The following is a 115,343-nucleotide window of genomic DNA, read 5'->3' as shown; positions in this document are numbered from 1 at the left end:
TATGACGCGGAGGCGGCACCGCAACTGGTCGCGCGGTTGATCGACGAACAACTCGACATGGTCGTCGGGCAACGGGTAAGCGAGGCCGTACTGGCCTATCGGCGCGGTCACCGCTTCGGCAATGCCATGCTGACGGGCATGCTCGCCCGGCTGTTCGGCCGGAGTTTCACCGATATCCTGTCAGGGTACCGGGTGTTTTCGCGCCGGTTCGTAAAGAGTTTTCCGTCGCTGTCGGCCGGGTTTGAAATCGAGACCGAGATCAGCGTCCACGCGCTCGAACTTCGCATGCCGGTGGCGGAGATCGCCACGCGCTATTTCGCCCGTCCGGAGGGATCGGCCTCGAAGCTGTCGACCTATGGCGACGGCTTTCGCATCGCTCGTACCATCGCGACGCTCTACCGGATCGAGCGGCCCCTGTGGTTTTTCGGTGCGATCGGGCTGGCGCTGGCGGTGCTCGCCGTGATCCTCGCGGTACCGCTCGCGATCACCTATGCAAAGACCGGACTGGTGCCACGCTTTCCGACCGCGATCCTCGCGACCGGCCTCGTGATCCTGGCGTCGCTCTGCCTGTTCTCGGGGTTGATCCTCGATACCGTCGTACGCGGCAGGCGGGAGGTTCGACGGCTTGCCTATCTCGCGCACCGCGCACCGGGTGGCCGCTAACCATCTTTCCGGGTGCGCTGCGGCGGGGTAGCCTCTTGCGTCGCCTTCCGCGAGCGCCGATGTAGGGGGCGAATTCTACTCAGCGGGAACCCAATGCAGGATATTCACGACGGCCTCGTCCCTATCGTCATCGAACAGTCGAGCCGCGGCGAGCGCAGCTTTGACATCTATTCGCGCCTGTTGCGTGAACGCATCGTGTTCGTGACCGGCGGCGTCGAGGATCATATGGCCTCGCTGATCACCGCTCAGCTGCTGTTCCTCGAATCGGAAAATCCGAAGAAGGACATCTGGATGTACATCAATTCGCCGGGCGGCGTGGTGACGGCCGGTATGGCGATCCACGACACCATGCAGTATATCCGTCCACGCGTCGGCACGGTCTGCATCGGTCAGGCGGCGTCGATGGGCAGCTTCCTGCTGGCGTCGGGCGAACCCGGCATGCGTGTAGCGTTGACCAACGCGCGCATCATGATCCACCAGCCGTCGGGCGGCGCGCAGGGCATGGCGTCGGACATCGAAATCCAGGCCAAGGAAATCCTGCGTATTCGCCGTCGGATGAACGACCTTTACGCGAAATACACCGGGAAGCCGTTGGATGTGATCGAACGGGCGATGGACCGCGATACCTTCCTCGAAGCGGACGAGGCCAAGGCGTTTGGACTGGTCGATCAGGTATTCGACAAGCGTCCGGGCGCGCCCGAGGAAGGAAGCTCGGGAGCCTGAGGCGGTTCGGCCGACCGCGCATCAACCGGCGGCGCGGTCGGATAAACTTTTAAGGCATTGCCGGATATGAGCCTGTGTGTATCCTGACAGGCGGCAAGACGCGCCACGGCGGCGCGGGAGATGATTTGAATGACGAAGCTCAGCGGCGGCGACTCCAAGAGCACACTGTACTGCTCGTTCTGCGGCAAGTCGCAGCATGAGGTGCGTAAGCTGATCGCGGGTCCGACCGTGTTCATCTGCGACGAATGCGTCGAACTGTGCAACGACATCATCCGTGAGGAAACGAAGTCGGCTCTGGTCGCCAAGAAGGACGGCGGTGTCCCGACGCCGCAGGAAATCTGCAACGTGCTCGACGATTACGTCATCGGGCAGAAGCAGGCCAAGCGTGTCCTGTCGGTCGCGGTTCACAACCATTACAAGCGGTTGAACCATGGTCAGAAGGGTGCCGACGTCGAACTGGCGAAGTCGAACATCCTGCTGGTCGGCCCGACCGGTTGCGGAAAGACGTTGCTGGCGCAGACGCTGGCACGCATCCTCGACGTGCCGTTCACCATGGCGGACGCGACAACGCTGACCGAAGCCGGCTATGTCGGCGAGGATGTCGAGAACATCATCCTCAAGCTGCTGCAGGCGTCGGACTATAACGTCGAGCGGGCGCAGCGCGGGATCGTTTACATCGATGAAATCGACAAGATCAGCCGCAAGGCCGAAAACCCGTCGATTACGCGCGACGTGTCGGGCGAGGGCGTGCAGCAGGCGCTGCTCAAGCTGATGGAGGGCACGACCGCGTCGGTTCCGCCGCAGGGCGGGCGCAAGCATCCGCAGCAGGAGTTCCTGCAGGTCGATACGACGAACATCCTGTTCATCTGTGGCGGTGCGTTCGCGGGTCTCGAAAAGATCATCGCCGACCGTCTGCAGGGCAAATCGATCGGCTTCGGTGCCTATGTCGCGGCACCCGAAGAGCGCCGCACCGGCGAGGTGCTGCGCCAGACCGAGCCGGAGGATCTGCTCAAGTTCGGCCTTATCCCCGAATTCGTCGGCCGTTTGCCGGTGATCGCAACGCTGGAAGATCTCGACGTTGCGGCGCTGTTGAAGATCCTGACCGAACCGAAGAACGCGCTGGTTAAACAGTATCAGAAGCTGTTCGACATGGAGGGTGTGAAGCTCGGCTTCAACGACGAGGCGCTGGTCTCGGTGTCGAAGCGCGCGATCGAGCGCAAGACCGGTGCGCGCGGGCTGCGGTCGATCCTCGAAGGCATATTGCTCGACACGATGTTCGATCTGCCGTCGATGGATGGCGTCGATGAAGTCGTGATCGACAAGGACGTGATCGAGGGCCGCAAGGAACCGGTCCGCGTCTATGCCGAGAAGAAAAAAGCGGGCGACGCGGCGTAGGCTGCCCACCCTGTAGTGAAAGACGGGCGTCGGATAACCGGCGCCCGTTTCGTTTATGGGCTTTTGGCGGGCCTGGTCGTCCGGTATCGCCTGAGTCATGCCGATCGACCTCATCTGCCTCGATGCCGACGACACGCTGTGGCACAATATGCGGCATTTCGAGGAGGCGCATGCCGCCTTTGTCGCGATGCTTCGGCCCTTTGCGGACGGCGATGTGGCGATGAAAACCCTTGAGGCGTGCGAGGCGCGCAACCTGAAACTCTATGGCTATGGTGCCAAGGGGTTCACGCTGTCGATGATCGAAACCGCGCTCGAACTGGGCGGTCAGCGATTGCCGAGCGGGGTAATCGTCGACCTGCTTGCCGCCGGACGACGGCTGCTCGCCCATCCGGTCGAACTGCTGCACGGGATCGAGGCAACGCTCGATGCCCTGGCCGACCGTGGCCGACTGGTTTTGGTGACGAAAGGCGACCTGCTGCATCAGGAGGCGAAGCTGGCGGCGTCGGGGCTGGGCGACCGGTTTTCAGGGATCGAGATCGTCAGCGACAAGACGGTCGACACCTTTGCGCGGCTGTTCGATCGCTATGGTGTTCCGGCGGAGCGGGCGGTGATGGCCGGTGATTCGATGCGATCCGACGTCCTGCCCGCGCTGGCCGCCGGAGCGTGGGCGGCGTTCGTACCGCAGCCGCTGGCATGGACGCACGAAGCCGCACCGCCGCCATCTAATCACGACCGCTTCAAGCAACTGTCGGGTCTTGGCGACCTTCCCGCATGGATCGACACGATCGCTTCACGATAAACGATCCAACACAATGCGTTGCCTCTGCGGCTAACGGGTCACCGTGGTGACGTAACCTGCCGCGCGGCGAGTGCCAGCCCCGCGACGATCTGCAAGACGGCATAGGCGCGGCGGCGGTTCGGATGGTCGACAAACGGTCGCACCAGAAACTGCGCGCCGCCCGCACGCTCCTGCCATAGTTCGACATGGCGGCGCGGCTGCAACAAGCCCAGCATACCGTCGCCGATCATGAAGGTCGCCGCCATCTCGGCCGCGCGTTTTCCAAGCTGTTTCATGGCGTTGCAACGTTTGGCGGCGCAATCGGTGCCTGCATCCGTTCGACCGCGATCGATCGGCGTAGCAATCGCGCCATCGGATCGATCACGACGTGCGCATCGGCCGGCAGGATGATCGTGGCGCTGCCGTCGGCCATCGGCACGGTTCGTACGACGCCGTCGACCTCGACCTCGACCGGAAGGGGGAATGGGCCATCGCCCGGCACCTTCCACCGCAGCGCCAGACGATCGCCATCGCGGGTCTCGATCAGGTCGGGGAGGGTGCCCCGCCGCAGATAGGTGTCGAAGAACCAGCCGAGGTCGCGGCGGCTTTCCTGCGCCGCAGCGATCTCTAAATCGCGGGTGGTCGCAAACCGCGGCTGGAAATTGCCGGGCTTCGGATCGGGGCGCCCGTACACCAGCCGCCGGGTCGCGGCGAAAAAGGCCCGGTCACCGATCAGGTGGCGCAGCGTGTGGAGCATCCACGCGCCTTTGAAATAGACGTCGGTGCCGGGACCAGCCTTCCCCTCCATCTCGCGCGCGGTGCGGGGAACGCCCGACACGACGGGAACCTTGGCGGCGATCCGGTCGCGCTGGACCAGCATCATGGCAATGTAACGGGCATCGCCCTCCCGCCACTTCGCATAGAGCGGCTGCATGTAGGCGGCGAACGATTCGTGCAGCCAGAAATCGTCCCAGTCGGCCGCCGTCATCTGATTGCCGAACCATTCGTGACTGAATTCGTGCTGGAACAGCCAGTCGAAGCCCTCCGGTGCCGGCTTGTAGCCATTGCCATAGGCGTTGATCGTCTGATGCTCCATGCCGAGATACGGCGTCTCGACCACGCCGACCTTCTGATCGGCGAACGGGTAGGGGCCGATAACCTGTTCGAAGAAATCGAGTGTCGGGGCGAATTCGTCGAACAGCTTCGCGGCCGGGGCATCCTTGCCCACCAGGTGCCAGAAATGGAGCGGGATGACGTTGCCATAACGGCTGCGATAGGTACCGCTGATCTCGCGGTACGGCCCGACGCTGATCGTCAGCGCGTAGGGGTTCACCGATCCCGAATGCCAGTTCCACGTCGTGCGCCCGTCCGGTAGCCGGTCGATCCCGCGCAACACGCCATTGGCGGGCGCGGACAGGCCGGCGGGCACGGTGAAGTGCAGGTCCGCCGTCGCCGGCTCACCCGCCGGAAAATCGAGACAAGGCCACCACAGGTCGCAGCCGGTCAGCTGGGCGGTGGTGCCGAACCATGGCTTGCCCTGCCATTCGCTCCATACGAAGCCGTCGTCCCATGGCGCTCGTTTGGCGACGCGTGGTTGCCCGGCATAGCGGATGTCGATTGCCGCTCGTTGTCCGGTGGACAGCGGACGATCGATGACGATCTGCCCGCCGCCCTGCCGCCACGCCGCCTTGGGCAGGGCGGTCCCGCCGATCGCTACTGCCGACACGGTCAACGCATCGTCGAGGTCGATGATAATTCGCGGCGTCGCCGCCCGTGCATCGAGCGTAAGGACGGCCCGCCCGGACAGCGCGCGCCGTGCCGGCAGCGCTTCGATCGCGAGGTCGACATGCGCCAGCCGCAACGCAGCACGTTCCGGTGCGACCTGCCCTCCAGATCGAAGCGTCATCGGATGCACCGGCGGGATCGGTGGCAGTTTTGGGGCCGGCGATAGCGCCGCCGCGCCGGCAAGCAGGAGCGTCAGGGGAAAGGCCACCGATCAGCTTCCCATCGACCGGAGATTGATGGGGCGGTAAGTACCACCATATAGGTGGGTGGGTCCGGCAGTTCGGCCGGGTCGTGGAGTGTCCATGTCCGAGATTACCAATTCCGTTTCGTCCGAGCCGCTGAAGCTGCCGGTGCTGCCGCTGCGCGATATCGTTGTCTTTCCGCATATGATCGTGCCGCTGTTCGTCGGGCGCGACAAGTCGGTCGCCGCGTTGGAAGCGGCGATGGCGGGATCGAAGGAAATCTTCCTCGTGGCGCAACTCGACCCGGGTGAGGACGATCCGGCGCGCGAAGACCTGTACGATGTCGGTGTTTCGGCCGAAGTCATGCAGATGCTGAAGCTGCCCGACGGTACGGTACGGGTGCTGGTGTCGGGCAAGGCGCGCGCGACGCTGACCGAACTGGAAACGGTCGACAATTATCTGGTGGCGACCGTCGCTCCGGCCAAAGCGGGTGATACGACGCTGGAAGATGCCGATGCGGGCATGGACGAGCGCGTCACCGAAACCGTCGCCCAGCCGAGTGCCGAACTGAAGGCGCTGATGCGGTCGGTCGTCGACCAGTTCGAGAATTACGCCAAGCTCAACAAGAAGCTGCCCGCCGAAACCGCGGTGCAGCTTTCCGAGCTGGACGATGCCTCGCGCCTCGCCGATGCGGTCGCTGGCAACATCGCGGTCAAGGTCGCCGACAAGCAGGCTCTCTTGGTCGAGGCTGATCCGCAGAAGCGGCTGGAAATGGTGTTCGCCTTCATGGAAGGCGAACTGGGCGTATTACAGGTCGAAAAGAAGATCCGCAGCCGCGTGAAGCGGCAGATGGAGAAGACCCAGCGCGAATATTATCTGAACGAGCAGTTGAAGGCGATCCAGCGCGAACTCGGTAACGAGGGCGAGGATGGCGATGGCGACGAAATCGCCGAGCTGACCCAGAAGATCGCCACGCTGAAACTCAGCAAGGAAGCACGGACCAAGGCGACGTCGGAGCTGAAGAAGCTCAAGACGATGGCGCCGATGAGCGCCGAGGCGACCGTCGTGCGCAATTACCTCGACGTGCTGCTGGGCCTGCCATGGGGCAAGAAGTCCAAACTGAAGAAGGACATCGCGGTTGCGCAGACCGTCCTCGACGAGGATCATTACGCGCTGGAAAAGGTAAAGGACCGGATCGTCGAGTATCTGGCGGTGCAGGCGCGGACCAACAAGCTGAAGGGGCCGATCCTGTGTCTCGTCGGCCCGCCGGGCGTCGGCAAGACCAGCCTCGGCAAGTCGATCGCCAAGGCGACGGGGCGCGAATTCATTCGGCAGTCGCTGGGTGGCGTGCGCGACGAGGCCGAAATTCGCGGCCATCGCCGGACCTATATCGGCTCGCTGCCGGGCAAGATCGTCACCAATCTGCGCAAGGCCGGAGCGTCGAACCCGCTGTTCCTGCTCGACGAGATCGACAAGCTGGGCCAGGATTTCCGCGGCGATCCGGCATCGGCATTGCTCGAGGTGCTCGACCCCGAACAGAATGCGAAGTTCAACGACCACTATCTGGAGATCGACATCGATCTGTCGGACGTGATGTTCGTATGCACCGCCAACACGCTGAACCTGCCGCAGCCGTTGCTCGACCGGATGGAGATCATCCGGCTGGAGGGGTATACCGAGGACGAGAAGGTCGAGATCGCCGAACGGCATCTGGTCGCCAAGCAGGTCGATGCCCATGGCCTCAAAGCGGGCGAGTTCGAACTGACGCAGGAAGGGCTTCGCGACCTGATCCGCTATTACACCCGCGAAGCGGGCGTGCGGACGCTGGAGCGCGAGATCGCGAAGCTGGCTCGCAAGGCCTTGCGCCGTATCCTTGAGGGCAAGGCAACGTCGGTCACCGTCACGCCGGAAAACCTGTCGGAATTTGCCGGCGTTCGTAAGTATCGCTTCGGTGTTGGCGAGGAAGAGCATCAGATCGGTGCGGTCACCGGTCTCGCCTGGACCGAAGTCGGCGGCGAATTGCTGACGATCGAAAGCGTCACCGTGCCGGGCAAGGGGTCGGTCAAGACCACCGGCAAGCTCGGCGACGTGATGAAGGAATCGGTCGAGGCGGCGTGGAGCTACGTCAAGGCGCGCTCGCCAGGCTATGGCATCAAGCCGAGCCTGTTCCATCGCAAGGACGTGCATATCCATCTGCCCGAAGGTGCTGTTCCCAAGGACGGGCCGTCTGCCGGCATCGGGCTGGTCACCTCGATCGTGTCGACGCTGACCGGGGTGCCGGTGCGGCGCGAGGTGGCGATGACCGGCGAAGTGACGCTGCGCGGGCGCGTGTTGCCGATCGGCGGCTTGAAGGAAAAGCTGCTGGCGGCGATGCGCGGGGGTATTACTACCGTGCTGATTCCGATCGAGAACGAAAAGGATCTGGCGGAGATCCCGGCGAACGTCCGCAGCGGTTTGGAGATCATTCCGGTGTCGCATGTCGACGAAGTGCTGCGACTCGCCCTGACCGAACCGCTGACCGCGATCGATTGGACCGAGGCCGACGATCTGGCTGCGCAGCCGCCCGTACCGGTACCCGGTATCGCCGAATCGCGACCGCATTGATCCACGGGGGCGGGGCGGGTAACACCGTCCCGCCGGCGTCGCCCAACCGACGCATGGCAGCGATGTTACGCAATCCATTGGATTGCGCTGACTTTGCCAATTTGCTTTGACAGGTTTCGACGAAGCGGCCTTATTGCCGCGTTCGAGTTTGGTCATATTTTTCTGATACGAAGGGGGTTCCACGGGATGAACAAGCAGGAGCTGATCGGGCAGGTCGCCGACCATTCGGGGCTTACCCGCGGCGATGCGATGAAGGCGGTCGAAGCGGTATTCGACGTCATCTCGGCGGCGCTCAAGAAGGGCGACGAAGTACGCCTTGTCGGATTCGGCACGTTTTCGGTATCGAAGCGCAAGGCATCGACCGGCCGCAACCCACGCACCGGTGAACCGATGACGATCAAGGCGTCCTCGCAGCCGAAGTTCAAGGCCGGCAAGGGCCTGAAGGACTCGGTGAATTAAGTTCTGGACACCATGGCCGGACCCCTTTAGGGAGCCGGCCTCCGGCTTTCCGGGCGCGTAGCTCAGCGGTAGAGCACACCCTTCACACGGGTGGGGTCACAGGTTCAATCCCTGTCGCGCCCACCAGATCAACGGCCGTCCGGCATGTCGAACCTCTGTCCAGAGGCGATGTGCCGGGCGGCCGTTTCTGATTCGGGACGCTGCCGTCCCGATCCGGCGCACTGTCACAAAATCGAAACCGTACCGTCTTCGAACCTTCACCGGAATCGCATGGTGCCGTCATCCGCCGATCCTAACGGGCAAGCGTGGATCGGCCAGAGGGGGAGCCCTGGACGATCGCCGGGCCTCGCGCCCGCATAACGACAAACCAGGTTTCGGGAGTTCATCGGTGATGGCCAGCAGCAAGCGCTTCGGCTTTATTCTCATGGCGACGACGGCTTGTGCCGCGCTGGCCGGGTGCAGCGGAGCCGATGGCGTCGCCTCGCCGGGTGCCGGCAGCATCAACGTGACGGTTCCGGCACCGGCTCCCACGCCCACCCCAACCGCGTCGGCCACGCCAAGCGCGATCACCGCTGCGCAGTTCGCCGCGCAAACCACTGTCAACGGCATCACCGTGACGTCGGACGAACAGCTCGCGATCGTCAACGCCGGCACCAACAACAACGTCAACGGCGTCGGGTCGGTACTGAACGGCGTGTATCCGGTCGGCGCGACGTCGCTGACGACCGCAGCCGATCCGTCGACGATCAACAGCTTCTTCACCAGCACCAACTATGTCGGCGCGCTGAACGGTCCGACCGATACCGCGTTCCAGGGCTGGACCTGCAACTCGACCTCGGCCGAATTCGGTGGTTCGGGCGCGCGCTGCACCTCGGTGCCATCGATCGGTACCTATGCCGCTGCGACCTCGGTCTGTCCGACCGGCACGACCGACGATGGCACGAACAGCTCGACTAGCCCGACGCTGCGCTATTGCCGCCTGCCGCAGAACATCACCACCGATCTGTCGCTGCCGAAGATCGCGGGCGTCGTGTATCGCCTGCGCGGGCAGACCGAAGTTGGTCGCGACGAAGGTAGTGTTGGTGCCAATGGGGTGACGCTGACGATCGCTGCCGGTGCGGTGATCGCAGCCGATTCGTCGGAAAACACCAACGACCTGTTGCTGGTGAACCGCGGTTCGAAGATTTCGGCGATCGGTACGCGCGACGCACCGATCATCTTCACCTCGCAGCAGAACCTCGCAAACAACGGCGTGTCGGACGCGTCGCAGGGTCAGTGGGGCGGTATCATCCTGCTCGGCCGTGCGCCGACCGCCGTCTGCGCCACCGGCACCGGCCCGAATACTGCCGACGGTTCGTCGACGACGTGTCAGCAGGCGATCGAAGGCGTGACCGGCCGCTTCTACGGCGGGCCGAACGCCGCCGACAATTCGGGCCAGATGTCCTATGTCCAGATCCGCTATTCGGGCATCGCGATCAGCGACGGCAACGAATTGCAGGGCCTGACGCTGGGCGGTACCGGCAGCGGCACCGTGCTCGATCATATCCAGAGCCACAATTCGGCCGATGACGGCATCGAAATCTTCGGCGGTACGACCAACCTGAAGTACATCGCCATCACTGGCGCTGACGATGACGGCTTCGACATCGACAACGGCTATCGCGGCTTCATGCAGTTCATGATCGCGGCGCAGCGCGTGCTCGGCGCGACCGCCGACTCGTTCTCGACCGAAATCGACTCGAACAACGGCGAAGACCTGCTGCCGCGTACCTATAGCACCTACGCCAACTTCACCTTCATCCAGACGGCACTCGCGCCGGCGGCGATCCGTCAACGCGGCGGTTCGGACATGCGCTACGTTAACGGCGTGGTGAAGTCGGTCGGCAACGTCGCCTGCATCAACCTGATTGCTGGCGAAACCAGCGCGACGGACCGCTCGACGATCCGTGCGGCCGACACCACCAAGCAGGACGCCGGCCCGCCGGTCTTCTCGTCGGTCTACTTCGCCTGCCAGGGCCGTTGATCCGACCCATCGCGTAACCCGCGATGACACGCCGATGCCGGGGCGGGCCGATACGCCCGTCCCGGCATTCGCTCTTTGACGAATTACAAGGTGGATCAACGGTCATGCAGCACCGCCGCGCTTACGCAACACTCCTCCTCCTGACCTCGCAACTGGTTGCGCCGGCCGTGCTGGCACAGTCGACGACGCCGGCCGCCCCGGCGACCACGACGCCTCCGGTCGTCCAGACCGGCACCGAACCCGATACCGCGGCATCCGCGCCGCAGGACGGCACGACGACCGACGCTCCGGCCGAAGTCTCGTCACCCGGCTTCGACGAAGCCGCCGGCGAGGAAATTGTCGTCGTCGGCCGCAATATTCCGAACGTCGTGCGCGCCACGCCGCAAATCGTGTCGGTGCTGTCGGAAGCGGACATCGCCCGGACCGGCGACGGCGACATCGCCGGCGCACTGACCCGCGTGACCGGGCTGTCGGTCGTCGGTGGTGGTTTCGTCTATGTCCGTGGTCTCGGCGATCGCTATTCGTCGTCGCTGCTCAACGGTTCGCCGTTGCCCAGCCCCGAACCGCTGCGCCGGTCGGTTCCGCTCGACATCTTCCCGACGTCGATCGTCGGGTCGGCGCTGGTGCAGAAGACTTATTCGGTCAACTTTCCCGGTGAATTCGGCGGTGGTGTCATCAACCTGACGTCGAAGGCGATCCCGAAGAAGAACTTCCTGTCGATCGGCGGATCGGTCGCTGCCGATACCGTCACCACCAGCGAGCTCGGTTATGTCTATGCCGGCGGCAAGAGCGACTGGATCGGCTATGACGACGGGACGCGCGGCGTGCCGTCGTTCATCCGCAATGCGGACAAGGGATCGGGCCTGATCCCGGTCGCGCAGGTCGCGCAGCTCGACAATGCCCGGACCTCGCTGTTGCAGGCCAACAACCAGCTGCCGGCGAACCTGTCGGGCGAGATTTCCGGCGGGTCGGTGTTCGATGTCGGCAGCGATCGTCTGGGCGTCATCGCCTCGCTCGGCCTGTCGAATACGTTCCGGACGCGTGACGCAACCCAGCAAGACAGCGTCAGCGAAAATGGCACGGTCCGCAATGACTTCCATACCGTGCTGACCGACAACCGGATCGTCGCCAACGGGCTGGTCGGGTTGGGCTATGAGTTCAACGACAATACGCTGCGCTGGACCAACGTCTACATCCACGACACGCTGAAGCAGGGTCGTCTGGCGGCGTCGGACAATTACAACAACTTCAGCGGCTTGCGCGTTCAACAGAACACCAACTGGTTCGAACGCCAGCTGATCGAGAGCCAGCTGGTCGGCGAATTCAAGCTGACCGACGCGCTGAAGTTCGACGCCCGCGGTGCCTTCGCCAATTCGAAGCGTAATGCGCCGTACGAACGCCAGTTCGACTATCTGTGCTCGAACCGCACCACCAACGGCTATCCGATCACGGTCACCGATGCCCCGGTGTCGCGCGGCTTCAACTGCAACGGTGCCTATCAGGTGACGCAGCGCTTCTCGCCGTTTGCCAGCGTCGTGTTCAGCGAACTGAACGAAGACCTGTACACCGGACAGGCGGATCTCGCGTACAAGCTGCCGACCGATCGTCCGATGACCGTATCGACCGGCTATTTCTATTCGAACACCGACCGTTCGTCGCGCCGGTTGCAGTTCAACTATCAGACCAGCGACGGTGCCGGCACCGCCCCCGGTTTCCCGAACAATCTGTTGCGACCCGACTATCTGCTGTCGCCCGATTCGCTGTTCAACGCCTGTCCGCAGCGCGGTGCTGGTGCCTGCACGATCGAGCTGCAGTTCAATACCCAGGCCGGTGCCTATGCCTATGACGCCAGTCTCGAAATCCATGCCGGCTATGTGCAGGCCGAGGCGGAAGTGTCGGACGGGCTGCGCGCCGTGGCCGGTGTCCGGTACGAAACGGCGAACGAGCGGGTCACGCCGATCAATCTGACGCCGACGATCCTGAAGAATGCCTATTGGTTGCCGGCGGGCACGCTGACGTGGAACTTCGCGTCGGACATGCAGCTTCGCCTCAGTGGCGCGAAGACGATCTCGCGTCCGCAGTTCCGCGAATTGGCCCCGCAGCAGTTCCGCGATCCAGACTCGGATCGCCTGTTCTTCGGTAACCCGAACCTGCGCGATTCCAAGCTCTGGAACCTCGAGGGTCGCTACGAATGGTTCTTCGGTCGCGATCAACGCATTACCGCTGCAGGCTTCTACAAGCGTATCGACAACCCGATCGAACAGGCGGGCTTCTATCCCAGCCCCGACGCGACGTTGCAGACCGGCTTCACCTATCTGCCCAAGGCGACGCTCTATGGTGCCGAGGTCGAGGCGCTGAAATACGTGCCGCTGAGCGGTCTCGGCAATGTCTTTGCGACCCGCCGCCTGCTGCTGCTGGCGAACTATACCTACACCCAGTCGCAGATTACGGCGGACGGCACCTGCGTGCCCAACCCGGCGGCGGCGCTGGGATCGCCCGGTATCGGCGGCTGTCAGGCCGGCTTCGGTCGGGCGAACGCGCTGTTCCGCGACGGCGCGCCGCTGACCGGCCAGTCGGACCATCTGGTCAACGTCCAGCTGGGGGTCGAAGATACGGCGGCTCTGTCGCAGCTGACCTTGCTGTTCAACTATGCCAGCGACCGCGTGACCAATCGCGGTCCGTCGAACCTGTCAGGCAGCGGGTTCCAGCCCGATATCGTCGAGCGTCCGGGCATCCGCCTCGACCTCGTCGCACGGCAGGGCATCGAAGTCGCCGGCGCGCAGCTGGAAGTGAAGGCAGAGGCCCGCAACCTGACCGGTACGCGCTTCTCCGAAGGTCAGGATTTCGGCGGAAATCAGGTCTATATCAACCGCTACAATCTCGGCCGGATGTTCTCACTGGGAATCACCGCCCAGTTCTGATCCCGTTCGGAACGGATCGACGGGCCGTCGGCAGCGATGCCGGCGGCCCGTTCGCCTATCCCCACGGGCGCTCGCGAAACCATTTCGTCAGCACATATTTGCTACCGTCGCGGACCTTCATCCCGTGATGCAACGTCGCCGGATTGGGGCTGCCATCGGCGCGCAGGTTGTTCCACGCCAGCAATTTGCCGGTTTCGGGCTGGACGATCTTGTCGATCGCCTTGAACCGCGTTGCGCCGCCCGCGCCGGGTTCGTTCAGGTACAGCATCACCGTCCAGGTCCGGTTGCCGGCAACCGAGCAATATCGCGCGAAGTCGCCGCCGTGCGGGTCGAAATAGTCGGTATGCGCCTTGAACTCCTGTCCGACGGCATAGCGTTGCCCCTGCAACGGCTCGCCATGCGCGGGGTCGAGGCCGCAAAAGTCTAGGATCAGCGACTCGGCCGCCGCGACTACCGGATCGGTCGAATCGAGGTCGCAGGTTTCGCTGGTGCGGAAGGTCGGGTCACCATTCGCGTCGGCGATCGTCGACGGGCGGCGTTTGGCGTCGATCCGCTCGATCAACGCCTCGCACAGCTCGGCCGGGATCAGCGCGCGCCGGATGAACAGCGACAGCCTGGCGCTGGGCACGCGCTGCACGCCCGGGCGGGTCATGATATGCGCGACGACCGGCTCGCTCGGAAAGCCGGAGCCGAAATTCGGGTGGGCGGGGGCAGGGGCTGGGACCGTTTCCATGGTCTTTTTCCTGCCAGAAGGATTGTCGGCACGCCACTGCTTGACCGATGCGTGCGGCCCGGCTAATCGCGCCCTTCCACGGCGACCGTAGTTCAATTGGTTAGAGCGCCGGCTTGTGATGCCGGAAGTTGCGGGTTCAAGTCCCGTCGGTCGCCCCATCCCTTACAGCGCTGGAGCCGCCACCGTGCAAACCGATTGGGGCTATCCCGACTTCGACGATCACGAAGGCATCCACCTGTTCTCGGATCACCGGACCGGCTTGCGCTGCGTCATCGCGGTCCATTCGACCACGCTCGGACCGGCGGCGGGCGGTGTCCGCTTCTGGCGGTACGCCAGCAGCGAAGCGGCCGTTACCGACGCGCTCCGCTTGTCGCGCGGTATGAGCTTCAAGAATGCGATGGCCGGCCTGCCGATGGGCGGCGGTAAGGGCGTGGTTCTGGCGCCCGAGGGCGGGGCCAAGACCCCCGAATTGCTCGGCGCGTTCGGTCGAGCGGTCGAATCGCTCGGCGGTCGCTATGTGACGGCCGAGGATGTCGGCATGTCCGAAGCCGACATGATCACTATTTCCAGCGCCACCAAATATGTGTCGGGCCTGCCGGTCGCGGCGGGCAATGCCGGCGGCGATCCCGGCCCGTTCACCGCGATGGGCGTCTATCTCGGCGTGCGCGCAGCGGCGAAGCGGGCGCTCGGTACCGACGACATGCGCGGCGTGCGCGTGGCGGTACAGGGCGTCGGCTCGGTCGGTGGTGGCCTTGCCCGGCTGCTCGCGAAGGACGGCGCGGTGCTGACGCTGGCCGACGTCAACGAAGCGCGGGCGGAAGCGCTGGCCAGCGAACTGGGGGCCACGACCGCTGACCCGGCATCGGTCCTGACGCTGGAGGCCGACATCGTCAGCCCGAACGCACTCGGCGCGGTGCTGGACGAGGCCACGATCGCGGCGTTGCGGTGCAAGGCCGTGGCCGGCGGCGCGAACAACCAGCTGGCGACGGCAGGGGACGGCAAGCGCCTGCAAGAGCGCGGCATCCTTTATGCCCCGGACTATGTCATCAACGCCGGCGGCATCATCAACGTCGCGCTCGAATATCTGGGGCAGGGCGACCGTGCCGAGGTCGAAAGCCGCATCGCGCGCATTCCCGACCGGCTGGTCGAGGTGTGGGACGAAAGCGACGCGAGCGGACTGCCGCATTCGGACGTCGCCGATGCGATCGCCCGCCGATTGATCGGTCGCGGCTAGGCAGCGACGAACAGCGCCGCCCCGGATCGATGCCGGCGGCGGCGCTCTTTGCACGGACAGGACGTCAGGTCGGATCGTCGACCCGCCGCAGCCGCCGGATGCGCGGCTCGCGCTCGATGCTTGCCTGTTCGCGGATCATCTGGCGCAACTCGTCGCGCTTTTCGTGGATCGAGGCGATGACCGGTCCCATCGCGACGCCGAGATCGACGAGCACCGCTTCGGATAATTGCAGCGAGCTTTCGAGCGTTTCGGGCACGGCATCGCTCACCCCGGCAGCGTAGAGTTCGGCGGCATGCGCGGCGTCGCGGGCGCGGGCGAGGATCGTGAGGTTCGGCACCCACCCTCGCACGCGCCGCGTCAACCGCACGGTCAACACCGGATCATCCATCGTCAGTACCAGTGCGGTGGCCCGGCCCAGATCGAGCCGATCGACCAGTTCCGAGCGCGCGACGTCACCGAACAGGATCGGGTGCCCCTCGGCCCGCGCCAACGCGACATTGTCGATGTCCGAGTCAACGGCAATATAACGCTTGCCGTGCGTCTTGAGCATTTCCGCGACCAGACGACCGACCCGGCCGAACCCGATGATGACGACGCCCGATCCGGTCGGGTCGACCGGGGGCGATTCCTCGCTACCGGTCCGGCGTTCGATCCGCCGCGATGCGCGCTTGCCGAGCATCGCCAGCAGCGGCGTGATGGTCAGGCCGATCGCGGTGACCGTCTGCCAGAAGGCGGCGGTCGATGCCTGGATCAACTGCGCCTGCGTCGCCGCCGCCAGCACGATCAACGTCGTTTCGGACGGGCTGGCCATCAACAGCCCGGTTTCGGTCGCGGTGCCGGGGCGCACGCCGTTCAGCCGCAACAATATACTGGTGACCAGTGCCTTCACCACCACCACCCCGGCGATCGCACCGAGCAATTCGGGCCAATTCTCGACGATCGTCGCGATGTCGAGGCTCATGCCGATGGTAATCAGGAACACGCCGAGCGCCAGCCCCTTGAACGGCGCGGTGATGACCTCGACCTCGCTATGATATTCGGTCTCGGCGATCAGCAGTCCGGCGAGCAGCGCGCCGACGATGGGCGACAGGCCTGCGGCGGTGGTGACCAGACTGGCGACGATCACCACCAGCAGGCTGGCCGACAGGAACAATTCGGGACTTTTGGTCCGCGCTGCCTGTGCGAACAGCTTCGGCAGGATGAACCTTCCGGCAAGATACAGCGCCGCGACGCTGACCCCGCCCCATAGCGCCGTGTTGGCAAGGCCGACCCAACCCTCATCGGTTGCGGTCGGTGCCAACGCGCCCAATGCGAAGATGATCGGCACGAGCGCCAGATCCTCGAACAGCAACATCGCGAAGGCGGTGCGCCCGACCGGCCCGGTGGTGCCTGCCATCGGCAGCACCAGCGCGGTTGAGGAGAGGGCAAGGGCAAGGCCAAGGCCGATCGCACCGGTGCTCGCCTGCCCCATGACCATCAGCGCAAGGCCGATCAGCAGACCCGATCCCAGCAGCTCGGCGGCACCCAGCCCGAACACCTGCCGCCGCATCGCCCAAAGCCGTTTGAACGACAGTTCGAGACCGATCGAGAACAGCAGCAGGATGATGCCGAATTCGGCAAAGGGCTCGATCGAATGCCGGTCGGTAATCGTGATGTGATAGAGCCACGGCACCCGGTCGACCAACGCGCCCAGCCCGAACGGACCGACAAGAACGCCGACGAGGATGAACCCGATCACCGGATTGACGCGAAACCGGGCAAAGGCAGGAATGACGAGGCCGGCGGCCCCCAGAATGACCAGCGAATCGCTGAACGGCGTGGAATCAATCGGCAACGGCATGGGCGCATTGTTGCGGATGCGACACGGTGGCGGCAACCGCTAACGCACGAACGGCGCCCATCCGATGGGATGGACGCCGCTCATTCGACCGTCAGGTCGGCGTGGATCAGCCCTGCGAACCCATCGCCGATTCGAGGTTGACGCGAACCTGTTCGAAGAACTGTTCGGTGGTCATCCATGGCTGGTTCGGACCGATCAGGATCGCGAGATCCTTCGTCATATGCCCCGCCTCGACGGTCTCGATGCAGACGCGCTCCAGCGTTTCGGCGAACTTGGTGACTTCGGGCGTATCGTCGAACTTGCCGCGATACTTCAGGCCACCGGTCCACGCGAAGATCGACGCGATCGGGTTGGTCGAGGTCGCCTTGCCCTGCTGATGCTGGCGATAGTGACGCGTAACGGTGCCATGCGCCGCCTCGGCCTCGATCGTCTTGCCGTCTGGCGACATCAGGACCGAGGTCATGAGACCCAGCGAACCGAAGCCCTGCGCGACCTGATCCGACTGCACGTCGCCGTCATAGTTCTTGCAGGCCCAGACGAATTCGCCATGCCACTTGAGCGCCGAGGCGACCATGTCGTCGATCAGACGATGCTGATATTCGATGCCGGCGGTCTGGAACTTGTCCTTGAACTCTGCCGCGAACACCTCTTCGAAGATATCCTTGAAGCGGCCGTCATACGCCTTGAGGATCGTGTTCTTGGTGGACAGATACACCGGCCAGCCGCGGCCGAGGCCATAGTTCATCGACGCGCGCGCGAAATCGCGGATCGATTCGTCGAGATTGTACATGCCCATGGCGACGCCGGCGGCCGGGAAGTCGAACACCTCCTCCTCGATCACCTGACCGTCGGTGCCTTCCCACTTCATGGTCAGCTTGCCGGCACCGGGGACCTTGAAATCGGTCGCCTTATACTGGTCGCCGAACGCATGGCGGCCGACGACGATCGGCTTGGTCCAGCCGGGGATCAGGCGCGGGACGTTCGAAATGACGATCGGTTCGCGGAATACGACGCCGCCGAGGATATTGCGGATCGTGCCGTTGGGCGAACGCCACATCTTCTTCAGGCCGAATTCCTCGACGCGCTGTTCGTCGGGGGTGATCGTGGCGCACTTCACGCCGACGCCGTACTTCTGGATCGCCTTGGCGCTGTCGACGGTGATCTTGTCGTCGGTCTCGTCGCGCTTTTCGATGCCGAGATCGTAATAGTCGAGGTCGATTTCGAGGTAGGGCTGGATCAGCCGCTCGCGAATCCATGCCCAGATGATGCGGGTCATTTCGTCGCCGTCGATTTCCACGACCGGGGTTTTGACCTTGATCTTCGCCATGCGCCTGCTCTCGATGTCTGTTGCGATTGCCGCGGCCTTACGGGGTCGGTTGGCAAGGATCAACCGGGTCGGGAATGCGCGGCGGTTGTCAGCACGGCCCGCCTTGGGTACACCACGCTTCATGGCATCGCTCGAAAAGCCCGCGGTCGGCACCACGACCGTCAAGTGGCGCTGGCCCTCGGTTCATCCCGAAGGGCGCAAATACGTCCTCATCGCCGCCGCCGTCACCGCTTTCTTCGCTTTCATGGCGTGGGAGACGCTGGCCTGGCCGATGGCGCTGGTCACCTTGTGGGTCGCGGCCTTTTTCCGCGATCCGATCCGCACCACGCCGCAGGGCGAGGGGCTGATCGTCGCGCCTGCCGACGGGCTGGTGACGATGATCGAGCGCGTCGAACTGCCGCCGGAATTGCGCGGGCCGAACGGTCTCGGCGATCAGCCGCTGGTGCGCGTATCGATTTTCATGTCGGTGTTCGACGTCCATATCAACCGCACCCCGATTGCCGGAACGATCCGGCAGGTGGTCTATATTTCGGGCAAATTCCTGAATGCCGATCTCGACAAGGCGAGCGACGAGAATGAACGCCAGCATGTCGTGGTCGAGAGCCTCGACGGCCAGCGGGTGGGCTTCACCCAGATCGCGGGACTCGTCGCGCGGCGGATCGTCGGTTTCGTGAAATCGGGCGACTTCGTTGCCGCCGGGCAGCGGGTCGGACTGATCCGATTCGGCAGCCGGGTCGACGTGTTCCTGCCTGAAGGGATCGCGCCGCAGGTCGTGCTCGGCCAGCGCAGCGTCGCCGGGGAGACGGTCCTTGGTCGACCGGGCCTGCCCGCGCCCTCCGGGATTGCGCAGTAACGATGCGGCGCCCCCTGCCAGTCCGCGGTATTCCGCTGCGTGCCCTCGCTCCGAACGCGGTCACCGCGCTCGCTTTATGTTCCGGCCTGACCGGTATCCGGTTCGCCATCGGCGGCGAATGGGAACGCGCCGTGCTGATGGTGCTGCTGGCTGGCGTTCTCGACGGTATCGACGGCCGGGTCGCGCGCATGTTGCGCGGTGAGAGCCGGTTCGGAGCGGAATTGGATTCGCTGTCGGATGCGATCTCGTTCGGCGTATCGCCGGCGCTGATCATGTATCTATGGGCGTTGCTCAACGAACCGCGCGTCGGCTGGATCGTCTCGTTGATCTATGCTGTGTTCACTGCGCTGCGGCTTGCCAGGTTCAATGCGCGGATCGACGTCGCCGAACAGCCACATAAATCGGCGGGTTTCCTGACCGGCATTCCGGCGCCGGCCGGCGCGGGCCTTGCGATGTTGCCGCTCTATGCCTGGATCTGGAGCGGTGAGGCGATCTTTCGCTCGCCATGGATCGTGGCGCCATGGGTGGCATTCGTCGCGTTTTTAATGGTGTCGAGCCTCGCGACGTTCAGCTGGTCGTCGCTTAAACTTCGCCGCCACATCCGCTTTGAAGCGATCGTCGGACTGGTCGTGGTGGCCGCGGCACTGGTATCCGCCCCGTGGCAGACGTTGACGGTGGTATGCGTCGCCTATCTGGCGACGCTACCGTTCAGCATCCGCAGCTATGGCCGGATCAGGCGGCAGCGCGAAGCGGCTGCGGCGCGACCGTAACAGCGCGCTGCCGGATGACGCCGCGTCGCGACGTCAGGCGAACCGGCGGCAGCGGATCGATCGACCATTCCGGACCCTGGCGCAGCAGGCGCAGGATGCGATCGCTCGCCGGCAGGATGGTGGCGACGATCGTTCCCATGGCGATCATGAACGCGGCGGCGAACAAGGCGTAAGCAAACAGGGCCATCTCAAAACTCCCCGGAACAGATGCGATTCCAAAAAACCGCAATTTGTCGAACATCTCGGCCGGATCACGGTTCCATGATCCGCTTCTGGACCTGTAATGTTCTCATATCGTTCCAACGTCAAGACTTGATCGTTAGCACGTCCTGCGCTAAGGGCGCCGGTCTCAACCCCACATGGGAAGCGTACATACCGGTGCCCGAGCCTTTGGCTCGATAAGGGTTCCTGCTTCCCAGAGGATCAACCGGAAGGAATTATCCTATGGCGGCACCCGTCGTCACCATGCAGGCGCTGCTCGAGTCGGGCGCGCACTTCGGCCACCAGACCCACCGCTGGAACCCGAAAATGAAGCCGTACATCTTTGGCGATCGTAACGGCGTCCACATCCTCGACCTGTCGCAGACCGTGCCGCTGTTCGCGCGCGCGCTCGAATTCGTGTCGTCGACTGTCGCGTCGGGCGGCAAGGTCCTGTTCGTCGGCACCAAGCGTCAGGCGCAGGAGCCGATCGCCGAAGCCGCTCGCAAGTCGGGCCAGCATTTTGTCAACCATCGCTGGCTGGGCGGCATGCTCACCAACTGGAAGACGATCAGCAACTCGATCAAGCGTCTCAAGGCGCTCGAAGAGCAGCTGTCGGGCGACACGCACGGCCTGACCAAGAAGGAAGTGCTGAACCTGACCCGCGAGAAGGACAAGCTGGAGCTGTCGCTCGGCGGTATCCGCGATCTGGGCGGCATTCCCGACATCATGTTCGTCATTGATGCGAACAAGGAAGAACTGGCGATCAAGGAAGCCAACACGCTGGGTATCCCGGTCGTCGCGATCCTCGATTCGAACGTCTCGCCGGACGGCATCGCTTTCCCGGTGCCGGCGAACGACGACGCCAGCCGCGCGATCCGTCTGTACTGCGAAGCGATCGCGATCGCCGCGACTCGTGGCGGTCAGCAAGCGATGGCGCATTCGGGCCGCGATCTCGGCGCGATGGACGAGCCGCCGGCGGAAGAGGCGCTGAGCGTCGAGCAGTCGGAAGCTCCGGTCGAAGCGTAAGCTGTCACGGAACTGACGTGCGGGCGGGGCAGGGCGAAACACGCGCTGCCTCGCCCGCAAGCATATCGAACACCAAACAGGAGCCAGATCATGGCAGAAGTTACCGCCGCCGCCGTCAAGGAACTGCGTGAGCGCTCGGGCGCCGGCATGATGGATTGCAAGAAGGCGCTGACCGAAAACAACGGCGAGATGGAAGCCGCCGTCGATTGGCTGCGGACCAAGGGCCTTGCCGCCGTCGCCAAGAAGTCGAGCCGCACCGCCGCCGAAGGTCTGGTCGGCGTTGCCGTTGCCGGCACCAAGGGCGTTGCCATCGAGGTCAACAGCCAGACCGACTTCGTCGCGAAGAACGACCAGTTCCAGGGCTTCGTTCGTGACGTCGTCGCGATTGCGCTGGAAAAGGGCGACGATGTCGACGCGCTGAAGGGCCAGACGATGCCGAACGGCGGCACCGTCGAGGACGCACTGGTCGCCAACATCTCGACCATCGGCGAGAACCAGGTGCTGCGTCGCGCGAAGGCCGTCGAAGTTACCAAGGGCGCGGTGATCCCGTACGTCCACAACGCCGCCGCACCGGGCCTCGGCAAGATCGGCGTGCTCGTCGCGCTCGAATCGGACGCCGGTGTCGACGTGCTCGAGCCGCTCGGCAAGCAGATCGCGATGCACATTGCCGCCGCTTTCCCGCTGGCGCTCGACGAGAGCGGTCTGGATCAGGACATTCTGGAGCGTGAGCGTCAGATCGCGACCGAGAAGGCTGCCGACTCGGGCAAGCCGGCCGACATCATCGCCAAGATGGTCGAAGGTTCGGTGAAGAAGTTCGCCAAGGAAAATGCGCTGCTGAGCCAGCCGATCGTCATGGACGGCAAGACGCCGGTCGCCGACGTCGTCGCCAAGGCAGCGAAGGATGCCGGCACCGCGATCGTGCTGAAGGACTATGTCCGCTTCCAGCTCGGCGAAGGCATCGAGAAGGAAGAGAGCGACTTCGCCGCCGAAGTCGCCGCGACGGCAGGCCTCGCCCGCTAAATTCGCGCTTCCGTTTCACGGCCTTGCGGGCCGCGAGGATAGACCATCCTCGCGGCCCGTTTCGGTTCGACATAACGCCGCTTGGCTTTGCGGACGCTCACGGCTAGGGTCCGCCGCGCTCCCGATCGGCTATTTTCGCAGGTGTCATGTCCCGTCCCCGTTTCAACCGTATCCTCCTGAAACTCTCGGGCGAGGTCCTGATGGGATCGGGGCAGTTCGGCATCGATCCGGCGATGTGCGACCGCGTCGCGCGCGAGATCAAGGCGGCACGGGGCGAGGGCCATGAGGTGTGCGTCGTCGTCGGCGGCGGTAACATTTTCCGCGGCGTGGCGGGCGCCGCGCAGGGCTTCGAACGGGCGAGCGCCGATTATATGGGCATGCTCGCGACCGTGATGAACGCGCTGGCGATGCAGAACGCGCTCGAACAGATCGGCGTCGAGACGCGCGTTCAGTCGGCGATCCCGATGGCATCGGTGTGCGAACCCTATATCCGCCGTCGTGCCGTCCGCCATATGGAGAAGGGCCGCGTCGTGATCTTCGCCGCCGGCACCGGCAGCCCGTTCTTCACCACCGACACCACCGCCGCGCTGCGCGCCGCCGAAATGGGGTGCGAAGCGCTGTTCAAGGGTACCAGCGTCGACGGCGTGTATGATGCCGACCCGAAAAAGGTGCCGACGGCGACCCGGTACGATACGCTCGGCTTCGGTCGGGTGCTGGCCGACGACCTGAAGGTCATGGACGCATCGGCCGTGGCGCTGTGCCGCGACAACAATATCCCGATCGTCGTCTTCAACATCCGTGACGAAGGCAACCTTGCCGCCGTACTGGCGGGTGATGGTGTTTCGACGATCGTTCAGAACAACGCTTGATTCAAAAGGAAGTCGGTTATGGCCGCATATAACAAGGCCGATCTGGAACGTCGCATGGCCGGCGCGGTCGAGGCGCTGAAGGGCGACCTGAGCGGACTGCGTACCGGACGGGCGGCGGTATCGTTGCTCGATCCGGTCACTGTCGAGGTGTATGGCGCGCACATGCCGCTGAACCAGGTCGCGACCGTCTCGGCACCCGAACCGCGCATGTTGTCGGTGCAGGTATGGGACAAGTCGAATGTCGGCCCGGCCGACAAGGCGATCCGTTCGGCCGGCCTCGGCCTCAACCCGATCGTCGATGGTCAGACGCTGCGCCTGCCGATCCCGGACCTGACCGAGGAACGCCGCAAGGAACTGGCCAAGCTGGCCGGCAAATATGCCGAATCGGCGCGCATCGCGGTCCGCAACGTCCGGCGCGACGGCATGGAAAGCCTGAAGACCGATGAAAAGAAGGGCGTCTATTCGGAGGACGAGCGCAAGCGTCACGAAACCGAAGTCCAGAAGCTGACCGACGCGACCATCGCCGAGCTCGACGCGACGGCAAGCGCGAAGGAAAAGGAAATCCTCGGCAAGTGACGTCGTTCGCCGCTCGCACTTCGGTTCCGGCGGACGATCGCGCGGCACCGGGGGTGCCCCATACCGCCTCGATTCCCCGCCACGTCGCGATCATCATGGACGGCAATGGCCGCTGGGCAAAGGCCCGGCGCCTGCCGCGGATCGCCGGGCATCGGCAGGGTGTCGAGGCGGTGCGGAACATCGCGCGTGCGGCACGCGAGCAGGGCGTCGAGGCGCTGACCCTCTACGCCTTTTCCTCGGAGAACTGGCGCCGTCCCGAACAGGAGATTGGCGACCTGATGGGGTTGCTGCGCCATTTCCTGAAAAGCGAGATCGACGAACTGCATCGCGAGGGCGTGCGGCTAAGAATTCTTGGCAATTATCAGGCGTTGCAGCCCGATCTGGTCAAGCTGATCGAAGGGGCCGTTGTCCGCACCGCGACCAATACCGGCCCGATCCTCGCCATTGCGCTGAACTATGGCGCGCAGGCCGAATTGGTCGCGGCGGCCCGTCGCCTCGCCGAGCGGGTCGCTGCGGGCATGCCGGTGTCGGCGATCGACGAAGCGGCGATCGATCGCGAACTCGATACGCACGACCTGCCGCCGCTCGACCTCATGATCCGCACCTCGGGCGAACAGCGGCTGTCGAATTTCCTGCTGTGGCAGGCGGCCTATGCCGAACTGCTGTTCGTCGACACGCTGTGGCCGGACTTCGACGGTGCGGCACTGGCGGAGGCGATCGCCGCCTATGGCCGGCGGCAGCGCCGGTTCGGGGGCCTGTGACGCAGGGTCCCGTCGCCGATCCCGCAGCACGCCGCAAGTCCGACCTCGCCACCCGTACGTTCGCCAGTGTCGGGATGATCGCGGTCGCCGCGACCACGCTGTGGCTGGGCGGGTTCGCCTTCTGGCTGCTGGTCGCGATCGGCACCCTGTTCATGATGGCCGAATGGGCCGATCTGCATAACGTGTCGCGCCAGCATAAGCGACTCGCGCAACTGGCGCTGACGGTGCCGCTGGCGATCCTGTCGCCCCTGGCGGCGGGGGCGGGGTTCCTGGCGTTCGGGCTGATCATCGGCGCGGCGTTCTTCGTCGTCATCACCACCCGCCTGCCGAAGCTGGCGCGCGGTATCCTGTATTGCGGTTTTCCGGCGCTGGCCGTCGTGTTCCTGCGCGATCGACCCGACGGGCTGTTGCTCGCCTTCTGGGCGATGGCGCTGGTCTGGGCTTGCGACATCGGTGCCTATTTTGCGGGCCGGACGATCGGCGGACCGAAGCTGGCACCGACGATCAGCCCGAACAAGACATGGGCCGGGCTGATCGGCGGGGTCATCGCCGCGTCGGTATTGGGCGGCATGCTGCAATATGCCGGTCTACCGCTGCATCTGGTGCTGGCAACGCCGTTGCTGGCGGTGCTGGCGCAGGTGGGCGATCTCTATGAGAGCCAATTGAAGCGTATGGCCGGAGTCAAGGATTCGGGCAATGTCCTGCCCGGCCATGGCGGGGTGATGGACCGGCTCGACGGGCTGGTGCCGGTCGCGCCGGCCGCGGCGCTGATGCTATTGGCAGGACTGTATTTGGCATGAAGCGCGTCAGTATATTGGGAGCGACCGGATCGGTCGGCACGTCGACGCTCGACTTGATCGAGCGCGCACCCGGCGAGTTCGAGGTCGAGGCACTGACGGCGAACCGGGATGTCGGCAAGCTGGCGGCAGCGGCGCGGCGGGTGGGTGCGAAGCTGGCGGTGGTCGGCGACGAGGCTTGTCTGCCGGCACTGCGCGACGCGCTGGGCGATAGCGGGATCGAGGCAGCGGGCGGTCAGCAGGCGGTGATCGATGCCGCCGCCCGTGCCGTCGACTGGACGATGGCGGCGATCGTCGGCACCGCTGGTCTCAAACCGGTGATGGCGGCGCTCGCCCGTGGCGGCGCGGTGGCGCTCGCCAACAAGGAAGCACTGGTTTCGGCAGGCGACGTGATGATGGCCGCGGCTCGCCGGGCCGGCACCACGTTGCTGCCGGTCGACAGCGAACATAATGCCGTGTTCCAGTGCCTCGACGATTGTCCGCCCGAACGCATCCGCCGCATCATCCTGACCGCGAGCGGTGGGCCGTTCCGCGAACGCTCGCTCGCCGAGATGCAGGGCATCACGCCCGAACAGGCAGTGGCACATCCCAACTGGTCGATGGGTGCCAAGATCTCGGTCGATTCGGCGACGATGATGAACAAGGGTCTCGAACTGATCGAGGCCTATCACCTGTTCCCGGTCACGCCCGAGCAACTCGACGTGCTGGTCCATCGGCAGTCGGTCATCCACTCGATGGTCGAATATGTCGACGGGTCGACCCTGGCGCAGCTTGGATCGCCCGACATGCGGGTGCCGATCGCACATGCGCTGGCATGGCCCGATCGCATGGAAACGCCGTGCGAGCGTCTCGATCTGGCGCGGATCGGCCGGCTCGACTTCGAAGCGCCCGATCTGGAGCGTTTCCCGGCGTTGGCACTTGCGCGCTCCGCGTTGTCGGCGGGCGGCGGGCGGCCGGCGATCCTGAACGCCGCCAACGAGGTTGCGGTGGCCGCGTTTCTCGACCGACGGATCGGTTTCCTCGAAATTGCCGCAATCGTCGGCGATGTCTTGCAGCGCTTCGACCCGGCAGGGCCGCAGACGCTCGACGCCGTGTTGGCGATCGATGCCGAAGCGCGCGCATTGGCGCGGGAGCGTGTGAAGGATTGCGCGGCTTGATCGAATCCCCCGGGTTGCTGATTACCGTCGTCGCGTTCCTGCTGGTGCTGGGGCCGCTCGTGTTCCTGCACGAACTGGGGCATTATGCCGCAGGACGCTGGTTCGGCGTGAAGGTCGACGCCTTCGCCGTCGGTTTCGGGAAGGAAATCGCCGGCTTCACCGATCGTCACGGCACGCGCTGGAAATTCGGATGGTTGCCCTTGGGGGGCTATGTTCGCTTTGCCGGGGACATGAACCCCGCGTCGCAACCCGATGCCGAATGGCTGCAACTGCCCGCCGCCGAACGGGTGCGGACGTTTCAGGCAAAGCCGGTCTGGCAACGGGCGATCATCGTCGCGGCGGGACCGGCGGTGAACCTGTTGCTGGCAGTTGCGATCCTTGGCGGGTTCGCGGCGGCCTATGGCGTCGACCGGACCCCGGCGACGATCGGGTCGATCCTGCCGGGCAGTCCGGCGGAACGCGCGGGCCTGTATCCCGGCGATACCATCACGGCGCTGGGCGGTCGCTCGGTCGATACATATCGCGACATGCTGATGTTTACGGCCCTGCGCGCCGACGAAACCGTCCGGATCGATTTCGAACGCAACGGTGCGGTCCGCAGCGTCGATGCGACGATCGGAGCGGTGTCCGAACCCGACCGGTTCGGCAACGTCAACAAGCGGGGGCGGCTTGGTATCGGCCCGTCCTCGCCCGTCTTTATGCCGGTCGCCGTCTGGCAGGCCCCGGTCGAGGGCGTTCGGATGACTGGCGAAATCCTGCGTGGTACGGTGGACGGCATCATTCGGATCATCACCGGGCGCATCTCGGCAAAGGAAATGGGCGGGCCGCTCCGCATCGCCAAGGCGTCGGGCGAGCAATTCTCACTCGGCTGGCCGGCGTTGGTGACGTTCGTCGCGTTCGTTTCGATTAATCTTGGATTCATCAACTTGTTGCCAGTTCCGATGCTGGATGGCGGCCACCTGATGTTCTACGCGATCGAGGCAGTGAAGCGGGGGCCGGTCCGTCCGCAGACGATGGAATGGGCGTTTCGTGGTGGATTGGCCCTGTTGCTGGCGTTGATGATATTCGTCACGGTGAACGATCTGGGGACGTTCGGCGTGTGGCGGGGGCTGGCCGGCTTGATCGGCTGACGTGGTTAGGGCAGTGCGCGCACGTCCTGTGGTGAAAGTTCCTCCGATTGGGGTGGGTTTGGTGACGCTAAGCAAGTTTTCGATTCACGGCGTGCGCGGTGCCGCGCTGCTCGCGGGCACGATGCTCTCGAGCACGGCCTTCGCGCAGGCGCAGCGTGCGCCCGCCGCTGCCGCGCCGGTGGTGCGCGCGCCTGCCGTACAGGCCCCTGCCGTACCCGCCGCACCGGTCCGCACCATCCGCTCGCTCCGCGTCGAGGGATCGCAGCGCATCGAACCCGATACGGTGCTGTCCTATACCAAGTTGCGTATCGGCATCCCCTACACCCCCGAAACCCTCGATCAGGCGATCAAGGACCTGTATGCGTCGGACCTGCTCGCCGACGTGGCGATCGAAGGCGCCGAGACCGGCGACATCATCGTCCGGGTCCGCGAAAATCCGATCATCAACCGCGTGGTGCTGGAGGGCAACAAGCGGCTGAAGGACGACAAGATCACCAAGGAGATCAAGCTCGCGCCGCGGCAGATCTTCACCCGCACCGCCGTCCGCGCCGACGTCGCGCGCATCATCGAACTGTATCGCCGTCAGGGCCGCTTTGCCGCGCGGGTCGAACCGAAGATGGTCATGCTCGACCAGAACCGCGTCGACGTCATTTTCGAGGTGTCGGAAGGCGCGAAGTCCAAGGTCCGCCAGATCAACATCCTCGGCAACGAGGTGTTCAGCGACAGCCAGTTGCGCGGCGAGATGTACACCAAGGAGTCGCGGCCGTGGCGCATCTTCAGCTCGGCGACGAGCTATGACGAAGATCGCATGGCCGCCGATCAGCAGAAGCTGCGGCAATTCTACCTGACCGAAGGCTATGCCGATTTCCGCGTCATCTCGGCCGTCGCCGAACTGACGCCGGACAAGGAAGACTTCATCATCACCTATGTGGTGGAAGAAGGCGCGCGCTATAAGTTCGACGACGTAAAGGTCGAGAGCGCGATCCGCGACTTCGACAATGCGGCGCTGACCAAGACGCTGCCGATGAAGAAGGGCGATTGGTACAACGCGAAGCTGGTCGAGGACACGATCGACCAGCTGAGCGAATATGCCGGCCTGTTCGGCTATGCCTTCACCGATGTTCGCCCGGATTATGTGCCGGATCGCGAAAAGCATACAATGGCGATCACCTTCGTCCTGAACGAAGCGAACCGTACCTATGTCGAAAAGATCAACATCACCGGCAACACCCAGACGCAGGACCGCGTCATCCGCCGCGAATTCCGCGTGGCGGAGGGCGATGCCTTCAACGCCTTCCTGATCAAGCGGTCGCAGGATCGCATCAACTCGCTCGGCTATTTCCAGGACAAGTTCGAGATCGACCGCACCGAAGGCTCCTCGCCGGATCGCATCGTGCTGGGCGCGAACGTCGAGGAGAAGTCGACCGGCGAACTGACGCTGTCGGCAGGCTTCTCCAGCCTCGAACGTTTCATCATCCAGGCGTCGATCCGCCAGCGCAATTTCCGCGGCAAGGGGCAGGATCTTCAGGCGTCGGTCAATTATTCGACCTATCAGAAGTCGGTCGAGCTGGGCTTCACCGAACCCTATCTGTTCGACAAGAATATTGCGCTGGGCGGGACGCTGTTCCGGCGCGATCTGAACTCGTTCAATTTCCTCGGGACCGGCCGCAACTCGCTCTATTCGCAGGTTTCGACCGGCGGGCAGATCGTGGCCAGCGTCCCGCTGACCGAATTCTGGACGCTGTCGGGCCGCTATCAGCTGAGCCAGGACAATGTCGGGCTGGACCAGGGGACGTATTTCACCAACGGCGTTTGCGATCCGCTGAAGGCCGGTCGCTATCTGTGCGACTCGATCGGCAACCGGCTGACCAGCATGGTCGGCGGGAACCTTATCTTCGACAATCTCAACAACCGTCTGCGGCCGTCGCGCGGCCAGCGGCTGGTTACGGGACTCGACTTCGCGGGTCTGGGCGGTGACGTCCGGTTCGCGCGTATCCGCGGCGATTTCGACAAATACTGGAATGTCGGCGGCTTCATCCTCTCCGCAGGGGTCGAGGGCGGCTATATCCACTCGCTGCAAAAGCGCGCCGGTGAGGGCATCGATCCGGTTCGCATCGTCGATCGCTTCTACCTCGGCGAACCGCAGTTCCGTGGCTTCGATATCCGCGGCGTCGGCCCGCGCATCCAGCGCCAGCAATATACCGGTTCGGTTGCCGGCGGCGATCAGACGCTGGTGACCGCACGCGATCAGACGCTGAACGACCCGTTGGGCGGCAAGGCCTATTATCTCGGCAAGATCGAACTCGAACCGCCGCTGGGTTCGGGTATCGCCGAACTGGGTCTGCGGCCATCGATCTTCATTCAGGCAGGCGCGCTGTTCGGCGTTACCCGGCCGCGGCCGACGCTGGCATTCGAACAGGCGCGTAGTGCCGATGGCACGTTGCAGTTCAACAAGGACGGCTCGCCCTCGCTGTTGCCGTTCAGCTCGCCGATCAGGACGTCGGACGGGCTACAGGTCTACAACAACCAGTTCACCGACGGGTCCGGCCAGCCGGCGATCCGGCAGACGACCTGCTCGGTCGGCTATGCGACGACGGTCGGCGGTACCTGTCTGGGCGGCGAGCCGAACACGGTCGCGATCAACACCACGCAGCCGTTCCTCGAACAGTTCCTTGGCGATTCGGCCAAGCCGCGTCTGTCGATCGGTATCGGCGTGAACTGGAACTCGCCGTTCGGCCCGTTGCGGATCGATCTGGCCAAGGCGCTACTGAGCCAGCCGGGCGACGACAAGAAACTCATCACTTTCAACGTAGGAACTCAATTCTAATGCGTAGCCTCACCAAGGCGGCGATCGCCGCATTCGTTTTTGCCGCTCCGGCCGCCCCGGCGTTCGCGCAGGCGCTGCCCGACGCGAAGATCGCGGTCGTCGATTCCGAGCGGATTTTCCGCGACTGCACCGCGTGCAAGGCGGCGACGACCCAGCTCCAGTCGCAGCGTCAGCAGCTTCAGTCGCTCGCGACCTCGCTCGGCCAGCCGCTGCAGACCGAAGCGCAGTCGCTGCAGACCGCCGTCACCGCCGCCAAGGGCAACCCGGACGCCGCGCTCCAGACCCGCATCCGCACGTTCGAACAGCGTCAGCAGCAGGCGCAGCAGCAGATCAGCCAGCAGGAACAGCAGGTTCAGCGCAACATCGCCTATGTCCGTGAACAGATCGGCACCCGCCTCGGCCCGATCATCACCCAGATCGCGCAGCAGCGCGGTGCGACGCTGGCCGTCGACAAGGGCAACAGCTTCTACAACGCGCCGGCGACCGAAATCACCGACGCCGTGCTGACCACGCTCAATTCGCAGCTGCCCAGCGTCAGCGTGACCGCGCCGGCACAGGCCGCTCCGACCGCCCCCGCCGCTGGCACGCGTCCGGCCCCGGCAGGCCGCTGATCGTGGAAGGGGAGGCGACCTCGATCGGACCGTTCGACATCACCCGGGTGATGGCGGCGATCCCGCATCGCTATCCCATGCTGCTGGTCGACCGTGTCGTGGAACTGATCCCCGACCGGTCGATCACCGCGATCAAGGCGGTGACGATCAACGAAGGCTTTTTTCAGGGGCATTTCCCCGGCCGTCCGATCATGCCGGGCGTGCTGATCGTCGAGGCGCTGGCGCAGGCCGCCGGCATCCTCGCGGTCGAAAGCCTCGGTCTCGTCGGTTCGGGCAAGTTGGTCTATTTCATGTCGATCGACGGCGTGAAATTCCGCAAGCCGGTCGAACCGGGCGTTCTGCTGACGCTGGAAGCCGAATTCGTGCAGAAGCGTTCGCGGGTCTGCAAATTTGCGGGGAAGGCGCGCATCGACGGCGAACTCGCCGCCGAATGCGAATTCACCGCGATGATCGCCGACCCGCCCAAGGCGTAAGCCGGTGCGGATCATTGCTATTGTGGGCGCGTCCGTGTACGGGCGCGCCTTCCTATTTCCGGGCTGGTCGGAACCAGCCGCTTGTGGAGAAGACCGATGAAGAAAGAAACGCACCCCGACTATCACACCATCAAGGTCCAGATGACCGATGGCACCGTGTTCGAAACCCGTTCGACCTGGGGCAAGGAAGGCGATCTGATGACGCTGGACATCGATCCGCTGGCGCACCCGGCATGGACCGGCGGCCGTGGCCAGATGCTGGATTCGGGTGGTCAGGTCGCACGCTTCAACAAGCGTTTCGGCGGTCTCACGCTCGGCAAGAAGTAAGCTGGCGGCGCGGGCGACGCCCGCGCGCTGCACTTTATGGAAAGGCCGCGGTGGCGTCTGCTATCGCGGCCTTTTTATCGTCTGTTATGGTGTCGCGGAGGTGGGGTGCGCCGCCGCGACAGGGCAGGCTTACTTTCCCCGATTGTCCAGCGTCGCTGGCGCGATCTGTACGCTCGTCCGTGCAACGATGTCGGTCGCGCTGTTCGCCAGCAGCAACTGATACGCACCCCCAGCAATCTTCCAGCCGCGCGTCTGGCTGTCGAACGTCGCCAGCAGTCGCGGATCGACCGTCACGTCCATCGTCCGCGTTTCGCCGGGGGCCAGATCGACCTTCGCAAAGCCGCCCAGCCGCTTCGGCGCTTCCCAGCCGGCACCCGCGACGTATAGTTGCGCCAGCCCCTTGCCACGCACCTTGCCGGTGTTGGCGATGGTGAAGCGCGCCTGCACGCCCTTGCCGAACGGTTGGGCGGTCAGCCCGCCCAGCGTAAAGCTGGCGTAGGACAGGCCATAGCCGAACGGGAACAGCGGCTTGGCACCGGTCTTGTCGAACCACTTATAACCGACCGCAGCCCCTTCGATATTATAGTTGCCCATCGGGTGCGAATCACGGTCGAGCTTCGGATCGCCCTCGATCACCGGACGCGGCAGTTGCGTGAGCGATGCCGGGAAGGTCGCGGGCAGGTGGCCCGACGGGTTGACCTCTCCGGTGAGCACCCGGGCGATCGCGTCGCCCCCCGACGTCCCCGGATACCATGCCTCCAGCACGGCCCCGACCTTGCCCAGCCATGGCATCAGTACCGGCCCACCGGTTTCGAGCACGATTACGGTCTTGCGGTTGGCGCGCGCGACCGCGTCGATCAGTGCGTCCTGATTGTCGGGCAGGTTCAGGTTCGGGGCGTCGATCGATTCCCCGGTCCATTGTTCGCCGAACACGATCACGACGTCAGCCTTGCGCGCGGCGGCGGCAGCGGCCTTCACGTCCTTGCCGTCGAGATAGGTAATTTGCGCCCGGCTCCGTGCCTGCAATGCCTTCATCGGCGACGACGGGTGGTACAGCTTCGGCCCCGGAAAGCCGCCGGGATATTCGTCGGCGACGGCAAGGCCGTTGACCGGGCCGCCATGCGGATAGACCTGGCTCGATCCGCCGCCCGACAGCACGCCGACATCGGCATGGGCACCGATCAGCAGGATCGATTTCGCGGTGGCGGCAAGCGGCAACAACCCGGCGCTGTTCTTGAGCAGGACGATGCCTTCCTCGGCATCGGCGCGGGTGATGGCGGCATGGGCGGCATAATCGATCGTCGTCGCGCGGTCGCCGGCGACCGGCGTGTCGAACAGGCCGTTTTTGAACATCGCCCACAAGATACGGCGCGCCATGTCGGTCGCCCGTGCTTCGGGAACATAGCCGTTGTTCACCGCCTCCCGCAGGGCATCGGCGAAATAGGCGGAGCGATCGAACGCCCAGCCCGATTGCTGGTCCAGCCCGGCATTGGCCGCCTGCGTCGTCGAATGAGTCGCGCCCCAGTCCGACATCACATAGCCCTTATAGCCCCAATCCTTCTTCAGCGTGCGGTTGAGCAGCCAGTCATTCTCACACGCATAGAAGCCGTTGACGCGGTTATAGGCGCACATCACCGATCCCGGATCGCCGGTCTCGATCGCGAATTCGAAGGCGAGCAGGTCCGACTGGCGCGCCGCTGCCTCGTCGATGCGATGGTCGATGTTGAAGCGGTTGGTTTCCTGTCCGTTGAACGCATAATGCTTCATCGTCGATACGACGTGCTGCGACTGGATGCCCTTGATCTCATGGCCGGTGATGATGCCGGCGAGCAGCGGGTCTTCGCCGCCATATTCGAAGTTCCGGCCACCGCGCGGTTCGCGCATTAGGTTCATGCCGCCGGCCAGTTGCACGTTGAAGCCCGACAGAAACGCCTCGCGCCCGATCATCGCACCGCCGGCTTGCGCGACCTGCGGGTTCCACGTCGCGGCGGTGGCGATACCCGAAGGAAGCGAGGTGCGCAGCCGCGGCGTCGGCGAACGCTGCGTCGCGACGCCGAGGCCGGCATCGGTCTGCCACTGGCCCGGAATGCCGAGGCGCGGAATGCTCGGAACATAGCCTGCCGAATCGGGCAGTCCGTCCTTGGGCGGTTCGTAATTCTTGATCGGTGTGCGCTGCCAATCGGCCTTGGTCGAGAAATAGCCGAAGGTCAGCTGCAATTTCTCGTCGAGCGTCATCTCCTTCAGGACCAGTTCGGTGCGGGCATCGGCATCGAGCGCAGGGTTCATCCACGGCCGCGCCTGAGGGCCGTCGGTCGGGCGGGTGGCGGCTTGTGGAGCGTTGTTGGTAGTTTGCGCCAGCACCGGCGCAGCGGTGAGCAGCGTGCTGCCGAGCAGGGCGGCAAGGCGAAGGGATGCGGACATCGATGGTATCTTTCGCAAAGGGGAAGAACGCTCGGACGAACGTGACTGGTCGAACGGGATCACAAGCTTGTCGGTCAAGTGGCGGTGGGGCGGGCCATGGCGGCGTGGCGCGATCCGGCGCATGCTGTTCCTCCCCCCGTTCGGTTGCCGCATCGGTCCGGCGAGTGTGCCGGGACAGGCCGTTGCGCGCCATATCCGCGTCGCATTCCCTGGCAGTGTGATAGCGTTGTCAGAACAGGAAAATCAATCCGTCGGGCGCAGGCGGTATCCGGTGGTCGCGGCGTTCCCGGAACAGACGGGTAATTAACCGCATTTTCGGTTTCCCGGCCTAAGCGCTGCTTATCAGGTTTCAGGGGGCGGCGTGACACATCCCATCTTTTACGATGCCAGCGGGCAGCGCGCCCGGCGGGTGCGATGGGGCGCGGCGATCCTGGTCGTCACGATGCTCGCGATCGTCGCGCTGGTCGTTTCGGCACTGACACGGACGCCGCAGCGGGGCGCACTGGCGCTCCCCGAGGATGCCGCGCGTCCGCATGCGATTGCCACTGCGCCCCTCCAAACGAGCGCCGGTCCCTGGCTGCCGGCGGGGGAGGCCGCTGCCGGTGCACGCCGCCTGCCGGTGCTCGGCTTCTATATGCCGTGGGATGCGGCATCGCGGCAGTCGCTGGGGCGTCATGTGGACGAGGTCGACTGGCTGGCACCGGGCATCGCGTCGGTTGCCGGGCGCGACCATCGCTTCGCCTATGAAACGGATGACTATCTGCACGCGGTACTGGCGAAAGCGAAACGTCCGCCCGCGCTGATCCCGATGGTGCAGAATGCGCGTGAGGATGGCAGCTGGGACGGTACCGGCACCGCTGCGCTGCTGGCCGATGCGAAGGCGCGGAGCCGCTTCGCCGGACAGATCGAAGCGATGGTGGCGGCGGAGCGGGGAATGGGCGTGATGCTCGACCTCGAAAGCCTGCCCGCAAGCGCGCACGCCGATTATCGCCGTTTCCTGTCCGAACTCCGCACGCGGTTTGCCCGCCGTCACTGGCAGGTGATGATCGCGACCCCGGTCGCGGACGCGGAATGGGATCTCGCCCGCTATGCGACGGTCGTCGATCGGCTGGTGCTGATGGCCTATGACGAGCATTGGATGGGTGGTGCGGCGGGACCGATCGCGTCGCAAGCCTGGTTCGCGGAGGTGGTCGCCGACGCAGTGCGCGCCGCCGGTCCCGGCGCGATCGTTGCGCTGGGCAATTACGGCTATGACTGGAACGGTCGCACGACCGAACCGCTGCGCGTGGCCGACGCGTGGAACCTCGCGCGACAGGCGGGGACCGTGCCGACATTCGATCGGGCAAGCGGCAACTGGCACTTCGCCTATCGCGAACGGGGGCGTGACCATCAGGTCTGGCTGCTCGATGCGGTCACCGCCGCCAACCAGCTCCGCGCGGCGTCGGTCGCCGGCGCGAATGCGGTTGCGCTCTGGCGCATGGGGAGCGAGGACCCGCATTTCTGGACCGTTGCCCGTACCGGTTCCGCCGCCGGGACCGGAACCTTGCCCCAGCCAGCCGGGGTTACGCTGCTCGGACAGGGCGAGGTATTGCGGCTGGATGCCGGTGCGACCGCCGGACACCGCACGCTGCGGTCCGATGCCAGCGGCATGGTCCGCGCGGCGCAGGTCGATCGCCTGCCCGGACCCGATATCGTCCAGCGCACCGGCGCGCAGCGGCGCATGGTCGCGCTGACCTTCGACGATGGACCCGACCCGCTCTGGACGCCCAGGATCCTCGACGTGCTGAAGCGCGAAGGCGCACCTGCCACCTTCTTCGTCACCGGTGCCAATGCGCTGGGGCAGGGACCGATCCTGCGACGGATTGTCGAGGAGGGTAGCGAACTCGGCAACCACAGCACCTCGCATGCCAATCTGTCGCACCGCTCGCCGCAAGCGATCCGGCTGGAACTGACCGCGACCGAACGGCTGGTCGAGGCCTATACCGGGCGGGCGATGCGGCTGTTCCGTCCGCCCTTCCTCGGCGATGCCGATCCCGATCGCGGCGACGAGCTGCATGCGACCCGGATCGGGGCCGAACTCGGCTATCTGACGGTAGGCCTGAACGTCGACCCCCATGACTGGCAAACGCCGTCGCCGCAGCAGATCGTCGCGCGTACGATTGCGGAGGTTCAGGCCGGTACCGCCGATCGCCCGACGCAGATCGTGCTGCTCCACGATTCGGGCGGCGATCGCAGCCGGACGCTGGCGGCGCTGCCGGGGATCATTCGCGGTCTGCGTGCGCGCGGCTATGAACTGGTCGGCGTGTCGCGGCTCGCCGGGCTGTCCCGCGATCAGGTGATGCCGGTGTTGCAAGGCGTGCAGGCGAACGAAGCGGCCAGCGCGCGGGGCCTGTTCGGCGGTGTCAGCCTGACCCGCGACCTGTTGATGACGGCATTCCTGCTGGTGATCGCCATCGGCATCGCCCGGTCGGTCGCCTTGGCCGGACTGGCGATGCTGGCCGCGCGCCGGGGCGGTCCGCCGCCGGTTGCGCCGCATCTGGTCCCGACGTCGGTGTCGGTGCTGATCCCGGCGTTCAACGAAGCGCGGGTGATCGAGGCATCGGTGCGCCGCATCCTCGGCAGCGTCGGCGTCCGGATCGACGTCATTGTGATCGACGACGGCTCGACCGACGGTACGTCCGATATCGTCCGGACCGCGTTCGGCATCGATCCGCGCGTCCGGCTGCTGACACTGGAAAATGGTGGCAAGGCACGTGCGCTCAACACCGCGCTACAGATCGCCAAGGGCGACGTCGTCGTCGCGCTCGACGCCGACACCCAGTTCGAAGCGGATACCATTGCGAAGCTGTTGCGCTGGTTTGCCGATCCGGCGATCGGCGCGGTCGCGGGCAATGCGAAGGTCGGCAATCGCGTCAACCTGATTACCCGGTGGCAGGCGCTGGAATACATTACCGCACAGAACCTCGAACGGCGCGCGTTGCATGCGCTGGGCGCGGTGACGGTCGTGCCGGGGGCAGTCGGGGCGTGGCGGCGGGCGGCACTGGATTCGGTCGGCGGATATCCCGACGATACGCTGGCCGAGGATCAGGACCTGACCATCGCTATCCAGCGCGCCGGCTGGCACGTCGCCTGCGACATGGAGGCGATCGCCTGGACCGAAGCGCCGGAGACGGCACGGGCTCTGTTCCGTCAGCGCTATCGCTGGGCCTATGGCACGCTGCAATGCCTGTGGAAGCACCGCGCGATCATCGGCCGGGGTCGTCCGCGCGGGCTGGCCTTGCTGGGGCTGCCGCAGGCGCTGGTGTTCCAGGTGCTGTTCACGCTGGCCGCACCGCTGATCGACCTGGCGCTGATCGGGAGCATCGCCACCACCGCGTGGCGCATCGCCGATCGCGGGTGGGAAGCGGCGGGCGGCGATGTCGGCTGGGTCGTGCTCTACTGGGCGGCGTTCACCGCGATCGATCTGGCATGTGGCTGGGTCGCCTATCGGCTGGAGGGCAGGGGCGAACGCCTGCCGCCGCTGCGGATGCTGGCGCAGCGGTTCGGCTACCGCCAGTTGCTGTACGCGGTGGTCCTGCGCGCGCTGGCGGCGGCGATGAACGGACCACGCGTCGGCTGGGGCAAGCTGGAGCGCAGCGGCAGCGTGACCGCACCGGACATTGCGACGGTCGTGACGCCGATCGGCGAACGCGCCGCTCCGTCTGTCGCGCCGGAGGTGGCCGCCGCCGCATGAAACCGTCGCACGCGTTGACACACAATATGAGTTGCATGAGATGTTCGCGATGACCGGACGACGTACCAGCACCGTATCGCTGTCCCCCGAACTGGAAGCGTTCATCGCCGATGCGGTGGCGGGCGGGGGCTATGCCGATGCCGACGAGGTCGTCCGTGCCGGCCTGCGTGCGTTGCGCTCCGCCAGCGCGGGATGCGGCATGGTGGCGAAGGACTGGCCGGCAGCCGGCGGCGAATGCGGCGCGCTGATCCGGTCGCGCGACTGGGCTGACACGCCGCTCGGCCCGCCAGCGGACTGGCCGTCGCAGATGCGGGCGACGATCGCGAACATCGTCAATTCGCCGGTGGCCAAGATGCTGGTATGGGGTCCGGACCACATCCTGTTCTACAACGACGCCTATCGCGCGATCGTTGGCGAACGCCATCCGGCCGTGTTCGGCACCCCGGTCAGAAGTGCGTTTCCCGAACTGTGGGACCACTATCAGGACGTGCTGCCGGCAGCATTGCGCGGCCAGAGCCAGTCGTTCCGTGACCGGCCGACCGTCTTCTCGCGCGCGAACGGTTCGGAAACGCTGACCCTCGACCTGTACTACACGCCGGTCGTCGACGGTCAGGGCGTCGCCGATGGCGTCTTGTGCACCGTTATCGACAACAGCGTGCGCAAGGTGATCGAAGCACGTCTGGCGGCGAGCGAGGCCGAACTGCGCCGCATCGCCGATGCCGTGCCCATGCTCGTTTCGTATATCGACCGGGATCACCGCTACCGCTTCGTCAACGCCAACTATGAAAGCTGGTTCGGCGGCGCATCGAACGCGATGGTCGGCCGGCATATCCGCGAGGTGATCGGCAAGGAACTGTATCGCGACCGGCAGGGTGATATCGATGCGGCGCTGACCGGCGAGTGGATCGTCGGCGAAACCGTGCTGCAGCACCGGACGCTCGGCCACCGAGCGTTCGAGATACGCTATGTCCCGCATCAGGACGATACCGGGCAGACGGTCGGCGTATATATTCTGGGCATCGACATGACCGAACGCGCCCGGGATGCTGCCGCGATCAAGGCGAGCAACAGCCGGTTCCGCACCGCGATGCAGGCGGTGCACGGGGTATTGTGGACCAACAGCGCCGATGGCCGGATGGTCGGCGAACAGGCCGGCTGGGCGGCGTTGACCGGGCAGGCGTTCGACGAATATCAGGATTTCGGCTGGGCATCGGCGGTCCATCCCGATGATGCCGCCGCGACGATCGCTGCCTGGAATACCGCGGTCGCCGCGCGTAGCATGTTCGTGCACGAACACCGCGTCCGGCGGCATGACGGTGAATGGCGGATCTTTGCTATCCGTGCCCTGCCGATCCTCGGCGACGCCGGTGAAATCACCGAATGGGTCGGCGTCCATACCGACATTTCGCACCAGCGCGCTGCCGAGGCGGCGTTGCGCGAGCAGGCAGACAGCCTCGCCCGGCAGGTCCGGCATCGCGAACGTGCCGAGGATCAGCTGCGCAGCCTCAATGAAACGCTCGAAAGCCGGGTGATCGCCGAGATCGCCGAGCGGCGGCACGCCGAGGCGCAACTCGCGCAATCACAGAAGATGGAGACCGTCGGCAAACTGACCGGGGGTATCGCGCATGATTTCAACAATCTGTTGCAAGTCATTGGCGGCAATCTGCAATTGCTGACGCACGACGTGGTCGGCAATGCCAAGGCGGAACGTCGGGTCGACAATGCCATGGCAGGCGTTTCGCGCGGCGCACGCCTTGCCAGCCAGTTGCTCGCCTTCGGTCGTCGACAGGCACTGGAGCCGAAGGTCGTCAACGTCACCCGCTTCGTACAGGGCATGGACGACATGCTGCGCCGGGCGATCGGCGAGGCGATCGAGATCGAGACGGTTTTTGCCGGTGGTCTGTGGAATACCTTCATCGACCCGGGCCAGATCGAGAATGCGCTGCTCAACCTCGCCATCAACGCGCGCGACGCGATGGAAGGGCGGGGCAAGCTGACCATCGAGCTGTCCAATACCCATCTCGACGACAGTTATGCCCGCACGAACGAAGAAGTGATTCCGGGGCAATATGTCATGCTGGCGGTGACCGATACCGGCAGCGGCATGTCCCCCGACGTCGTCGCGCGGGTGTTCGAACCGTTCTTTTCGACCAAGGCCGAGGGCAAGGGGTCGGGGCTGGGCCTGTCGATGGTCTATGGCTTCGTCAAACAGTCGGGCGGCCACGTAAAAATCTATTCGGAAGTCGGGCACGGCACCTCGATCAAGCTGTATCTGCCGCGGGCGATGGAGTCCGAGGATGTCGAGGTGCAGGTCGATACCGGTCCGGTGCGCGGCGGGACCGAGACGGTGCTGGTCGTCGAGGATGACGAGGAAGTCCGCACCACGGTGGTCGAGATGCTCGGGGACCTCGGCTATCGCGTGCTCAAGGCGTCCGACGCCGCCAGCGGCCTCGCGGTGATCGAAAGCGGCATGTCGATCGACCTGCTGTTCACCGACGTCGTCATGCCGGGCGCGCTCAAGAGCCCCGAAATGGCGCGCAAGGCCCGCGAGCGGTTGCCCGGTCTCGCCGTGCTGTTCACCAGCGGCTACACCGAAAACTCGATCGTTCATGGCGGGCGGCTGGACAAGGGCGTGCAGCTGTTGTCGAAACCCTACACGCGCGAGGCGCTGGCGCGGAAAATCCGCCATGTCCTGTCGAACCAGCAGCAGCGCAACCTCGCGACGCTGCAACCGCAGATCGTCGACAGTCGGCCGGTCGCGATCACCACGCCGCCGACCATCCGGCGCACGATCCTGCTGGTCGAGGACGACGGGCTCATCCGCATCAGCAGCGCCGAAATGCTGGAGGAAGCGGGTTTCGTCGTGGTCGAGGCGGCGAGCGCCGAAGAGGCGATCACCGCGTTGCAGACCGCGCCCGTCGACATGCTGGTCACCGACGTCAATCTGCCCGGCGCTTCGGGCCGCGAACTGGCACAGCGCGCCCGCACCCTGCGCCCCGGAGCGCTGGTCGTCTTCGCAACCGGCGATCCCGGCGCGGTCGCCGAGGAAGCGGATTCGATCGTTCTTGCCAAACCCTATACCAGCGGCGCGTTGCTGGCCGCCTTGCGCAAGGGCGAGACGGTGCGGGCGGTGACCGGCGAACCGGGAGCCTAGCCGACCGGCGCGGCCGCGAGCGAATCGCGTTCGACCAGATGATGTTCGTGCGCGACAGTGGCCGGCACCTCCGCGCCGCTCAGCTGGTCGAGCAACAGCGTGGTCGCGCTGACCGCCATGTCGAACACCGGCTGGCGCATCGTGGTGATCCGTGGCCAGGTGATGCGCGCGATTTCGGAATCGTCGAAACCGACGATCGACAGGTCGCCCGGCACGTCGATCCCGGCCTCCCGCGCGGCCATCAGCGCACCGACTGCCATGTCGTCATTCTGCGCGAGGATCGCGGTCGGCCGATCGTGCCGCGTGAGCAGCGTCTGTGCCGCCGCGAACCCGGAATCGAACGTGAACAACCCATCGAGCACGAGATCGGGATCGATCGACTGGCCGGCGGCGGCGAATGCCTTTGCATAGCCCGCCATGCGCGCCTCGGCGGCGGCATGGGTCGGATCCCCCTTGATAATGCCGACCCGCCGGTGCCCCTGCTTCAGGACGAGTGCCGCGACCTCGCAGGCGGCGACGACGTCGTCGACGACCACGCCGGGGGTCAGTTCGGGCCAGCGGGTCGGCGCGATCCGGGCAAAGGGCATGCCGATCGCGGTCAGTTCGTCGAGGATGCGGCGGCTGTCCGATGCCGGCGGGGCCAGCACCACGCCATCGACCGCCGCCGATCGCAGCAGCCCGACGACCTCGTCGGCATGGTCGGTGACCGAACGAACCGGCAGCACCACCAGCCGATAGCGTTCGCCGCGCAACCGGTCCAGCACGCCCATTTGCAGGTCGACGACATAGCTGGGCGAGGGATTTTCATAGACCAGCCCGATCAGATGTGACCGTTGCCTCGCCAATCCCTGCGCCATGATGTTGGGGTGATAGTCGAGCGTCCGGACCGCTTCGCGCACCCGGTCGCGCACTGCGTCGGTGACATGCGGCTCGCCGTTCAGCACGCGCGATACGGTCTTGGTCGATACGGCGGCGTGACGGGCGACGTCGACGATGGTGATGCGCCGCGGCGGACGCGATCGGGGTGGCTGCATGACCGCATCACCGCCATGCCGCCGCGCCCGTGTCAATCGCAACATGACCGCATCGTCATCTGTCGCCCATCGTCCGGTCGGGTCGCGCCGTGTACGACCGGGATGGAGGAGTTGCAGGATGTCGGTTCACGACGCACCCCGTTTCGCCATGGTCCGCGACATGACGCTTTGCGGACTGGCAGCCTGCGCATTGTTGGTCGCCGGGTGGCTCGGTGTCGCCCCCGATGGCGCGACCTTCGCGGCGGACGGCGCGACTTTAGCGCCGCACCGCCTGCCCGATGGTTGGGTCGTCACCAGTCTGCGGACCGGCGGCATGGCGGCGCGGTCGGGCTTGCAGGTCGGCGACGTCATCGATGCCGTTGCGGGCCATCCGCCAGTCTCCGCCGACGTTTCGACCCTCGCTGCCGGTCCCGTCATACTGCATGTCGCGGCAAGGGGTGACGTCGGCGCCCACTCGCTGATATTGCGGCCGCCGGAGGTGGCGTCACGTGAAGATCCTGACCGTCGAGGACGATGAAGAAACGGCAGCCTATATCGGCAAGGGGCTGACCGAAGCCGGGTTCGTGGTCGATCGCGCCGCCAACGGGCGCGACGGATTATTCCACGCGATCGACGGCGGGTATGACTGTATCATCATGGACCGAATGCTGCCGCAAATGGACGGCATGGCAACGATCGCGGCGATGCGCGCCGCCGGCGTGACGACGCCGGTGCTGATCCTGTCGGCGATGGGATCGCCCGACGACCGGGTCGCGGGGTTGACGCAAGGGGCCGACGATTATCTGACCAAACCGTTCGTCTTCGCCGAGTTGCTGGCGCGGGTGCGGCTGCTGACCCGGCGTCAGCCGGCCGGCGCACCGGCGGCCGAGACCATGCTGACCTGCGACGATCTGACGATGGACCTGCTGGCGCGTCGGGTGCGGCGCGGTGCGCGGGTCATCGACCTGCAACCGCGTGAGTTCCGTCTGCTCGAATATCTGTTGCGCCATGCCGGACAGGTGGTGACGCGCACCATGTTGCTGGAGGGCGTGTGGGATTATCATTTCGATCCGGGCAGCAACGTGACCGACGTGCATATCAGCCGTCTGCGCCGCAAGATCGACGATGGCGAGCCGCGCCGCCTGCTGCATACCGTGCGCGGGTCGGGCTATAAGCTGGGGGGCGAACCCTGACGCTGCTCATCCGGTCGGCGACGCTGCGATTTGCCGCACTGGTCTTTGCGCTGCAACTGGCCGGTGCGGCGGTGACGCTGCTGACGGTGCGGACGATCACCGAAAGCCGCCTGACCGCCAGCGCCACGCAAGAAGCGCAACGGCTCCGCGCGACCTTGCTGGAGGCATGGGCGGCGCGGGGTGTGACCGGTTTGCGCGCGGCGGCCGAACTGCGGCTCGACCGCAGCGACCGGCCCTTGTCGGTGGTGCTGGTGACGGCGCGCGATGGTACGCCGCAGGCCGGGAATGTCGGAGCCTGGCCGCCCAACGTGTCCCCCGGATCGCCCGCCACCATCGAATTGTTCCGCGTCCGTCGCGACCAGCCCGAATCGATGCGGGTGATCGGTACCGTCCTGCCCGACGGCACCCGGCTGCTGACCGGGCATGTGATCGAGGGCGAACGGGCCTTTGTCGGCGCCATGGAAATGGCGATGGTCGCCGCGATGATCGTCGCGTTGTCGCTCGCCACGCTTGCCGGTTGGGTCGCGGCACGGATCATTGCCCGGCGGCTGTGGCGCACCGTCGATACCGTCGCGGCGGTAACCGCGGGTGATCTCGACCGTCGCGTCGCCTTGCTGGGCGGGCGCGACGCGTTCGACAAGCTAGGACAGTCGGTCAACGCCATGCTCGACCGGATCGCGATGCTGGTCGGCGAATTGAAGATGGCGACCGATGCTCTCGCCCACGACCTCCGATCGCCGCTGACCCGGCTGCGCGCGACGCTGGAACGGGCGTTGGCCGCCGCCGATACCGAAGACGGCCGGATCGCGGTGCTCCGCGCGATGGACGAGGGCGACCGGTTGCTCGGGATGCTCGACACCGCCCTGCGCATCACGCGCGCCGAAGCAGGGATCGGTCGTGATGCCTTCAGTCCGACCGATCTGACGGCGCTGGTGGCCGACTTTGCCGATCTGTTCGAACCCCTTGCCGAGGATCGCGGACTGGCGATTGCGGTCCTTCCGGCCGCGCCGGCCACTGCCGACGTCCACCGCGAAATGGTCGGACAGGCCGTGTCAAACCTGATCGATAACGCATTGAAATATGGTGCAGGAACGATTCGCTTGTCGGTCGAGTCCGATGCCGGCACCGTTGTCGTCGTGGTTCGCGACGATGGCCCCGGCATCCTGCCCGAACACCGGGCGGCGGCGCTGCAACGTTTCGGTCGGCTGGACCCGTCGCGGCACGAGAGCGGGGCGGGGCTGGGCCTGCCGCTGGTCGCGGCGGTCGCCCGGCTGCATGGCGGGACGCTGGAACTGGGCGACAACGATCCCGGCCTTATGGTCCGGATGACGTTGCCGCGCTGATCGTCTGGTACGCCGATGCGGGGCCGGGCTCGGACGCTTGGTGCGTATCGATAGCGCGGCTGGCGAACGGCTCACGCCGCCGCCTGCACGCTCCCGGTCCGCTCCAGCTTGCCCCACCCGACCACGAACCCGCCGATGGCCGACGCGATCGCCCGCAGCACGACCCAGTACATGATCTGACGATAGACCAGCCGCTGCGCGACCAGCAGATGTGCGGGATAGCGGGCCTTGTTCCCGTCCAGCCGATAGGCGACCCAGCCGCACGCCACGTCGATCGCGGTGAAGCACAGCCAGTACAGCCCCATTTGCGACACGTCGCCGCTGGTCTGTGCCCAGCCATGCTGCGCCACCCGCACCGCCGTACCGACGATCGACAGCAGCAGCGCCAGATCGATCAGCGGCGAGACCGCAGCGAACGCGATCTGGAACAGCCATGCCTGTGGCAGGCCGATCCGCGCCAGTCCGGCGGGCTTGCCGGTGCGCAGGATCGCGCGGTGCTTCCACAGGCATTGCAGCGTCCCGAATGCCCAGCGATAGCGCTGCTTCGCCAATGCCTTGAACGTCTCCGGTGCCTCGGTCCAGGCGACGGCATTGGGGTCGTAGGTGACCCGCCACCCGGCGCGCTGAATGGCGATGGTCAGGTCCTGATCCTCGGCCAGCGTATCCTCGGGATAGCCGCCGACCGCATCCAGCGCCGCGCGCCGCCATGCGCCGACCGCGCCCGGCACCACCGTCATCGCATCGAATCCGGCAAGGGCGCGACGCTCCAGGTTCTGCGCGGTGAGATATTCGACCGCCTGCCAGCGCGTGACCAGATTGACCCGGTTGCCCACCCGCGCATCGCCCGCGACCGCGCCCAGCGTCGGGTCCGCGAACCAGCGTGCCAGCCGGGCGATGGTCGTCGTCTCGAACTGGGTATCGGCGTCAAGCGCGATGATGACCTCACCCTCCGCCTGCAACAGCGCCCGGTTGAGCGCTGCCGCCTTGCCGCCATTGGCCAGCGTCAGCAGCGTGACGCGCGGATCGTCGTCGAACCGGGCGCGGACCACCGCGCTCGTCCCGTCCTTCGACCCGTCATCGGCGACGATGACGTGCAGGCCCGGATAGTCGCTGGCCAACACCCGCGCGACCGAATCGGCGATCACCCGCTCCTCGTTATAGGCGGGGATGATGACCGTGACGCTCGGCTGGAACACCGGCGGCGTTGGCCGTTCGCGCCGCGACTGGAACCATGCCAGCCCCGCCATCAGCACCGCCCGCGCCATGCCCAGCGCGATGGCGAGGTAGAACAGCCACGCCAGCAGCACCGATATTGCAGCGATGACGATGAAGATCGCGACATCGGTCCGCACCGCCGCCAGATCACGCCCGGCAACCACCGGCATCGCGACCGCGCGCGGCACGCCGACCAGCGCGGAGGCGGTGACGAAGTGATAGCCCTTGGCCCGCAGGATCGCGATGATCCGGGGCAGTGCCGCCACCGTCTGCGCCCGGTCGCCGCCGCCGTCGTGCAGCAGCACGACGTTGCGCGAACTGTCGGCGCTCGCGTCCTCGACCTGCTCGATCACCTGCCGGACGATCGCATCGGTGCCCGGCCGTTGCCAGTCATTGGGATCGACGTGCAGCCCGACCACCGTATAGCCCAGATCCTGCGCCAGCAGTGCCGGCGCGATCTCGTCCATCGTCGTCGGCTCGGCATCCCCGAAATAGGGCGCGCGGAACAGCGTCGTCGACCGTCCCGTATATGCCTCGATCAGCCGCTGCGTGGCGTTCAGTTCCAGCGTCGTCGTCCGCTCGCCGGTCGTCGCCAGATTGGGGTGGGTATAGCTGTGGTTCCCGATCTCGTCGCCGTCGCGAACGATCCGCTGCAACAGCCCGGGATGCTCGATCGCATTCTCCCCGACGACGAAGAAGGTCGCGGGGACGTGCGCCGCCTCCAGCGCGTCGAGGATCGGCGGCGTCCACGTCGCGTCGGGTCCATCGTCGAAGGTCAGCGCGATCGCCTTCGGATCGGCGGCACCGGTCCGCTGCACGACATAGGGCGTCGGCAGTGCGGCATAGGCTTCGTTGGCGATCATGCCGTTGCGATCGAAGGTGACGCTGCGTTGTCCCGGGGTCGGCCGCGCGGTGATGCGCAGCACTTCGCCGCTCCCCTCGACATCGACGTTCAGCGCCGATTGCAGCTGCGTGATGCGCGGCACGCGGTCGGTGGTGCGATAGGCGGTCAGGTCGTTCCAGAACCCGGCATCCTCGCTGCCCAGCCGCCACATCGCGACCGCATCGATCCCCAGCCGCCGCAGCGCCGCCATCTGGTTCCAGCTGGTCGCCGCATCCAGCATCCACACCTTGTGCTGGCTGCCGCGTTCGTCCTGATAGGCGAAGCCGGCATTGCCGCTGGCGCGGTCGAACCCGACCGCCGCCGACGAATCATGCGCGGCCAGCCACGCTTCCTCGATCGACAGCGCGTCGGCGCTGCCGTTATGCCAGTCATAGGCATAGCTGCCCAGTGCCACCACCAGCTTGTCGCGACCGACCTGTCGCAACGCGCTTTCGACCTGACCCACGAACCATGGCTGCGATGCGATCGGCCCCGCCGCCCCGCTTTCCCAATGTTCGTCATAGGCCATCAGGATGACGCGGTCGGTGGCACGGGCAAGGTCGGCCAGCCGCCAGTCGGGATCGCCGGCCGGCGCCGTCACCGCCAGCACCGCGTCCCTGGGAAGCGCCGCGTTCAACTGCGCGAGAAACGCCGGATAGCGCGCGACGGCGGCGGCGGGCAGGCTTTCATAATCCATCACCAGCCCGGCGGCATGGCGTGCCTTCACGAATGCGACCAGCTGATCGATCAGCGCCTTGCGCGCCGTCGGATCGGCCAGCATCTGTGCCGCACCCGCGCCGTCCCAGTCGGAATCGGTCAGGTTCTGCACCATCGGCAACAATTTCGGGGCATGGCGGGCACCGGCAAGCACCTGCTCCAGCCGCGGATCGTCGATGGCATGCACCTGCGTACCGACCACGCTGACATAGGCGGGCACGACCCAGTCGAGCGTGGCGAGGTGCCGTTGCAACGACGCGATCCCGCCCGCCGTATCGGGAGCATAGAAACCAATCGTCAGCGGCGTGCCGCCGGTCTTCGGCGACGTGGCGTGCGGCAGCCAGCGCCCATGCCGCCCCGTCGTATCGCTGCGCGGCGCAAACGCCTCGCCATGCCGCCGGGCAAAGGGCAGGGGAATGCCCAGCGTGCGCGGCGTCGCCACCAGCGTCGTCGCAAACGCCACCGCCGCGGCGATGACCGCGAGGATCAGCAACGCCACGCTCCGCCTTGCCCACACACCGCGACGCCCGGTCGGATCGAAGAAAATCGGCTTGCTCACACGGTCGACCCTGACTGCACCGGCCGCACACTACGGCCATGACCTGCCGCTTAGCCCCGCCGTCCGGGCGGGGCGGTGAGCATGGCATGAACTTTTGGTCACCTGTCGGATCGCGAAGCTGCGCCGAACCGGAAGCTACCGCGGGCGATCGTCGCGGCGATCGACAGACATCTGCGGTCGGACCAACTCCGGTCGCGCGGCGCGACGGACAGACGATGGGTAGGAAAGGAAGCGCCGCCCATCCGGGCGGCTTCATCGCGACGCGCTTCGCACGGAAGGCATCTGGCGGAGAGGGAGGGATTCGAACCCTCGGTACCCGTTAAGGCACGCCGCATTTCGAGTGCGGTACAATCGACCACTCTGCCACCTCTCCGCAGAGGTTTCTCGCTCCATGCCGCAGGTCAGCGCGGCACGGTGGTCAGCGAGGGAGGCCGGTTAGCCCAAGGATTCGAGACTTGCAAGCGCCTCCTTGCTGCAATCGCACATCGGACCTAGATTATTTCGCATGAAGGCCCCGTCCTCCCCCTCGCTCGACCTCGGCACGCCGTTGCCGCCGGTCGCCCATGCCCGTTTTTCGATCGGCGACGTCGTGCGCCACCGTCTGTTCGACTTTCGCGGGGTCGTTTTCGATATCGACCCGATCTTCGCCAACAGCGAGGAATGGTACCAGTCGATCCCCGCCGAAGCGCGCCCGCGCAAGGACCAGCCCTTCTACCACCTGCTCGCCGAAAACGCCGAGGCGAGCTATGTCGCCTATGTCAGCCAGCAGAATCTGATCGCCGACGACAGCGAGGAGCCGGTCGATCATCCGGCGATCACCGGGTTGTTCGACGACTATGCCGATGGCCGCTACCGGTTGCGCCGCGAGCATCGCCACTGACCGGCAATCAGTAGATGTCGCGGCGATAGCGTCCTTCTTCCAGCATCGCCTCGACCATCGTTTCGCCGAGGATCGTCGCCAGCGCGGTATGGACCGCCGGGGCCATGCCCTGCACGCTGCCGCAGACATAGATCGCCGCTCCGGTCGCGACCGCCGCGGCGATCGCCGGCGCGTTTGCCGCGACTGCGTCCTGGACATAACGAGGGCCGCCCGGATCGCGGGACCAGGTCGCGATCGACCGCGTCAATACGCCCCGGTCGACCAGCGCCTGCCGTTCGACCGCGTGGAAATCGTCGTGCGCGGCCTGCCGCTCGCCCCAATAGAGCGACACCGGCCCGCCACCCTGTATCGCACGATGCCGCACATGGGCGAGCAGCCCGGCCAGCCCGGTGCCGTTGCCGATCAACACCAGCGGGGTCGCCGCGTCGCGTGGCGGATGGAAGGCCGGGTTCGCCCGAACCCGTGCCGCGATCGTCCCGCCCAGCGTGGCGCCGTGGCACAGCCACCCCGATCCCAGACCGTCAAAGCCATCGGTCGCGGGACAGCGCCGTACGATCAATTCGACCCGGCCCGATCCCGCGATCGATGCGATCGAATATTCGCGGTGCCCGATCGGCTTGAGCGTCGCGACATCGGCATCCGCCGCCTCGGGGAGAATGCGCGTCATCAGCAACACCCGCATCTCCGGCGTATCCGCGATCCCCGCTGCGCTCACAAAGGCATCGACCCTGCGGGCATCCTGTTGCGGGACGATCTCGACGATATCGCCCGGCATCCAGTCGACCGTCGCGCCGACCGGTTCGAGCGCGATATGCCATGCTTCCCCGCCGCTGCTGCCCGGGTTGAGCAGTCGCCGTTCGACCAGCCGCCATTGCCCCATCGCCGCCGGTGCCCAGTCGGGCTGATCGGTCCGCGCGCCCAGACCCGCCAGCTGCCGTTGCCAATGGCGCTGCGCATCGGCATCCTCGCCATCGGCCTCGACCGCATCGAACAGCCGGGTCGCGCCGCTGTCGTGCAGCCAGCGATCGACCCGGTGGCCGAACGCGCAAAACTCGGCATATTCGCGGTCGCCCAGTGCCATTACGGCGTATTCGAGGTGCGACAGATCGGGGGCAGCGCGATCGAGCACACGCGCGAAACCGCGTGCAGTGTCCGGCGGTTCGCCTTCGCCATAGGTGCTGGCGATCACGAACAGTCGCTTCACCCGTGCCAGCGCCGCATCGTCGAGCGCGGCGATCGGCAGCGCGGCGGCGGCGGGCAGGGCCTCGGCGGTCAACCGGGCGAGCCGTTCGGCCGATCCGGTCTGGCTGGCATAGGCGACGAGGGTCGTCGCCTCCGCGACCGGCCGGTCGGACGTATCGCCGACGACCGCCGCCAGCGCGGCCTTGCGCCGCCGTCGCGCGAAATAGAGCAGGAAGCCGGTGATGGTGAACAACGGCATCGACAGGCTCGCGAGCAGGATCGCGATACGCCCGGCGACCCCGAAATAGGCACCACGATGCAGTTCATAGACGCTGGTGACGATATCCTCGCCGACGGTCCGCATGGCGTAGGGCGTGGCCGACACCACTGCCCCGCTGGTCCCGTCGATGGTGAGTTCGTCGGTCACCCGGTCGTGCCGCGCACCGGGCAGTTTCGCGCGGAACTGCACCTGGTTGTCGCGGACGCTCGCGATGATGCGGTCGTACCGGCGGCCTTCGGTCGCGCGTTCGAACCCCCACCATGCCAGCGAGAGGTCCGCCTTCGCGCCCTTGACCGGCTTGTTCTCGGCGACCTGCGCGACCAGCATCGCCTTCACCCCGTCGCGATACCAGTCATAGGACCACCACAGCCCGGTCAGCCCGCTGATAAGGTAGAAGACCAGTACCCAGCCGCCGACGACGGCGTGGAGCGCGCGGTACAGGTTTCGCCCGGTCTTCCGCAGGTCGAGCACGAACCAGTTGCGCCAGTCGAGCGGGCGTTTCGGCCAGCGCAGATACAGGCCGGAAAGCGCGAAATAGATCAACGCGATCGCCGAGAAACCGGTAATCTGCCGACCGATACCGTCGCCGTCGTCGGGCAGCGCCAGCCAACGGTGCAGGTCCTCCATCATCTCGAACACGGCGCTTCCCTTGAGCGTGCCCGTCAGTCGCCCGGTCGCGGGGTCGATCCGTTCGACATGTCGTTCCTTCGATCCGGGCAGCGTATAGCCGACCAGCGTCGGCTCGCTGGAATCGGGGGGCACGGTCAGCCGCGTGATCGTCGCCCCCGGCTTCTGCGCCGCAAACCGCTCCGCCAGCACCGGCCCCGACAGCCGCGTACCAGCGGCAACCGGCCGATCCCGGTTCAGCGCGGCAAGGATTTCCGGCTCGAAGCTGAGCGACGCGCCGGTCACGCCCATCACCGCCAGCACCAGCCCGGCGGTGATCCCGAGGAACCAGTGAAGCTGGAACAATACGGTGCGGATCATCGATGGTTCGCTCATCTGCGCTTGCTATTGATAATTGATCGCGATAGCGGCCGCGCAAGATGAGGTCAATTGTTGCGCGGGGGAAATGATGATGGTGTCGGAAACGCGGCGTTCGCGCTGGATGATCGGGGCGGCGCTCGCACTGGTGCCGCAGCCGGTGATCGCACAGGAAGCGGGACCGGAAGCGGCCACGACCGCCGCGAGACCGGTCGACGACGAGATCGTCATCACCGCCGCCCGCACCATCCTGCCGCCCAATGCGTTGCCGCTGACCATCGACCTGATCGACAAGCAGGCGCTCGACCAGCAGATCGCGCTGTCGGGCAGCATCACCGATGCCGTCGCCACGCTGACGCCCAGCTTTTCGCCGACACGCGGCAAATTATCGGGCGCGGGGGAGACGCTGCGCGGCCGCTCGCCGCTCTATGCGATCAACGGCATTCCGCAGACGACGCCGCTGCGCGACGGCAGCCGCGACGGCTTCACCATCGACGGCTTCTTCATCGATCGCGTCGAACTGATCTATGGATCGAATGCGTTGCAGGGTGTCGGCGGCACCGGTGGCATCGTCAATCAGGTGACGGTCGGCGCACCGCGCGAAGAGGGCGTCACCGGCCGGGCGCTGGTGCAGGCCACGACCGCCGACGACTTCGACAAGGACGGCTTTGGCGGCAAGGCGGCGGGGCTGGTCCAGTATAAGGCCGGGCGGTTTGACGCGACATTCGGGGCCAGTTACGAACGGCGCGGCGCATTCTACGACGCGCGCGACCGGCGGATCGGCGTCAACCTGACGCAGGGCGAAACGCAGGATTCGCGCGCGACCGATATTTTCGCGCGGCTGGGGCTCGCGGTCGGCGCGACCGGGCGGCTCGACCTGATCGCCAATCGTTACGAACTGAACGGCGACGGTGATTATGTCGCGATCGCCGGCAACCGTCGTACCGGCCTGCCGACCAGTGCGGTGCGCGGGTCGCCGCCGGGCAAGCCGGCCGCCAACCGGGCCGAGGCATTGTCGCTGTCCTACACCGACAGCGACCTGTTCGGCGGCAATCTCGTCACCCAGTTCTTCTTCAACCGCACGCACGACACCTTTGGCGGGGAAGTGACCTTCACCCCGACCTTTCAGGACCCGGTACTGGCGCCGGTCGGCACGTTGTTCGACCAGTCGGAAAACCGCTCGCGCAAATTGGGGGCGAAGCTGAGCTACGAGCGCGCCGTGCCGGGGTTCGACGCGCTGGTAGCGACGATCGGCTTCGACGCGCTGATCGACCGGACCGAGCAGCGGTTGATCGCGACGAACCGCATCTGGGTTCCGCCCGCCGACTTTCGCAGCCTTGCCCCCTTTGCTCAGGCCAATCTGAAGCTGTTCGACGGGGTCGTCCGTCTGGCCGGCGGGGCGCGCTGGGAAAATGTGCGGGTCCGCATCGACGATTTCCGCACGCTTGCGTCGAACACCTATGATGGGCGCAACGTCGCGACCTATGGCGGGGTCGCGGTGACCGGCGGCAGCCCGAAATTCAGCGACCTGCTGTTCAACGGCGGCGCGATCTTCGAACCCTTCACCGGCGTTCGCGCCTATGCCAGCTATGCACAGGGCTTCACCATGGCCGATATCGGCCGCATCACCCGCGCCATCGCCACGCCGAACGTCCGGCTGGACAATTTCCTCGATATCCAGCCGGTCGTGTCGAACAATCGCGAAGTCGGCGTCGAGGTGAAGCGCGGGCCGCTCGATGCCAGCACCACCTATTTCTGGTCGTTGAGCGATCGCGGCCAGTTGCTGATCGCGCAGGGCAACGGCATTTTCGAGGTCCAGCGCCAGCGCGTCGAGATCGAGGGGCTGGAGGTTAGCCTCGCCGTACAGACCCCGCTACCGGGGCTGCGCGTCTCGACCGGCTATGCGCATATCCTCGGCCGCTATGACAGCGACCGCGCACCCGGCGACGGCGTGGTCGACACCGATCTCGACGGCACCAACATCTCGCCCGATCGGCTGAACCTTGCCGCAGATGTCGCGCACGGTCCGCTCACCGCGCGCGTCCAGACGCAATTCTATCTGTCGCGTACGTTCCGGGGAAAGGCGAACCCAAACCCCGATAATAATTTCAGCGGCTATGACGTCACCGACGCGCAGATCCGGTATCAGACCAGGTTCGGCGGCGTGTCGCTGAGCGCCCAGAACATCTTCGATCGCTTCTATATCGATTATAACAGCGATACCCGGCTTCCCACCGACAACTTCGCCGTCTTCGCAGGGCGCGGTCGGACGTTCACGCTGGGCTGGGACGTGCGTTTCTGAACTGGACAGACGGGCAGGGCAGGGGCTACCCGCCGCCCATGCCTGTCACTGCAACGATCATGAATTCGACCACCGGCCAGCCGATCCAGAAGATGACCTTCGGCCGCATGCCCAAGCCATGGGCGTCGTTCAATCTCGAAACCGGCGAACTGGTCACCGCCGACCGCGTCGATGTCGGCAAGCCCGCGCCGGGCAAGGTCGTGGTGCCGGTATCGGTCTGGGTCACGCCAAAAAAATAACCCCTCCCGGCATCGCCGGAAGGGGTCGGTCGCTTATCCGCAGACTTCGCGGCCGTTGCGGATCACGTACCGGCAGGGGCCGCGATACTGGACCCCCATCGCGGCGGCTTCGCGCGATCCGCCATGGATGATCCGTTCGCCGCGATATCCCGAACGATCGCGGCGACCATCCCCGCGACGATCGTCCCATCGGCCGCGGTCGTTCCATGCGCGGCGATCGTCCCGACCGCGCCGGTCGTTCCAGCCACGACGATTGTCCCACTGACGGCGGTCGTCCCATCGGCGGCGATCCTGATCGCGCGCGCGTGGACCATCGTCATAGCGCTGCGCATGGTGGCGCGGGTGCGCGTCGGCCATGGCGGGCACAGCGGTCAGCCCGGCCAATGTTAGGCCGACCCCGGCAAAGATCTGCATCAACTTCATATCGGTTCCTCTCTGTTCCGGTTCTGCGCCGGGTCAGGTGAACCGGCGCTGGACGGTGTCGACAGGAAAGCGAAAGCCGATGCGGGCGGCGGGGTTCCCGAATCGTCAGTAGGTCGGTGTCCACATCTGGGCCGCGATCGCATCGCGATCGGTTGCCGCACCCTTGGCCGCGACGCCATCGCGGACCGCCTGCTCGGCCACGACCACGGCGATGTCGAGCGCCACGTCGCGAAGCCGCTCGATCGGCGGCAGCAACGTGTCCTCACCCCCCATCGCACCCAGCGCTCGTGCGGCGGCCATGAACATCGTGTCGGTGATCTTCGTCGCGCCCGCGGCGATCGCGCCCAGCCCGACGCCCGGAAAGATATAGACGTTGTTGACCTGGGTGACGCCAGCCACCCCGAACGGGCTGCCGGTGCCGATCAGCGCGCGACCGGCACTCCAGCGATGCAGGTCGTCGGGATGCGCCTCCGCCCGCGACACCGGGTTGGACAGCGGAAAGATCACCGGCTGTTCGACCGCTTGCGCCATGGTGCGGATCACCGCTTCGTTGAACGCCCCATGCTGGCCCGATGCGCCGATCAGCACGGTCGGATGGACGTTGGCGACGGTGTCGAACAGGTCGATCGCGCCGTGGGTCGTCCGTGTCCATGCCGCGACGTCGTCGGGATCGCGGGCCAGTTCGCGCTGTGCCGGCGACAGATCGTCCATGTCGGACAGGATCAACCCGTAGCGATCGACCGCCCAGATGCGTTGCCGCGCCTGTGATTCGTCCAGCCCCTCTACCTGCAGCGCCTGCAACAGCATGTCGGCGATGCCGCATCCGGCCGCCCCCGCCCCGAACAGCAGGATGCGCTGCTCGGTCAGCGGCGTGCCGGTTCGCTCGATCGCCGACAGCAGCGTGCCGACGGCGGTGGCGGCGGTCCCTTGGATATCGTCGTTGAAGCTCAACAGCCGGTCCCGATACCGCTCCAGCAGCTTGTAGGCGTTGTGCCCGGCGAAATCCTCCCATTGCAGCAGCACGCCGGGGAAGCGCTCGGCGACCGCGCTCACGAAATCCTCGACGAACGCGTCATATTCGGCCCCGCGAATGCGCGGATTGCGCCAGCCGACATACAGCGGATCGTCGCGCCGTTCGGCATTGTCGGTGCCCACGTCGAGCAGGATCGGCAGCACTTCCGCCGGATGGATGCCGGCACAGGCGGTGTAGAGCGCCAGCTTCCCGATCGGGATGCCCATGCCGCCCGCGCCCTGATCGCCGAGCCCCAAGATGCGTTCGCCATCGCTCACCACGATCACCTTTACCCGATCGAGCGCGGGGTCGGCGAGGATGTCGGCGATGCGGTGCCGGTTCGGCCATGACAGGAACAGCCCGCGCGGTCGCCGCCAGATCTCGCTGAACCGCTCGCATCCCTCGCCGACGGTCGGGGTATAGACCAGCGGCAGCATCGCGGGCAGGTCGCGCTGGACCAGCGCGTGGAACAGGATCTCGTTCGAATCCTGCAATTCGCGCAGGAAGGAATAGCGATGAAAGTCGTCCGGCATCCCGGCCAGCGCCTTGCGCCGCCGCTCGATCTGGCTGTCGAGCGTGCCGACATGCGGGGGCAGCAGCCCGTGCAGCCCAAACTGCTCGCGCTCGGCCTCGGTAAAGGCGGTACCCTTGTTGGTCAGCGGATCGGCAAGCAGCGCGCGCGCTGCGGCATGAACGGCGGGGGACATCGGCAGGCCCTTCGGATCGGAATACAAAAACGCCCCGGCGCAATCCGCCGGGGCGCGAGGTTGCTCCAGGGAACTAGAAGCGGAAGCTGACCCAGCCGGCCACGAAGTCGGAACTCTTGTAATTTGCATCGGTCAGCGCCGGGCCGGCGATCAGATGCTCGTAGCGCGCCGTCAGGCTGACCCTCGGGCTGACCGTATAGATTGCCTGAAACCGGATCGTGTCGGCGATCTTGCGCGAATTGCCCAGCTGCGTGCCGGCAAATGCCTGTCCGTTGGCGCGGTACACCGCGTCGTTCAGGCTGTCGCGCCACGACAGCTGATACTCGCCGGCCAGCCGCAGTTTGGCGGTCGGCTGCAACTGCACGCTCGGCGCGAACGCGAACAGGTTGGTCGGCGTCGAATAGAGCTGATAGCTGTAGTAGATGTTGTTGCCGAACGGCGCGAGCGAGGTCTTCAACGTACCGTTGCCATAGGAACCGCCGCCGCTGGCGTAATCGAAGTGGAAGCCGACGCGCGGCGCGGTCTTCGATTTGCCGACCTTGTACATCTGCTGCATCAGGATCAACCACGCCGAAATCGAACGGTTGTTGAACTCGCCGCCCTGATAATTGACCGTCCAGTCGAGATTGACCGGGCCGGTGTCACCATAAAGATGCAGGCCGTAGAATTTGCGGACTTCCTCCGCGGTCCGCCCGCCCCAGACGGCAGCGCTGTTGCGCAGACGCCAGACGAACGGATCGAAATACAGGTTCGATCCGCCGAGGAACGTCTTGGGCAGCACGAACCCGGCGGTCGCGCCCGAGAAACGGCGATTGTCGTCGACGATGTCGTCGCGCGTGCCGCCGACGCCCAGCCGGGTCGTCTTGAAATCGAACACGTCGCCGCGGATCGTGTCGCCCTTCGCCCAGGCGCGCACGCCGTTATAGACGAAGAAGATCGTGTTGTTGTCGCGCGGCACCACCATCAGGTTCGGGCCGTCGGCAAACGTCTGCCGGCCATAGCGCACGCCGACGTCGACGTTGGCGACCGTCGCCTTCAGGTCGACGAAGCTCTGCTGCACCACCAGGTCGTTGTGCAACTGCCCGGCCTTCGCGCCCAGATTGCGGCCCGACATGCCGGCATGCGCCAGTTCGCCGTACACGCGGACATGGTCGCCCAGATGCAGGTCGGCACCGCCGACGACGCGAAAGATATCCTGACGCTGCGCTTCGCGGTCCCGCAAATTGGGATTGGTGGTCAGGTTGACGCGGGCCCGGAATTCGCCCGACAGCGTGAGATAGACGTCGTCGCCGGCGATCGGAATGTATTTCAGCTTGTCGAGGATGTCCTCGCGCTTCTTGGGATCGCGATACTTGCTCCAGTCCTCGGCCCAGCGCGACTGGTTGTAGCCCCCGGCGGTGATACCGTCGCCGACGCCGGTACTGGGATATTCCTGTGCGACCGGACGGGCGGTGCCCTTGTCCGCCACGGGGCCGGGGAAAACCGATGGCGAGTGCGCATTGCCGGTCGCGGCCTGCGCTTCGGTCGCGGGAGCGCCGGCGACGAATTCGGCGGCATGACCGATCGTCGGGATCGCCAGGGCGGCCGTGGTGCAGCAGAGCCGCAGGAACTTGTTCATCGAAACTCTCTCCGGTGCCTCGCGGGGCAGTAGCCGGGAACCGGTGCGGGATTCTTCACCCTGCACCGGCTCTCCCCTGATCAATCATTCGGCGGCGATGGCGCCTTCGGGCATCTGGTCGACGCGCACGCTGCGACCGGCCAGTGCCTCGTCGAACTGGTGCTTGTCGAGCTTGCCTTCCCACTTTGCGACGACAACGGTTGCTACTGCGTTACCGATGAAGTTGGTCAGGCTCCGGCATTCGCTCATGAAGCGATCGACGCCGAGGATCAGCGCCATGCCGGCGACCGGCACGGTCGGGACGATCGACAGGGTCGCGGCCAGCGTGATGAAGCCCGCGCCGGTGACGCCCGCCGCCCCCTTCGACGACAGCATCGCGACGCTGAGGAGCAGCAGCTGCTGGCCGAGCGTCAGGTCGACGTTGCACGCCTGGGCGATGAACAGTGCCGCCAGCGTCATGTAGATGTTGGTGCCGTCGAGGTTGAACGAATAGCCGGTCGGGACGACCAGACCGACGATCGACTTCGGAATGCCGGCGCGTTCCATCTTCTCGATGAGCGAGGGCAGGGCGCTTTCCGACGACGAGGTGCCGAGGACCAGCAGCAATTCGGCCTTCAGGTACGAGATCAGCTTGAAGATCGAGAAGCCGCAGAACTGCGCGACTGCTCCCAGCACGACCACGACGAACAGGAACGCGGTCAGGTAGAAAGTGCCGACGAGCGCGGCGAGGCTGAACAGCGTGCCGATGCCGTATTTGCCGATGGTGAACGCCATCGCGCCGAATGCGCCGAGCGGTGCGGCCTTCATGACGATCGCGACGACCTTGAAGAAGGCGATCGAGATTTCGTTCAGACCGTCGAGGACGCGCTCGCCCTTGTCGCCGATCATGGCGAGGCCGATGCCGAACAGGATCGCGACGAACAGCGTCTGCAGGATGTTGCCTTCGGTCAGCGCCGAAATGAACGTGTCCGGGATGATCCCCATCAGGAACCCGGTGATCGTCGAATCATGTGCCTTTTCGGCATATTCGGTGATCTTCGTCGTATCGAGCGTCGAAGGATCGATGTTCAGCCCGGCACCCGGCTGGACGACGTTGCCGACGATCAGGCCGACGATGAGCGCAAGGGTCGAGAAGAACAGGAAATAGGCGAACGCCTTGCCCGCAACACGGCCGACGCTGGCAAGGTCGCGCATCCCGGCGATGCCGGTGACGATCGTCAGGAAGATGACCGGCGCGATGATCATCTTGACCAGCTTGATGAACCCGTCGCCGATCGGCTTCAGCGCTTCGCCGGTGGCCGGATAGAAGTGGCCCAGCAGGACGCCGCACACGATGGCGACCAGCACCTGCACGTACAGATGCCGATACCACGGCTTCGCTGCCGGCGGGATCGGCGGGTGGGTGGAATGACCAGTGATTATCATGCGACGACCTTTCATCCTCTGATGCGCCCGGCCCTGATCTTCCCTGGCTATCGGCGCGACAGGAACGGTTTAACGGACTGCAAGCTGGGTTGTGCTATACGCAATCGCATCGAATAAAGGTCGATAATACAACTACATAAGATCTTATGGCGATTCCGATTGCGTCAAATTTCGCCAGGGAACTTCGCGGAAAGTGCAAATTGTTGCACAAATGCTTGCGTATTTGTAAAGCGTAGATCGATGCGAGGGGGACTGAGATCGACATGGCTGCGCTGGGTGTTCGCGGCGGTGCTGCTGAGCATCCTCGTGGCCGTGGCCGTCGGTCGTCTGGCCGAACGCCGGGCACGCGCCGATCTGGTCGCGTCGATGGAGGCCGATGCCCGATTACGTCAGGTCCTCCTGGCCAGCGAGATTGCCCGGTTTCGCCTGTTGCCGCTCGCGCTGGCGGACGATCGCGACGTCGTCGCCGCGGTGCGCGGAGCGGACGGCGCGGCCCGGGCGCTCGATCGCAAGCTCGCTGCCATGGCAAGGTCGACCGGGGCGTCGGTCATCTATGTCATCGGCCGGGGGAAATTTGCCATCGCCGCCAGCAACTGGGCCGATCCGCAAAGTTTCGTGGGCAAGGATTATACCTTCCGCCGCTATTACCACGACGCGATGCGGTACGGGGCAGGCACGCAGTTCGCGCTCGGGACCGTCAGCCATCGGCCCGGCCTGTACCTCAGCCGTCGCACCGCCGAGGGCGGCGTCGTCATCGTGAAACTCGAATTCGACCGGATCGAGCAGGAATGGCGCGCCGCCGGCGGCATCACCTTCGTGACCGATCGTGCCGGAGTCGTGCTGATCTCCAGTCGTCCGAGCTGGCGTTTCGCCGCGACCCGACCGATCGCACCGGCGATCGCGGCGGCGTTGCGCGCCGATAGCGGTGCCGGGGCGCTGCGCACGGCCCCGTTCGCCATGATCGGTGACGCGATCCGGCTGAACGGCGATCGGCGGCGGTTGCAGCATGTCGCGACCGACGCCGATACCGCGGGCTGGCGCGTCCATCTGGCCATGCCGCTGCAACCCGCCGTTGGTGGCGTAGTGCGCGGCAGCGCGATCGCGGCGGCCATCGCCACCCTCGCGCTGCTCGCGATCGCATGGGGCCTGCACGAACGATCGCGTCGGCGGGCGCTGCGAACCAGCGAACTGGAGGCCGCCGTTGCCGATCGCACGCGCCTGCTGCGCGGCGAGATGGAGGAACGCGCCGCCGCCGAAGCGCGCGCCGCCGATCTGCGCGAGGGGCTGCGACAGGCCAATCGCCTCGCCGCACTGGGACAGATCACTGCCAGCGTCGCTCACGAAACTGCCCAGCCGATCGCTGCGATTCGCAATTACGTCGCGGCGGCGCGCCAGTTGCTGGTGCGCGGCGATGCGCGTCAGGTCGACGACAATCTCGGCGCCATCGCCCGGCTGACCGACCGGATCGGTCTGGTCACCGCCGAACTGCGCGGGTTCGCGCGCAAGGGCAGCGGCACGATCGGTCCAGTCCCGCTCGCCGATGTCGTCGACGGCGCCCGGCTGATCCTGAAGGAACGTCTGTCGGAAGTGGCGTTCACCGTACCCGATATTCCCCCCGACCTGATGGTCGTCGCCGGTCGCGTGCGGCTGGAACAGGTGCTGGTCAATCTGTTGCAAAATGCGTTGGAGGCGCTCGGCGGGCGTCCCGATCCCGCCATCGCGATCGAGGTGCAGGTCGAACCGACGGTCGTCGCGCTCGTCGTCGCGGATAACGGACCGGGGATCGATCCGTCCGTCGCCGAACGCATGTTCACGCCGTTCGTCACCAGCCGTCCGACCGGCCTCGGACTGGGTCTGGTGATCGCGCAGGATATCATGACCGACCTCGGCGGCACGCTGCGGCTGATCCCGACCGCGCGCGGCGCGCGGTTCGAAGCGACCTTGCGGCGGGTGCCATGACCGATACCGGAACGAAACAGGGGCGGGTGGCCCTGGTCGAGGACGACGCCGATCTGCGCGCCTCGACCATGCAGTTACTGATGCTGGCGGGGTTCGACGTCGTCCCCTTCGTCGCCGCACCGCCTGCGCTGCTGGCGATCGATGCCGATTTCGACGGGATCGTCGTCACCGACGTGCGGATGCCGCAAATGTCGGGGATCGAGCTGTTCCGCATCCTGCGCGAACGCGATCCGACGCTGCCGATCGTGCTGGTTACCGGTCATGCCGATGTCGAAATGGCGGTCGATGCGCTGAAGGCGGGCGCGTGGGATTTCCTGTCCAAGCCGTTCGATCCCGACGCGCTGATCGCCGCCATCACCCGAGCGACTGCCGCCCGTTCGCTGGCGCTCGACAATCGCCGGTTGCGGGCGCAGGCGGCGGGCGGCGAACAGGTCGCGCTGATCGGTCGCTCCCCCGCGATCGTCCGGCTGCGCGAGATGATCCCGGTCTTGGCCGATACCGATATCGACCTGCTGATCGAGGGGGAGACCGGCACCGGCAAGGAATTGCTGGCGCGATCGATCCACCGGGCCGGCCGTCGTGCCCGCCATCGGTTCGTCGCTATCGCCTGCGCCGCGCTGCCCGGACAGGTGATCGAGGACGAATTGTTCGCGACGGTCGGCGACCGCGGCATCGTCGGTGCGCAGCGTGGCACGCTGTTCCTCGACGATATCGATCAGGCACCCCGCACCTTGCAGGGGCGGCTGACGCAGGTGATCGAGGATCGGGCGATCCGGGGTCCGCGCGACGCCGTGCCTGTCGATATCCGCGTCATCGCGACGGCGGCGGAGGAGGGGCAGCGTGCGGCCGACGCGATCGCCCCGGCGCTGCTGTACCGGCTGGCGGCGGTGCGACTGCGGATTCCGCCACTGCGCGAACGGCGCGAGGATGTGCCGCAATTGTTCGCGCATCTGGTCGACCTGTCGGCGGCACGGCTGCGGCGCGAGGTACCCGCGCTGACCCATGCCGCGCGCGACCTGCTCGCCCGGCACGACTGGCCGGGCAATGTCCGCGAACTCGCCCATTTCGCCGACCGGTTCGTGTTGGGGCTGGACGGCAGCAGCGGCGACGTGACCCCGAACGATGCCAGCCGCCCGCTGCCCGAACGCCTCGCTGCGTTCGAACGCGAGGCGATCCTCGCGGCGATCGCCGCGACCGGGGGGGAGATCGGCGCGGCGATCGACCGCCTCGGCATCCCGCGCAAGACCTTTTACTATAAGGTGCAGCGGCTCGGCATCGACCTGAAGACGGTGCGCGGCCAGCCCTGATCGTCAGCGCAGCGTTTCGGGTGCCAGTCCGTCGTCGGCGACATAGGCAAGCCCGGCCCGCGCCTGCAGTGCCGCCCGGTCGCGCATCGTGATCCGTCCGCGCGAACACCGGACCATATGCTCGCCCTCCAGGATGTGCAGGCAGTCGGTGACCGTCGCCCGGCGCAGGTTCAGCGTCGCCGCGATCGATGCATGGGTGACCGACATGGTATCGCCCGCGATCCGGTCGTCGATCATCAGCAGCAGGCGGGCGATGCGCCGTTCGGGCACGTCGCGCAATGCCGACGCCAGCGTCCGCGCCATCTGCATCGTGAAACACTGTGCGAAGGTAAGGATCCGCTTCAGCAGTTCGGGGTCGTCGTCGGCGGCATCGACCACGGCCGCCGCCGGAATCTCGATCGCGCTGCCCGACTGGATATGGACCCGTGCGGTGAACGGCGTCGGCTGGTCGCTGAACAGGCGCGACCACCCTACCACGCCGTCGCGCCCGATCATGCCGACATCTTGCGACGACCCGCCGGTCGATACCGATAACATCGCCGGCGCCCCTTCGGGAAACACAAGACGATCGATCGGCTCACCGGCGCGCGTCAACACGTCACCTGTATTCAATTCGATGCGGGTGGCTGCCATCGCTAGTCGTCGTCGCGTTTCCGGTCGCAACGACCCGATCAGCCGGTTGTCCGTCGTCGGCAGAAAATTGCCATTGTCGGGCGAAATGTCTGTTTGAACTGCGAACGCCATTGCACGACCTTTTGCCCGCAAGATTTTCTGCAATCCAGTCGTCGGCGTTCCCCGGTACGAAACCGTACGTCCGCGCCGGACTTGCATCTTTAATCCGCGACGTTTCGTTGCATGGAAATAACGATGCAGGGAGACGGTACCATGTCCGACCAAACGCTGTTGACGGAGGCGTTCGAAGCACGCGCCAAACGCCGGGAGGACCGGCGCGACTTCTTTCGGATGATCGGTGGTGCTGCGGCGGTCGGCGGTGCCGTGATCTTCGCATCGGAATCCAACGAAGCGATCGCGCAGACCGCGCCGAGCGATGCCGACGTGCTGAACTTCGCGCTCAATCTCGAATATCTCGAAGCGCAGTTTTATTACTTTGCGGCATTCGGCACCGGATTGCCCAGCTCGCTGCTGACCGGAACCGGTACCCAGGGTGCGGTGACCGGCGGGAAACAGGTGACGTTCACCGATCCTGTCGTCGCGCAATATGCCCGCGAAATCGCGGCCGATGAGCGCGCCCATGTCGAATTCCTGCGTGCAGGCCTCGGCACGTCGGCGGTCGCCCAGCCGGCGATCGATATCGGGTCGTCGGTCAACGGCGCGTTTTCCAGCGCGGCCCGCGCGGCCGGCCTGATCGGCGCGACCGACACCTTCGATCCCTATGCCAGCGACGAGAATTTTTTGCTCGGCGCGTATATCTTCGAGGACGTCGGGGTCACCGCCTACAAGGGGGCGGCACCGCTGCTTTCCAGCAAGACCTTCCTCGAAGCGGCCGCCGGCATTCTCGCGGTAGAGGCGTATCACGCGGCGATCGTCCGCACGACCCTGTATGCCAAGGGGATTCAGACCCCGGCGCTGATCGCGGCGACCGACGCGATCTCCAACGCGCGTGACAGCCTCGACGGCACGCTCGACATCGATCAGGGCCTGACCCCGCTGTCTACCAACCCCAGCGCCAGCAACATCGTCCCGCTCGACAGCAACGGCATCGCGTTCAGCCGTTCGACCGGGCAGGTGCTCAATATCGTCTATCTGAACCGGGCCCAGGTCAGCGGTGGTGGCTTCTTCCCCAACGGGGTGAACGGAACCATCCGCGCCAGCGCTGCGAACTGAGCCAGGGAGAGAGAATCATGACCAACGATCCAATCCTGCAGGTGCTCGAAGCCTGCGAACAACGCCGCAACGCCCGGCGCGATTTCATCCGGTACGCCGGCACCGCGGCGGTCGCGACCGCCGGCGCATCGCTACTCGCGGCATGCAGCGACAGCGGCGGCGGTCCGATCAACGGCGCCACTCCCACGCCGACGCCGACGGCCACCACCGGTGTGACCGATGCCGATGTGTTCAACTTCGCGCTGAACCTCGAATATCTGGAGGCGCAATTCTATGCATTCGCCGCCAATGGCAGCGGCCTTCCGAACAGCAGCCTGACCGGAACGGGCACGCAGGGTGCGGTCACCGGCGGGCGTCAGGTGACGTTCTCCGATCCGCTGGTCGCCCGGTACGCGCGCGAAATCGCGGCGGACGAACTGGCGCACGTCAACTTCCTGCGCGCGACGCTGGGATCGGCAGCGGTGGCGCAGCCGGCGATCGATATCGGCGTGACCGCGACCAGTGCCTTCTCGAACGCGGCCCGTGCCGCCGGACTGATCGGCACCGGCGCAGCGTTCGACGTATATGCCAATGACGAAAACTTCCTGCTCGGCGCGTACATCTTCGAAGATGTCGGCGTGACCGCGTACAAGGGGGCGGTCGGGTTCATCAGCAACAAGACCTTCCTCGAAGCCGCGGCCGGCATCCACGCTGCCGAGGCCTATCACGCCGGCCTGGTCCGCACCGTGCTGTATCGCAAGGGCGTGGCGACACCCGCGCTTCTTGACGCCGCCGACGCGATCTCGAACGCGCGCGACAGCCTCGACGGCAGCACCGATCTCGATCAGGGGATCCGTGCGACCGGCAGCGGATCGACCCTCGCGTCGAACATCGTTCCGACCGACAACAGCGGCATCGCGTTCAGCCGTACGCCGGGTCAGGTGTTGAACATCGTGTACCTGAACCGCACCGCCCAAACCGCCGGCGGCTTCTTCCCTAACGGGGTCAACGGCACGATCCGTCAGAGCGCCGCCAGCGGCACCTGACCGACCAAAACTCAACGGGCCGTTTCGAAAGGAACGGCCCGTTTTTTATTGTCCTGACGTGATTACCCGATCTAGGTGATCGACACGCTCAAGGCCCGACGCGAACCAGCCGGTCATAGGCAGCCTCGGCAGAGCCATAGGTATCTGCCGCCAGCGCCAGCAATTTGTCCCGTTCGCGCACAATCACCCGTCCGCGTACCGAGCGGATCGCGTGCTGTTCCTCCAACCGGTGCAGCGCGTCGGTGATGCTGCTCCGCCGTACGCCCAGCATGATGCGGAACTCCTCATGCGTCATCGCGATTTCGTCGCCGCGCACCCGGTCATGATAGAGCAGGATCCACCGGGCCAACCGCCGTTCGACCGGATGGCCCAGTGCCGACACCACCGTTCGCCCCATCTGGATCATGAAAACCTCGATGAAGCGCAACAGCGCCCGGCGCAGCGTCTCGCTCTGGTCCGCCGCCTCCGTCACCCGCTCGACCGGTATCCGCAGGGCGGTGCCCGGCTCGGCGCGCAGGATGGTCGCATAGGGGGAACGATCGTCGCCCAGAAGCACCGGCCAACCCAGATAGCCTTCGTTTCCGATCAGCCCGACCGCGTGCAACCGCTCGCCTTCGATCGCATCGAGCAGTGCGGCGATGCCGGCATCGAGGAAATACAGATGCTCGATCCGCCCGCCTGCCGGAATGATGACGTCGCCGACCGCGATCGACACCCGTTCGAGGTGCGGCGACAGCAATGCGAAGTCGGCATCGTTCAACTGGGCCAGAAACAGATTGGCGGACATCCGCCGGCCGGCGGGGCTGGTCGTTGCCCGGTTCGATACCCCGGCATGGTCGTGCTGCAAGCTCATCCTCGCTCCGTACAAAATCTTGCCAAGGGGATCTCAGTCCGTCGCGTACCAACGGTGGAGCGCCGTCCGGGTTGCCATATAATCGTTACGCGCACCCGGGCGTCGATCCGCATTGCCGTTTGCGCACGGGTTGCATAGACAGAGCGCGACCGTGCCCAGCATCCATGCCCTTGCCAATCCTCGTCGATTTCTGTCGATCGCACGACCGCTGACTCCGGTGCTGCTGTGGGGCGGGCTGGTCCTGTTCCTGTTCGGCTGCTGGGCCGGGCTGACGCAGACGCCGGCCGATTATCTGCAGGGGGAAAGCGTCCGCATCCTCTATGTACATGTTCCGGCGGCGTGGCTCGGCATGGGCGGCTGGTCGGGGCTGGCGATCGCCAGCATCGTCTATCTGGTGTGGCGGCATCCGCTGGCGGCGGTCGCGGCGCGGGCGATCGCGCTACCGGGTGCGGTCTTCGCCGGCATCTGTCTGGCGACCGGATCGATCTGGGGCCGGCCGACCTGGGGAACGTGGTGGCAATGGGACGGTCGGCTGACCTCGATGCTGCTGCTGTTCTTCGTCTATCTCGCCTATCTGGCACTGGCGCGGGCCGATGCCGATCGCGATGGCGACGGCCGCATTCCGGCGCTGTTCGGGATCGCCGGCACCGCGCTGCTGCCGGTCATCCGCTATTCGGTGCTATGGTGGTACACGCTGCATCAGGGGCCGAGCATCACGCTGACCAAATCGACGATCGATCCATCGATCCTGTGGCCGCTGGGTTTCACCGCCGGTGGTGCCAGCCTGTTGTTCGGCGGTATCGTGCTGATGCGGATGCGCGCCGATCTCGCCCGGATCAAGGCGGAGGCGCGGATGCGCCGCCGGGCCGCGATATGAACCATTGGCCCTTCATTCTCGCCGCCTATGGCCTGACGATCGGCGCGATCGTCGCACTGGTCGTGTTCGCATGGGTGGCGATGCGCCGCGCGGAGCGGGGATGACCCCCAAACGGCAACGCATGACGCTGGCATTGCTGGCGGTGATCGCGATCGTCGGCGCGGTGCTGCTGGCGATGTCGGCGCTCAGCGACGAAGCGGCCTTCTTCTACGCACCCGCCGATGCAGCCTCGGCCCCGGTCGATAAACCGGTGCGGCTGGGAGGGATGGTCGCGCCGGGATCGATCCGGCGCATGGCCGATGGCGTGACCATCGCCTTCACCGTAACCGATGGCAAGGCGACGGTGCCCGTCCGCTTTTCCGGCATCGCCCCCGATCTGTTCCGCGAGAATTCGGGCGTGGTCGCCGAAGGGCGGTTCCTGGCGGGCGGCGGCTTCGTCGCCGACAACCTGCTCGCCAAGCATGACGAACGCTACATGCCGCCGCAGGTCGCCGGAAAGATGCACAAGAGCGAGAGCATCGCCAAATGATCGCCGAAGCCGGTCTTGCCGCGCTATGGCTGGCGGCGGCGATGGCGCTGTTGCAGTTCGCGATGGCGGCGATCGCGCTGTCGTCTCGCGCGCAGGAACCGCCGCAGATCGTTCGTGACCTGCTGGCGGCGGTGCGGCCGGTGGCGGTGGCGCAGGGGGTGCTTGCGCTCGGCGCGTTCGCGGCGCTCACCGCGCTGTTCGCGCGCACCGATTTGTCGGTTCTGCTGGTCGCCGAAAACAGCCACAGCGCGAAGCCGATGCTGTACAAGGTCGCCGCGACATGGGGCAATCACGAAGGGTCGATGCTGCTATGGGTCACCGTGCTGGCGGTGGCGGGCGGCGGCATGGCCCTGTTCGAACGGCTGCTGGCCGCGCGCACCCATGTCGCGACGCTGGCGGCGCAGGCGGCGATCGCGGCCGGTTTCTACGCGTTCCTGCTGTTCGCCTCCAACCCCTTTGCCCGCCTGTCGCCGGTGCCGCTCGACGGCCTCGGTCTCAATCCGTTGTTGCAGGACCCTGGTCTCGCCTTCCATCCGCCGACGCTCTACCTCGGCTATGTCGGGCTGTCGGTGGCGTTTTCCTTCGCGGTCGGCGCGCTGGTCACGCGCGATGTAGGCCGCGATTTCGCGCGGGCGATGCGGCCATGGGTGCTGGGCGCGTGGATCTTCCTGACGATCGGGATCACGGCGGGCAGCTACTGGGCCTATTACGAGCTTGGCTGGGGCGGCTGGTGGTTCTGGGACCCGGTCGAAAACGCCTCGCTGATGCCATGGCTGGCGGCGACCGCGTTGCTGCATTCGGTGACGGTGCTGGCGACCCGCGACGGCTTGCGCGCCTGGACGATCATGTTGTCGGTCGTCGCCTTCTCGATGTCGATGGTCGGCACCTTTCTGGTCCGGTCGGGCATCCTGACCAGCGTCCATGCCTTTGCCGTCGACCCGACGCGCGGCAGTTTCATCCTCGCGCTGCTGATCCTGTATATCGGCGGCGCGCTGGCGCTGTTCGCCTTTCGCGTCGGCACGGTGCGGCAGGGGGCATTGTTCGAACCGGTCAGTCGCGAAGGCGGGCTGGTGCTGAACAACCTGCTGCTGTCGGTCATTCTCGGTATCGTCCTGATCGGTACGCTCTATCCGTTGCTCGCGGAGGCATTCGGCGTGCAATTGTCGGTCGGGCCGCCCTTCTTCAACCGCGCCGCCGGGCCGGTCGCGCTGCTGCTGGTCGCGGGGATGGCGGTCGGGCCGTTGCTGCGCTGGCGACGCGATCGGGGCGGGGCGGTCGCACGGCGGATCGCGATACCCGGCGCGGTGACGCTGATCGCGTTCGTCGCGCTGCTGTTCACCGGTGCCGGCTGGATGCCGATCCTCGGCCTGTCATTCGCCGCCGGTCTGGCGGTCGCCAGCGTACTGCCGCTGGTCGGGCGCAGTCCGTGGCGCACGCCACTGCCGATCTGGGGCATGGTCGTCGCGCATTTCGGCATCGCGGTCAGCCTGGCCGGCATGGCCAGCGACAGCGCCTTCACCGCCGAACGCCTCGTCGCCGCCGCGCCGGGCGAAGTGAACCGCATCGGGCCGTTCGGCATCCGCTTCGACGGGATCAAGCCGGTCGTCGGCGACAACTGGTCGGCGGTGCAGGGGCGGCTGATCGTTACCCGTGACGGCGGCGCGCCCTTCCTGTTGCGGCCCGAACAGCGCTTCTTCGCCAATCCCCCGACCGAAACCAGCGAGGCCGCGCTCGCGACCTTCTGGGACGGGCAGCTCTATGCCGTCCTCGGGCGCGACGATCATGGCGGGCGGCGGCAGTTGCGGCTGTGGTGGAAACCGTTCGTGACGCTGATCTGGGCGGGCGGCGGGCTGATCGCGCTCGGCGGGTTCGTGTCGCTGGTCGGGCGCGTCCGGCGGCGGAGGGCGCGGTGAATCGTCGGCTGCTCTGGCTGCCGCTGCTGGCCTTCGTCGCCATCGCCGCGCTGTTCGCGTGGATGTTGACGCGCGAGCCCGACCGGCAGGTCCGCTCGCGCCTGATCGGTCAGCCGCTGCCGGCCTTCACCCTCGCTCCGGCCGTTCCGGGCAAACCGGGTCTGACCACCGCCGCCTTCCGCACCGGTCAACCGCGCCTGCTCAACGTCTTTGGCAGCTGGTGCGTCCCCTGCGCCGCCGAAGCCCCGCAACTCGCCAAACTCGCCGCGGCCGGTGTGCCGATCGACGCGATCGCCATTCGCGATACGCCGGACAAGGTCGCCACCTTCCTGCGCGACTATGGCGATCCCTATGCCGCGATCGGCGACGACCGGAACAGTTCGGTGCAACTCGCGCTCGGATCGTCAGGCGTGCCCGAAACCTTCGTCATCGATCGCGAGGGTCGCATCGCCCATCAACATATCGGCGCGATCCGCGACGAAGATGTGCCGGTCCTGCTCGCCGCGCTGAAGGCGGCCCGGTGAAGCGCGCGCTCGCCCTGACCCTGCTGCTCGCCGGACCGGCATCGGCGCAATCGAACGTGCCGCCGCCCGCACTTGCCGACACGCAACTGCCCGACGCGATGCAGGAGCGATCGGCCAAGGCGCTGATGGAAACGCTGCGCTGTCTGGTCTGTCAGGGCCAGTCGATCGCCGACAGCGACGCCGACATAGCCGCCGACATGCGCGCGCTGGTTCGCCAGCGGATCGCGAGCGGCGAGCAGCCCGACCGCGTCCGCGACTGGCTGATCGAACGCTATGGCGACTATGTCAGCTATGATCCGCCGCTGTCGCCCGCGACCGGCCTGTTATGGGCGACGCCGTTGCTGCTGCTCGGCATCGGCGTGGGTTTGGCGCGGCGCAGCCTGAAGCGGGGACGGCGATGAACGGTTGGCTGATCCTTGCCGCACTGCTGATCGGCAGTTTCGCGCTGCTCGTCGTCGCGCGCGTTTCGCGCCCGCTATGGGGCTTCGTCGGTGCGGCGCTGATGCTGGGGGCCGCCGGCTATGCGTGGCAGGGGCAGCCCGAACTGCCCGGCGCTCCGCGAACGGCGCAGCGCGTTACCGAACCGGTCGATATCGCTGCCGATGATCTGCGCGACGCGATCTGGGGCCGGTTCACCTACGATTACGCCTATGCCGTCGCCGCCGATGGTCTCACCCGCGCCGGCGCGACGCAGGCGGCGGTGAATGCGGTGCTGGGCGGGCTGCAAGGCAATCCGCAGAGTGCACGCCTGTGGACCCGGCTCGGCACCGCAATCCTCGCCCATGACGGCGGTCGCGTGCTATCGCCTGCAGCCAAACTTGCCTTCGCGCAGGGCATCGCCAACGCGCCGGATCATCCGGGGCCGTATTTCTACTATGGAATGGCACTGATCCAGACCGGCGACCTGCCCGGTGCGAAGCGGGCATGGCTGGCGTCGCTGAAGCGGTCGCGGCCAAACGCCTCGTACCGGGTCGATCTGGCAACCCGGCTGGTGTTGCTCGACCGGCTGATGGCAATGCGGTCGGCGGAACCGGTTCAGTAATTTCTTACCGTTCGTCCTGAGTAGCCATTGAGCTTGTCGAAATGGCGTATCGAAGGACCTTGTTTGGCAAGTACTTCGATACGCCATTTCGACAAGCTCAGCCCCTACTCAGCACAAACGGTTCCGGGGGGCAGAAGGGGAATCAGTTCACCCCGCGCCCGGTCTTTTCCTGCAACGCATCTATCGCCTTCGACGCGTCCGCCTTGGTCAGCGTATCGTCGAACGGCTCGCCGGCTTCCTCGCTCAGTGTCTTCAAATACGACGCCTGCGCACCGGTCATCTTCTCGTCCCCGGTCGTCCAGTCGTCCGGGTCTTTCTCGGCGTTCGAAAAGGGTTCGCTCTTGGGATTGGCATGGTCGGTCATGGCAGTTCCTTTCGACGCCACCAACCGCCCCGTTCCCAATTCGTTCCGTCAGGTGACCGCGTTGCGCGCATGATAATGCGGCCGGTCCCAACTGCCGTCGCGCAGCAGGTCGGCCAGCACCGCCACCGCCCGCCACAGATCGGCAAACCCGATATAGAGCGGCGCGAAACCCAGCCGCAGCACGTCCGGCGCACGAAAGTCGCCGATGACCCCGCGATCGATCAGCGCCTGACAGATCGCATAGGCTTGGCGGTGCCGGAACGAGACATGGCTCCCCCGCGACCCGGCATCGCGCGGCGACACCAGCGCCATCTCCGGACACTGTGCCTCGACCAGCGCGATACACGCATCCCCCAGCGCCCGCCCCTTGGCGAACAGCGCCGCGCGATCGACGCCCTCGAACTGTGCAATTCCTTCCTCCAGCGCGGCGATGCCCAGGATCGGCGGCGTTCCGCACTGGAACCGGCCGATGTCCGCCGCCGGGGCATAGTCGTCGCCGAACTCGAACGGCGCGGCATGGCCGAACCAACCCGACAGCGGCGATCGCAACACCGCGTGATGCCGCTGCGCGACATACAGGAATGCCGGCGCACCCGGCCCACCGTTCAGATATTTATAGCCGCACCCGACCGCCAGATCGGCATTGCAGCCGTTCAGATCGATCGGGACCGCGCCCACGCTATGGCTCAGATCCCATAGCACCAGCGCCCCCTTCGCCTGCGCCGCCGCCGTGATCGCGCGCATGTCGAGCATCGCGCCGCTCTTGTAATGGACATGCGTCAACAGCACGACCGCGACATCGTCGTCGATCGCATCGACGATATCGGCCACCGCCACCGTCCTCACCCGCCCGTCGCCGACGCTCCACGCCGCCCCATCGGCCATATACAGGTCGGTCGGAAAATTGCCTGGCTCGGACAGGATCGTCCGCCTGCCGCCCTGCGCCTTCACCGCCGCCACCAGCAATTTGTAGAGATTGGCCGAGGTCGAATCGGCGACCACCACCTCATGGGGTTGCGCGCCGATGAATGGCGCGATCTTCGCGCCGACCCGCCGCCCCGCACCGACCCAGTCATGCGCGTTCCAGCTGCGGATCAGCCCGTTGCCCCACTCCTCGACCGCCACCGCCTGCAACCGTGCCGGGGTCGACCGGGGCAGCGCGCCCAGCGAATTGCCGTCGAGATAGATCACCCCTTCGGGCAACGCGAACCGATCGCGAAACCCGCCCAACGGATCGGCGGCATCCAGCGCCTCCGCTTCCGCCAGCGACCTCACAACGCCACCCGCACGGCCAGCAATTCGGGAAAGAACACCTCGTCGATCACCTTCGCCAGATAGGGGACGCCCGCCGTCCCGCCGGTGCCGCGTTTGAAGCCGATGATGCGTTCGATCGTCTTCAGATGCCCGAACCGCCACAGCTGGACGCGATATTCGAGGTCGACCAGCTTCTCGGCCAGTTCGTACAGATCCCACCACCGATCGGGATCGCGATACACCGCTTGCCACGCCGCCTCGACCACGGGCGATGCCATATAAGGTTGGGTGAAATCGCGCTCCAGCCGGTCCGCCGGAATATCGAATCCCCGCCGCGCCAGCATCCGCAGCGCCTCGTCATACAGGCTGGTCCGCGCCAATGCCTCGGTCAGCACCGCCTGCGCCGGCGCGTCGCCGTCATGCGCCGCCAGCATCCCCGCCTTCTTGGCGCCCAGCATATATTCGAGCAGCCGGTACTGGATCGACTGGAACCCCGAACTGCCGCCCAATTGCCCACGCATCGCCGAATAATCGGCAGGCGTGATCGTCGCCAGCACTTCCCAGCTCTGGATCAGCTGCTGTTGCACGCGGGCGACGCGCGCCATCATCTTGAACGCGATGCCCGGCCGGTCGGCGATCAGCGCCTGCCGCGCTGCCTCCAGCTCGTGCAGGCACAGCTTGATCCACAGCTCCGACGCCTGATGGATGACGATGAACAGCAACTCGTCATGGGTATCGGATAGCGGCGTCTGACACGTCAGCAACGTGTCGAGCCGCAGATAGCTGGTATAGGTCGGCCCACGCTCCGGCGGGGCGGGCCGATCCGCCTCGCGGCTTTCCATCAGTGCCCGGCGGGCGGTGGCCCGCCCATGTCACGGAAACTGTCGGGAAGGTCGCTGCGTGGATGCCCCGACGGCGTCGGCAGCGGTTCGATCACCGGCGATTCGGGCGTGTCGAACCCACCCTCCCACTTCGCGATGACGCTGGCGGCGATCGCATTGCCGACGACATTGGTCGCGGTGCGCCCCATGTCGAGGAAATGGTCGATGGCGAGGATCAGCAACAGTCCGGCTTCGGGGATATTGAACATGCCCAGCGTCGCGGCGATCACCACCAAGCTGGCGCGCGGCACCCCGGCAATCCCCTTCGACGTGATCATCAACACCAGCAGCATCAGGAACATCTGTCCCCAGCTGAGATCGATGCCATAGGCCTGCGCGATGAAGATCGACGCGAACGTCATGTACATCATCGACCCGTCGAGGTTGAACGAATAGCCGAGCGGCAGCACGAAGCTGGCGATGCGCGGCGGCACCCCGAACCGGTCGAGCGCCTCCAGCGTGCGCGGATAGGCCGCTTCCGACGATGCGGTCGAAAAGCCCAGCAGGATTGGGTCGCGCAGATAGCGCAGCAGCATCTTCACGCGCGGGCCGATGATCGCAAAGGCAATGCCGATCAGCACCGTCCACAGTGCGGCGAGGCCCAGATAGAAGCTGCCCATGAAATAGGCGAGGTCGCCGATGATTCCCGGCCCCCGCTCGGCCAGCGTTGCCGTCACCGCCGCGAACACCGCGAACGGGGCGAAGCGCATGACGTAATCGGTGACCTGCAACATCACCGCGACAAGGCCCTCCAGCGCGCGGACCAGCGGCTTGCCCTTGTCGCCGACGGCGGTCAGCGCGACGCCTATGAACAGCGAAAAGATGACGATCTGCAAAATCTCGTTGGTCGCCATCGCCTCGATACCCGAAGCGGGGAAGATATGGCCAACGAACTTCACGAAATCGAACGCCGGCTTGTCGACGCCGGACGCGGCGCTGACCGGCGGAACCGGCAGGCCCAGACCCACGCCCGGCTGCAACAGATTGACCAGCAACAGCCCGAGCATCAGCGAGATGAAGCTCGCCATCACGAACCAACCGAACGAGCGGAGGCCGACGCGACCCAGCGACGAACTGTCGCCCATATGCGCGATGCCGACGACCAGCGTCGAAAACACCAGCGGCGCGATGATCATCTTGATGAGCCGCAGGAACACGGTGGTCACGGCGGACAGGTAATAGGCGATATTCTTCAGCGTCGCGGTGCCGGCACCGCCGCCATCGTCCAGCGCGGCGTTCAGCGCCCAGCCGAGCACGAGGCCGCCCACCAGCGCGATAAGAATGAAAGTCGTAAGCCGCTTGGCCATGCGTCGTCCCTGATCGTTTGCGTGGGAAAGGACGGGAATGTTTCGTCCGGGTCAACCCCGTGCTTGTCTCACCTTGGCAAGTGGCGCGTGCCTGCGTATCGAACCGAAATGACCTCGACCAACGATGTTCGCCGCTCGTTCCTCGATTTTTTCGAGAAGGCGGGCCACGCCCGCGTAGCTTCCGCGCCGCTCGTTCCGCAGAACGACCCGACGCTGATGTTCGTCAACGCCGGCATGGTGCCGTTCAAGAACGTGTTCACCGGCCTCGAAACGCGGCCCTATGTGACGGCCACGTCGTCGCAGAAATGCGTGCGCGCCGGCGGCAAGCATAACGACCTCGACAATGTCGGCTATACCGCGCGGCACCACACCTTCTTCGAAATGCTCGGCAATTTCTCGTTCGGCGATTATTTCAAGGAACAGGCGATCCTGAACGCGTGGACGCTGCTGACCCGCGACTGGGGGCTTTCCCCGGACAAGCTGACCGCGACCGTCTATCACACCGACGACGAAGCGTTCGACCTGTGGAAGAAGATCGCCGGCCTGCCCGATCACCGGATCATCCGCATCCCGACCAAGGATAATTTCTGGGCGATGGGCGACAGCGGCCCGTGCGGACCGTGTTCGGAAATCTTCTACGATCACGGCGACCATATCCCCGGCGGTCCTCCCGGCAGCCCGGATGAGGACGGCGACCGCTTCGTCGAGATCTGGAACCTCGTGTTCATGCAGTTCGAGCAGGACGCGAACGAGATCGTCGGCGACCTGCCCAAGAAGTCGATCGACACCGGCATGGGGCTGGAGCGGATCGCGGCGGTGATGCAGGGCGTGTCGGACAATTACGACACCGACACCTTCAAGGCGCTGATCGCCGCATCCTGCGAACTGACCGGCACCCGGGCGGAAGGGGAGATGCAGGCCAGCCACCGCGTCATCGCCGACCATTTGCGCGCGTCGGGCTTCCTGATCGCCGACGGCGTGCTGCCTGCCGCCGACGGGCGCGGCTATGTCCTGCGCCGCATCATGCGCCGCGCGATGCGCCACGCGCATCTGCTGGGGGCCAAGGACCCGTTGATGCATCGGCTGGTCGGCTCGCTCGTGTCGGAAATGGGCGCGGCCTATCCCGAACTGGTCCGCGCGCAGCCGCTGATCGAAGCGACGCTGCAGCAGGAAGAAACCCAGTTCCGCCGTACCCTCGACAAGGGGCTGAAGCTCCTCGACGAAGCGACCGCCGGCATGGCCGATGGCGCGACGCTGGCCGGTGAGACCGCGTTCAAGCTCTACGACACGTTCGGTTTCCCCTATGACCTGACCGAGGATGCCCTGCGCGCGCAGGGCTATGCCGTCGACCGCGCCGGGTTCGATGCGGCGATGGCCGAACAGAAGCGCGCCGCCCGCGCCGCATGGAAGGGTTCGGGGGCCAAGGCATCCGACGAAATCTGGTTCGATGTCCTCGAAACCGCCGGTCCGACCGAATTCATCGGCTACTCGGTGGAGGCTGGCGAGGGACAGGTCGTCGCCATCGTGCGCGACGGGGCGCGCGTCGAATCGGCAGCGACCGGTGACGAGGTGCTGGTCCTGACCAACCAGACGCCCTTCTACGCCGAAAGCGGCGGTCAGGTCGGCGATGCCGGCACCATGGCGACCGATGCGGGGTTCAAGGCGACCGTCACCGACACCGCCAAACAATTGGGCAAGCTCCACGCCCATGTCGCGACGATCGAGGCGGGTACGCTCAAGGTCGGCGACAGCGTCGCGCTGACCATCGACCATGCCCGCCGCGCGCAGATCCGCGCCAACCACTCGGCGACGCACCTGCTGCACGAGGCGCTGCGCGAGCGGCTCGGCACCCACGTCGCGCAGAAGGGATCGATGGTCGCGCCCGAGCGGCTGCGCTTCGACTTCTCGCAACCCTCGCCGATCGCGGCGGATGCGCTCGCGCTGGTCGAGGCCGACGTCAACGCACAGGTGCGCGGCAATGGTGGCGTCACCACCCGACTAATGACCCCCGACGATGCGATAGCGATGGGCGCGATGGCGCTGTTCGGCGAGAAGTACGGCGACGAGGTCCGTGTCGTCTCGATGGGGCAGGACGCCGACGGCACCTATTCGATCGAACTGTGCGGCGGGACGCACGTCAATGCGCTGGGCGAGATCGGCCTGTTCAAGATCGTGTCTGAAGGCGCGGTGTCGTCGGGCGTCCGCCGGGTCGAGGGGCTGACCGGCGAAGCCGCGCGGCAATGGCTCGGCAGCCGCGACGCGAAGCTGCGCGAAGCCGCCGCCGCACTGAAGGCGACCCCCGACGAAGTGCCGGCGCGCGTCGCGCAGCTGGTCGAGGATCGCCGCCGGCTAGAGCGCGAACTGGCCGAAGCGAAGAAGGCGTTGGCCCTGTCGGGAGCAAGTGGGGGTGGCGGCGCGGGGGCGGCACCCGCCGGTCCCGAACAGGTCGGCGACATCGCGTTCCTGGGACAGGTCATCGACGGGTTGGAGGCGAAGGCGCTGCGCGGCACGATCGACGAAGCCCGCACCCGCGTGCCATCGGGCGTCGTGGCGCTGGTCGCGGTGAATGACGGTCGCGCCTCGGTCGGCGTCGGGGTGTCGAGCGATCTGGTCGGCCGGGTCAGCGCGGTCGATCTGGTGAAAGCAGCGGTCGCGGCACTGGGCGGGCAGGGCGGCGGTGGCCGTCCCGACATGGCGCAGGGCGGTGGCCCCGACGGGTCGAAGAGTGCCGAAGCGATCGACGCGATCAAGGCGCTGCTGGCGGGCTGACGCCAGCCACAAACGGTATCGTACCCCGGCGGAGGCCGGGGTCCAGTTAGGAAGGCCCCTGCGAGATGCGGCCAGCCTCACCCAACTGGACCCGACCTCCGCCGGGGTACTTCGTTCGTAAGGGTAAGGGCCGAGCCTCCCCAAAACGTATCCCCGCGCAGGCGGGGATCCAGAGCCAAGCAGCGCACCGCCCGTAACTCTGGACCCCCGCCTCCGCGGGGGTACGCTCCCTACCGGGAGGCGGCCGGACGCCTCAAATATAGGTCCGCAAAAACTCCGCCAGCGCACATACCGCCAGACTTTGCCCGTACGGCATCGAGGTCAGCGCAATATCCTTGTAGAATTGCTGCGTATCCCCCATCGCCGTCCCGAAGCTCACCTGCTTCAACTCGCCGGTCGCATCGATATTGGCCAGCACGCCGCGCACCGCCTTGATCCCGACCGCCTCATAGTGGCGCGGCAGATACCCCTTCCGGACCGCCTTCAGGATGCCATAGGCGAACCCCGCCGCCGCCGACGCTTCCAGATAGCTGGTCGGATCGACGATCAGCGTGTGCCACAACCCGCTCTCGTCCTGCGTCTCGGCCAGCGTCTTCACCTGCGCCGCCAGCGTATCGATCAGGAAGGTACGGAACGCATCGCCGACCGGCAGGTCGAGAATCTCGATGATCTCCGGAATCGCGATCGTGACCCAGCAATTGCCCCGCGCCCACAGCGCTTCGGCGAAATTGTGCCGCCCGTTAAAGTCCCAGCCGTGGAACCACAGCCCGGTCTTTTTATCGAACAGATATTTGATATGCACGAGGAACTGGCGCTTCGCCTCCTCGACATAGTGTGGCCGGCCCAGCAACAGCCCGATCTTGGCCAGCGGCAACACGCTCATCATCAGCGTGTCGTCCCACATCTCACCCGGGTTTTCGTCGTTATAGACGATGTGCTGGAACCCGCCCTCTTCGGTCTTGGGCAATCCGTCCGGGGCCATCAGCCATTCCGCCCACGTATCCAGATAGGGGATATAGCGCGGGTCCGGCTCATGCTCGTACAGATAGGCGAGTGTGATGAACGGCGCGACGGTGTTGATGTTCTTGGTCGGGGTGCCTTCGGCAAAGCGATCCTCGAACCATTGCTTGATGATCGCCAGCGCCGCCTTGTCGCCGGTCTGCTCGTAATAGCGCCACATGCCGAACAGGCCGACGCCATGCGTCCATTCCCACCCGGCCCAGCCCTTGGTGTCGATGATCCGCCCGTCGTCGAGGTGGAGCAGGAACTCGCCGGTCTCGTCCTTGATATTGACCAGATTGTCCATCAGCAGCGCGATGGCGTCGGTCACCTGTTGGCGGGGAATGTCGTGGGTCAGCGCGGCCATGATTGCTCCGGATGAAAGGTTGTTTCGTTGAAAATTCGGTGTGCTCCCGCGCAGGCGGGAGCCCAGGGCCACGAGCGTGCCGCCTGCGGCTCTGGACCCCCGCCTGCGCGGGGGTACGGAAAGGGGTGGGGGGTCACTTCGTCAGCACCGTCGGTGCATCGACCATCCGCACCGGCACCCCGCCGCGAACGTTGCGCATTGTCACCAGCCGCACCTGTTCCAGCGCGTTGCCCGGCGCCCCATCGCTGGTGACGGCAAGCGACAGCACGTTGCGCCCGCGATGGTTCAGCACCCCTTCGGGCACGACGAAGGTTCGCTGCGGCCCGACATGGGCGATGAACTGCCCCATATGCCAGCCATTGACGAACACCAGCACCCGGTAATCGACCGGGGACCGGGGAAGCGAGGCATCGCCGAACGACGCCCCGATGGTCGCGTCCTGCCCCTTCGGAACGTTCAGGTCGAAACGGGTCCGATACCAGCTGGTCCCCGCCGGCGCGGTGGTCGCCGGCAGCGACACCTTCGCCCAGCGCGCATCGTCGAACCCGGGCAGGTGCCATCCCATCCGCTCGCCATATTGCCCGCCATTGTTCGGAACGCCGCGCGCCGGATCGACGATATCCTCGCCGCCCTGCCGCCCCTGTATCTTCCACGCGACGGGAATTGCGAACGACCGGCCGGCCTGTTTCTCGACCGATGCCGAGACCAGCCCGCGCGCTTCCTTATGGAAATCGTCGGCGTCGAGGTCCCAGTTATGGCCGTTGTTCCGCAGCATCACCGACAGCACATGCTCGCCCGGCGTCCGTGCCGCATCGGGCAGGGCGATCGTCGACGTCCCCGTCGTGATCGGTCGCGGCAACCCGCCGGGCAGTTCGTCCTGCCCGATCAGCTTCCCGTCGAGGAAGACCTGCACCATTCCCGACCCGCCGGCCCCGTAATAGAGCCGCAGCCGCTCGGCATCCGCCGTCCCGGTAAAGCGCCCGCGATACCACACGTCGCCCTCATGAAAGCCATAGGCGTCCATCAGCATGTTGGGCTGCCCGTCGGGCCGCGCGGTGATGCTGGCATAGCCGCGATTGTCGATCGCCTGCCATTGACGGTCGTCGAAGCCCGGTTCCGCCTCGGGCGTGCCGGGTGCCATCCGCCAATCGGCCAGCACCGGCAGCGTCACCGCCACCGGACCGGGCAGGGCGCTACGGGCAACGACGCTCCCCGCACTCCCGACACCGGTCGCGACCCGCACGCCATTCCACGTCACCGACCGGGCGACCTTGGGTGCCCAGACCTCCAGCGGTGTCGCGTCCTTCGTGTCGCCGGTCAGCGCCAATGCCGACCCGCGCAGCGTCGCCGACCGCACCAGCGCCGGTCCGCGCACCAGCACGTCGCCAGACTTCCAGAACTTCGCGACCTCGGCCTCATCGCCGATCAGCAGCGTCATCGGCGGCCGTCCGCCCCCCGACACCTGCACCCGCGCCAAAGCGCCATGGGCATAATCGAGCCGCAAATCGCCCGTCGCCGCATCGAACGCCGACCGGACGTCGCCCGCTACGACGCGAACGGTCGGCGCGCTGCTATAGCGCAGCACCGTCGTGCCCGCCTCCTGCGCCCGCCCGTACAGCAAGATCACATCGCCGCCATCGATCCGCAGGTGCGACTGCAATTCCGACGTCGCATAGACCAGCCGTTGCCCGCCCAGATTGACGCCCGCGACCAGCCACTTCGCATCGAACCCGTTCAGCCGCATCTCCGGCAGCGCATAGCGCCCGTCGGGCAGGTCGGCGGTGATGGTGAAGCGGTCGTCGCTCAGTTTGTTCGACGGACTGTGCGTAACCAGCAAGAAGCGCGCATCGGTCTCGGGCGACTTGTTGTGATAGACCTGAATGTTCGGCGAAGAGATCGTTACCGGCCCCGCCGGCACCATCCCCGCCAGATCGGGCACCGCCGCGATCATGCCCGCCAGCGCCTTCAACTCCTCGGCCTTTTCGCGCACTTCGCGCGTCTCGCTGAACGCCGCGCCATAGTCATAGCTGGTGAAGACCACCGGTGCCGGCAACCAGCCCCAGCTCGTGCCGCCGAACCCCATATAGAAGCTCTGGATGGCGATGCCGTTGGCCAGATTGGTGCCATAGAACACCCGCTGGAACCGCTTTCCCCGCTGGCGGGCATTGCATTCATACCCGCCGTTCGATCCCCAATAATCGAACCAGCCGCCGCCGAACTCCGCCGCGAACCCCGGCGTGTTCGGGCTGGCCGAAGCGCCGCCGCGCGCCCCGCCGGGACCGTAAAAGCCCCAGTCGGGCGCCGCCGACCCGCGCGTCACCTTGCCACCGACGGTGCAGGTACCGCCGGGATAGCCGTCGAACGCATACAGGTCGGGCGAACCCTCGACCGTCTTCGCCACGTTCGACCCGCGCGGTACCCAATATCCGTTGCGGCCCTGATCGTTGTGGAACAGCGGCACGGTGATTCCGTCCGCCCGCGCCTTGGCGTACAGGTGATCCATATACCGCCCCTGTGCCGGGGTGGTCAGCGCCAGTTCGTTTTCGATCTGGTGCAGGATCACGGTGCCGCCCTTTTCTCCCTTCGGGCCGCCATTGATCTGGTGGCGGGCAATGATCGGGTTGATCTGCGACAGCCATTCGTCGGCGGCGGCAAGGTAATCGGGATCGTCGGTCCGCGCCCGCGCCCGCTGGTTCTGCAACCATCCGGGAAAGCCGCCGCGCGTCAGTTCGGCATTCACATACGGCCCGGCGCGGGTGATGACGTACAGCCCTTCCTCCGCCGCCATGGTCAGCAGCCGGTCGATATCGCGGATGCCGCTGAAGTCGTACTGCCCACGCTTCGGGCTGTGGAACCCCCAGTCGAAATAGAAGGCGACGGTGTTGAACCCGCTCGCCTTCATCTTCTGCAACACGTCGCGCCACAGATCGGGGGAGGGCAGGCGGAACGCATGAACCTCGGCCGACCAGATGGTGAGCCGCTTGCCATCGATCATCAGCGACCGCGCATCATACGACACGCGCCCGAATTTCTTGACCGGCGCGGCCAGATTGGCGGTGGGCTTCGCGGTTTGCGCCACCGCCGGCGTCAACATCGACGCGGCAACGCCACACAGGAGCAGGCTACGGAACATGCCGGTCATGCCATGTGGAACATGGGGGTGAGCGACCATTCGAGCGGGCGGTTGTCGGCCTGCGTGTCCATCAGCGGCGCCATCGACTCCCACCACCGCTGCATGACCGGATGCTGGGGCAGGGTATCGCGCCGGTTATCCTTGGCCAGTTCCAGCGTCGCGAACAGCGCGCCGGTCTCTTCGTCGAGGAAGATCCAGTAATCCGAAATCCCCGCCTCGCGCAGCAGCGCCGACAATTCGGGCCAGATCGCGTCGTGGCGCGCACGATACTCGGCGGCCATCCCCGGCTTCAACTGCATCCGAAACGCGTGGCGCGCCATCGGCCCCTCCTGTATGTTCACTATGTGAACGTTATATTCAAAATATAGAATGGCGGATGATTCGGGTCAATCGCTACGTGTCACCTTCGTCAACTTCGCCCCTTCGACATCCTCCAGCCCGATCGCCGCCCGTCCGTCGCCCGCCGTGGTCAGGTCGAGTCCCTCGACGCGCAGCCCCCGCACATGCCGGCACCACAGCCCCCATGTCGGCGTCGGCCCGAACATGCTCGGCTCGGGATAGGCGTCGGCCAGCTCCGGCGGCATCGCCACCGGCCGCCCCCCGCCCAGATAGGAAAGGCTGATATCGCGGAGGGTTACGTCTTCGATCCGGTGCCCCGGCAACCCCGCCAGCGTCGCCGCGAACCGGTGGTCGATCCCCGTCGCCCGCAGCCCTTCGACCGTCACCCCCCGGATCGCGCCGACCCCGGTCCCTGCCGGCCCCCGCCGCCGGTCGCCGATCCGCAGGAACAGCGGTGCGGTGGTGACCTCGGTCATGGTCAGGTCGCGGACCACCACGTCCTCGATCACCCCGCCATCGACCGTCTCCAGCGCCAGCCCCCTCGACCGCTCGAACCGGCATCGTTCGATCCGGATTCGCCGAAACCCGCCATTGCTCTCGGTGCCCAGCTTGATCCGCCCGGTCACCCGATCGCGGTCGGGCGCCAGCTGCTGCGTCCGCCCCCGCGTGCCGTCGATCAGCGTTCCCGGATCATAGCCCGACACTATGCAGTCGCGCACCGTCACGTCGCTGCACGCGATCGCCCGCCCCAGCGCAAAACTGCTCTTCAAAACAATGGCATCGTCGTTGGGCGTGTTGACCCGGCACCGCTCGACCAGCACGTCCTGCACGCCGTCGAGGTCGATCCCGTCACGATTGGTATCGATGGTCAGGTCGCGCAGCACCATGCCGCTGCAGCCGGTGGCAAGGATCGCGAAATGCCCGCCGCGCGCGATCGTCAGCCCCTCGATCCGCACGTCCTGCGCATCGACCAGCGCGATTGCCTTGTTGCCCAGCCCGTTCATCCGCGCCGCATCGGGTTCCAGCCGCGCAATCTCTTCCGCCGTCATCTGCCGCATCGACAGCGGCCGCTCACCCGCCTGCTTGCGCCAGCGCGCACCCGGCCCGTCGCGGGTCAGCCCTTCGCCATCGATCGTCCCCGGCCCGAGGATCGCGACGCGCTTCACGCCGTCGCCGACGATCAGGCTGTTGTGCCAATGGCTATGCCCGAAATCCTGATACAACTGCTCGCCGCGATCCTCGGGCAGTGCATAGCGCCCGGCGTCGCGATCGGGATCGGCCGCGACGATCACTGCGCCCCGCTCCAGCACCAGCGTCACGTCGCTGGCCAATCGCACCGTAAAGCACCGGTATCGCCCTGCCGGAACGACGACCGTCCCGCCACCCGCCGCCGCATCGATCGCGCGCTGCATCGCCGCCGTATCGAGCGTGCGTCCATCGCCCGTCGCCCCGAACGCCCGCACGTCGAACCGCCGCGCGGCGTGGGCGGGAAAGGGCAGGGCGAGCATCCCCAGCAACATGGCGCGCCGGTCGATCAATTGCCGTCCGGCCGCACGTCGCTGCGCGCGACACTCGGGACGATCGCCACCGCGTCGGGCAAGGGCGGTCGCGCCGGGTCGAACCGTGCCGATGTCACATGCGCCGCCATGCCGGGCAGGGTCCGGATGCCCTCCGCAACCGCCCGCGCCAGCAGCCACGCCCCATAATTATCATGGTGCGTCCGGTCCGCCCCGCCATCGTTGAACGCCTGCGGACTGACCGCCGGACCCAGCGCTTCGTAGATCGCGATGCTGGCTGCGTTCAGATCGATCACGGCCACCCCCTCTTCGGCACCGACCGCCCGGACCGCCGCCGGATAGTCGCCGAGCGACGGCTGTATCCGTCCCGCGGCATCGAAATTGCGTCGTTCGGGACTGGTGACCAGCACCGGTATCGCGCCACGCCGTCGGGCCTCGGCGATATAGGCCTTCAGATAGGCACGATAGGTCGTTCCCGCCTCGACATAGGTCTGCGGCCACTGCACCTTCTGATCGTTATGGCCGAACTGGATCAACAGCCAGTCGCCCTTGCCGATCGTCGCCAGCACCTTGTCGAGCCGCAACTCAATCAGGAACGATTTGAGCGTCTCACCGGATTCGGCATGATTGGCCACCGCCACTTGCCCATCGAGAAAGGCGGGCAGCATCTGCCCCCAACTTGCGGCCGGTTCGGATGGCTGATCGGTGACGGTCGAATCTCCGACAAGGTACAGCGTCGGCACCGCGGCTGGTTCGATCCGCACGGTATGGACGGCCACGTCACCCAGCAGTTCCAGCGTCAACCGATCGTCCCACGTCGGGCTGCCAGCCTCGCGCGGCTTCAGGCGTACCGTGGTACCGCCGGGCGCGTTGGCCGGCGGCGGCGTCAGCGCTGCCGTTCGCGTATTGACGACGAAGCTGCGTTCCAGCCGCTGCCCGGCGCGGGTTGGCACGCGGTCCAGCATCAACCGTCGCGCCTCCGCCTTGACCGTCGTCGTCGCTGCCCGTTTGTCGCCGATGGTCAGCGTAACCCGCCAATTCCCCTCCGGCACTGCTACCGAGAACCGCCGTCCGCCATCGGGTTCATACCCATAGCCGTCACGATAGGTCCGATCGCGCTCGACCCGGATCTCTGCGCCCCTTGGCGTGGCATCGTCGAGCCGGTAGGTCACGGGCACCGCCTGTCCGGCGAGCAGCATCGCCAACGCGGCGATCACTTCGGGGCGACCAACGGGTGCGGCGGCTGGTTATAGGCGGTGTTCTGCCACGCGATGCCCAACCGATAGATCGGATCGTGCATCAACGTCGCCCGCCGGATCGTGGTCGGGAAGGGGGTGGCGTAGATCCGCAGCTCGCGATTATCCTCGCTGCGCAGGATCACTTCCTCGCGCCAGTCGCCGAGAATATCCGCCGACAGCGCGGGCGTCGATTTCGTGCCGTTGTTCGACGTCGCCCCTTCGGCGATCATCAGCGGCACCTCGGTTCCCGCCTGCCAATCCCATTTCGTGATCCGGTTGCGATCGAGCAATTCGCGCAACGCATCGCCATCCCACCAGATCGCGAAATTGGCGACCTTCGGCTTCGCACCGGGGATGATCTGCCCCTTGGCGGTGTACAGGTGCGGCGTACTGGAATTCCAGTTCTCCTCACCCGGATAGCGCGGGTCGATATCGGCCGACAGCCCGCGTCCGGTGTCCTTGGTCGCGGGTGTTGTCCACAGGATTTCGCCGGTCCGCGCGTCGAGCATGGCCGATCCGATCCCGCCATTACGCGGCACCTCTTCATGCACGCCGAACTTCTCCAGCCCCGGTCGGGTCGGATCGAGATCGCCGACATGCATCGTGTCGCCATGCCCCAACCCTGCGCTCCACAGCCCCTTGCCATCGTCGTCGATCGCCATCGACCCATAGATGATCTCGTCGCGACCATCGCCGTCGACATCCGCGACGGATAGATTGTGGTTGCCCTGTCCACCGAACTTCGCGTTGCCGGGGGCGGCGCTGTCGAACAGCCAACGCTGCGTCAGCTTGCCGTCGCGCCAATCCCATGCGGCGACCGTTGATCTGGCGTAATAGCCACGCCCGAAAATGCCGCTGGGCCGCTTGCCGTCGAGATAGGCGACGCCTGCCAGAAACCGGTCGGACCGGTTGCCATAGCCATCACCCCATAGTGCCTGCAGCCCCGCAGGCGTGTCGCTGCCGCGGGGTGGGGCATAGGGCTGCGTCGCCAGCGCGCGTCCGGTCGTCCCCTCGAACACGGTCAGATATTCGGGCCCGGACAGGATGCGCCCCTGTACCCGCGCGACCTTCCGCCCGTCGGGCAGGGTCGTGGCACCGGTCCGGTCGGCTTGCGGTAGCTCGCCGTCCTTCGCCCGCCAGTCTGCGTTCGCGTCGCCGAGGACGCGGCCGGTACCGTCGATCGTGCCGTCACCGGTCTTGACCATGATCTCGGCCCGGCCATCGCCGTCGAAGTCGTACACCATGAACTGCGTATAATGCGCGCCCGATCGGATGTTGCGCCCAAGGTCGATCCGCCACAGCCGCTTGCCGTCCAGCGTATAGGCGTCGAGCAACGTTTCCCCGCTATAGCCGCCAAAGGCGTTGTCCCTGGAAATGGTCGGGTCCCATTTCAGAACAATCTCGTAGCGTCCGTCGCCATCCAGATCGCCGACGCTGGCGTCGTTCGCGGCATAGCCATAGCGTTCACCCGTCGGGGTCACCCGTTCGCCCGGCGTGTCGAGCGGGATCGACCAATAGCCCTTGGCCCATACCGCCGCGGTCGCCGGCGGTTCACGCCCGCCGATCGATTCGAGACGATAGCGGGCAGCGGGAGTCCCGCTGCGGTCGTGCACGCTCGAAGCGCCGGTTACACGGGCCGCGATCACCTTGCCGTCCCGCAGCAATCGGAACGCTGCACCCGGCCGATCGGTGGCAAGCAGTCGCCACGACACGTGATTGCCGCCGCCCGTCGCCGGGACCGCGACCAGTCCTCTGTCGAGTCGTTCGTATTGCCGCGAGGGTGTTGCGGCCGTCGCCGGCGACACGGCGACGGCGCCCGACGCCACCTGCACCGCCAGCATGACCAAGATCGATCCGCGCATAACCCACTCTCCCGCTACCCATATTGTCTCACCATATGGACACAAATATCATATTGCGAAGATTCTGCTTTGCAACCCGTCCATTCGACGGTACGCAATGTCGAGCAAAGCGAATTTAATCGGCGACGGGGAACACCAACGCGCCGTGCCAGACATGAGGAGGGGTTTGCATGACGTCGTTCGCCAATATCCGTGGAATGCAGCTTCGCGGTGCCGCTTCCGGGCTTGCGCTGATCGTTGCACTGGGCAGCGTACCGGCACTGGCACAGGTCGCACCGAAAACGGGTAACACGACGACGACTGATGAGGTCCGCACCTCGCCGACCGATCCGCTCGACCAGGAAGCCGAAATTCTGGTCACCGGCACCCGCGCCTCGCTGCAGTCCGCCAACGCCCGCAAGAAGAACGCCGACACCGTCGTCGACTCGATCGTTGCGGAGGATATTGCCAGCTTCCCCGACAAGAACGTCGGTGAGGCGCTGGCCCGCATCACCGGTGTCCAGCTTCAGCGCGACTTCGGCGAAGGGTCGAAAGTCTCGATCCGCGGCGTCGAACCCGACCTGAACCGTATCGAGATCAACGGCGTCAGCCAGCAGGCACCCGACGGCAGCCGCAGCGGCGACTTCCGCGAACTGGCGGTTGAGCTGGTCAAGTCGATCGACGTGTATAAGGGCTATACCGTCGACCTGACCGAAGGCGGCATCGGCGGCACCGTGCGCGTCGAGACGCGCCGTCCGCTCGAACTCACCAAACCGTTGTTCAGCGTCAAGGGCGAGGCGCAGCGGCTGAACCTGACCGAGAAATGGCGTCCGCGCTTCAATCTGACGGCGGGCCGCTCGGACCTGTTCGACGGGCGGCTGGGCGTGCTGTTCAACGTCACGCACAGTGTCGTCGACACGCGCGGCGATTCGGTCGCCAACACCAACTGGCAGCGGTATTTCGACTTCGATCGCTCGACCGAAAAAACGGTCGCCAATCCCGCTTATGCCAATTTCGGCACCTATGAGAGCTGCGCGGGCACGACCGGCACGACGGCCGCGCTCGCGACCGCCAACCGCCTTGCCTGCGAAGACCAGTTCTTCGACTGGTCACCGGGTTCGGTGCGCTATCGCAATCAGGAGCGTACCGACGCGCGGACGTCGGTCGATTTTCAGGCGCAGGTCCAGCTGGCCGATAATTTCTCGGCGTGGGGCCAGGTCCAGCTGAACTATCGTAACCAGAATCTGCGCGACACCAACTATGGCCTGAACATGGGCGGTGGTCTGAGCGGTGCCGGCCTGTCCCTCAGCAACGGCGACTTCACCCGCTACAATCTCGATGCGGCGCTCGCCGCCAATGCCGCCGGGGGCACGTCGCGGGCGCGCCCGACCCAGTCGTTCGTCACGACCGAGGACCATATCCTGACAAGCTGGACCTCCGCGTTGAACGGCGTGACCCCGACCGGGTCGGGTGCGATCGCGAATTCGGCTGGGGCAAGCAACATCGTCGGCGTCCAGCGTCGCGATTTCAGCTTCGACAGCAACACGCGCTACCTCCAGACCGGGTTCAAATGGGACCTCGACCGGATGAAGATGATCTTCCTGGCCTCCCGGTCGGAAGGCAGCCAGGTCAACGAAACCAATCTGGTTTCGATCACGACCGGCGTGTCGGGGATCAGCTTCGATCGCCGGAACGACGCCGGGCTGCCGGTGGTGACGTTTCCCAGCAATTTCGATCCCGCCGACATCGGCTCCTACGGCGACAACACCCGCCGCGGTGCCAACGGCCAGTTGCTGGTTCAGTCCGGACCGTCGGTGCAGTATCGCCCGAGCCAGGCGGACTCGGCGGAGGACCAGCTGAAGCTCGACGTCGACTATGATCTCGACTGGGGCTTCCTCAAGAGCATCAAATTCGGCGGGCAGTATCGCAACCAGGATCTCGTGTCCTATGGCGCGGGCGGCGGGAGGCTGTTGTCGCCGGCCGTGACCGCGGTTCCGGCGGCGGGCATCGTCGGGCGTCCGGCAGTGTTCCAGTACAACAACAACGTGTCGCTCTCGACCGTGATCGGCTCGCCGCCGGCCACCGGCCCCGCGGCCGGCGTCACCTACTTCACCCCGGCGCAGTATCAGCAGTTCCTCGCGGCCAACAGCGGCCTTACCGGCGGCGCGCCGCTGTTCACCGGGATCAAGGGGATCGACGGAGCCCCGCCACGGTTGGCCCAGCCACTGTTCGATTTCGCCAACCTGTCGCGGTTCTACGACCTGTCGAACTTCAACCAGAGCCGGGTGCGTGAGGCCGATGGCCTGCCGCAGATTCCGGGTTACATTATCAGCGAAAAGATCGTGGCCGGGTATCTGCGCGCGAATTTTGGCACCGAGGTGTTCGGCATGAACCTGACCGGCAACGCCGGCATGCGCTACACCTACACCAAGGACGATTCGACCAGCAGCAACACGCGGCGCGAAAGCCGGGTGCGGCCGGGTACCGGCGTTCCCGGCATTCCGGCGGTGATCGAGGTCGTGACGGTCGCGGTGCAGGAAGTCACCCTGTCCAACGATTATCACGACTGGTTGCCCGCCGCGAACCTGTCGCTCGAAGTACGGCCCAACCTGTTCGTCCGCGCAACCTATGCCAAGAATCTCGCGCGGCCGCGGCCGAGCGATCTGTCGCCGGCGGTCAACTGCGTGATCGACCTCGCCGACACGATTGCGGGCGAAGACACCTGCTCGGCCGGCAATCCGGCGCTGAAGCCATATCGCGCCGATCAGTACGACCTGAACGCCGCATGGTATCCCAATGCCGACACCGTCGTCAGCGTCGGATATTATTACAAGGATATTAAAAGCTTCATTCTGCCTGCGTCGGTCATCGCCGGTGTCGACCTGTTCAACGACGGCGTGCTGTACACCGTGCGCCAGCCGAGGAACGGTTTCGGGGCGAAGCTCGACGGGTTCGAGTTCAGCGCATCGACGGTGTTCTCGTTCCTGCCGGCACCGCTCGACGGCTTCGGCGTCAACGGCAACTTCACCTTCAGCCGCGCGCTGAACAGCACGCTGACCAACCAGGCGACCGGGGAGGCTATCGACGACTTCCCAGGCCTGTCGAAGTTCACGTACAATGGCAGCATTTTCTACGACAAGGACTGGTTGAACGCGCGCGTCAGCTACAACAAGCGCACCGACTATCTGATCGCGGCGGTCGATGCGTCGAGCGCCAACAACCCGGTCTATCGTCGTGGCGAAACCTATGTCGACGCCAAGGTGCAGTTCCGCATCACCCCGCAGTACAGCATGTTCTTCGAGGCGCTGAATCTGACCAACGAACTGTCCCGGTCGTACATCGATGACGCCCGGCCGATCGAATATACCGACAGCGGTCGCCGTATCTTCATCGGTGCGCAGTTCAAGCTGTGATGCCATCGGCCGGCCGCGTCGTCGAACATCGCGGCCGGCCGGTACTATTCGCGTTGGCACTGGCGACCGCCGGTTGTGCCCATATTCACGATGGGCCGCCCGCATGGCGCACCGAAGCGGAATCGCCCTCGGCCCGTGTCCGGTTTCTACCCGGCGGCGTGATCGACATCGATACACCGCGCGGGCTGACCCTCTGGTATCCCCGACGTCTCGATGGTCCCGTGCGGATCACGTTCGATGCCATGCCGGTGTCGGCAGGCGGGCCGAACGATCAGGTGAGCGACCTCAACGCCTTCTGGATGGCGACCGATCCGGCGGCGATCGATCAGGCGGTCCTCGATCGACGCCGTAGTGGCCGGTTCGAGGACTATGATACGCTGACCACCTATTATGTCGGTATCGGCGGCAACCGGAATACGACCACGCGGATGCGCCGCTATACCGGACGCGCCGGCGACCGGCCGTTGCTGCCCGAACATGATCGCGCCGACCCGCCCGCCATGTTGCAGCCCAATCGCTGGACCCGGATCGCGCTGATTGCGGACGGGAACCGGATCGCGGTGGAACGCGACGGCCGCTCGCTCTTCGCGATGACCGACCCCAATCCCTATCGCAGCGGCTGGTTCGCGATCCGGACGACGCAAAGCCATTTGCGCATTCGCCGGTTGAAGATTTCCCGGCCCTGATCATCGGAGAGACGACCATGCCGATCACCCGCCGCGGCCTGTTGGGCGCGACCATGCTTGCGACCGGGCTGCGCAGCCTGCCGGCCATCGCCGCGCCTAGCGATCGGCGTCGACCGGTCGAAGCGCGCGCGGGTTGGGTAGAGGGAGCGGCACCGGCCGCGCATGTCGGCCAGACCTTCGGCATGGCATGGCCGCGCGGGCGGGTTTCGGCGCGGCAAGGATGGACGGTGCGTGACGACGCCGGGCGTCCGTTGCCCGCGCAGAGCTGGACTACGGCAAGCTGGCCCGATGGCAGCGTCAAATGGACGGCCCATGCCTTGCCCGCCGACGCCATGCCGGGCGCGGCCGTCGTCGTCGCCCCCGGCCGTGCGCCGCAACCTGCCTTGCCCGTCCGGGTCGAGGAACAGGTTGACACGATCGTCATCGCTACCGGCGACTATCGCTGGGAAATCGCCCGGAGGGGCGACGCACTGGTCCGCCGCGCGACCTGCGGTGACCGGACCGTGATGCGCGAAGCGGGACTGGTCGCGGAATTGCGGCAGGGATCGCCCGAAGGGCCGCGCCTGTCGCTGAAGGGACGCATCGACGACGTGCGCGTCGAGCAACGCGGGCCGGTCCGCGCGGTGGTGAAGGTCGAGGGGTATCACGTCGGTCCCGGTCAGCGTGTCCTGCCGTTCGTCGTGCGCCTCTACGCCTATGCCGGGTCGCAGGGGCTGCGGATCGTCCACAGCTTCGTCCATGACGTCGATCCGGCGGCGTTGTTCGTGTCGGGAATCGGCTTGACCGCGGCGGTGCCGATGGCCGCACCTCTGCACGACCGGCATGTCCGGATCGCGCTCGACGACGGGGCGATGTTTGTCGAGGCGGTGCGGCCGCTGACCGGGCTGCGGCGCGATCCGGGCGAGGCCACTCGCCTCGCGCAGATCGCCGGGCGGGCGACGCCGCCCGCAACGGCGATGGCGAAACCGGTCGGCGATCTGCTCGAGCGGATTCCGGCATGGAGCGACGTGTCGCTGGCGCAATTCTCGGGACAGGGCTTTACGCTGCACAAGCGCACTGGCCCCGATCAAGCTTGGATCGATGCGGGGGAGGGCGGCCGGGCACCCGGATTCGCCTATGTCGGTTCGCCGCAGGGCGGTGCCGCGATCGGTGCGCGCTGGTTTTGGCAACGGCATCCGGCCGAGATCGCGATAACGAACGCTGCGGCCGACAGCGCCGACCTGACGATGTGGCTCTGGTCGCCGCGCGCCGGGGCGATGGATCTGCGGCCCTATCGCGGCGTGATGGGAATGGATAATTTCGATGCCCAGAACGAAGGCTTGGCGGTAACCTACGAAGATTACGAGCCGGGCTGGGACAGCGCCACCGGGATCGCGCGCACCAGCGAATTGATGCTGTGGGCGTTCGAAGCGACTCCGCCGACTGAGCGATTGAAGGTGCTGGCATCGGTTGTCGCCGATCCCCCGCAACTGGTTGCCGATCCCGCCGGGCTGCACGCGGCGAAGGTCTTCGGCCATTGGAGCCTCCCCGATCGCTCGACGCCCAACCGTACCGTCATCGAGGATCAGCTGACCAATCTCGTCGATTTCTACGCGAGCGAAGTCGATCGGCGGCATTGGTACGGTTTCTGGAACCACGGCGACGTCATGCACAGTTATGACGCCGACCGGCATCAATGGCGCTACGATATCGGCGGCTTTGCATGGGCGAACAGCGAATTGTCCCCGGACCTGTGGCTATGGATGCAGGCGCTACGCACCGGCGGCGGACAGGCGTACCGACTGGCGGAGGCAATGACGCGTCATACTGGCGAAGTCGACGTTTATCACCTGGGGCGTTTCCGCGGCATGGGAACGCGCCACGGCGTGCAACACTTCAGTGACAGTTCTAAACAACCGCGTATCAGCAACGCCGCCTACCGGCGGATCTTTTATTATCTGACGGCAGACGAACGGGTCGGCGACCTGATGCGTGACCTGCTGACGTCGGACCGGACGCTGGCCACGGTCGAGATCGGACGAAAGGTTCCAGGCAGCGAACGTCCGACATTGTCGGCGGGACTGATCGAGATGTCGTTCGGGACGGTGTGGTGCTCGCTTGCTGCTGCGTGGCTGACCGAATGGGAACGCACCGGTGATCGGCAATGGCGCGACCGGCTGATCGCAGGCATGGACAGCATCGGCCGTCTGAAAAATGGCTGGATCGCGGGAAGCGCACCGTATGATCTCGCCAGCGGGCGTTTCGTCGGACCCGGTGACAGGGTATCGATATCGCATCTGAATGCGGTCTTCGGGGCGGTCGAGATCAATGCGGAGCTGCTGCAACTGCTCGACGTGCCGCGCTACCGCCAGGCGTGGCTCGACTACTGCCGGTATTACAATGCCCCTCGCGCAGAGTTCGAAGCGCGGTTCGGACCGCGTGAGGGTTCGGAAAATCTCGCCGAAGCGCATTCGCGACTGACCGCCTTCGCCGCGTGGGCCGAGAGTGACGCGAGCCTCGCCACACGGGCGGCAACCGAATTTTTCGCGGGCAAGGCTGGCCTTGGCACACGGCCGGGCGATCCCCGACGCAAACTGTCCGGTGGCGTCGTCGAATGGCCGGGCGTCAGCACCAATGCCGCATCGCAATGGGGGCTCGCCGCGATCGAAAATCTGGCGTTGATACCGGCGGCGATCGATATCGGCAGCATACGTCCGTAGCGCGGAATTGGAGCGTGACGTCGTTCATCTGCCATGCAGGTGACCGCGCCCATCACCGAACGTTGCGCGGCTGTGGTGCGCGTGCTACCGGCCCGCGCTCAAACCATTGGGACGCGGTCTACATGACCAACTTCGTTGCCACTTCGGCGCGGTCCCCGCGCCCGTGATATTTTCCCGAGAGGCTTCCAGCGAAGCCACCGACCTTCCCGCCGAGGGACCGGGCCATCACGGCCCGTCGCAGTCGCTCGCCAAGCTGTCGCTCGGCGCGCTCGGCATTGTCTACGGCGATATCGGCACCTCGCCGCTCTATGCGATGAAGGAGACCTTTGTCGGTCACCACCGGTTGCCAGTCGATCAGGTCAATATCTTCGGCGTCGTCAGCCTGGTATTCTGGTCGCTGATGCTGATCGTGACGTTGAAATACGTCTTTATCATCATGCGTGCCGACAATAATGGTGAGGGTGGCAGCCTTGCGCTGCTTGCCCTCATCCAGCGCAAGACGGGCGGTGGTCGCTGGACGTCCAGCCTCGTCATTCTCGGCGTGCTGGCGACCGCGCTGTTCTTTGGCGACTGCATGATTACCCCGGCGGTGTCGGTGCTGTCGGCGGTGGAGGGCCTGGCGACCGTGAATGCCGGGTTCGACCCGTTCGTGATCCCGATCGCGGTGGTCATCATGATCGCCCTGTTCTGGTTGCAGGCGGTCGGGACGGCAGGAGTCGGGCGGCTCTTCGGGCCGATCATGATTGCCTATTTCGTGACGTTGATCGGTCTTGGCATCATTAACATCCTCGACCGGCCGGAAATCATGCAGGCGCTGAACCCGATCTGGGCAGTACGCTTCTTTGCGCAGGACGGCGTGATGGCGTTTCTGGCGCTGGGGTCGGTCGTGCTGTCGGTGACCGGCGCGGAGGCGCTGTACGCTGATATGGGTCATTTCGGACGGCGTCCGATATCGATCGCGTGGCTGTACTGCGTGTTTCCGGCGCTGATGGTCAATTATCTGGGGCAGGGCGCGCTACTCCTCGAAAACCCCGCTGCCGCGTCCAACCCGTTCTTCTTCATGGCGTCGGAGGATTTCCGTCTGCCGCTGGTCATCCTCGCGACGCTTGCGACGATCATCGCCAGCCAGGCGGTCATCACTGGCGCATTCTCGGTGGTGCAGCAGGCGGTGCAACTCGGCCTGATGCCCCGTCTGCGTATCGAGCATACCAGTGCGGATGCGGCCGGGCAGATCTACATTCCCGCCGTGAACTGGGCGTTGCTCATCATGGTCCTGCTGCTGATCTTCGGGTTTCAGGAATCGTCGAACCTCGCCGCGGCTTATGGCATTGCCGTAACTGGCACGATGTTCATCAGCACCTGCATGATCGCGGTGCTGGTCAAGCGCGTCTGGAACTGGCCGGTGGCCGCCGTGGCGGCGTTCATGGCGATCTTCCTCTGTATCGACGGCGCCTATTTCGCGTCGAACCTGACGAAGGTTCCCGATGGTGGCTGGTTCCCGTTGCTGGTCGGGATCGTCGTCTTCGTCCTGCTCACGACCTGGGCCAAGGGACGCAAGCTGATGATCGAGCGGATGCGTGAATCCGCGATGCCGATCAAGGTCTTCATCCAGTCGGCGGCAAGTTCGGCGACGCGGGTGCCGGGCACGGCGGTGTTCATGACGTCGACGCCCGAGGGTGTCCCGCACGCGCTGTTGCACAACCTGAAGCACAACAAGGTACTGCACGACCGGGTCATCCTGCTGACGGTCAAGATCGCCGATACGCCCTATGTCGATCCGGAAGTGCGGACCAAGAACGAGGATCTGGGGCAGGGCTTCCACCGCATGATCCTGAAATTCGGATTCATGCAGGATCCCGACGTACCGGGGGCCTTGAAGGTGGTCGGTTGCTGTGGTGGCGATTTCCGGATGATGGACACCAGCTTCTTCCTCGCCCGACAGACGCTGTTGCCGTCCTCTCGGCCCGGGATGATGATCTGGCGGGAGAAGCTGTTCGCCTGGATGCTGCAGAATTCGGAAAGCGCGATGGAGTTTTTCCGCCTGCCGACCAACCGCGTGGTCGAACTGGGTAGTCAGGTCGAAATTTGACCGACACGTCACTTTCCGCTCCCATCATCGTGACCGCCGTATTCGGTCACGAGGATCAGGCATGGTTCGAGCGGCAGCGTCGGGCGTATTTCCCGCCGGAGCGTAACGTACTCGCGGCGCACTGCACGATGTTCCATCATCTGGCACCGGAGCTGGGTGCCGAACTCAAACGCCGCTTGAACGCGGCGACGCGTGGGCAGGCGGCACCGGTCGCGCGGATCGGCGGGTTGATGAATTTGGGTCGCGGCGTCGCCTATCGCATCGAATCGCCCGATCTCGAAGCGATCCGTGCCGATCTCGCCGATGCCTTCGGCTCGATGCTGATACCACAGGACCGGAGCGGATGGCGTCCGCACGTCACTATCCAGAACAAGGTCGAGCCCGCCGAGGCCAAGGCCCTGATGGCAACCCTGTCCGCCGAATTTTCGCCGCGACCGGTCAAAATCGCAGGTTTGGCAAGCTGGTGGTATCGCGGTGGCCCATGGGAAGCATTTTCTCGCCACATGTTCGCTTGACCACGACGATTCCCGTTCGTATAGGGCCGCCTCCCGACGGGAAGTGGCGGGGCGAAGTAGCTCAGTTGGTTAGAGCACGGGAATCATAATCCTGGGGTCGGGGGTTCAAATCCCTCCTTCGCTACCACCGTATTAGTATCGACGGCGTGTCCATTCGACTTACCGGTCTCTGGACTGCGGACCATGTCTGACGGGACGCCATTCCAACGTTCCTGTTGAAGCAGGATCGATAACATCCGATGTGGCAAGTGATATTCGCGTGCGCGAAGTCGCATGTTCAGTCATTGCGTATCGGCTGAGTGAGCTGACGGCGTCGGATCTGACTTTAGTGTTTAATCGGACACCGCCTATACCTACTGCGCTGCTTGGTGCCCGGGTGCCAGTCGGTTAGCTGTTCGTCACGTTTAGGCGACCCGGTTGCGAACCGTCAGATCGGACGATCCTGCCGTCAATATAGTCTTTGTCTGGTAAGGGTTGCCGTTCTGTCGTTCGGGATCACAACGCGCGTCCGTCCAAACCCGGCGATGCAAGATGCGGCGCAGAAGTCCACACCGGCGAACGAGCTACCGGTTTTTGTGTCCCAAAATCGAACCGTTGTCTGCTTTGTTCGTTCATCTTCAACGACGATAGCGGAGAGGTTCGGAGATGGTTACCATTAGTCAACGCCGTCCGGTGATAGAAGGGCCGCGCGATCGTCCGCCGAACATGACCGGGTTAATCCTGTGCACCCTGCTGGCGATCCCGTTCTGGGGAGTGGTTCTCGCAGTCGTCCTTTGACCTCCTGCCCAAGATACGCTTGCGGCGGGTTCGGGATTCCCCATGTTGCGTTCGAATGTCGGCTCTGATTAGACGGGCCGAATGCCTCGAACGGAAAATGTCACGATGTCTGTAACCCATCATACCCGCATGCTTGTCCTCGGCTCAGGCCCGGCTGGCTTGTCCGCAGCAATTTATGGGGCGCGGGCCGGGATGGAGCCTATTGTAGTTCAGGGTATCCAACCCGGTGGTCAGTTGATGACCACCACCGATGTCGAGAATTATCCGGGCTTTCGCGATGTCGTGCAGGGGCCATGGCTGATGGGCGAAATGCAGGCGCAGGCCGAGCATGTCGGTACCCGGATGATGTGGGACACGATCGTCGATGTCGACCTGACGCGCCGCCCGTTCCGCCTGACCGGCGACAGCGGCGAGGTGTACGAAGGCGAGGTGCTGGTGATCGCGACCGGCGCACAGGCCCGGTGGCTCGGCCTTGAAAGCGAGGAGTTGTTGAAGGGCAAGGGCGTATCGGCCTGCGCGACCTGCGATGGGTTCTTCTATCGCGGCAAGAAGGTCGCGGTCATCGGGGGCGGCAATACCGCGGTCGAAGAAGCGCTGTACCTGACCAATCACAGCGACGATGTCACCATCATCCATCGCCGGGACAGCTTCCGCGCCGAACGCATCCTGCAGCAGCGTCTGTTCGCCAGCGACAAGATCAGCGTCCTGTGGAACAAGCAGGTCGAACGCTTCGTCGGTGGTGGCAGTCCGCACGGGCTGGTCGGTATCGAACTGAAAGATACGATGACCGGCGAGTTGTCGATGCTGGAGGTCGATGGCGGCTTCGTCGCGATCGGTCATCATCCAGCGACCGAGTTGTTTCGCGGGCATCTGGCGCTCGACGACGACGGCTATATCGCGGTCGAGACCGGATCGACCCGCACCAGCGTACCGGGCGTGTTCGCCTGTGGTGACGTAATGGACAAGGTCTACCGCCAGGCAGTGACGGCAGCGGGAACCGGTTGCATGGCCGCACTGGACGCCGAACGGTTCCTGCAGGCCGCCGAGTTCGACGAACTGGCCGAAGCTGCGGAATGACGCTGGGGGCGGGGGCGGGGGCGTCCCGGCACCCCCGCACGAAACGCTAGACGCCGGCGTTGGTCAGTCGGGCGAGTTGGTCGTCGGACAGCTGCATGCGCCACGACCCGACCAACTCTTCCAACTGCGCAACGCTGGTCGCACTGGCGATGGGGGCCACGACACCCTCCTGCGCGGCCAGCCACGCTAGCGCCAGTTGCGCGAGCGTCGCACCGGTCTCCGTAGCTACCGCGTCCATTGCGGCCAGAACCGCCGCCCCCTTGCCCTCCAGCAACGTCGCCATGCCCGCGCCCCGGACGCTTTGCGACAGATCCTGCTTCGAGCGGTATTTTCCGGTCAGGAAGCCGGCGGCAAGGCCGTAATAGGGCGCAACGCCGATATTATGTTCGACGCATAGATTCTGGAGCTCGCCTTCATATTTATGCCGGCTGACCAGATTATATTCGGGTTGCAGGACGTGGAAGCGCGGCAAGCCCTCCGCGATGGCGATATCGATCGCCGATTTCAGTCGCATCGCCCGGAAGTTCGACGCGCCGAGGACCCGGATCTTGCCGGCATCGATCAACCGGCCGAACGCGGCCAGATACTCCGCCTGCGGTACCGCCTTGTCATCCTGGTGCGCATAATACAGGTCGATACGGTCGGTGCCGAGCCGCGCAAGCGAGGCCTCCGCCGCTGCCGCGATGCGCGCCGGGGCCAGCTTTTCGCCACTGTCGCCGGGCAGCATCCCGACCTTGGTCGCGAGCACCACACGGTCGCGCTTGCCCGATTGCCGCAACCATTCGCCGATGATCGTCTCGGACTCCCCGCCGCGATGGCCATCGACCCATGCCGAATACACATCGGCCGTATCGATCATCGTGCCGCCCATGTCGACGAACGCGTCGAGAATACGGAAGCTCTCGGCGCGGTCGATCGTCCAGCCAAAGACATTGCCGCCAAGGATCAGCGGTGGGGTGACGAGTTCGGTCGCACCCAAAGTGCGCAGCGAGAGATCGGTCATCGTGATTCCTTCTGTTGCGCCGTCAGCACATTGGCGTCGATACTGTTCGCATCCAGCATCGCTGCAGCATCGTTCAATGCCGCTGCTTCGCTGTCGGTGACTCCACCCGGCGCGCTCGGCTCGTCAGCCGAGCTGCAAGCGGCGAGTAACAGCAAGGGGAGCACATGGGTCTGCCGCATCGATCGCCTTCCTACGGAAAAGGCCGCACCCCGTTGCATCGGGGGACGGCCTTTTGATCCAGATAACCGCAGTACGTCAGCGCTGGAGGTCGCGTCCGGCCTGTTCGAGGCTCTGGCCGGCTTCACGCTGGGCGTTGTCGGTGGCCGCATCGGCCTTTGCCGCGCCGCGATCGATGGCGGCACCGGCGCGATCGGCTGCGTTCTCGATCTTGTCGCCTGCGCGATCGGTGGCGTTTTCAGCCGCTCCCAGCGCACGCTCGCCAGCGGTCTGGACGTCGTTGACGGCCTCACCCATCGTGGCGTTCACGTCGGCAGCAACGGCGTCGGCGGCCTCGCCGGTTTCGTTCTGGGTCTTTTGGCTGCAGGCTCCGATCGAGAGTGCGGCGACGGCGATTGGCAGCAGAAGAAGCTTTTTCATGGCGGTTTCCCTTCCGTTATGATCGCCGCCCAACGCGTCAGCAACGCTACGGTTTCATGTGCGCAACGATGATGCAAAGCAGCACGCGATCGATTGACCCATATAAAGATATCTTTATATGATGACCCATGGCTCTTGCCCTCGATATCCTGCGCGCAGCCAGCGACGCGACCCGGTTGCGGGTGCTGACGCTGTTGCGATCGATGGAATTGTCGGTGGGCGAGTTGGCACAGGTGCTGGACCAGAGCCAGCCTCGGGTCAGCCGGCACGTGAAAATCCTGTGCGATGCCGGTCTTGCGGTTCGCCGCAAGGAGGGTAGCTGGGTCTTCGTTGCGCTCGGGACACCGGCGGTGGTCGATCCGCTGTTGGCGGCACTCGATGCGTGGACGCCGGCGGACGATGCCGCGACCGCAGACGATCGGGCGCGGTTGGCGGCGGTACGCGCCGATCGCACGGCCGCCGCCGCTTCGTGGTTCGAGGCACATGCCGGCGAATGGGACGCGATCCGGTCGCTGCATATTGCCGAGGAGCAGGTCGAAGCGGCGATGATCGCGGCACTGGGTTCCGCACCGATCGCACTGTTGGTCGATATCGGTACCGGCACCGGACGGATGCTCGAACTGTTCGGGCCGCAGGCCGCACAGGCGATCGGGATCGACCGGTCTTCGGAAATGCTGCGGCTGGCGCGGGCGAAGCTGACCGAGCGCGGCATCGATCAGGCCGAGTTGCGGCAGGCGGATATTTACGCATTGCCGCTGGATACGGCGGTCGCCGATGCGGCGGTGCTGCATCACGTGCTGCATTTTGTACAGCATCCGGGTGCGGCGATCGAAGAGGCTGCCCGCGTCCTGCAACCGGGCGGGCGGTTGCTGATCTGTGACTTCGCGCCGCACGAGCGCGAGGAATTGCGGCAGCGCGATGCCCATGCGCGACTGGGTTTCTCGGACGAACAGATGCTGGGCTGGTTCGCGAGTGCGGGCCTTGCCCCGGTGTCGACCCGGACATTGGGCGGCGGCGAACTGACGGTGAAACTCTGGATGGCACGGCGGACGTTCGACGTGCGCGAGGTGAAGGCAGCATGACTCCTACCATTTCCGACCTCGAAGAAGCGCGGCGCGCACTGGATGCACCGTTGTTCGCCGATCTGGCGGGCGATTGTGCGGTCAGCTTCGAATTCTTTCCGCCCAAGAGCGACAAGATGGAGGCGGCACTGTGGGAAACGGTGCGCGCCCTCGAACCCCTCGCACCGAAATTCGTGTCGGTGACCTATGGCGCGGGTGGATCGACGCGCGAGCGGACCCATGCGACGGTCGCCCGCATCGCCCGCGATACGTCGATGCCGGCCGCTGCCCATCTGACCTGTGTCGAGGCGAGCCGCGCCGAGATCGATCAGGTCGCCGAGGAATATTGGCAGGCGGGCGTGCGCCACATCGTCGCACTGCGCGGTGATCCGCCGACCATGGGGCAGAAGTTCGTCCCACACGCCGATGGCTATGCCAATGCCGCCGATCTGGTCGCCGGGCTGCAAAAGCTGCATCCGTTCGAGATTTCGGTCGCGGCCTATCCCGAACTCCATCCGGACTCGGAGCATCAGCAGGCCGATCTCGACAATCTGAAGCGGAAGATCGACGCCGGCGCGACGCGGGCGATCACCCAGTTCTTCTTTACGCCCGAAGCGTTCTTCCGCTTCCGCGATGCTGCCGCTGCGGCAGGCATCAGCGCGGAGATCGTGCCGGGCATCCTGCCGGTGTCGAACGTGGGGCAGGTGCGCAAGTTCGCCGGGCTGTGTGGCGCGTCGATCCCGGCGTGGATGGACCGGCTGTTCGAGGGGCTGGACGATCATCCCGGTGCGCGGCAACTGGTCGCGGCGACGGTGGCGGCGGAAATGTGCCGCAAGCTCTATGCCGGCGGCGTACGCGATTTCCACTTCTACACGCTCAACCGTGCCGAATTGTCCTACGCCATTTGCCATCTGCTGGGGCTGCGGCCGCGTGCGACGCCGGTCGTCGCGGCAGCCTGATCCGAAGGTTCGAAGGAAGACCCATGACCTCCGCTCGCGAACGTCTGAACGCCGAAGCCGCACGACGCGTCCTCATTACCGATGGCGCGTTCGGTACCGAAATCCAGAACTGGAAATTGTCCGAGGCCGACTATGCCGGCAGCCTGATGCTGGGGCATGACCAGAAGGGCAACAACGACATTCTGGCGATCACCAAGCCCGAGGTGCCGGAGACGATCACCCGCGCCTATCTGGACGCCGGGTCGGATATCGTGTCGACCAACACCTTCAGCGCCAACCTGATCAGCCAGGCGGATTATGGTGCCGAGGCGCTAGTGGCCGATATCAACATTCAGAGCGCCCGGATCGCCCGGACATTGGCCGACGACTATACCGCGCGCGACGGCCGGCCGCGCTTCGTCGCCGGGGCGATCGGACCGACCAACAAGACGCTGTCGCTGTCACCCGACGTCAACGATCCGGGGTATCGTGAAATCGATTTCGACCATCTGAAGAAGGTCTATCGCGAACAGATCGATGCGCTCGTCAGCGGCGGGATCGATTTCGTGCTGATCGAGACGGTGTTCGATACGTTGAACGCGAAGGCCGGGGTGATGGCGGCGATCGAGGCCGGGCAGGCGCTGGGCCGCGATCTGCCGATCATGCTGTCGATGACGCTGACCGACCTGTCGGGGCGTAACCTGTCGGGACATACGGTCGAGGCGTTCTGGCATGCGGTCCGCCATGCGAAGCCGGTGACGATCGGGCTGAACTGTTCGTTCGGGGCGGAACAGCTGCGCCCGCATGTGAAGACCTTGTCGGAGATCTGCGACACGCTGATCATGGTGTACCCCAATGCCGGGCTGCCCAACGAGCTGGGTGCCTATGACGAGGCGCCGGTGACGACGGCGGCGCTGGTCGGCGACTGGGCCGATCATGGGCAGGTCAATATTCTGGGCGGCTGCTGCGGATCGACGCCCGCGCATATCAAGGCGATGGCCGAGCGGGTAAAGGGTGTTGCGCCACGCCGGGTGCCGAAGGTGCCGGTCCAGACGCGGCTTGCGGGCCTCGAACCGTTCACGATGGCGGCTTAAGTTCAAGGGAACGCGCTGATGTTTGATGTGCCTTTCAAGTGGATGTTCGACAAGCCGGCCGAAATTGCCGCTTTCCGCCGTACTTCCTATTCAGCGGCGGCCAAAGAAATCGCGGCTGCTTGGCGCAAGGAGAAATTCGCATCGCGTGACCATATTTTCCCGATACTAGCGGGTCTGTGCGTAGACAGTAACCCGGATTTGTTTGATGAAATTGAAATTTTGGCAGATGCGATGATCGAACATGATCCCGCCACGGCAGATCGGATAGCGGATCTACTAGAAAAAATGCGAGCAACCGCGGTATGGGGTGAAGTGCGACATAACCACATTACCAAGGGCCGTGACAGAACTGCGCTCTTTTTGAAGCTTGTTGGATAGTCAGTAGACAATGATCTCTTCCGCTCAATTCGTCAACATCGGCGAACGCACCAACGTGACCGGCTCCGCTCGCTTCAAGAAGCTGGTGATGGCTGGCGACTATGCCGCCGCGGTCGAGGTCGCGCTGCAACAGGTCGAGAGCGGGGCGCAGGTCCTCGACGTCAATATGGACGAGGGGTTGCTCGACGCGCATCATGCGATGACGACGTTCTTGAAACTCATTCAGGCCGAGCCGGATATCGCGCGCATTCCGGTGATGGTCGACAGCTCGAAATGGGACGTGATCGAAGCCGGGCTGAAATGCGTCAGCGGCAAGCCGATCGTCAATTCGATCAGCATGAAGGAAGGCGAGGAGCAGTTCCTCCGCCAGGCTCGGATCTGCATGAACTATGGCGCGGCGGTCGTGGTCATGGCGTTCGACGAGGTCGGGCAGGCTGATACGCAGGCGCGCAAGGTGGAAATCTGCGGCCGGGCCTATGACCTGTTGATGACGATCGGCTTTCCGCCCGAGGACATCATCTTCGATCCCAACATTTTCGCGGTGGCGACGGGGATCGAGGAACACAACAATTACGGCGTCGACTTCATCGAGGCTTGCCGCGAGATCAAGGCGCGTTGTCCGCACTGCCATATCTCGGGCGGGCTATCGAACCTCTCGTTCAGCTTCCGCGGTAACGAGCCGGTGCGGCGAGCGATGCATTCGATCTTTCTCTATCACGCTATTCCGGCCGGGATGGACATGGGGATCGTCAATGCCGGTCAGCTAGACGTGTACGACACGATCGACGCCGAACTGCGGACTGCGTGCGAGGACGTCATCCTCAATCGCGATCCGGGCGCGACCGATCGTCTGATCGCGCTGGCCGAGAAGTACAAGGGCACCGACGCGGTCGCGGAAAAGGCCGCGGCGGAATGGCGATCGCTGCCGGTCGTGAAGCGGCTGGAATATGCGCTGGTCAAGGGCATCGACGCGCATGTCGTCGACGATACCGAGGAGTGCCGCCAGCAGTTCGCACGGCCGATCGAGGTGATCGAAGGGCCGCTGATGGACGGGATGAACGTCGTCGGCGACCTATTCGGGTCGGGCAAGATGTTCCTGCCGCAGGTCGTGAAATCGGCGCGCGTCATGAAGAAGGCGGTCGCTCACCTGCTGCCGTTCATCGAGGCGGCGAAGGAGCCCGGTGCGAAGGGCAAGGGCAAGATCATCATGGCGACCGTCAAGGGCGACGTGCATGATATCGGGAAGAACATCGTCGGGGTCGTACTGCAGTGCAACGGGTTCGACGTGGTCGATCTGGGCGTGATGGTGCCGTGGACCCGCATCCTCGAATCCGCGAACGAGAATGATGCCGACATGATCGGCCTGTCGGGGCTCATCACGCCATCGCTCGACGAGATGGTCACCGTGGCCGAGGAGATGAAGCGTGCGGGGATGACCATGCCGCTGCTGATCGGCGGGGCGACGACGTCGAAGGTTCACACCGCGCTGCGCATTTCGCCGGCGTATGACGGACCGATCGTCCATGTGCTCGACGCGAGCCGGGCGGTCGGCGTGGCGACGACGCTGGTCAGCGATACCGGGCGCGACGCCTTTGTCGCGCAGGTCGCCGCGGATTACGAAGCGGTGCGGATCGCGCGGGCGGGCAAGGGGCAGAGCGAACTGACGCCGATCGCCGATGCGCGGACCAATGATTTCAAGGCGGATTTCGCCCAGAAGCCGGGAGCGCCCGCTCAGCCCGGACGGCATGTGTTCGACGATTGGGATCTGGCGGACCTGCGCGACTATATCGACTGGACGCCGTTCTTCCGGGCGTGGGAGCTGGCCGGGAACTTCCCGGCGATCCTGACCGACGCGGTCGTGGGTGAGAGCGCGTCGTCGCTCTACGAGGATGCGCAGGCGATGCTCGACCGGATCATCGCGGAGAAATGGCTGACGGCGAAGGGGGTTGTGGCGCTGTGGCATTGCCGCGCGCAGGGCGATGACGTGATCGTCGACGTGCCGGCCGAGCAGATCGAACCGGCGCTGGAGGCCGGGCGGGTGTCGCCGCTCTCGGGGGTGCCGCACGATTTCGCGACGCCGCTGCAGAACAGTCATGCGACCCATGCGATCCGGATGCCGTTCCTGCGCCAGCAGGTGCAGAAGCGCGAAGGGCGGGCGAATATGTGCCTGACCGATTTCGTCGATCCGGCGGGCGACTGGATGGGCGGGTTCGCGGTCGGCATCCACGGGATCGATCCGCATATCGCGCGGTTCAAGACCGAGAATGACGATTATCAGGACATCTTGCTGAAGGCGCTGGCCGACCGGTTTGCGGAAGCGTTTGCCGAGCGGCTGCACCATCACGTGCGGACGGTGTTGTGGGGCTATGCGCCCGACGAACAGCTGACCAACGAGGCGATGATCCGCGAGCAATATCGCGGCATCCGCCCGGCACCGGGTTATCCGGCATGCCCCGACCATAGCCAGAAACCGATCCTGTTCGAGATGCTGGGCGCGACGCAAGCCACTGGAATCACGCTGACCGACAGCTTTGCCATGCTGCCGACGGCGGCGGTGTCGGGGTTCTATTTCGGGCATCCGGACAGCGCCTATTTCGGGGTGGCGCGGATCGGTAGGGATCAGTTGGCGGACTATGCGGCGCGGCGCGGGGTCAGCGTCGAGCAGGCGGAACGGTGGCTACGGCCTAATCTCGACTGAGGGCGGCCAGCACCTGGGCGCGCAACCAGTCGCGGTCGGCGGGGCGAGCAAAGCTGTGGCTGGCCGAAGCGTGGTGGTGCACGGGGATGCGGGCGCGCAGGTCCGAAAGGTGACGAAGGTGCCACGTGGCGAGGAATGCGCGGGCGGTGTGGTCGTCGGTCGCGAGCAGGATGTCGGTCGGGATGCCGGAAGCCAACCCCTCGGCAACGCGATTGGTCAGGCCAGTTGGGGTTCGGCGATCGGTGGCGAGGGTGACCAATCCGCGCGTCAGGCGGCCGAAGTTGACACGACCGGTCAACAGACGCTTCCACTCTGCGGGCGAGCGGAGCCGCTGCGCATAGGTCGCGCGGATCGCGGCGGGCGGGGGCAGGTCGTTGGTCGGTTCGACGACCCACGGATTGGCGAGCAGCAGGCGGTCGATGCCGGCCGTTGCATGGAACAGGGCGAGGGCGGTGGCAGCGTCGCAATTGCCGAATGCCACGATCCGTTTCGCGCAGGTCGCGGCGCGCAGCCATGCGGTCGCGCACATCAGGTCCGGCGCGGCCGACAGGAACCCGCCATTGGTCCCGGTCGAATCGCCGATGCCGCGGCGGTCGTAGCGCAGCACCGGAAAGCCCGCCGCCGCCACCGCCGCCGCCAGCAGCGTCATGCCGCGATGCGCACCGATCCTGAGTTCGTTGCCGCCCGAGACGATCAGCAGCGCGGTGTCCCCTTCGGCGGGATCGAGCGTCGCGGCGATGGTTTCACCGGCGCAGGGGATGGTCACCAGCCGACGCAAGCGCGGCTCCATGCGGCAAGGTCGTCGGCGAGGGCGGCGGCAAGGTCGGGGTCGTCGCCCGGTTCGCTCCTGCGCCACAGCGGTGCCGCGTCGATGCGAAGGTCGGCGGGGCCGGGATCGGCGCCGAGGCGGACGATTCGCAAGGGCTGTGTCGTCGCGGGCATGGCGGCGGGCAGTTCGGCGAGCAGCGTTGCCGACAGGTGGTTGCCGCCGATGTCGGCAGTGTCGCCGTCGCGTTCGATACCGATGCGCGAGAGCTCCCGGAGCAGCCGCTCGCCCGACTGGGGTGCCAGATGCCAGCGGCCCGCGACGTTCGCGTCATCGTCGAACAATGCACCGGCACGGATCGCGGCGGTGATGACCGGACGATCGGTCGCGGCGACCAGTGCGGCGACGGCGCGCCGCCCGTTGGCAAGGCTAACGGCCTCGGTCGGGAACAGGCTTTCGCCCTGTCCCGGCAGGTCGGGCAGGATGCCGGCAACGTCGCGCGCGGCCAGGGCGCGCAACAGACCGACCGCAAAGGTGCGGGTGCGGTTGGCCTCCTCGAACGGTGGCAGCAGCAGCAGGACGACCGGGCCGGTAGCAGGACCGAAGCGCCAGAGCGCCTCGCTGCCACCGGGCCAGTCGTAGCGGTCGATCAAGCGGGCGCCTTGGCGCTCGCGAAGCGGACCAGCGCGCCGAAGGTTTCCATCGTGTCGCCGTCGATATCGTCGTCCTCTATCAGGATACCGAGCCGGTCCTCCATTTCGGTCAGGACGCCCGCGACTGCCATCGAATCGAGTTCGGGGAGCGCGCCGAACAGCGGCGTCGCATCGTCGAAGGCGGCGGCGCGTTCGGCAGACAGGCCCAGCACGTCGCGCAACACCGCGCGGACGGTTTCCTCGGTCGATGCTGAACCCTGTGCGATCACGTCGTTTCCCCTGTCGGCGAACCGGTCGCCGGATCGCGGGTGTGTAGGGGTTGGGCGGCGGGATGCCAAGGTGGCGGGATTGCGATGCCGGGAGCCTCGCTGGTTCAATCCGTCCCGCAACTGGGCTAAGGCGCGGGGATGCTTGATCCGGTTCCGCAGACGATCGACCGATTGCCGATGCGTGGGGACGCCGATGCCCCGGCGTTGATCGATCGCGAGGGGATGCTGACCTTTGCCGAACTCGAAACGCTGGTCGCGCGAGTTGCGGGTGGGTTGCGGGGGTTGCCGGCGGGGGCGCGGGTGGCGACGTGGTTGCCCAAGACACGGTTGGCCTGTGTCATGCCGCTGGCGGCGGCGCGGGCGGGACTGGTGCATGTGCCGGTCAATCCCGCGCTGAAACGGGCGCAGGTGGCGCATATTCTGGCCGATAGCGGGGCATCGCTGCTGGTGACGCAGCCCGCGCGCGTCGCTTCGCTGGAGCCGGGGGATGTGCCCGCCGGGTGTTCGGTCGCGACCGACATGCCCGACGGTGCGCCGATGACGGCAAGCGACGGCGATCCGGCGGCGCTGGTGGCGATCCTCTATACCTCCGGGTCGACCGGGCGGCCCAAGGGGGTGATGCTGAGCCATGCCAATCTGTGGCTGGGGGCGATGTCGGTCGCACACTATCTGGCGCTGACGCCCGACGACCGCGTGCTGGCGGTGTTGCCGCTGAGTTTCGATTATGGGCAGAACCAGTTGCTGTCGACCTGGGCGGCCGGGGGCGCGGTGGTGCCGCTGGATTACCTGACCGCGCGCGACGTGGTGAAGGCGATCGAGCGGTTCGGGGCGACGACGCTGGCGGGCGTGCCGCCGCTGTGGACCCAGTTGCTGGAGGCGGACTGGCCCGAGGCGACGGCGGCGCGGCTCAAGCGGCTGACCAATTCGGGCGGGGCGCTGACGCGGCGAATGGTGCGGGGATTGCGCGAGCGGTTCGCGGGGGCCGATGTGGTGGCGATGTATGGGCTGACCGAGGCGTTCCGGTCGACGTGGCTGGACCCGGCGTTGATCGATGCGAACCCCGATGCGATGGGGCGCGCGATCCCGTTTTCCGAGGTGGCGGTGGTGCGTGCCGATGGCAGCCGGGCCGCGCCGGATGAGCCGGGCGAACTGGTCCATGCCGGGCCGCTGGTCGCGCAGGGATATTGGCAGGATGCGGGGCGGACCGCGCAGCGGTTTCGGCCGGCACCGGCGTGGATGGCGAGCGGCGGCATGGCGGTATGGTCGGGCGATACGGTGGCGCAGGGGGCGGACGGATTGCTGCGCTTCGTGGGACGCGATGACGAGATGATGAAGGTGGCAGGCAACCGGATCAGCCCGACCGAGGTCGAGGAAGCGGTCGAGGCCGGCGGCGAGGTGGCCGAGGCGGTCGCGGTCGGGCTGCCCGATCCACGGCAGGGGCAGGCGATCGTCGTCGTCGCACGGGCGGCGGTCGAGGGTGCGGAGGAGGCGGTGCGCGCACGGCTGCGGCGCGACCTGCCGAGTTTCCAGCAGCCGGCGCACTATGTCTGGGTCGAGGCGATGCCGCGCAACGCCAATGGCAAGCTCGACCGGGTGGCGGTGCGGGCGCTGGCCGCGGCGGCGGTCGCATGAAGCCGATCGGGCCGATCCCGGCGGGCTTTGCCGGGCAGTCGCGGCTGACGGTCGGCGGGGTCGACTTTGCCGAACTGCTGGCACGAGCGGGCGATACGCCGGCGTTCCTGTACGACGGCGCGGCAATCGCGGCGCGGGTCGCGCGGTTGCGGGCGGCGCTGCCCGGCATGGTTGGCGTGCATTATGCGATCAAGGCCAATCCGCATCGCGAGGTGCTGGCGATGATGGCCCCGCTGGTCGACGGACTCGACGTGGCGTCGGGCGGCGAACTGACGATGGCGCTGAACGAGAAGCCGGCGGCGGCGATCAGCTTTGCCGGGCCGGGCAAGCGCGACGATGAACTGACGGCGGCGATCACGGCGGGTGCGACGCTGCATGTCGAGTCGGAGGGTGAGGCCGACCGGGCGCTGGCGATCGGCGATCGGCTTGGCATTCGCCCCCGTATCGCGGTGCGGGTGAACCCCGATTTCGAACTGCGCGGATCGGGGATGCGGATGGGCGGGCGTGCCTCTCCGTTCGGGATCGATGCAGAGCGGGTACCGGCGCTGGTGCGGCGGTTGGTCGCGGTCGGTGCGGACTGGCATGGCTTTCATATCTTTGCCGGGTCGCAAACGCTGGACGTCGCGGCGATCATCGAGGCGCAGGCGGCGACGCTGACGCTCGCCGGGCAACTGGCGGAAGCAGCGGGGGCGGTGCCGGCGTTCGTCAATCTGGGCGGCGGCTTCGGCATCCCCTATTTCGCGGGCGACCGGCCGGTCGATGTCGAAGTAGTCGGCGCTGCGCTGGGCGAGCGGCTGGCGGCGCGCGGGGCGGTGCTGCGCGAAACCGGCTTTGCGGTCGAACTGGGCCGCTGGCTGGTGGGCGAGGCGGGGGTGTATTGTACACGCGTGCTCGACGTGAAGGTCAGTGGTGGCGAGACGTTCGTGGTGGTCGATGGCGGGCTGCATCATCAATTGGCGGCGAGCGGTAATTTCGGAACGGTGGTGCGGCGCAACTATCCGGTGGCGGTGGCCGAGCGGATGGATGAGGAAGCGACGATGACGGCGTCGGTGGTCGGGTGCCTGTGCACCCCGCTCGACCGGTTGGCGGACCGGGTGGTGCTGCCGCAGGTGGTGGTCGGCGATACGATCGCGCTGTTTCAGGCGGGGGCGTATGGCGCGACGGCCAGTCCGGCGGCGTTTCTGGGGCATCCGGCGGCGCGCGAATTGCTGGTTCGGGAAGCATCATGAACCGCCGACTGTCGCAAAATGGGACAGGATCGGCGCTTGTTGCTGTACTCAACCGGATGTTTACCCCTTTGCCGGCATAGCGGGCTACAGTCCTGTACGGTCCGTTACGGCCGTGCGCGTTCGAACGAGGAAGATTTATGCGTCGGAAGGGTGGAGTTGCCGGGGTGGCGCTGTGCGCGGTGCTGGGCGGATGCGCCGGCGGCGCGGCGCGTCCCGAACTGCCGCCCGCGCCGTTCGTGCAGGCGAAGGAGGCGCCGGGCGAGGCCTATGTCATCGGGCCGCTCGACCAGCTGAGCATCTTCGTGTGGCGCAATCCCGAATTGTCGGCGAAGGTGCAGGTGCGCCCCGACGGACGGATCACCACGCCGCTGATCAACGACATGCCCGCCACCGGCAAGACGCCGGCGATGCTGGCCGACGACCTAAAGCTGGCGCTGGGCGAATATGTGAAGGACCCGCTGGTTTCGGTGATCGTGGAGAATTTCTCGGGCACGTTCAGCCAGCAGGTGCGGGTGGTCGGCGCGACCGAAAAGCCGGCGTCGCTGCCGTACCGCGCGAACATGACGCTGCTCGACGCGATGATCGCGGTCGGCGGGCTGAACCAATATGCGTCGGGCAACCGGGCACGGCTGGTCCGCTATGACCGGACGACCGGCAAGCAGCAGGAATTCGGGCTGCGCATTTCCAGCCTGCTCAAGAACGGCGATTCAAGCGCGAACGTGAAATTGCAGCCCGGCGACGTCATCATCATTCCCGAAAGCATGTTCTGAGATGGACGGGCTGTACGGGGAACTGAAGCTGATCGTCCATGCGATCTGGCAGCGGCGCTGGATCGCGCTGGGCATCGCATGGGTGGTGTGTCTGGGCGGGTGGTTGGTCGTCAGCCAAATCCCCAACAGCTATCAATCGACCGCGCGGGTGATGGTCGAGATGCGGCAGGTGCTGCCCGGTGCCGAGGCGGCGGTGGCGCAGAATGCGCAGTCCAACAACATCGATCGCATCCGCCAGACGCTGACATCGGCGGTGAACCTCGAAAAGGTCGTGCGCGGCACGTCGATGGCGGAGACGATCGCCAACGACCGCGACGTGGCGGACCGGGTGGCGTCGCTGCAGAACGCGATCAAGCTGACCGCGCAGCAGGACAATCTGTTCGAGATTTCGGCGACGTCGGGCAATCCCAAGCTGGCGCGCGAGATCGTGCAGAAGATGATCGACATCTTCGTCGAGGACAATCTGGCGAGCGACCGCGATGCGACGGTTCAGTCGCTGCGTTTCCTCGACCAGCAGCTGGCGCAGCGGCAGACGCAGCTGGCCGATGCCGAGGCGCGGCGGCAGGCGTTTCAGGCGCAATATATGGCGATGCTGCCGGGGACGGGCTCGCTCGACGATCGCATGTCGAATGCGCGGGCCGAGTTGGCGCAGATCGATGGCGATCTGGCGGCGGCGCAGTCGAGCCTGTCGGCGGCGAACGCGCAGATGGCCGGCACGGCGGCGACGCTGCCGGGCACGGCGGGCACGGCGATGGTCGGGCCGGCACGCGCACGGCTGAACGCGATCGAGGGGCAGATCGCCGAGGGGCGCAGCCGGGGCTGGACCGATGCGCATCCCGACATGGTTGCGCTCAACCGGCAGCTGGCGGCGGCACGGGCGGCGGCGCGCGGCGAGGGCGGTGGCGTCAGCGGCGGCACGGCGGCGTCGCCCAACCCCTTCTATCTGCAATTGCGCGCTGCGCAGGCCGACCGGCAGGCGACGGTCGCCGAACTGACCCAGCGCAAGCAGCAGATCGAGGGCCAGCTGAACGGATTGCAGGCGAAGATCGCCGCCGATCCGCAGGCGGCGGCGCAGCAGTCGCAGCTCGACCGCGACATCGCGTCGCTCAAGCAGCAATATGACTCGTTGTTTCAGGATCGCGAACAGGTGCGCATCCAGAGCAGCGTGCAGACCGATACCGATGCGGTAAAATTCAGCGTGATCGACCCGCCGACCCAGCCCCGCACACCCACCGCACCCAACCGGCCGCTGCTGCTGCTGGGCGTGCTGATCGTCGGGATCGGCGCGGGGCTGGGCGCGGCGTTCGCGCTCAGCCGGTTGAAGACCAGCTTCGCCACGGCGGCGCGGCTGGAAAAGATCAGCGGGATGCCGGTGCTGGGCGCGATCGGCGAGGTCGTGACCGATACGGTGCGCGCCGAGCGCCAGCGGCGGCTGAAGCTGTTCGCGGGCGGAGCGGGGGCGCTGCTCGCCGCGTTCGTGCTGTTGCTGGGCCTTGAGTTCGCACAGCGCGGGCTGGTGGCCTGAAGGGAGGACGGCCAAGTGAACGATCAGTCGCACCGTGGCCTGCGTGGCGCATCCCTGCTGGAGCGGGCGGCGGACCGTTGGCGGCTGGAGCCGGTAGCCGGTATGCCGCCGGTGGCCGAGGCGGTCGTGCCGGAAGCCGCACCGGCGGGGCAGCCGATGCCCGCTGCGGGCGTTCCCACTATCGATCCCGCGCGGATCGATCGCGATGCGCTGGCGGCCGGCGGCATGCTGGTGCCCGGCGGGCCGGTGACCGCGCTGGCCGAGGAATTCCGGCTGGTGAAGCGCCAGTTGCTGGCGACCGGTGCCGATGTCGCCAAGCGCGACGAGGATGCGGCGCGCATGATCCTGATCTGTTCGGCGCAACCGGGCGACGGCAAGACGTTCTGTGCGATCAACCTCGCGCTGTCGCTGGCGGCGGAGCGCGACCTGAACGTCCTGCTGGTCGATGCCGACGTCAACAAGCCCGACATTCTCGACCGGTTGGGGATCGCGGCAGAACGCGGACTGCTCGACGCGCTGGGCGATGCGAGCCTCGATGCCGAGGCGCTGGTGATCCCGACCGACGTGCCGCAGCTGTCGATCCTGCCGGCAGGGACGCGGACCCATGCCGATACCGAATTGCTGCGCAGCGACCGGGCGCGCGCGGTGCTCGACACGTTGCTGGCGGCCGATCCCGATCGCATCATCCTGTTCGATTCGCCCCCCGCGCTGGCGGCATCGCCTGCGGCGGTGCTGGCAACGCTGGTCGGGCAGACGGTGCTGGTGGTGCGCGCCGATCGCAGCAGCGAAGCCGACCTGCGCGAGGCGGTTGCGTTGCTCGACGGGTGCGACGAGATTCAGCTGCTGCTGAACGCGACGACCTATCGTGCCGACGGGCCGCGCTTCGGCTATTACGGGCAGGAACAGGATTGATGCACCGCGCGGTCCTGCCGCTGCTGCCGGTCCTGATCGCGACAGCCGCGCCGGCACAGGCGCAGCGGGTCGATGTCAGCCCCTATATCGAAGTCGGGCAGGCAGTTGCCGCCGACCTGACCGACGGCGATGTCGTCACCTATACACAGGTGACCGCCGGGGTCGATGCGCAGGTCACGACGCAGCGCGTGCAGGTGCAGGCCAATTACCAGTATCAGCGGATTTTCGACTGGGGGAGCGGCTTTGGCGGCGGCGAAATCCATTCGGGGCTGGCGCGCGCCAATGTCGCGATCACGCGCTGGCTGAACCTGGAGGGCGGCGCGATCGCGACGCGGGCGCGCGGCGACCAGCGCGGCGGTGGCTTCGGACCGTTCGTCAACGCCAGCAACGTCAATACCGCGCAGGTCTATGGCCTGTATGCCGGCCCGACGATCGCGACGCGGGTCGGACCGTTCGCGGTCAACGGCACGTATCAGTTCGGCTATGTGAAGGCCCAGGCACCCGGTGCGATCGATCTGGCCCCCGGACAACGACGGGTCGATTATTTCGACGAGGCGACCAGCCATCTGGTGATGGGCAGCGTGGGCACGCGCGCGGGCACGATCCTGCCGATCGGCTTCACCGTGTCGGGCGCGTGGCTGCGCGAGGATGCCGGGCAGCTCGACCAGAAATTCGAAGGCACCTATGGCCGGGTCGATGCGGTGCTGCCGATCACGCGCACCCTCGCCGCGGTCGGCGGGGTCGGCTATGAAAAGATCGAGGTGACGCAGCGCGATCCGCTGGTCGATGCGCAAGGACGGCCCGTGCTCGACGGGGCGGGGCGGTTCGTGACCGATCCGGCGTCCGACCCGCGCATCGCCTATGATATCGACGGGCTGATCTGGGACGCGGGCGTGCTGTGGCGACCGTCGCCGCGTACCGCGCTGGAGGCGCGGCTGGGGCGGCGCTATGGTTCGATGAGCTATACCGCATCGCTGCAATGGCAGACCGGACCGGGCGCGGCGGTGCAGGTCGGGGTCTATGACAGCGTCACCACCTTCGGGCGGCAGCTAACCGGATCGCTGGCGCAACTGCCGATCAACTATATCGACGGGCAAGACCCGTTCGGCGCGCGCTATGGCGGGTGCGTGTTCGGTGGCGGGGTGACGCCGGAGGGACAACCGAATGCGGGCGCGTGCCTGACGCCGGTGTTCCAGTCGATCAGCGCGGCGACGTTCCGCGCGCGCGGGATCGACGCGGTGTATTCGATCACGCGCGGGCCGACGCGGTTGGGGCTGGGTGCGGGCTATGCCAGCCGCCGCTTCTACATCCCGCCGGTGCCGGGGGCGGTG

The 115,343-nt window shown here is 65.9% G+C and carries 92 protein-coding genes and 4 tRNA genes (2 of these 96 cut by a window edge); 63 read left to right on the top strand and 33 right to left on the bottom strand.

The features are described from left to right. The 4 genes from ASE90_RS00755 to ASE90_RS00740 form a co-directional block, all read left to right on the top strand. Nucleotides 1-663, top strand: the 3' portion of a protein-coding gene (locus ASE90_RS00755) for a glycosyltransferase family 2 protein (protein WP_055994626.1). It extends 264 nt beyond the left edge of the window; only the last 663 of its 927 coding nucleotides appear in the window; the start codon falls outside the window, past its left edge; its stop codon occupies nucleotides 661-663. A gap of 93 nt (nucleotides 664-756) precedes the next feature. Beyond that, nucleotides 757-1,386 carry an ATP-dependent Clp protease proteolytic subunit gene (locus tag ASE90_RS00750; RefSeq protein ID WP_055994623.1) on the top strand — a complete coding sequence of 210 codons (630 nt, stop codon included), beginning with the start codon at nucleotides 757-759 and terminating at the stop codon, nucleotides 1,384-1,386. A 129-nt stretch (nucleotides 1,387-1,515) separates the two neighbouring features. Beyond that, nucleotides 1,516-2,781 (top strand): ATP-dependent Clp protease ATP-binding subunit ClpX, encoded by a 1,266-nt coding sequence (gene clpX, locus ASE90_RS00745; RefSeq protein WP_055994619.1) that lies wholly within the window; start codon nucleotides 1,516-1,518, stop codon nucleotides 2,779-2,781. Between the two features lie 97 nt (nucleotides 2,782-2,878). Beyond that, a complete protein-coding gene (locus ASE90_RS00740) occupies nucleotides 2,879-3,580 on the top strand; it encodes an HAD family hydrolase (RefSeq protein WP_055994616.1) in 702 nt (233 codons plus the stop codon). A 38-nt stretch (nucleotides 3,581-3,618) separates the two neighbouring features. Here the strand turns inward: ASE90_RS00740 and ASE90_RS00735 are convergent, their stop codons facing one another. Further along, nucleotides 3,619-3,855 (bottom strand): hypothetical protein, encoded by a 237-nt coding sequence (locus ASE90_RS00735; RefSeq protein ID WP_055994613.1) that lies wholly within the window; start codon nucleotides 3,853-3,855, stop codon nucleotides 3,619-3,621. Beyond that, on the bottom strand, nucleotides 3,852-5,552 hold the full coding sequence (locus ASE90_RS00730) for a M1 family metallopeptidase (RefSeq protein WP_055994610.1): 1,701 nt from the start codon (nucleotides 5,550-5,552) through the stop codon (nucleotides 3,852-3,854). Before ASE90_RS00730 ends, ASE90_RS00735 begins: the two co-directional genes overlap by 4 nt. Before the next feature lie 94 nt (nucleotides 5,553-5,646). On the opposite strand from ASE90_RS00730, the gene lon reads away from it, so the two are divergent. The 5 genes from lon (at nucleotide 5,647) to ASE90_RS00705 (ending at nucleotide 13,533) form a co-directional block, all read left to right on the top strand. After that, complete coding sequence (lon, locus tag ASE90_RS00725; RefSeq protein ID WP_055994607.1) at nucleotides 5,647-8,130, top strand: endopeptidase La; 2,484 nt, start codon at nucleotides 5,647-5,649, stop codon at nucleotides 8,128-8,130. 186 nt (nucleotides 8,131-8,316) lie between these two features. Then, the gene (locus tag ASE90_RS00720; RefSeq protein WP_055756411.1) at nucleotides 8,317-8,589 is read left to right on the top strand and encodes an HU family DNA-binding protein; all 273 of its coding nucleotides are present in this window, start codon (nucleotides 8,317-8,319) and stop codon (nucleotides 8,587-8,589) included. Between the two features lie 51 nt (nucleotides 8,590-8,640). Then, nucleotides 8,641-8,715, top strand: a tRNA-Val gene (locus ASE90_RS00715). A gap of 265 nt (nucleotides 8,716-8,980) precedes the next feature. Next, the gene (locus ASE90_RS00710) at nucleotides 8,981-10,612 is read left to right on the top strand and encodes a hypothetical protein (RefSeq protein ID WP_055994604.1); all 1,632 of its coding nucleotides are present in this window, start codon (nucleotides 8,981-8,983) and stop codon (nucleotides 10,610-10,612) included. A gap of 104 nt (nucleotides 10,613-10,716) precedes the next feature. Continuing rightward, complete coding sequence (locus ASE90_RS00705; protein ID WP_055994601.1) at nucleotides 10,717-13,533, top strand: TonB-dependent receptor domain-containing protein; 2,817 nt, start codon at nucleotides 10,717-10,719, stop codon at nucleotides 13,531-13,533. 55 nt (nucleotides 13,534-13,588) lie between these two features. Here the strand turns inward: ASE90_RS00705 and ASE90_RS00700 are convergent, their stop codons facing one another. Then, complete coding sequence (locus ASE90_RS00700; RefSeq protein WP_055994598.1) at nucleotides 13,589-14,266, bottom strand: prolyl hydroxylase family protein; 678 nt, start codon at nucleotides 14,264-14,266, stop codon at nucleotides 13,589-13,591. Between the two features lie 81 nt (nucleotides 14,267-14,347). On the opposite strand from ASE90_RS00700, the gene ASE90_RS00695 reads away from it, so the two are divergent. Then, nucleotides 14,348-14,424 (top strand) — tRNA-His (locus ASE90_RS00695). Nucleotides 14,425-14,450: 26 nt separating this feature from the next. Further along, nucleotides 14,451-15,500, top strand: a complete 1,050-nt coding sequence (locus ASE90_RS00690) for a Glu/Leu/Phe/Val family dehydrogenase (RefSeq protein ID WP_055994595.1) — start codon at nucleotides 14,451-14,453, stop codon at nucleotides 15,498-15,500. A 64-nt stretch (nucleotides 15,501-15,564) separates the two neighbouring features. Here the strand turns inward: ASE90_RS00690 and ASE90_RS00685 are convergent, their stop codons facing one another. Beyond that, the gene (locus ASE90_RS00685) at nucleotides 15,565-17,340 is read right to left on the bottom strand and encodes a cation:proton antiporter (RefSeq protein ID WP_055994592.1); all 1,776 of its coding nucleotides are present in this window, start codon (nucleotides 17,338-17,340) and stop codon (nucleotides 15,565-15,567) included. A 106-nt stretch (nucleotides 17,341-17,446) separates the two neighbouring features. Further along, nucleotides 17,447-18,667, bottom strand: a complete 1,221-nt coding sequence (locus ASE90_RS00680; protein WP_055994589.1) for an NADP-dependent isocitrate dehydrogenase — start codon at nucleotides 18,665-18,667, stop codon at nucleotides 17,447-17,449. A gap of 121 nt (nucleotides 18,668-18,788) precedes the next feature. On the opposite strand from ASE90_RS00680, the gene ASE90_RS00675 reads away from it, so the two are divergent. Both ASE90_RS00675 and ASE90_RS00670 read left to right on the top strand, forming a co-directional pair. After that, the gene (locus ASE90_RS00675; RefSeq protein WP_055994586.1) at nucleotides 18,789-19,520 is read left to right on the top strand and encodes a phosphatidylserine decarboxylase; all 732 of its coding nucleotides are present in this window, start codon (nucleotides 18,789-18,791) and stop codon (nucleotides 19,518-19,520) included. Nucleotides 19,521-19,522: 2 nt separating this feature from the next. After that, nucleotides 19,523-20,290 (top strand): CDP-alcohol phosphatidyltransferase family protein, encoded by a 768-nt coding sequence (locus tag ASE90_RS00670; protein ID WP_055994583.1) that lies wholly within the window; start codon nucleotides 19,523-19,525, stop codon nucleotides 20,288-20,290. Here ASE90_RS00670 and ASE90_RS00665 read toward each other — a convergent pair. After that, nucleotides 20,253-20,477, bottom strand: coding sequence for a hypothetical protein (locus ASE90_RS00665; RefSeq protein WP_055994581.1), 225 nt, complete (start codon nucleotides 20,475-20,477; stop codon nucleotides 20,253-20,255). The two genes, ASE90_RS00670 and ASE90_RS00665, sit on opposite strands and share 38 nt — an antisense overlap. Nucleotides 20,478-20,734: 257 nt before the next feature. On the opposite strand from ASE90_RS00665, the gene rpsB reads away from it, so the two are divergent. The 12 genes from rpsB to rpmE all read left to right on the top strand — a co-directional run bounded on the left by rpsB (nucleotide 20,735) and on the right by rpmE (nucleotide 32,065). Next, nucleotides 20,735-21,517, top strand: coding sequence for a 30S ribosomal protein S2 (gene rpsB / locus ASE90_RS00660; protein WP_055994578.1), 783 nt, complete (start codon nucleotides 20,735-20,737; stop codon nucleotides 21,515-21,517). Nucleotides 21,518-21,607: 90 nt separating this feature from the next. Beyond that, a complete protein-coding gene (gene tsf / locus ASE90_RS00655; RefSeq protein ID WP_055994575.1) occupies nucleotides 21,608-22,537 on the top strand; it encodes a translation elongation factor Ts in 930 nt (309 codons plus the stop codon). Nucleotides 22,538-22,683: 146 nt separating this feature from the next. Then, nucleotides 22,684-23,406, top strand: a complete 723-nt coding sequence (gene pyrH, locus ASE90_RS00650; RefSeq protein WP_055994572.1) for a UMP kinase — start codon at nucleotides 22,684-22,686, stop codon at nucleotides 23,404-23,406. Between the two features lie 18 nt (nucleotides 23,407-23,424). Beyond that, nucleotides 23,425-23,982 (top strand): ribosome recycling factor, encoded by a 558-nt coding sequence (gene frr / locus ASE90_RS00645; RefSeq protein ID WP_055994569.1) that lies wholly within the window; start codon nucleotides 23,425-23,427, stop codon nucleotides 23,980-23,982. Between the two features lie 53 nt (nucleotides 23,983-24,035). Next, the gene (locus ASE90_RS00640) at nucleotides 24,036-24,743 is read left to right on the top strand and encodes an isoprenyl transferase (RefSeq protein WP_055997004.1); all 708 of its coding nucleotides are present in this window, start codon (nucleotides 24,036-24,038) and stop codon (nucleotides 24,741-24,743) included. Beyond that, complete coding sequence (locus ASE90_RS00635) at nucleotides 24,740-25,543, top strand: phosphatidate cytidylyltransferase (protein ID WP_055994566.1); 804 nt, start codon at nucleotides 24,740-24,742, stop codon at nucleotides 25,541-25,543. Before ASE90_RS00640 ends, ASE90_RS00635 begins: the two co-directional genes overlap by 4 nt. Beyond that, a complete protein-coding gene (locus tag ASE90_RS00630) occupies nucleotides 25,540-26,697 on the top strand; it encodes a 1-deoxy-D-xylulose-5-phosphate reductoisomerase (RefSeq protein ID WP_055994563.1) in 1,158 nt (385 codons plus the stop codon). Before ASE90_RS00635 ends, ASE90_RS00630 begins: the two co-directional genes overlap by 4 nt. Continuing rightward, on the top strand, nucleotides 26,694-27,827 hold the full coding sequence (locus ASE90_RS00625) for a M50 family metallopeptidase (protein WP_055997001.1): 1,134 nt from the start codon (nucleotides 26,694-26,696) through the stop codon (nucleotides 27,825-27,827). Before ASE90_RS00630 ends, ASE90_RS00625 begins: the two co-directional genes overlap by 4 nt. Nucleotides 27,828-27,888: 61 nt before the next feature. Beyond that, nucleotides 27,889-30,654, top strand: a complete 2,766-nt coding sequence (gene bamA, locus ASE90_RS00620; protein ID WP_055996999.1) for an outer membrane protein assembly factor BamA — start codon at nucleotides 27,889-27,891, stop codon at nucleotides 30,652-30,654. Further along, nucleotides 30,654-31,265 carry an OmpH family outer membrane protein gene (locus tag ASE90_RS00615; protein ID WP_055994560.1) on the top strand — a complete coding sequence of 204 codons (612 nt, stop codon included), beginning with the start codon at nucleotides 30,654-30,656 and terminating at the stop codon, nucleotides 31,263-31,265. The genes bamA and ASE90_RS00615 overlap by 1 nt, the downstream gene beginning before the upstream one ends. Nucleotides 31,266-31,315: 50 nt before the next feature. Beyond that, nucleotides 31,316-31,738, top strand: a complete 423-nt coding sequence (fabZ, locus tag ASE90_RS00610) for a 3-hydroxyacyl-ACP dehydratase FabZ (RefSeq protein WP_055996996.1) — start codon at nucleotides 31,316-31,318, stop codon at nucleotides 31,736-31,738. A gap of 96 nt (nucleotides 31,739-31,834) precedes the next feature. Then, nucleotides 31,835-32,065 carry a 50S ribosomal protein L31 gene (gene rpmE, locus ASE90_RS00605; protein WP_055994557.1) on the top strand — a complete coding sequence of 77 codons (231 nt, stop codon included), beginning with the start codon at nucleotides 31,835-31,837 and terminating at the stop codon, nucleotides 32,063-32,065. Nucleotides 32,066-32,194: 129 nt separating this feature from the next. On the opposite strand, the gene ASE90_RS00600 is transcribed toward rpmE, so the two are convergent. After that, entirely contained in the window at nucleotides 32,195-34,486 is a 2,292-nt protein-coding gene (locus tag ASE90_RS00600) for a beta-glucosidase (protein WP_055994554.1), read from the bottom strand. A 361-nt stretch (nucleotides 34,487-34,847) separates the two neighbouring features. On the opposite strand from ASE90_RS00600, the gene ASE90_RS00595 reads away from it, so the two are divergent. Both ASE90_RS00595 and ASE90_RS00590 read left to right on the top strand, forming a co-directional pair. Next, nucleotides 34,848-38,219 carry a glycosyltransferase gene (locus ASE90_RS00595; RefSeq protein ID WP_156361360.1) on the top strand — a complete coding sequence of 1,124 codons (3,372 nt, stop codon included), beginning with the start codon at nucleotides 34,848-34,850 and terminating at the stop codon, nucleotides 38,217-38,219. Nucleotides 38,220-38,268: 49 nt separating this feature from the next. Next, a complete protein-coding gene (locus ASE90_RS00590; protein ID WP_082449476.1) occupies nucleotides 38,269-41,373 on the top strand; it encodes a PAS domain-containing protein in 3,105 nt (1,034 codons plus the stop codon). On the opposite strand, the gene ASE90_RS00585 is transcribed toward ASE90_RS00590, so the two are convergent. Continuing rightward, entirely contained in the window at nucleotides 41,370-42,452 is a 1,083-nt protein-coding gene (locus ASE90_RS00585) for a LacI family DNA-binding transcriptional regulator (protein ID WP_235531608.1), read from the bottom strand. The two genes, ASE90_RS00590 and ASE90_RS00585, sit on opposite strands and share 4 nt — an antisense overlap. A gap of 73 nt (nucleotides 42,453-42,525) precedes the next feature. Here ASE90_RS00585 and ASE90_RS19445 point away from each other — a divergent pair, with 73 nt between their 5' ends. The 3 genes from ASE90_RS19445 (at nucleotide 42,526) to ASE90_RS00575 (ending at nucleotide 44,922) form a co-directional block, all read left to right on the top strand. Next, a complete protein-coding gene (locus ASE90_RS19445; RefSeq protein WP_156361359.1) occupies nucleotides 42,526-42,924 on the top strand; it encodes a PDZ domain-containing protein in 399 nt (132 codons plus the stop codon). Continuing rightward, complete coding sequence (locus ASE90_RS00580; RefSeq protein WP_055994551.1) at nucleotides 42,896-43,579, top strand: response regulator transcription factor; 684 nt, start codon at nucleotides 42,896-42,898, stop codon at nucleotides 43,577-43,579. Before ASE90_RS19445 ends, ASE90_RS00580 begins: the two co-directional genes overlap by 29 nt. A gap of 71 nt (nucleotides 43,580-43,650) precedes the next feature. After that, nucleotides 43,651-44,922, top strand: coding sequence for a sensor histidine kinase (locus ASE90_RS00575; RefSeq protein ID WP_235531607.1), 1,272 nt, complete (start codon nucleotides 43,651-43,653; stop codon nucleotides 44,920-44,922). Nucleotides 44,923-44,993: 71 nt separating this feature from the next. Here ASE90_RS00575 and ASE90_RS00570 read toward each other — a convergent pair whose 3' ends face one another. Both ASE90_RS00570 and ASE90_RS00565 read right to left on the bottom strand, forming a co-directional pair. Next, complete coding sequence (locus tag ASE90_RS00570) at nucleotides 44,994-48,296, bottom strand: glycosyltransferase (RefSeq protein WP_055994545.1); 3,303 nt, start codon at nucleotides 48,294-48,296, stop codon at nucleotides 44,994-44,996. Between the two features lie 283 nt (nucleotides 48,297-48,579). Beyond that, a tRNA-Ser gene (locus ASE90_RS00565) sits at nucleotides 48,580-48,669 on the bottom strand. Nucleotides 48,670-48,801: 132 nt separating this feature from the next. On the opposite strand from ASE90_RS00565, the gene hspQ reads away from it, so the two are divergent. After that, nucleotides 48,802-49,176, top strand: coding sequence for a heat shock protein HspQ (hspQ, locus tag ASE90_RS00560; protein ID WP_055994544.1), 375 nt, complete (start codon nucleotides 48,802-48,804; stop codon nucleotides 49,174-49,176). 7 nt (nucleotides 49,177-49,183) lie between these two features. Here the strand turns inward: hspQ and ASE90_RS00555 are convergent, their stop codons facing one another. Beyond that, complete coding sequence (locus ASE90_RS00555) at nucleotides 49,184-51,640, bottom strand: PepSY domain-containing protein (protein WP_235531606.1); 2,457 nt, start codon at nucleotides 51,638-51,640, stop codon at nucleotides 49,184-49,186. A gap of 73 nt (nucleotides 51,641-51,713) precedes the next feature. On the opposite strand from ASE90_RS00555, the gene ASE90_RS00550 reads away from it, so the two are divergent. Together ASE90_RS00550 and ASE90_RS00545 are read left to right on the top strand one after the other, a co-directional pair. Beyond that, nucleotides 51,714-53,924, top strand: coding sequence for a TonB-dependent receptor (locus ASE90_RS00550; protein WP_414888712.1), 2,211 nt, complete (start codon nucleotides 51,714-51,716; stop codon nucleotides 53,922-53,924). A gap of 38 nt (nucleotides 53,925-53,962) precedes the next feature. Beyond that, nucleotides 53,963-54,163: a hypothetical protein gene (locus ASE90_RS00545; protein WP_082438822.1), complete on the top strand. Its 201-nt coding sequence runs from the start codon at nucleotides 53,963-53,965 to the stop codon at nucleotides 54,161-54,163. A 33-nt stretch (nucleotides 54,164-54,196) separates the two neighbouring features. Here ASE90_RS00545 and ASE90_RS00540 read toward each other — a convergent pair whose 3' ends face one another. The 4 genes from ASE90_RS00540 to ASE90_RS00525 form a co-directional block, all read right to left on the bottom strand. Continuing rightward, nucleotides 54,197-54,586: a hypothetical protein gene (locus tag ASE90_RS00540; protein WP_055994542.1), complete on the bottom strand. Its 390-nt coding sequence runs from the start codon at nucleotides 54,584-54,586 to the stop codon at nucleotides 54,197-54,199. 105 nt (nucleotides 54,587-54,691) lie between these two features. After that, nucleotides 54,692-56,305, bottom strand: coding sequence for an NAD-dependent malic enzyme (locus ASE90_RS00535; RefSeq protein WP_235531605.1), 1,614 nt, complete (start codon nucleotides 56,303-56,305; stop codon nucleotides 54,692-54,694). A gap of 73 nt (nucleotides 56,306-56,378) precedes the next feature. Next, a complete protein-coding gene (locus ASE90_RS00530) occupies nucleotides 56,379-57,923 on the bottom strand; it encodes an alginate export family protein (RefSeq protein ID WP_082449257.1) in 1,545 nt (514 codons plus the stop codon). A gap of 84 nt (nucleotides 57,924-58,007) precedes the next feature. Beyond that, nucleotides 58,008-59,348: a dicarboxylate/amino acid:cation symporter gene (locus tag ASE90_RS00525; RefSeq protein WP_055996979.1), complete on the bottom strand. Its 1,341-nt coding sequence runs from the start codon at nucleotides 59,346-59,348 to the stop codon at nucleotides 58,008-58,010. 240 nt (nucleotides 59,349-59,588) lie between these two features. Between ASE90_RS00525 and ASE90_RS00520 the strand changes: the two genes are divergently transcribed. Next, nucleotides 59,589-61,307 (top strand): sensor histidine kinase, encoded by a 1,719-nt coding sequence (locus tag ASE90_RS00520; RefSeq protein ID WP_055994536.1) that lies wholly within the window; start codon nucleotides 59,589-59,591, stop codon nucleotides 61,305-61,307. Continuing rightward, on the top strand, nucleotides 61,304-62,614 hold the full coding sequence (locus ASE90_RS00515; protein WP_055994533.1) for a sigma-54-dependent transcriptional regulator: 1,311 nt from the start codon (nucleotides 61,304-61,306) through the stop codon (nucleotides 62,612-62,614). The genes ASE90_RS00520 and ASE90_RS00515 overlap by 4 nt, the downstream gene beginning before the upstream one ends. Before the next feature lie 3 nt (nucleotides 62,615-62,617). Here the strand turns inward: ASE90_RS00515 and ASE90_RS20095 are convergent, their stop codons facing one another. Next, nucleotides 62,618-63,247, bottom strand: a complete 630-nt coding sequence (locus ASE90_RS20095; protein WP_235531604.1) for a Crp/Fnr family transcriptional regulator — start codon at nucleotides 63,245-63,247, stop codon at nucleotides 62,618-62,620. A gap of 252 nt (nucleotides 63,248-63,499) precedes the next feature. Between ASE90_RS20095 and ASE90_RS00505 the strand changes: the two genes are divergently transcribed. Beyond that, nucleotides 63,500-64,459: a ferritin-like domain-containing protein gene (locus ASE90_RS00505; protein WP_055994526.1), complete on the top strand. Its 960-nt coding sequence runs from the start codon at nucleotides 63,500-63,502 to the stop codon at nucleotides 64,457-64,459. 17 nt (nucleotides 64,460-64,476) lie between these two features. Beyond that, nucleotides 64,477-65,484 (top strand): ferritin-like domain-containing protein, encoded by a 1,008-nt coding sequence (locus ASE90_RS00500; protein WP_055994523.1) that lies wholly within the window; start codon nucleotides 64,477-64,479, stop codon nucleotides 65,482-65,484. Nucleotides 65,485-65,572: 88 nt separating this feature from the next. Here the strand turns inward: ASE90_RS00500 and ASE90_RS00495 are convergent, their stop codons facing one another. After that, nucleotides 65,573-66,337 (bottom strand): Crp/Fnr family transcriptional regulator, encoded by a 765-nt coding sequence (locus tag ASE90_RS00495; protein ID WP_082449253.1) that lies wholly within the window; start codon nucleotides 66,335-66,337, stop codon nucleotides 65,573-65,575. 151 nt (nucleotides 66,338-66,488) lie between these two features. Here ASE90_RS00495 and ccmC point away from each other — a divergent pair, with 151 nt between their 5' ends. The 7 genes from ccmC to ASE90_RS00465 are packed head-to-tail and all read left to right on the top strand — an operon-like array spanning nucleotide 66,489 to nucleotide 71,222. After that, entirely contained in the window at nucleotides 66,489-67,214 is a 726-nt protein-coding gene (ccmC, locus tag ASE90_RS00490) for a heme ABC transporter permease CcmC (protein WP_082449252.1), read from the top strand. Next, complete coding sequence (gene ccmD, locus ASE90_RS19440; protein WP_156361357.1) at nucleotides 67,211-67,318, top strand: heme exporter protein CcmD; 108 nt, start codon at nucleotides 67,211-67,213, stop codon at nucleotides 67,316-67,318. Before ccmC ends, ccmD begins: the two co-directional genes overlap by 4 nt. Further along, nucleotides 67,315-67,743: a cytochrome c maturation protein CcmE gene (gene ccmE, locus ASE90_RS00485; RefSeq protein ID WP_055994520.1), complete on the top strand. Its 429-nt coding sequence runs from the start codon at nucleotides 67,315-67,317 to the stop codon at nucleotides 67,741-67,743. The genes ccmD and ccmE overlap by 4 nt, the downstream gene beginning before the upstream one ends. After that, a complete protein-coding gene (locus ASE90_RS00480; RefSeq protein ID WP_055994517.1) occupies nucleotides 67,740-69,656 on the top strand; it encodes a heme lyase CcmF/NrfE family subunit in 1,917 nt (638 codons plus the stop codon). Before ccmE ends, ASE90_RS00480 begins: the two co-directional genes overlap by 4 nt. Then, nucleotides 69,653-70,180 (top strand): DsbE family thiol:disulfide interchange protein, encoded by a 528-nt coding sequence (locus ASE90_RS00475; RefSeq protein WP_055994514.1) that lies wholly within the window; start codon nucleotides 69,653-69,655, stop codon nucleotides 70,178-70,180. Before ASE90_RS00480 ends, ASE90_RS00475 begins: the two co-directional genes overlap by 4 nt. After that, nucleotides 70,177-70,581: a cytochrome c-type biogenesis protein gene (locus tag ASE90_RS00470; RefSeq protein ID WP_055994511.1), complete on the top strand. Its 405-nt coding sequence runs from the start codon at nucleotides 70,177-70,179 to the stop codon at nucleotides 70,579-70,581. The genes ASE90_RS00475 and ASE90_RS00470 overlap by 4 nt, the downstream gene beginning before the upstream one ends. Next, nucleotides 70,578-71,222, top strand: coding sequence for a tetratricopeptide repeat protein (locus ASE90_RS00465; protein ID WP_055994509.1), 645 nt, complete (start codon nucleotides 70,578-70,580; stop codon nucleotides 71,220-71,222). Before ASE90_RS00470 ends, ASE90_RS00465 begins: the two co-directional genes overlap by 4 nt. Nucleotides 71,223-71,364: 142 nt before the next feature. On the opposite strand, the gene ASE90_RS00460 is transcribed toward ASE90_RS00465, so the two are convergent. From ASE90_RS00460 to ASE90_RS00445, 4 genes are read right to left on the bottom strand one after another with little or no spacing between them, the layout of a single operon-like run. Then, on the bottom strand, nucleotides 71,365-71,586 hold the full coding sequence (locus ASE90_RS00460; RefSeq protein WP_055994506.1) for a DUF3072 domain-containing protein: 222 nt from the start codon (nucleotides 71,584-71,586) through the stop codon (nucleotides 71,365-71,367). Nucleotides 71,587-71,634: 48 nt separating this feature from the next. After that, entirely contained in the window at nucleotides 71,635-72,861 is a 1,227-nt protein-coding gene (gene kynU, locus ASE90_RS00455) for a kynureninase (RefSeq protein ID WP_082449250.1), read from the bottom strand. After that, on the bottom strand, nucleotides 72,858-73,682 hold the full coding sequence (locus tag ASE90_RS00450) for a tryptophan 2,3-dioxygenase (RefSeq protein ID WP_055994503.1): 825 nt from the start codon (nucleotides 73,680-73,682) through the stop codon (nucleotides 72,858-72,860). Before ASE90_RS00450 ends, kynU begins: the two co-directional genes overlap by 4 nt. Further along, complete coding sequence (locus ASE90_RS00445) at nucleotides 73,682-75,028, bottom strand: dicarboxylate/amino acid:cation symporter (RefSeq protein ID WP_055994501.1); 1,347 nt, start codon at nucleotides 75,026-75,028, stop codon at nucleotides 73,682-73,684. The genes ASE90_RS00450 and ASE90_RS00445 overlap by 1 nt, the downstream gene beginning before the upstream one ends. A 108-nt stretch (nucleotides 75,029-75,136) precedes the next feature. Here ASE90_RS00445 and alaS point away from each other — a divergent pair, with 108 nt between their 5' ends. Beyond that, the gene (gene alaS, locus ASE90_RS00440; RefSeq protein ID WP_055994498.1) at nucleotides 75,137-77,797 is read left to right on the top strand and encodes an alanine--tRNA ligase; all 2,661 of its coding nucleotides are present in this window, start codon (nucleotides 75,137-75,139) and stop codon (nucleotides 77,795-77,797) included. Between the two features lie 253 nt (nucleotides 77,798-78,050). Here the strand turns inward: alaS and ASE90_RS00435 are convergent, their stop codons facing one another. The 6 genes from ASE90_RS00435 to ASE90_RS00410 form a co-directional block, all read right to left on the bottom strand. After that, nucleotides 78,051-79,163, bottom strand: coding sequence for a glycoside hydrolase family 105 protein (locus ASE90_RS00435; protein ID WP_055994495.1), 1,113 nt, complete (start codon nucleotides 79,161-79,163; stop codon nucleotides 78,051-78,053). A 133-nt stretch (nucleotides 79,164-79,296) separates the two neighbouring features. Next, nucleotides 79,297-82,296 (bottom strand): glycoside hydrolase family 35 protein, encoded by a 3,000-nt coding sequence (locus ASE90_RS00430; protein ID WP_082449472.1) that lies wholly within the window; start codon nucleotides 82,294-82,296, stop codon nucleotides 79,297-79,299. Between the two features lie 5 nt (nucleotides 82,297-82,301). Further along, nucleotides 82,302-82,616, bottom strand: coding sequence for an L-rhamnose mutarotase (locus ASE90_RS00425; RefSeq protein ID WP_055994493.1), 315 nt, complete (start codon nucleotides 82,614-82,616; stop codon nucleotides 82,302-82,304). A 66-nt stretch (nucleotides 82,617-82,682) separates the two neighbouring features. Continuing rightward, nucleotides 82,683-84,155 carry a glycoside hydrolase family 28 protein gene (locus tag ASE90_RS00420; RefSeq protein ID WP_055994491.1) on the bottom strand — a complete coding sequence of 491 codons (1,473 nt, stop codon included), beginning with the start codon at nucleotides 84,153-84,155 and terminating at the stop codon, nucleotides 82,683-82,685. Between the two features lie 14 nt (nucleotides 84,156-84,169). Beyond that, nucleotides 84,170-85,369, bottom strand: a complete 1,200-nt coding sequence (locus tag ASE90_RS00415) for a rhamnogalacturonan acetylesterase (protein WP_235531602.1) — start codon at nucleotides 85,367-85,369, stop codon at nucleotides 84,170-84,172. After that, a complete protein-coding gene (locus ASE90_RS00410; protein ID WP_235531601.1) occupies nucleotides 85,366-87,252 on the bottom strand; it encodes a rhamnogalacturonan lyase in 1,887 nt (628 codons plus the stop codon). Before ASE90_RS00410 ends, ASE90_RS00415 begins: the two co-directional genes overlap by 4 nt. A gap of 170 nt (nucleotides 87,253-87,422) precedes the next feature. On the opposite strand from ASE90_RS00410, the gene ASE90_RS00405 reads away from it, so the two are divergent. From ASE90_RS00405 to trxB, 7 genes are all read left to right on the top strand, one after another. After that, entirely contained in the window at nucleotides 87,423-90,644 is a 3,222-nt protein-coding gene (locus ASE90_RS00405) for a TonB-dependent receptor (protein ID WP_055994488.1), read from the top strand. After that, nucleotides 90,644-91,330: a DUF6250 domain-containing protein gene (locus ASE90_RS00400; protein ID WP_055994483.1), complete on the top strand. Its 687-nt coding sequence runs from the start codon at nucleotides 90,644-90,646 to the stop codon at nucleotides 91,328-91,330. The genes ASE90_RS00405 and ASE90_RS00400 overlap by 1 nt, the downstream gene beginning before the upstream one ends. Before the next feature lie 17 nt (nucleotides 91,331-91,347). Then, complete coding sequence (locus ASE90_RS00395) at nucleotides 91,348-94,029, top strand: hypothetical protein (protein WP_055994481.1); 2,682 nt, start codon at nucleotides 91,348-91,350, stop codon at nucleotides 94,027-94,029. Between the two features lie 163 nt (nucleotides 94,030-94,192). Next, entirely contained in the window at nucleotides 94,193-96,118 is a 1,926-nt protein-coding gene (locus ASE90_RS00390; RefSeq protein WP_235531600.1) for a potassium transporter Kup, read from the top strand. Nucleotides 96,119-96,147: 29 nt separating this feature from the next. After that, nucleotides 96,148-96,633: a 2'-5' RNA ligase family protein gene (locus ASE90_RS00385; RefSeq protein WP_235531599.1), complete on the top strand. Its 486-nt coding sequence runs from the start codon at nucleotides 96,148-96,150 to the stop codon at nucleotides 96,631-96,633. A gap of 50 nt (nucleotides 96,634-96,683) precedes the next feature. Continuing rightward, a tRNA-Met gene (locus tag ASE90_RS00380) sits at nucleotides 96,684-96,760 on the top strand. Between the two features lie 779 nt (nucleotides 96,761-97,539). Further along, nucleotides 97,540-98,487, top strand: coding sequence for a thioredoxin-disulfide reductase (gene trxB, locus ASE90_RS00375; protein WP_055994474.1), 948 nt, complete (start codon nucleotides 97,540-97,542; stop codon nucleotides 98,485-98,487). Between the two features lie 46 nt (nucleotides 98,488-98,533). Here the strand turns inward: trxB and ASE90_RS00370 are convergent, their stop codons facing one another. From ASE90_RS00370 to ASE90_RS00360, 3 genes are all read right to left on the bottom strand, one after another. Then, nucleotides 98,534-99,490 (bottom strand): aldo/keto reductase, encoded by a 957-nt coding sequence (locus ASE90_RS00370; protein WP_055994471.1) that lies wholly within the window; start codon nucleotides 99,488-99,490, stop codon nucleotides 98,534-98,536. Beyond that, the gene (locus tag ASE90_RS00365) at nucleotides 99,487-99,669 is read right to left on the bottom strand and encodes a hypothetical protein (protein WP_055994468.1); all 183 of its coding nucleotides are present in this window, start codon (nucleotides 99,667-99,669) and stop codon (nucleotides 99,487-99,489) included. The genes ASE90_RS00370 and ASE90_RS00365 overlap by 4 nt, the downstream gene beginning before the upstream one ends. A gap of 76 nt (nucleotides 99,670-99,745) precedes the next feature. Further along, a complete protein-coding gene (locus ASE90_RS00360; RefSeq protein ID WP_055994465.1) occupies nucleotides 99,746-100,087 on the bottom strand; it encodes a hypothetical protein in 342 nt (113 codons plus the stop codon). A gap of 128 nt (nucleotides 100,088-100,215) precedes the next feature. Here ASE90_RS00360 and ASE90_RS00355 point away from each other — a divergent pair, with 128 nt between their 5' ends. The 5 genes from ASE90_RS00355 to metH are packed head-to-tail and all read left to right on the top strand — an operon-like array spanning nucleotide 100,216 to nucleotide 106,256. Then, nucleotides 100,216-101,169 (top strand): ArsR/SmtB family transcription factor, encoded by a 954-nt coding sequence (locus ASE90_RS00355; RefSeq protein WP_055994462.1) that lies wholly within the window; start codon nucleotides 100,216-100,218, stop codon nucleotides 101,167-101,169. Beyond that, nucleotides 101,166-102,107, top strand: a complete 942-nt coding sequence (gene metF, locus ASE90_RS00350; protein WP_055994458.1) for a methylenetetrahydrofolate reductase — start codon at nucleotides 101,166-101,168, stop codon at nucleotides 102,105-102,107. Before ASE90_RS00355 ends, metF begins: the two co-directional genes overlap by 4 nt. A 23-nt stretch (nucleotides 102,108-102,130) precedes the next feature. Next, nucleotides 102,131-103,180, top strand: coding sequence for a homocysteine S-methyltransferase family protein (locus ASE90_RS00345; protein WP_055994455.1), 1,050 nt, complete (start codon nucleotides 102,131-102,133; stop codon nucleotides 103,178-103,180). Between the two features lie 18 nt (nucleotides 103,181-103,198). After that, nucleotides 103,199-103,558 (top strand): hypothetical protein, encoded by a 360-nt coding sequence (locus ASE90_RS19435; RefSeq protein WP_156361356.1) that lies wholly within the window; start codon nucleotides 103,199-103,201, stop codon nucleotides 103,556-103,558. Between the two features lie 10 nt (nucleotides 103,559-103,568). Then, the gene (metH, locus tag ASE90_RS00340; RefSeq protein ID WP_055994452.1) at nucleotides 103,569-106,256 is read left to right on the top strand and encodes a methionine synthase; all 2,688 of its coding nucleotides are present in this window, start codon (nucleotides 103,569-103,571) and stop codon (nucleotides 106,254-106,256) included. Here the strand turns inward: metH and ASE90_RS00335 are convergent. From ASE90_RS00335 to ASE90_RS00325, 3 genes are read right to left on the bottom strand one after another with little or no spacing between them, the layout of a single operon-like run. Continuing rightward, nucleotides 106,243-107,034 (bottom strand): hydrolase 1, exosortase A system-associated, encoded by a 792-nt coding sequence (locus ASE90_RS00335; RefSeq protein ID WP_055996956.1) that lies wholly within the window; start codon nucleotides 107,032-107,034, stop codon nucleotides 106,243-106,245. The two genes, metH and ASE90_RS00335, sit on opposite strands and share 14 nt — an antisense overlap. Continuing rightward, complete coding sequence (locus ASE90_RS00330; protein ID WP_055994449.1) at nucleotides 107,019-107,675, bottom strand: hypothetical protein; 657 nt, start codon at nucleotides 107,673-107,675, stop codon at nucleotides 107,019-107,021. Before ASE90_RS00330 ends, ASE90_RS00335 begins: the two co-directional genes overlap by 16 nt. Then, nucleotides 107,672-107,944, bottom strand: coding sequence for an acyl carrier protein (locus tag ASE90_RS00325; protein ID WP_055994445.1), 273 nt, complete (start codon nucleotides 107,942-107,944; stop codon nucleotides 107,672-107,674). Before ASE90_RS00325 ends, ASE90_RS00330 begins: the two co-directional genes overlap by 4 nt. Nucleotides 107,945-108,082: 138 nt before the next feature. Here ASE90_RS00325 and ASE90_RS00320 point away from each other — a divergent pair, with 138 nt between their 5' ends. From ASE90_RS00320 to ASE90_RS00295, 6 genes are all read left to right on the top strand, one after another. Then, complete coding sequence (locus ASE90_RS00320; protein ID WP_055994442.1) at nucleotides 108,083-109,576, top strand: AMP-binding protein; 1,494 nt, start codon at nucleotides 108,083-108,085, stop codon at nucleotides 109,574-109,576. Continuing rightward, nucleotides 109,573-110,805 carry a pyridoxal-dependent decarboxylase, exosortase A system-associated gene (locus ASE90_RS00315; protein ID WP_055994439.1) on the top strand — a complete coding sequence of 411 codons (1,233 nt, stop codon included), beginning with the start codon at nucleotides 109,573-109,575 and terminating at the stop codon, nucleotides 110,803-110,805. The genes ASE90_RS00320 and ASE90_RS00315 overlap by 4 nt, the downstream gene beginning before the upstream one ends. A 137-nt stretch (nucleotides 110,806-110,942) precedes the next feature. Beyond that, on the top strand, nucleotides 110,943-111,575 hold the full coding sequence (locus ASE90_RS00310; RefSeq protein ID WP_055994436.1) for an XrtA/PEP-CTERM system exopolysaccharide export protein: 633 nt from the start codon (nucleotides 110,943-110,945) through the stop codon (nucleotides 111,573-111,575). A 1-nt stretch (nucleotide 111,576) separates the two neighbouring features. Then, nucleotides 111,577-113,100: an XrtA system polysaccharide chain length determinant gene (locus ASE90_RS00305; RefSeq protein WP_055994432.1), complete on the top strand. Its 1,524-nt coding sequence runs from the start codon at nucleotides 111,577-111,579 to the stop codon at nucleotides 113,098-113,100. A gap of 15 nt (nucleotides 113,101-113,115) precedes the next feature. After that, complete coding sequence (locus ASE90_RS00300) at nucleotides 113,116-114,012, top strand: AAA family ATPase (protein WP_055994429.1); 897 nt, start codon at nucleotides 113,116-113,118, stop codon at nucleotides 114,010-114,012. Continuing rightward, nucleotides 114,012-115,343, top strand: the 5' portion of a protein-coding gene (locus ASE90_RS00295) for a hypothetical protein (protein WP_055994426.1). It continues 279 nt past the right edge of the window; only the first 1,332 of its 1,611 coding nucleotides appear in the window; its start codon is at nucleotides 114,012-114,014; its stop codon lies off the right edge, out of view. Before ASE90_RS00300 ends, ASE90_RS00295 begins: the two co-directional genes overlap by 1 nt.

It is taken from the genome of Sphingomonas sp. Leaf67, assembly GCF_001421965.1.
Classification (GTDB): Bacteria; Pseudomonadota; Alphaproteobacteria; order Sphingomonadales; family Sphingomonadaceae; genus Sphingomonas.
Note: the sequence above shows the minus strand (reverse complement) of the source record. Positions and strands in the feature narration are given on the sequence as shown.

Coding starts and splice junctions, on each gene's coding strand:
- hspQ (WP_055994544.1), top strand. CDS start 48,802: ATGAAGGCCCCGTCCTCCCCCTCGCTCGACCTCGGCACGCCGTTGCCG.
- ASE90_RS00740 (WP_055994616.1), top strand. CDS start 2,879: ATGCCGATCGACCTCATCTGCCTCGATGCCGACGACACGCTGTGGCAC.
- ASE90_RS00395 (WP_055994481.1), top strand. CDS start 91,348: ATGCCGATCACCCGCCGCGGCCTGTTGGGCGCGACCATGCTTGCGACC.
- ASE90_RS00445 (WP_055994501.1), bottom strand. CDS start 75,028: ATGGCCAAGCGGCTTACGACTTTCATTCTTATCGCGCTGGTGGGCGGC.
- ASE90_RS00420 (WP_055994491.1), bottom strand. CDS start 84,155: ATGTTGCTGGGGATGCTCGCCCTGCCCTTTCCCGCCCACGCCGCGCGG.
- rpmE (WP_055994557.1), top strand. CDS start 31,835: ATGAAGAAAGAAACGCACCCCGACTATCACACCATCAAGGTCCAGATG.
- metF (WP_055994458.1), top strand. CDS start 101,166: ATGACTCCTACCATTTCCGACCTCGAAGAAGCGCGGCGCGCACTGGAT.
- metH (WP_055994452.1), top strand. CDS start 103,569: ATGATCTCTTCCGCTCAATTCGTCAACATCGGCGAACGCACCAACGTG.
- ASE90_RS00550 (WP_414888712.1), top strand. CDS start 51,714: ATGATGGTGTCGGAAACGCGGCGTTCGCGCTGGATGATCGGGGCGGCG.
- ASE90_RS00535 (WP_235531605.1), bottom strand. CDS start 56,305: ATGTCCCCCGCCGTTCATGCCGCAGCGCGCGCGCTGCTTGCCGATCCG.
- ASE90_RS00590 (WP_082449476.1), top strand. CDS start 38,269: ATGACCGGACGACGTACCAGCACCGTATCGCTGTCCCCCGAACTGGAA.
- lon (WP_055994607.1), top strand. CDS start 5,647: ATGTCCGAGATTACCAATTCCGTTTCGTCCGAGCCGCTGAAGCTGCCG.
- ASE90_RS00630 (WP_055994563.1), top strand. CDS start 25,540: ATGAAGCGCGTCAGTATATTGGGAGCGACCGGATCGGTCGGCACGTCG.
- tsf (WP_055994575.1), top strand. CDS start 21,608: ATGGCAGAAGTTACCGCCGCCGCCGTCAAGGAACTGCGTGAGCGCTCG.
- ASE90_RS00435 (WP_055994495.1), bottom strand. CDS start 79,163: ATGGCCGCGCTGACCCACGACATTCCCCGCCAACAGGTGACCGACGCC.
- pyrH (WP_055994572.1), top strand. CDS start 22,684: ATGTCCCGTCCCCGTTTCAACCGTATCCTCCTGAAACTCTCGGGCGAG.
- ASE90_RS00600 (WP_055994554.1), bottom strand. CDS start 34,486: ATGTCCGCATCCCTTCGCCTTGCCGCCCTGCTCGGCAGCACGCTGCTC.
- ASE90_RS00315 (WP_055994439.1), top strand. CDS start 109,573: ATGAAGCCGATCGGGCCGATCCCGGCGGGCTTTGCCGGGCAGTCGCGG.
- ASE90_RS19445 (WP_156361359.1), top strand. CDS start 42,526: ATGTCGGTTCACGACGCACCCCGTTTCGCCATGGTCCGCGACATGACG.
- ASE90_RS00305 (WP_055994432.1), top strand. CDS start 111,577: ATGGACGGGCTGTACGGGGAACTGAAGCTGATCGTCCATGCGATCTGG.
- ASE90_RS19435 (WP_156361356.1), top strand. CDS start 103,199: ATGTTTGATGTGCCTTTCAAGTGGATGTTCGACAAGCCGGCCGAAATT.
- ASE90_RS00710 (WP_055994604.1), top strand. CDS start 8,981: ATGGCCAGCAGCAAGCGCTTCGGCTTTATTCTCATGGCGACGACGGCT.
- ASE90_RS00355 (WP_055994462.1), top strand. CDS start 100,216: ATGGCTCTTGCCCTCGATATCCTGCGCGCAGCCAGCGACGCGACCCGG.
- frr (WP_055994569.1), top strand. CDS start 23,425: ATGGCCGCATATAACAAGGCCGATCTGGAACGTCGCATGGCCGGCGCG.
- ASE90_RS00365 (WP_055994468.1), bottom strand. CDS start 99,669: ATGCGGCAGACCCATGTGCTCCCCTTGCTGTTACTCGCCGCTTGCAGC.
- ASE90_RS00555 (WP_235531606.1), bottom strand. CDS start 51,640: ATGAGCGAACCATCGATGATCCGCACCGTATTGTTCCAGCTTCACTGG.
- ASE90_RS00345 (WP_055994455.1), top strand. CDS start 102,131: ATGACCTCCGCTCGCGAACGTCTGAACGCCGAAGCCGCACGACGCGTC.
- ASE90_RS00585 (WP_235531608.1), bottom strand. CDS start 42,452: ATGTTGCGATTGACACGGGCGCGGCGGCATGGCGGTGATGCGGTCATG.
- ASE90_RS00430 (WP_082449472.1), bottom strand. CDS start 82,296: ATGTTCCGTAGCCTGCTCCTGTGTGGCGTTGCCGCGTCGATGTTGACG.
- ASE90_RS00450 (WP_055994503.1), bottom strand. CDS start 73,682: ATGGAAAGCCGCGAGGCGGATCGGCCCGCCCCGCCGGAGCGTGGGCCG.
- ASE90_RS00700 (WP_055994598.1), bottom strand. CDS start 14,266: ATGGAAACGGTCCCAGCCCCTGCCCCCGCCCACCCGAATTTCGGCTCC.
- ASE90_RS00405 (WP_055994488.1), top strand. CDS start 87,423: ATGACGTCGTTCGCCAATATCCGTGGAATGCAGCTTCGCGGTGCCGCT.
- ASE90_RS00425 (WP_055994493.1), bottom strand. CDS start 82,616: ATGGCGCGCCACGCGTTTCGGATGCAGTTGAAGCCGGGGATGGCCGCC.
- ASE90_RS00520 (WP_055994536.1), top strand. CDS start 59,589: ATGCGAGGGGGACTGAGATCGACATGGCTGCGCTGGGTGTTCGCGGCG.
- ASE90_RS00360 (WP_055994465.1), bottom strand. CDS start 100,087: ATGAAAAAGCTTCTTCTGCTGCCAATCGCCGTCGCCGCACTCTCGATC.
- ASE90_RS00530 (WP_082449257.1), bottom strand. CDS start 57,923: ATGAACAAGTTCCTGCGGCTCTGCTGCACCACGGCCGCCCTGGCGATC.
- ASE90_RS00680 (WP_055994589.1), bottom strand. CDS start 18,667: ATGGCGAAGATCAAGGTCAAAACCCCGGTCGTGGAAATCGACGGCGAC.
- ASE90_RS00515 (WP_055994533.1), top strand. CDS start 61,304: ATGACCGATACCGGAACGAAACAGGGGCGGGTGGCCCTGGTCGAGGAC.
- ASE90_RS00670 (WP_055994583.1), top strand. CDS start 19,523: ATGCGGCGCCCCCTGCCAGTCCGCGGTATTCCGCTGCGTGCCCTCGCT.
- ASE90_RS00480 (WP_055994517.1), top strand. CDS start 67,740: ATGATCGCCGAAGCCGGTCTTGCCGCGCTATGGCTGGCGGCGGCGATG.
- rpsB (WP_055994578.1), top strand. CDS start 20,735: ATGGCGGCACCCGTCGTCACCATGCAGGCGCTGCTCGAGTCGGGCGCG.
- ccmE (WP_055994520.1), top strand. CDS start 67,315: ATGACCCCCAAACGGCAACGCATGACGCTGGCATTGCTGGCGGTGATC.
- alaS (WP_055994498.1), top strand. CDS start 75,137: ATGACCTCGACCAACGATGTTCGCCGCTCGTTCCTCGATTTTTTCGAG.
- ASE90_RS00545 (WP_082438822.1), top strand. CDS start 53,963: ATGCCTGTCACTGCAACGATCATGAATTCGACCACCGGCCAGCCGATC.
- ASE90_RS00410 (WP_235531601.1), bottom strand. CDS start 87,252: ATGCGCGGATCGATCTTGGTCATGCTGGCGGTGCAGGTGGCGTCGGGC.
- ASE90_RS00400 (WP_055994483.1), top strand. CDS start 90,644: ATGCCATCGGCCGGCCGCGTCGTCGAACATCGCGGCCGGCCGGTACTA.
- ASE90_RS00505 (WP_055994526.1), top strand. CDS start 63,500: ATGTCCGACCAAACGCTGTTGACGGAGGCGTTCGAAGCACGCGCCAAA.
- ASE90_RS00540 (WP_055994542.1), bottom strand. CDS start 54,586: ATGAAGTTGATGCAGATCTTTGCCGGGGTCGGCCTAACATTGGCCGGG.
- ASE90_RS00525 (WP_055996979.1), bottom strand. CDS start 59,348: ATGATAATCACTGGTCATTCCACCCACCCGCCGATCCCGCCGGCAGCG.
- ASE90_RS00685 (WP_055994592.1), bottom strand. CDS start 17,340: ATGCCGTTGCCGATTGATTCCACGCCGTTCAGCGATTCGCTGGTCATT.
- ASE90_RS00675 (WP_055994586.1), top strand. CDS start 18,789: ATGGCATCGCTCGAAAAGCCCGCGGTCGGCACCACGACCGTCAAGTGG.
- ccmD (WP_156361357.1), top strand. CDS start 67,211: ATGAACCATTGGCCCTTCATTCTCGCCGCCTATGGCCTGACGATCGGC.
- fabZ (WP_055996996.1), top strand. CDS start 31,316: ATGGCGGCGATCCCGCATCGCTATCCCATGCTGCTGGTCGACCGTGTC.
- ASE90_RS00665 (WP_055994581.1), bottom strand. CDS start 20,477: ATGGCCCTGTTTGCTTACGCCTTGTTCGCCGCCGCGTTCATGATCGCC.
- clpX (WP_055994619.1), top strand. CDS start 1,516: ATGACGAAGCTCAGCGGCGGCGACTCCAAGAGCACACTGTACTGCTCG.
- ASE90_RS00320 (WP_055994442.1), top strand. CDS start 108,083: ATGCTTGATCCGGTTCCGCAGACGATCGACCGATTGCCGATGCGTGGG.
- ASE90_RS00735 (WP_055994613.1), bottom strand. CDS start 3,855: ATGAAACAGCTTGGAAAACGCGCGGCCGAGATGGCGGCGACCTTCATG.
- ASE90_RS00465 (WP_055994509.1), top strand. CDS start 70,578: ATGAACGGTTGGCTGATCCTTGCCGCACTGCTGATCGGCAGTTTCGCG.
- ASE90_RS00720 (WP_055756411.1), top strand. CDS start 8,317: ATGAACAAGCAGGAGCTGATCGGGCAGGTCGCCGACCATTCGGGGCTT.
- ASE90_RS00310 (WP_055994436.1), top strand. CDS start 110,943: ATGCGTCGGAAGGGTGGAGTTGCCGGGGTGGCGCTGTGCGCGGTGCTG.
- ASE90_RS20095 (WP_235531604.1), bottom strand. CDS start 63,247: ATGGCAGCCACCCGCATCGAATTGAATACAGGTGACGTGTTGACGCGC.
- ASE90_RS00495 (WP_082449253.1), bottom strand. CDS start 66,337: ATGAGCTTGCAGCACGACCATGCCGGGGTATCGAACCGGGCAACGACC.
- ASE90_RS00705 (WP_055994601.1), top strand. CDS start 10,717: ATGCAGCACCGCCGCGCTTACGCAACACTCCTCCTCCTGACCTCGCAA.
- ASE90_RS00750 (WP_055994623.1), top strand. CDS start 757: ATGCAGGATATTCACGACGGCCTCGTCCCTATCGTCATCGAACAGTCG.
- ASE90_RS00460 (WP_055994506.1), bottom strand. CDS start 71,586: ATGACCGACCATGCCAATCCCAAGAGCGAACCCTTTTCGAACGCCGAG.
- ASE90_RS00500 (WP_055994523.1), top strand. CDS start 64,477: ATGACCAACGATCCAATCCTGCAGGTGCTCGAAGCCTGCGAACAACGC.
- ASE90_RS00370 (WP_055994471.1), bottom strand. CDS start 99,490: ATGACCGATCTCTCGCTGCGCACTTTGGGTGCGACCGAACTCGTCACC.
- ASE90_RS00615 (WP_055994560.1), top strand. CDS start 30,654: ATGCGTAGCCTCACCAAGGCGGCGATCGCCGCATTCGTTTTTGCCGCT.
- trxB (WP_055994474.1), top strand. CDS start 97,540: ATGCTTGTCCTCGGCTCAGGCCCGGCTGGCTTGTCCGCAGCAATTTAT.